Raw genomic sequence first — 110322 nt, 5'->3', positions numbered from 1 at the left:
CGAAGGATTTCGCCTCGGCGGCAGTTGAGATCATCGGTGCCATCACCCATACCTCCGCCTTCGTGTCGGCGGCGGCCCGGGCGATCGCCTGAAGCTGGCGGGTCAGCACGCCGGGGCTGACGGATCCGGTCCGGTATCCCCTCACTCCCAGCGCAGGGTTGGGCTCCGAGGCGTCGGTGAGGAACGGTAGCGGTTTGTCAGCGCCCGCGTCGAGTGTTCTGACCACCACCTTGCGGCCCGGGAACGCGTCGAACACCTCCCGGTACGCTGACGCCTGCTCTTCGCCGCTGGGCTCGGTCTCACGATCCAGGAAGCAGAACTCGGTACGGAGCAGGCCTACACCTTCGGCCCCAGCAGCTGCTGCAGCGCGAGCATCCTTGCCGGATCCAACGTTCGCCAGTAGCGGCACCAGGTGTCCGTCGGCGGTGGCACCCGTCCCATTGAACGTCCCGAGTGCGGCGGCCTGTTCGACCCAGCGGTCCGCCGCGGCGCGCTCGTCGTCGCCGGGGTCGGTGATGATGGTGCCAGCCGCCCCGTCGACGTACACACTTGTCCCTGCCTCGATGGTGTCGGCGCCGGTTGCGGCCACCACTGCCGGGAGGCCCAGCGCGCGGGCAAGGATCGCGGTGTGGGACTGAGGGCCGCCGCTGCTGGTGATCAGAGCCAGCACCTGGCTGGAGTCGAGGGTTGCCGTGTCCGCCGGAGCAAGGTCCTCTGCCGCGAGGATGAAGGGTTGCTCGGAGGTCGGAACGCCCGGTGCCGGAAGCCCGCGGAGTTCGGCCACCAGCCTCGCCCGCACGTCGTGAACGTCCTGGGTCCGTTCGGCCATGTAGCCGCCGAGACTGAGCAGCATCTCGGCAACAGCCGAACCGGCTTCCCAGACGGCACGTTCGGCTGAGGTGCCGGCAGCGATGAGTTTGGCCGCCGATTTCAGGAGCATCGGATCGGCGGCCATCATTGCTGTCGCCTCCAGCACTGCACTTGCGTCCTTCGTCGCGGCATCGGCGCGCCGCTTCAACTCGGCCTGGACGGCCTTGGAGGCCGTCTTCAGCCGTGTGGTCTCCGCCTCGGCGCTCGTGTCCGAACCCCACCGCTCGTCTGCGTGTGGTTCCCTTGCACTGGCAGGCATCTGTAGGACAGGCCCGATCACTCGGCCAGGGCTAACCCCGACTCCGGTTAGTTTCGTCATTGAAGTACCCTCCCGGGTTTCGGTTAGGCGGCGACCGTCTCGATGACGGGGGTGTCTTCGGTCTTCCGCGTGGCGAAGCGCTTCAGAGCCACCACAGTGAGAGCCGAAATGATGGTGCCCGCAATGATAGCCAACACAAACATAGCGACATTCCCGATGGCAAAGAAGACGAAGATGCCGCCGTGAGGTGCCTGAGAGGTGACACCGGAGCCCATTACGATGGCTCCGGTCACCGCCGAGCCGAGCATGCTGGCGGGAATGACACGCAATGGGTCGACCGCTGCGAACGGAATCGCACCTTCGGAGATGAAGGCCGCACCCAACAACCAGGCTGCCTTGCCGTTCTCCCGCTCGGCCACTGAGAAGCGGCGGCGGTCCAGGACGGTGGCGAGTGCCATGGCCAGGGGTGGGACCATGCCGGCTGCCATTACAGCGGCCATGATCTGCCACGGCGCCTGGTTGGCGACGGCTCCCGCTCCGAGACCGGCGACGGCGAATGAGTAGGCGACCTTGTTGATTGGTCCGCCCAGGTCGATGGCCATCATGAGTCCCAGGATTACCCCAAGGAGGACCGCTGCCGCGCCGGTCATGCCGGAAAGCCAGTCGTTCAAAGCGTTGGTCAGCGAGGCGATTGGTCCGCCGAGAACCAGGATCATCAAACCTGAAGCCGCGATAGAGGCGAGTAGCGGAATGATGACCACCGGCATCAGGCTTCGGAGCCAGCGTGGCACCTTGATCCGTCCGATCATCATGGCGACGTAGCCCGCCAGCAGACCGCCGACGATGCCGCCCAGGAACCCGGCGCCCATAAAGCCTGCCACTGCGCCAGCGACAAAGCCCGGTGCGATACCTGGCCGGTCCGCCAGTGCGTAGGCAATGTAACCAGCGAGGGCCGGGATCAGGAAGCCCATCGACAGGGCTCCGATCTTGAAGAAAACCGCGCCGAGGAAGACCGCAAGGCCCTCTGGTGGCAGGTTGAGCAGGGTGTACTGGGCGAGCATCGCGTCGCCGTTACCCACGCCCTCATCATTCGACAGCGCGATTTCGTAGCCGGCGAGGAGGAAGCCAAGTGCAATCAGGAGACCGCCACCTGCAACAAAGGGGATCATGTAGCTGACGCCGGTGAGGAGTGCCCGCTTGAGTTGACGCCCCACACCCTCGCCGCCGCCGCCGTCGTCGGTCTGCTGTGACTCGGAGTCGGTTGACCCCTGCACGCGTCGTGCGTTGGGGTTGTCAGCGGCAGCGAGCGCCTCGTCGACCATGACACCGGGTTCGTCGATGCCGCGCTTGACCGGTGAGGTGATAACTGGCTTCCCGGCGAAACGGTTCCTGTCCCGCACGTCGACGTCGACAGCGAAGATCACCGCATCGGCAGCCGCGATCACCTCCGGCGGGAGGGGTGTGGCGCCAGAGGAACCCTGGGTTTCGACCTGAAGATCGACCCCGCGCTCCTTGGCTGCGGCGACCAGGGAATCGGCGGCCATATAGGTGTGGGCAATGCCGGTGGGGCACGCGGTTACGGCGACGAGCCGGCGAGGTGCCGATGGTGGGGTGCCGGTGGGCGCCGCGGTTGATTCTCCGGGAGTGCTTCCTGATGCCGCTGTGGACAGTGCGTCGGCGGGCTGGGCGCTCTTGCGAGGACCGGCGTCGAGGGCACCCTGAACAAGGTCAACGATGTCCTGGGGCGTTGCCGCGGCGCGAAGGGCCGCAGTGAAATCTTTTTTGATCAGCGATCGCGCCAGTTTGGAGAGCAGCTGCAGGTGTTCCTGGTCAGCGCCGTCGGGGGCCGCGATGAAGAACACGAGATCGGCGGGGCCGTCCTTGGCGCCGAAGTCTACGGCGGGGTTAAGCCTGGCCATTGCGAGGGTGGGCTCGGTGACCGAGGTTGACCGGCAGTGGGGGATAGCGATGCCGCCCGGTATACCCGTGGCGGTCTTCTCTTCCCGGGCCAGTGCATCGGCGTAAAGTCCGTCAGCGCCGGTTGCCCTGCCGGTGGCAGCAACCTGATCCGCGAGTCGGCGGATCACCTGCTGACGGTCAGAACCCAAATCCTGATCCAGTGTGACCAGGTCGGTGGTTATCAGCTGTGCCATTGATCTTCCTCCTTTGGAAGTGGTGCATTGAGCGGTGTGTCGGTTGGTGCGTTGTGGAGGGGAAGCCGCCGGGTGGTGACGGCCTCCGGAGTCGTTTGATTGAGAGCTGGAACTGTTGAACCGGGCAGCGCAGCGGCGGCTGATCCGTGGGCCACCGCCTGGCGGAGGCTCTGCTCGGGCGTTCCGCCAGCAGTGTGTGCCAGGAGGTAGCCGGCAAGGGCCGAGTCACCCGCCCCGACGGTGGACCGCGCGGCGACCGGTGGGTGAGTCGCTTCCCATGCCTCAGCGGCGGTCACCAGAAGGGCGCCCCGTGCTCCGAGTGTCGCGAGGACAGTGCCGACTCCTGCGCCCACCAAAGCTGCCGCAGCTGAGGCGGCGAGGGTGGAGTCGGCCTCAAGGGCGTCGCCGTCGGCCACGCCGCTCAGTTCGGCAAGCTCTTCGGCGTTTGGTTTCAGCAGATCCGGCAAAACGTTTGCCGCAAGGGTGTCGATGAGGGGCGCACCGGAGGAATCGACAGCGATCAGTGGTGGGTTGTCGGGGTAGCGCGCCCTGACCGCCTGGATCACTGTCGCGTAGAACGTGGTCGGGACTCCCGGCGGGAGCGAACCGGCCAGAACCAGCCAGGCAGCGCCGGAGCATTCAGAGACCACCGTTTCCAGCAGGTGGGCAAGCTCGGTCGATCCGAGGGCCGGCCCGGGCTCATTGATTTTGGTGGTGGTGCCGTCAGGTTCCGTGAGGGTGATGTTGCTGCGCAGTGGGGTGCCGATCGGTACGTTCCGGAACGGTACGCCAGCGGCGCGGAGGCCTGCGAGCACCGGGTCGTCGGGATCTCCAGGGAGCACAGCTGTCGACGCCACGCCTGAGGCATTGAGGGCGCGGCAGACGTTGACGCCTTTGCCCCCGGATTCCTGATGCGCGTTGGTGGCACGCTGCACGCCACCGCGCATCAGTTCATCGGCAAGTTCAACAGTCCGATCGAGGCTGGGATTTACCGTCAGGGTGATGATCACGCGACCACCACCTCTACGTCAGCGTCGGCCAGAGCTGCGGCCAGGACGGAGGGGGGTGTCCGGTCGGTAACCAGGGTGTCAATGTCGGTCAGGGAAGCGAAGCCGACGAGAGTTTCCTGCTCCAGTTTCGACGCGTCCACCACCGCGATGACGCGGCGCGCCGACCTGACTATGGCGGTTTTGACTGCAGCTTCGTCGGGGTCGGGTGTGCTCAGTCCAAAGGTCGAGTGAACGCCGTTCGCCCCGATGAAGGCGATATCGGGGCGGTAGCCGTGAAAACGATCGATGGTGTGGCTCCCGACAGCGGCGCTCGTGAGGCCCCGCACCCTCCCGCCGACCAGTTCAAGGTGCAGATTGGAGGACGCAATCGACTGAGCGATGGGAACGGCGTGGGTGATGACCACGAGGCCGGCTCTGGCCTCGTGTGCCAACAGTTCGGCGAGGTGACCGGTAGTGGTGCCAGCATCGAGGACTATTGATCCGGCGTCGGGAATCATGGCGAGGGCGGCCTTGGCGATGCGTGCCTTTTCGTTCTGATGTTGGCCTGCGCGGCTGTTTAGGCTCAATTCACTGGTGCTGCTGTAGCCACCTGTGACCGCGCCCCCATGGACCCGGCGCAACACCCCAGCATCTTCGAGCAGTGCCAGGTCGCGCCGGACTGTCTCCCTGGTGATGTTAAAGCGTTCAGCTAGTTCGGCGACGCTGACGCGGCCTTCGGCTAGGGCGATTGTGGCGATCTTGCTATGGCGTTCTTCGGCGAACACTGCGGCCTCCTTGCGGCGGTGACTACCATCACAATAAATGTCTGATTGAGTGACTATATCTGTGTTTATCTTTGTTTGTCAATCATTTTTTGGCAGAAAAAAGCGCCATCGGCCGGGCCGGTGGCGCTTCTCTCGGCGGGTACTGTTAGATGCCGCCGTCGCGTGTTTCGTTTCGGGTGACTGTCTCGCCTGTGTTGGGGTCCTGGACTGAACGGGATTCAGTGACCCGACGCTGACTGCGGGGTGCGTTCATTACGAGTGAAATAATGAGCCCAAGCACTCCGACACCCATCAGGATGTAGCCCACCAGAGTGAGGTCGATGAAGTCCACGACGTCAGCGACTGCGAAAGCAAGAATTGCACCCAGTGCAATAAGTACGATTGAAGAACCGATTCTCATTTGGTCTACTACTCCTTCGATAAAGGGCATCCCGCGACGAATTGGCCAGCGGGGGTGAAACTGGTGAACAGTTGGCTTTTCGGCCTTAACGTAGTGATCAGCTTACTGTTGTTCCGGTTTATGCTCGTTAACTAGCGGATTAGCGGCCGTCGCGCCGTGCCAGCTGGCGAGTCAAGTGTTATCAAATCAACACCGGCGTGGCCTATTGAAAGATGGTGCACAGGGGGTTTAATGAACTCAGCACCGCTTTAATTGAAAGCTAAGCACGCTGATGAAGTAGGATGGTTGGAAGCTTGTGTAGGGACATCCTGCATTACAGCACTTTTGTTATACGTATCACTCGTAGACAAGACTCGATCACAAGGAGTACTTCATGGGTTTCTTCGCATTCCTTCTTCTAGGCCTTATCGCTGGCGCAATCGCCAAGCTCATCCTTCCCGGTCGCCAGGGTGGCGGATGGATCATCACACTCGTACTGGGTGTAGTTGGTGCCCTGCTCGGCGGCTTCATCGGCAGCGCGCTGTTCGGTGCTGACATGAACGAATTCTTCTCGCTTGAGTCATGGCTTCTCGCTATCGGCGGTGCGCTGATCGTGCTGGTTGTTTACGGCGCCATCACCGGCCGCAAGTCACGCGCGTAATTTAGACGCTGCACAACAAAGCGCCGTCGGGGAAACCCGGCGGCGTTTTTTGTCGCAATGTATTTCGGGCCTTATGTTCCGCGTTAACCGCTTTCAAGTGAAGGAAACCAGCCATGAAACTGCCTAATCTCAATCCGGCATCCAGGATGGCCAATGGGGCGCTCTTCGACAAGGAGGGAAAACCGAAACCGGGCATCCAGCGCACCATTGAGCGAGCCATCGAGGTGCAACGGCCTCTCGTGTTGGCAAATCTGCGCCGGATGTATGCAAAGAATCCGCAGGCCACTGCAGCTGAGATAAGCGCTGACCTTGAACGCCATTATCTGGCAGTCATCACCGTCACCGGCGCAGCGGTGGGAGCAACCGCAGTGGTGCCCGCCGTCGGCACAATTGCATCTTTGGGTCTTTCAGCTGCGGCAACCGTCGGCTTTCTTGAAGCCACGGCGTTGTACGCCCAATCCATTGCCGAACTTCACGGCGTCCAGACTGGAGATCCGGAGCGGGCGCGGACCCTCGTGATGGCCATCCTCATGGGCGAGGAGGGCCTCGCGCTGATTCAGTCGGTGCTCCGCGGCTCGGGCAGTGGAGCGTCAGAGCACTGGGGGACGGTCCTGGGAGGAAGCGTGTCCTCACCGATTGCGCGTACCATCGGCCACAGCATCCGGAGACGCTTCGTACGTAAAATGCTGGCCAAGCAGGGCGGCGCTCTGCTGGGTAGGGCTCTCCCCTTCGGTATTGGGGCTGTCGTCGGTGGAGCCGGTAACCACATGATGGGACGGGCGGTGATTACCGCAACCGCTCAGGCTTTCGGCCCCGCACCCAGTGTGGTCCCAGGCGAGCTCCTGAAGGACCTGGATAGCTGACCAGGGGTAGCCGCTCCGTGTGCTGACCCGTGCCGGGTTACCCGAAGACGGCGTGGGCGACGCTGAAGATCAGCAGGCCCGCCAGGGAACCGACCACGGTGCCGTTGATCCTGATGAACTGCAGGTCCTTTCCAATCTGCAGTTCGATCTTCTGTGAGGTCTCGACCGCGTCCCAGCGGCCAACGGTCTCGGTGATGATTGCCGCAATGTCGCTGCGGTAGGTGCGCACCAGATAGCCCGCCCCATCGGCAATCCACCGGTCAACCTTTCCAGCCAGCTCCGCGTCCGTGGACAACCGGCGACCGAAGTCCCGGACCGCTGTCTTGAAATTGCGGGTCAGCTCGCTATCGGAGTCGTCGACAGCTTCCATCAGGGCCTTTTTGATGGTGGTCCAGGTGCGAGCCGCCAGATCGCGCACCTGGGGGTCGCCCAACACCTGCGCCTTGATGCCTTCGGCCTTGGCGATTACCACCGGGTCGTGCTGCAGGTCCTGAGCCAGGTCCTTGAGATATTTATCCAGGGCCAGCCGCACATCATGGTTGGGGTTGGTCTGAACAGCACGCATAAACTTGGTCAGCTCCACGTACACCTTGTCCCCCACGAGGCCGTCCACGAACTGGGGCACCCAGGTGGGGGATCGCTGCGAAACCAGGCCTGAGACGAGGTCATAGTTGGTGTCCACCCAGTCGGCGGCACGGTCCACCAGGAGGTCCACCAGCTGATGGTGATGGCCGTCCTCGAAGATCCGCTCGGCAATTTTCCCTGCCGGCGGCCCCCAGGGTGGCGTGAGCAGGTGTTTCCGGACCATCGACTCGATCACGGATTGCACCGCATCGTCGTCGAGCACGGTGAACGCGCCCCGAATCAAGGCTGCTCCCTCAACGGCTACCCGATCCGCGCCTCCGGGAGTGGCCAGCCACGCACCTGCCTTCTGCGCGATTCCCACCGATGCCAATTTTTGTTGCACCACCGTCTCGGAGAGGAAGTTATCCTCGACAAATTGGCCCAGTGACGCCCCAATCTGGTCCTTCTTGCGAGGGATGATGGCTGTGTGGGGGATTTTGACGCCCATTGGATGTTTGAAGAGTGCGGTCACAGCGAACCAGTCCGCCAGGGCGCCGACCATGCCGCCTTCAGCAGCGGCGCGTACATACTGCAACCAGGGATACTGGTCCTGCAGTGCAAACGCGACAATGAAGATCAGCGCCATGACACCGAGCAGCCCGGTGGCAACCACTTTCATGCGCCGCAGCCCGGCGGCCCGTTCTGCGTCAGTGCCGGCTAGGTGAGAGCTCAAGGATCCTCCGGGGGTTACGGTGCCCCAGGCGGGTGCATCCGTCTGAGCCAGTAAAGCAGCGTATGGCCGGGTAAGTCACGCCGGGCTGGCCAATTTCGCGTACGGTATCAGGTAGATGCTGGTTGCCGACGGGATGGGGCGTGGTGTACACAATTTTCGCCCACCGCGGCGCCAGCCACCAGTTCGCCGAACATACCCGCGCCGCTTACCTCCAGGCGCTCGCTGAGGGAACCGACGGCGTCGAATGCGATATCCACATGACGCGTGATCAGCAGCTGGTATGTATTCATGATTCCACCCTCGACAGGACCTCAAGCGGAACCGGTGACGTTGCGGACCATACGCTGCGGGAACTGCGGGATCTCGATTTTGCGTCGTGGAAGGGTGCCACCATCCCCCCTCAATATGGGGGGATCGCCGACCAGTTCCTCTCGCTGGGGGACCTGTTGGACCTGCTGTTGGCGGCGGACCGGGACGTCTCCCTTGCCATCGAACTCAAGCACCCCAGCCCCTTTGGGCTCAAACTCGAAGAGAAGCTGATCACCTTTTTGATGCAACAGGGGTGGGATCCGGTTAGTTCAACTCTCGCCAACGTGAGTATCAGCTTCATGAGCTTCAACCCCGACTCCGTGAGGCACCTGCTCGAGAAGGTGCCATCGCATATCGTCTGCCAGCTGGTCTCCGACGTGCGGCCCATCGAATTGCGGGCTGAGCTGCATCTGGGTGCGCTGACCGCGGCCGCGGTTATCGGGCTGCTCCGCCGGGCGCTCAACGACGGAGAGCGGAACATTGATTCGCACTCGGCGGGCATGGCGGGCCCCGGGATTGACTACGTGAGGACGCATCCAGCCAGAGTGCGCCGCTGGCTGGCCGAGGGGATCCGGCTACGTGTGTGGACGGTCGACGACGCCGACGACGTCGAACTCATGCGTGAATTGGGCATCCAGGAAATCACCACCAACCGTCCCGCGGCGGTCCGTGCACAACTGGATGGCACGCGCCCGCAGCCATGACGCGAGCCGCGATAGTGGCCGCCAGGATCAGGGGAGTCCGGAGGCGAATGTGATTGAGTTGAATCATGCAATCTCCGATCGAAGACTACTCACTCGTTTCCGACATGCACACTGGCGCGCTGATTTCCAAGACCGGGAGCGTGGATTGGCTGTGCTTCCCCCGGTTTGATTCTGATTCTTTGTTCTCCGCGCTGCTGGGCGAGCAGGACCACGGTCGATGGGCGATCGCTCCCGCCCCCGGTGCGGGCTCCGCCGAGGTCGTGGAGTGGCGCTACATTGACTCCACCTTTGTGATGGCGACCCGCTGGCACACCGACGCCGGGGACGTCCAGGTCACCGACTTCATGCCGGTCGGCGACCGCCGCGCGTCCTTGGTGCGGAGGATTCAAGGGCTGAGCGGCACTGTGCCGATGCGCCAGGAACTGGTGGTCCGCTTCGGCTACGGCAAGATCCTCCCCTGGGTCAGCAGGCAAACCGATGAAAGCGGCGAGGCCATCTCGGCGATTGCGGGCCCCGACGCCCTGGCGCTGCGCGGTGAGCACCTGCCGCACGCCTCCCACCGCCGACACGAAGGCGAGTTCACTGTTGCCGCAGGAGAAACCGTCGACCTCGAACTTGTCTGGTATCCCTCCTACCGGCCCATGCCCGAGCCCATCAACGTCGATATCGCTCTCCGGGAAACGATTGATTACTGGGCCGGTTGGGCCGCCAGCTTTGAGCAGCAGGGGGAGTACGATCCCATCGTCAAACGCTCGCTGCTCGTCCTGCGAGCACTGACACACGAGGACACCGGCGGGATTGTGGCCGCCCCCACCACCTCGCTGCCCGAGCACTTCGGCGGCGCCCGGAACTGGGACTACCGCTTCTGCTGGCTGCGCGACGCGGCGCTCACTCTTGAGGCGATGATGACCCACGGGTACCAGGAGGAGGCGCTGGAATGGCGCAACTGGCTGCTGCGTGCCGTCGCCGGCGACCCGGAGGACCTGCAGATCATGTACGGCGTTGGTGGGGAGCGCGAGCTGCCGGAGAAGATCCTCCATCACCTGCCCGGCTACGAAGCGTCCACCCCGGTCCGGGTTGGCAATGGGGCCGTCGACCAGTACCAGGCAGACGTCGTCGGCGAGGTCATGGTGGTGCTGGAGAAGCTCCGTAACAGGGGAGTGCTGGAGGACAGCTTTTCCTGGCCCCTGCAGCGCGCCCTGCTGAGCTTCGCCGAGAACCATTTCGACGATCCCGATCACGGCATCTGGGAGATGCGCGGTGAGCTGAAGTACTTCACCCATTCCCGGGTGATGATGTGGGCCGCCTTCGATCGCGGAGTGCGAGCCGTCCGTGAGCATGGGCTTGAAGGCCACGCAGAACGCTGGGCGGAACTTCGTGACCGGCTTCGCGAAAACATCCTGGAAAAGGGTTTCGACACCACTATCAACTCCTTCACTCAGACCTACGGCAGCCCCGAGGTTGACGCTTCCCTGCTGCAACTCCCGCAGGTTGGCTTCCTGGACTACGACGATCCCCGGATGCTCGGTACCGTGGCCCGATTGGAGAAAGAGCTGGCCAACGAACAAGGGCTGCTGCTGAGGTACCGCACCGAAGCCGGTATGGACGGACTGGAACCGGGCGAACACCCCTTCCTCGCCTGCTCCTTCTGGCTGGTGGAACAGTACGCCAGGTCCGGCAGGATTGACGATGCCAAGCGGCTGATGAACCAGTTGGTGGGCTATGCCAACGGCCTGGGCCTGCTCGCCGAGGAATACGACACCGACAGTTTACGGATGGCTGGCAATTACCCGCAGGCCTTCTCGCACCTGGCCTTGGTGCGTGCCGCCGATGCCATTCATGGGGTGCACAGCGGCTCGCTCTAGGGCGTCCATCGCCGAAATCTCCACGAAAAAGTGCCGGCCCCGCAGGTTCGCTGTTGCGTAACAGCGGCTCTGCGGGGCCGGCACTTTTCTGCGCCAGACGGCCTCTAACTAGGGGCGGATGATCACCTTGATGCAGCCGTCCTGCTTCTTCTGGAACTTCTCGTAGGCGGCTGGCGCCTCGTCGATGCCGATGGTGTGGGTCATCAGATCCATCACACCCAGCGGATCGGAGGGGTCCTCGACGATGGGCAGCAGTTCGTCGGTCCAGTTGCGCACGTTGCATTGCCCCATGCGGGTCTGGATCTGCTTGTCGAACATGTTCAGCAGGGGCATGGGGCTTGCTGTTCCGCCGTAGACGCCGCTGAGGGAGATGGTTCCGCCGCGGCGCACCGAGTCAATCGCAGCGTGCAGGACCGTGAGACGGTCGACCCCGGCGGTTTCCATTGCCTTCTTGGCGAGGGCTTCCGGGAGCATGTTGACCGCGTTCTGGGCAAAGGCGCCCAGTGGGGAGTCGTGGGATTCCATGCCGACGGCGTCCACTACCGCGTCCGGGCCGCGCCCGTCGGTCATTTCCCGCAGCTCGTCGCCGATATCTTTCGTGAAGTCGAGGGTCTCAATGCCGTGGCGTTCAGCCATCGCACGTCGTTCCGCGACAGGCTCGACGGCGATGACCCGCTGTCCGAAATGGCGTCCGATCCGTGCGGCGAACTGCCCCACCGGCCCGAGACCGAAGACGGCGAGGGTGCCGCCGTCGGGCACGTCAGCGTACTTCACGCCCTGCCATGCAGTGGGGAGGATGTCAGAGAGGTACAGGTACCGCTCGTCAGGTAGTTCGTGGCCGACCTTGACCGACCCGTAGTCGGCGTGGGGGACGCGCAGGAATTCCGCCTGGCCACCGGGCACCGAACCGTAGAGTTCGGAGAAGCCGAGCAGGCTGGCCCCGGAACCCTGTTCGCGGACCTGAGTGGTTTCACACTGCGACTGCAGCCCGCGGACACACATCCAGCAGTGACCACAGGAAATGTTGAACGGGATCACGACGCGGTCTCCAGGGCGCAGGTTGGTAACGGCGCTACCAACCTCCTGGACTATCCCCATTGGCTCGTGACCCAACACATCGATCTTGTGCATGTAGGGGGTCAACACTTCGTACAAGTGCAGGTCGGACCCGCAGATTGCCGAGGAGGTGATGCGGACGATCGCGTCGGTGGGTTCCTGGATGACGGGATCCGGGACTTGTTCAACGCTGACGGTGCGACGGCCTTGCCATGTTACTGCCTTCATGATGCACACTCCAGTTGGTAGTAAGTAAGCTGACTATCTTTAGTATTGCTCTGATTGACCCGGATTGAAAGCCAAGTGGCCGATTGCCCGCCGGAGCCCTACGCTGACTTGGTGAAATATCTGCAGTCGCCCGCCGTTCGGGTTGGTCTCTCAATCTCGGTCGCCACGGGGCTGTACGGGCTTTCTTTTGGTGCGCTGTCAGTCACCTCGGGCTTCGACATCTGGCAGACCATGGCCTTGAGCCTGCTGCTGTTCAGCGGCGGCTCGCAATTTGCCTTCATCGGGGTGGTGGGAGGCGGCGGCACCGGGGCCGCGGCGATGACTGCCGCCTCGCTGCTGGGAATCCGTAATGCGGTGTATGGCATGCAAATGAACGCGCTGGTGCGGCCCACCGGCTGGCGACGGTTCGTGGCCGCGCAGGTCACCGTCGACGAGTCGGCAGCTACCGCGAGCGGGCAGACCGATCCGGACGAACGACGACGGGGGTTCTGGAGCGCGGGAATCGGTGTGTTCGTGTTGTGGAACATGTTCACCGTCGCCGGTGCGCTGCTCGGCGGCGCGCTGGGCGACCCGGCGCGCTGGGGCCTCGATGGTGCAGCAGTCGCCGCATTCCTGGGCCTGCTCTGGCCGCGGCTCCGAACCAGGGAGCCGGCCGCCATCGCTGTGGTCTGCGCGCTGGTCACGGTAGCGGTCGTCCCCGTGGTTGCCCCCGGGCTGCCCATCCTGATTGCCGCCGCGGTGGCCGGCGCAATCGGCTGGTTTGGTCATGGACGCCCGGATGAAGGTATGGAACCCGACATTGACCCCTACGCGGAGGAGAGAGAGCACCGATGAACCTGTGGTTCTGGATACTGCTGGCCTGCGCGCTTGCGTTTCTCACCAAACTCGCTGGCTATCTGGTTCCGGCCCGGTGGATGGATAACCCGCGGATGTCCCGGGTTGCCGGCACCCTGACCATTGGGCTCCTCGCATCGCTCACGGCCGTCAACACGTTCGCCTCGGGGCAGCAACTGGCCCTCGATGCCAGGATTGTGGCCTTGGCCGCTGCCGCGGTTGCGCTGCTGTTGCGCGCGCCATTCCTCGTGGTTGTTGTTGCCGGTGCAGTGGCGGCGGCGTTGGCGCGGCTTGCTGGGATGCCCTGAACCGGCGACGAGGTCAGCGTCCGACGACGACGGCGGCGGTCGCCTCCGCGATTGCTGCCTCTTCGTCGGTGGGCACAACGAGCACGGGGAACGCAGACTCCTCCGTGCTGATCTGGCGGAGGGCCGAGCTCTTCTTACGGTTCTCGGCGTCGTCGAGGTGGACGTTGAGCGCGCCCAATCTGTTGACCACGCGCTCGCGGAACTGCCAGGAGTTCTCGCCGATGCCGGCGGTGAACACCAGCGCCTGGGCGCCGCCGACGGCCACATGATATCCGCCGATGTACTTGGCGAGGCGGTAAGACGCGAGGTCAAGGGCTAGCTCGGCCCTGACCTCCCCGGCAGCCGCTGACTCCACGACTGAACGCATGTCGTTCTGCCCGGTCAACCCTTTCAGGCCGGATTCGCGGTTGAGGAGCTGGTCGAGATCATCGGCCGAGTAGCCTTCCCTGCTCAGGAACAGCAGGATCGATGGGTCGATGTCGCCGGAGCGGGTCCCCATCACCAGGCCCTCCAACGGTGTGAACCCCATGGAGGTGTCGATGCTGGCTCCCGACCTGACTGCGGTGATGGAAGCACCATTGCCCAGGTGGGCAATGATTCCGGTGAACTCGGAGGGCGCCAACCCCAGCAGGGCGGCTGCGTGGTGGGCGACATAGCCAATTGAGGTGCCGTGGAAACCATAGCGGCGGATCCCGAACCTGGTGTACAGCTCGTCGGGGACTGCATACCGCCAGGCTGGTTCGGGCAGGGTGCGGTGGAAGGCCGTATCAAAAACCGCGACCTGCGGCATGTTGGGCCATTTGGCGGTTATCGCCCGGATGCCCTGAACGTTTGCCGGATTGTGGAGGGGCGCCAAGGGGCTGAGGCGTTCAATGGATCTCGTGATCTCGTTGTCCACCAGGACCGGTTCGCTGAACCGTTCGCCGCCGTGCACCACCCGGTGGCCGACGGCGTCAATGCCCTGTCCCTGCAGCGCTACTTCAACATCGGCCGTCACCCGGTCAAGTGCCTCCTGGTGGTCGGCTGGACCGCCGTGGGTGGGATCGCCGATCCGCTCCACGGTGCCTTCGGCTAACCGTTCGCCGGATCCGGTGTCGCGTACCTGATACTTCAGCGATGATGAGCCCGAGTTGATGACAAGAATGATCATGGTGCCTCCTGCCTGAAACTCTACTGGAGGCTGCTGACGTCGTGCGGTGGCGTCCTTCAGCAGGCGACTGGCGCACCAGCAACAACCCATTTCCGATGTAGGTGGATGGCAAGTCGAGTAGCATCGGCGTATGGAAGCTACCGAGGTGGTCCGGCGGTATTGGTCGGCGGTGTGGAGCCGGGACTGGAACGCTGTTGGACGAACACTTGCCGACAACGTGGAGGTCTTCTGGCCCGTCACGCGCGAAATCATCCGTGGCAAGGACAACCTAGTTGCGGTGAATTCAGAGCATCCGAACGGCTGGAGCATTGACGTGTTAAATGTTTACGACGCTGGCGACGTCGTCGTGTCCGAGGTACAGGTGCCTCAGGAGGACGTTGGCATCTTCCGTGTTGTCTCGATTTGGACCGTCGCCGACGGCGTTATCACTTCAGGCCGCGAATACTGGACCCTCTACGGCGGGGAGGAAGGCCGCGACTGGCGGCGCAAATACAGCACCGTTGGCGACATTCCCTCCTGAGATCAGCGTCCGGTAAGCCGAACCAGTCGATCGCCTTTGCCAATCACTCTCCGGTGTCCTGCGCCTGGACGGCGGTGATTGCCACAGTGTTGACGATATCTTCAACGGTGCAGCCGCGGGAAAGGTCATTGACCGGCTTCCGGAGGCCCTGCAGCACCGGCCCCACAGCCACGGCGCCCGCCGACTGCTGGACTGCCTTGTACGTGTTGTTGCCCGTGTTGAGGTCGGGGAAGATGAAGACGGTAGCCTGACCGGCGACCGATGATCCGGGAAGCTTCGACTTCGCGACCGAGGCGTCGACGGCGGCGTCGTACTGGATCGGGCCCTCCACCGGAAGCTCTGGCCGCAATTCCCGCACCAGCTCAGTGGCTCGGCGTACTTCGTCCACTGCGCCGCCTGAACCTGATTCGCCGGTCGAGTAGGAAAGCATGGCCACCCGTGGATCCACGCCGAACTGCTCAGCGGTCTCCGCCGAGGCCACCGCAATATCGGCGAGCTGCTCGTCGTTGGGATTGGGGTTGACGGCGCAGTCGCCGTAGACCAGTACGCGGTCGCTCAGTAGCATCAAGAAGACCGAGGACACGATCTTTACACCCTCCTTGGTCTTCACGAACTCCAGCGCCGGCCGAATGGTGTTGGCGGTGGTGTGCGCCGCCCCAGAGACCATGCCATCCACTTTCCCGAGCTGCACCATCATGGTTCCGAAGTATGCGCCTTCGAGCATACGTTCCCGGGCATTTTCGATGGACACGCCCTTGTGGGACCGTAGCCGCACGTACTCGGCGGCGAACTCTTCGCGCAAATCGGACGTGGCCGGATCAACGAGGGTGAGCCCGGACAGGTCGATGCCCTGCCCCGCCGCGAGCTCGCGGATCTTCGTCTCTGGCCCGAGAATGGTCAGATCGCAGACGTCCCGGCGGTGCAGGATCTCGGCGGCCCGAAGGATCCTCAGGTCCTCCCCCTCGGGGAGAACGATGTGGCGACGCTGGGACCGTGCCCGCTCGATCAGGTCGTGTAGGAACCGCAGCGGCGTCATGGTGAGCGCCCGGGGGAGTTCAAGCCGCTCAAGAAGCTCCTTCTCATCGACCTGGCGGGCCCAGGCGCCGAGGGCCGCCGCCGCCTTGCGCTTCAACCCGGTCGCAATTTCCCCGCGCACCTCACTGACCCGCCGTGCTGCGGTGTAGGTGTCATCGTCGAGTGTAAAAACGGGGAAGGGCGCTTGCGCCAGCAGGGAAAGGATCGTGGAATCAGGGGCGAGACCACCGGTGAGGATCAGACCGGAGGGCACGGGGAATTCCGGTGAGAAGGAGGACGCAAGGGTTGCCACCATGACGTCGGCCCGATCTCCGGGGACGATCACCAGGGCCCCGTCGGTGAGCTTATGAAGAAAGTTTCCGACGTTCATAGCGGCGACCTTGATCGACGCGACGTCCCGTTCAAGGGTGGGGCTACCCGCAATCTGCCGGGCCCCGAGCGCGCGGGCTACCTCGCCGACGGTGGGCCGGGAAATCTCCGCAAGTTCCGGAATGACATACACGGGACGCCCGGACCGCCCGGGGCGGACCTGCGAGCTGATCTCAGCGACGGCGTCGTCCGCCGCCCGGTTGACCATCATGGCCAGCAGCGAAACCTGCGCGGCGTCCAGTTCGCGGCGGGCGACGTCGACGGCGTCGGCCGCTTCGGACACGGACATCTCCTTGGCGTTCACAACCGCCAGCACCATGGCGCCGAGATTGTTGGCGAGCCGAGCGTTCAGGTCGAACTCGAGCGGGGCGTCGTGCCCGCTGAGGTCGGTGCCTTCGACGATGATGACGTCGCAGTCCCGCGCGATCTCGCTGTAAATAGCGACGCACCGGGTGTCGATTTCTTCCCGCTGGCCTTTGACCAGGAGGGCCCGCGCCTCGGTGCGGGTGAGACCGCCGCGGGCGCGTGCCGGCGGAAGATCGAATGAGCGCTGCATCAGGTTGACCATCGGGTCCGCTTCCACGTCATCGCCTTCAACGATGGGCCTGAAGAACCCGACCCGGTCCGAATGCCGGTGGAGCATGTCCGCCAACCCCAGAGAGATGAGGGACTTACCTGAGCCTTCAGTCATGGCACTGACATATATTCCGCGAGTCATTGCCCCATCCTGCCAAACGGTGGACGACCTAGCCATGACGGCGGGCACATCCGGAGATTTTATCTCGCTGGCTCAGCACCAATCTTGCTGCAACCCCTTCCGCTGGGGTGCCGATATGCCAGACTTGGACCATGCTTGTAGCCTTCTCAGTTGCCCCAGCCGGAACCGGTGCCACCACGGCGGAGAACGCGGATGGTTCGGTCCACGACGCAGTGGCCGAAGCCGTCAGGATTGTCCGCGACTCGGGCCTGCCCAACCAGACGGATTCCATGTTCACCACGATCGAGGGTGAGTGGGATGAGGTGATGGACGTGATCAAGCGGGCCACCGCAGCAGTCGGCAAGTACGGCAGCCGCGTCTCACTGGTATTGAAGGCGGACATCCGCCCAGGCTATTCGTGTGAGCTGACCGGAAAAGTGGAACGCCTCGAGCAGGCCATTGACGAGATGGACGAGTACCAGGGCCATTCATGACTGGGTGGGCCGCTGTCGAACGTTATCTGGTGGACACGGTGGTCCAACCGGATGAGGCGCTGACCGGGGCAGTTGACGCGACTGCCGCTGCGGGGATGCCCGCCATCGAAGTCACCCCCACGCAGGGGAAATTCCTGATGCTGCTGGCACGGATTCAGGGCGCACGGCGGATCCTCGAAATTGGCACCCTCGGCGGATTCAGCACCATCTGGCTGGCCCGGGGCGTGCCCGACGACGGTCTGGTTGATACCTGCGAGTACGAGCAGGCCCACGCCGAGGTGGCCCGCCAGAACCTGGATCAGGCAGGTGAGGGCCATAAGGTCACCATCCACGTGGGTGCAGCGCTCGACACCCTTCCCACTCTGACCGGACCCTACGACCTGTTCTTCATTGATGCCGACAAAGCGAACAACCCGCGTTACCTGGACTGGGCGATCAGGTTGTCCCGGCCAGGCAGCGTGATCGTCCTCGACAACGTGGTGCGCGGTGGAACCGTCCTTGAGACGAACGGTGATGACGCGGTGCGGGGCACCCGGGAAGCGCTGGAACTGCTGGGCAGCCACCCCCAACTGGAGGCAACCGCTATCCAGACCGTCGGGTCCAAGGACTGGGACGGGTTTGCGGTGGCCGTGGTCGTTGCCGCCGCGGCATAAACTGGGCGGGTGATTTTTTCCATCCGCCGGGCGTCGCCCGACGACGCAGAAACCTACTCCCGCACCCACCTGCAGGGCCTGCACGAGACCTATGCGCAGATCATGCCACCCCAGTTTCACGCGTACTACGACGCCGAACTGCCTGCCCTGATCGCCAAGCGGCGGGCTGCGCTCGAGGCCGGTGCCTCCAGTTGGGTGGCGTTCGATGAGGCTGGGACGGCCGTGGGCATCGCAACGTCGGGGCCGGGCCGGGATGAGGATCGTCCCGACTTCGAATTGCACCACATTTACACCCTCGCCGCGTCCCACGGCACCGGGTTGGGCCAGCGGCTTTTGGATACCGCCATCGAAAACCGGGCCGCCTACCTGTGGATTCTCAACGGGAACCCGCGGGCCGAACGCTTCTATCGGCGGAACGGCTTCGAACCGGACGGCACGGACACTCTCTGCGGGCCCACCTGGCACCACCGGCCGATGTTCCGGATGCACCGCCAGTAATGGTGGCCATCCGGGCGGCTAGCATGGCACCTATGCCCATATTCCTGGTTCGGCGCGCCCTTCCCGACGACGACGAACTCCTCGGAGTGGTGCTCGCCCGCTCAACCCGGGATGCCGGCATGATCGCCGACGGGCTGACCACTCCTAAGGTGGGGCGGCAGTAATGGGACGGCAGAGACCGGCCCGGCCCGGCGACCCGAAAGCCCAGCCCGATCAGGGCGACTCAGGACCGGTTGCCGGAACCTACGACATTGACACCGGCACCTGCGAAGTGGAACCCGACCCGTTCAACCCCAACGGCTGGATCCTCAAGGTCAACGGAGTACCCAGTTCGCACATCGATCTCAGCGACCCGTTGCGCCTGGACTTCGAATACATGAGGTGGATCGCGGCACTGGTCGAATCCCAGCGACGCGACGGCGGGCCCCTGCGGGCGCTCCACCTCGGCGGCGGAGCCTGTTCGCTGGCGCGGTACTTCGCCGCATCGGTACCGGAGGCTCGTCAGGTGGTGGTGGAACTCGATAGCAGACTTGCCGGGTTGGTGCGGGACTGGTTTGACCTCCCGCGTGCCCCGCTGGTGCGCATCAGGGTGGGCGAAGCCCGCGAGGTAACGGAATCCCTCACCGCCGGAAGCCGCGATCTGATCATCCGCGATGTTTTTGCGGGCAGCAAAACCCCACGGCCGTTGACCACCCTTGAGTTCACCCAGCACGCCAAGAGGGTGCTCAGTGAAAACGGCCTCTATCTGGTCAACTGCGGTGACTCACCGGACCTCGCCGGCGCCCGCCGGGAGGCGGCCACCATCGGTGAGGCATTTACTTACACAGCAGTGATCGCTGACCCAGCCATGCTGAAGGGACGACGGTATGGCAACGTCATCATCGCCGGCAGCGAGACACCACTGGATCAGGATCCGGGGCTGGCTCGCGTGCTGCTGGGTGGGGGAGTACCAGCTCAGGTGTGGGACGACGCCCGGGTGCGGAAGTTCAGCAACGGCGCGCAGGTCCTCCACGATCAGTGACCCTGCAGCCGGGCGAAGGTAGTCAGAACCGGATCGCGGATCTGCCCAGCAGGTGATCTTCGTAGGCTGCAGTAGCATCGCGGAGGGCCGCAACAACCACAGCTACGGCTGGCTGCCGCAGTGAATCCGGTCTGGCGACCAGCCAGTAGCCGAGCCGCTCGGCGATCTCGGCAGGAAGAAGACGGACCAGATCATCATGCCGGTCTGCCATGAAACAGGGCAGGAGCCCAATCCCGGCGCCAGCCCGGGTAGCCTCCACATGGACAAAGACATTGGTGGAACTGAGCGAATCCTTCATCGTCGGCAGTAACCGCCGAGGGGTGTCGAGACTGTCCACCTGCAGCATCGAATCAATGAAGTAGACCAACTGGTGCTCAGCTGCCTCGACGACACTGCGCGGGGTGCCCCATTCGGACAGGTACTCCCGGGAGGCGTAGAGGCCCAGCATGTATTCACCCAACCGGAACGCCTCAGCGCGATGCACCTGAGGTTCACCGACCACCACCTCAAGATCAAGTCCGCTGCGGGTCTGCGAGGCGCGGCGAGTGGCGGCGACTATCTCGACGGACAGTCGGGGATGCTCCCGCCGCAGCCTGGCGAACGCTGGCGCGGCGATGTAGGCGCTGAATCCGTCGGTGGCGCTCATCCGGACGACGCCGGTTACCGGGGCGTCGTCGTCGCCGTCGGCCAACCCATTCACCGCTGATGCGACCCGCTCAGCTGCGGCGACCGCTCGAAAACCCAACTCGGTGAGCTCCCACCCACCGCTGGCCCGAACCAGGACATGACCGCCGAGGCTTTTCTCCAGGGCAGCGATCCGCCGGGACACAGTCGTGTGGTTCAGCTCCAGCGCCTCGGCGGCAGTAGTGAACCGGCTGCTGCGGGAGACGGTCAACAGAATCAACAGGTCGCTGGGGTTGGGAAAGCTCATATCTGCATTTTCGCAGTATCGAGGTGCGGAGTTGGTCATTGAAGCGGTCAACATCTGCAGCAATACTCAATGAGGTTGTTCCTGGGGTGACGCCTGTCACAGTACCCAGTAGGCATAGTGTCACCGTCGACACAGAAGGAGAAAGCCATGAGCGTCAATCAACGCTCCACCCAGTCCGGCCCGCAGGGAACCCCGGGGCGCGACCGTACCGACGAGTCAGGTCTGAAAAAAGTTGTCGCAGCCTCGATGGTCGGGACAGTTGTCGAATGGTACGAGTTTTTCCTCTACGCCACCGCCGCCACCCTGGTCTTCGCGGTGGTGTTCTTCCCCAACGCGGCGACCCCGCTCGATGGGATCATCGCAGCGTTCCTGACCTACGCCGTCGGCTTCATCGCCCGTCCGCTCGGCGGGATCTTCTTCGGCCAGATTGGAGACAAGCTCGGCCGCAAGCACACCCTCCAGGTGACCATCATCCTGGTCGGTGTAGCGACCTTCCTGATGGGCTGCCTTCCGGGCTACAACACGATCGGGTACTGGGCTCCGGCCCTGCTGGTAGTCCTGCGCTTCGTGCAGGGCTTCGCCGTCGGCGGTGAATGGGGTGGCGCCGTTCTGCTGGTTGCCGAGCACAGCCCCAACAAGTCCCGCGGGTTCTGGGCCAGTTGGCCGCAGGCGGCTGTCCCCGTCGGCAACCTCCTGGCAACCGTGGTTCTGCTGACCATGTCGTTCATCCTTCCCGAAGACGAATTTCTGGCCTGGGGCTGGCGGGTAGCGTTCTGGCTATCAGCGGTCATCGTGGTCATTGGTTACTACATCCGGACGCACGTCAGTGAAGCGCCGATCTTCCTTGAGGCACGTGAACAGGTTGAGCGCGAGAAGTCGATCAACTACGGGGTCCTCGAGGTAGTTAAGAAATACCCCAGGGGAATCCTGGGCGCCATGGGCTTGCGCTTTGCCGAGAATATTCTTTACTACATCATTGTCAGCTTCTCGATCGTCTACCTGAAGACCGTCCATGAATACGACACCAGCCAGCTCCTCCTCGCGCTGCTGATCGCCCACGTGGTCCACTTCCTGGTGATTCCCCAGGTGGGCCGGCTGTCTGATCGTTTCGGCCGCAAACCTGTCTACCTTGCCGGAGCGATTCTCGGCGCCACCTGGGCGTTCTTCGCCTTCCCGATGTTTGACACCCAGAACCCAGTGATCATCATCCTGGCGGTCACCATCGGCCTGTGCTTCCACGCCCTGATGTATGCGGGACAGCCAGCCATCATGGCTGAAATGTTCCCCACCCGCATGCGGTATTCGGGGGTTTCCCTCGGCTACCAGGTGACATCGATTATTGCCGGGTCGATGGCGCCGATCATCGCGACGGCCATCCTTCAGGAGACCGGTTCCTGGGTGGGGGTTGCGCTCTACGTCCTGGGTGCGTGTGTGGTGACCGGCATCGCCGTCGTCACCCTAAAGGAAACCAAAGGAATCTCACTGCGCGACGTCGACGCCGCGGACGCGGAGCGCCACGGCATCCCGGTTCCGAACGGTACTGCCTGATGGCATCCACACAGGTGAAGATGCCAGCCCAGCCACCAACCCAGCGGACGGTTGAGGCGGCACGTCCGGGCAGAACTACCAGCGCGCAGCCGCTCGCCGGGCGCCGGGCGCTCGTGACCGGCGGTGCCAGCGGGATCGGAGCGGCTACCGTCCGGGCGTTTGCCGCTCAGGGTGCGCATGTGACCGTCGCGGACCGCGATGGCGACGGTGCCGCCGCGCTGGCCGAGGAAGTGAATGGCGAATCGTGGACCGTGGACCTGCTGAGTACCGGGGAGCTTGAGGACCTCAGCCTCGACGTCGACATCCTCGTCAACAACGCCGGTATCCAGGCGGTACAGCCAATCCACAAGTTTGACCCAGCCGACTTCCGACGGATCCACACGCTGATGTTGGAGGCACCCTTCCTGCTGATCCGAGCCGCGCTGCCCGCGATGTACGACAGAGGCTTCGGCCGGATCATTAACCTGTCCTCAATCCACGGGCTGCGGGCGTCGCCGTTCAAGGCGGCCTACGTGTCGGCGAAGCACGGGTTGGAGGGCTTGTCCAAGGTGACGGCGCTGGAGGGTGGCGAGTACGGCGTCACCAGTAACTGCGTGAACCCCGGATATGTCCGCACCCCGCTGGTCGAAAACCAGATCACTGACCAGGCGCGTCTGCACGGGATCTCCGAGGAAGACGTGCTGTCCACCATCATGCTCACGGAAAGTGCCATCAAACGGATGGTCGAACCGGAAGAAGTGGCAGCTCTGGTGTGCTGGCTGGCGTCCGACGTGGCAGGCATGGTGACTGGTTCGTCGTATGTGATGGACGGGGGCTGGTCCGCGCGCTGACGGTCAGCCTGGGCTGGCCCCTACCGCGGGACCAGCCCAGGACTATCGCAGACCCAGCGCCAGTTCGATCGGTCCAATACCGAAAAACACCACAAATGCGCCCGCCACAACCCACATCAGGGGGTGAATTTCCCGGGCTCGACCCTGGAAGGTGCGGACCAGCACATAGGCAATGAACCCGGCGCCCAGGCCGTTGGCAATCGAGTACGTGAACGGCATCAGGATGAAGGTCAGGAACGCGGGGATCGCAACCCCCCAGTCCTGCCAGTCGATGCGGCCTACCTGTGCCACCATCATGAACCCAACGACGACGAGCGCCGGCGCCACGGCTTCGAACGGCACCAGGGAGATCAGGGGGGTGAAGAACATCGCCAGCAGGAACAATACGCCGGTGACGATGTTGGCGATACCGGTGCGGGCGCCTTCACCGATACCAGCTCCCGATTCGACGTAGATCTGGTTTGAGGACACCGACCCGGCACCGCCGGCGACGGCGCCGAGGGCATCGACCACCAGGACCCGGTTGACGCCGGGAATGTTGCCCTTCTTGTCCACGAGCTTTGCCTCGTTGGCGAGGCCCACCATGGTGCCCATGGCGTCGAAGAAGATGCTCAACAGGATGGTGAACGTGAGCAGCAGGGCCGCGGTCGCCCCGATGGTGCTGAAGGCGCCGAACAGGCTCACGTTGCCGATCAGTGACAGATCAGGAACTCCCACCCAGGCCCCGGTCGGAAGTTCGGGGACCACCAGGGACCAGCCCTGGGCGTTGGTGCCGTCCGGGCCAACGCTTGGCCCGACGTCGGCCACTGCTTCAATGCTGACGGCGAGAATGGTTGAGGCAATGACACCGATCAGGATCCCGCCTCGCACCTTGCGGACCACCAACGCGATGGTCAGAATCAGACCGAAGACAAACACCAGGGTGGGCCAGCCCAGCAGCGCGCCTTCGAAACCGAGGCCCACTGGCACTGTGGTTTGAGCGACATCCGGCACCCGCCTGACGAACCCAGCATTGACGAGTCCGATGAGCGCGATGAAGAGGCCGATACCGACCACAATCGCGGTTTTGAGGCTTTCAGGGACTGCGTTGAATACTGCGGTCCGGAATCCGGTGAGAACCAGGATGAGCATGGTGAGGCCGGCCAGCATCACTAGACCCATGACCTGCGGCCAGGTGAGTTCAGGGTTGGTGGCGACGGTGATGGCCACGAAGGCGTTGACGCCGAGGCCGGTCGCGAGGGCAAACGGGTACTTGGCCCAGGCGCCCATCACGATCGTCAGGATTCCTGCGACCAATGCCGTCACGGCTGCGACCCGTTCGAAGCCCAGCTCGGCGCCCGATGAATCGGCCCCGGCAAGGATCAGCGGGTTGAGGACAACGATGTAGCTCATGGCGAAGAAAGTTGCCACTCCGCCGCGGATCTCCCGGGACATAGTGCTACCGCGGTGGGTTACTTCGAAATAGCGGTCCAGTACGGAACCCTTTTTGAGCATGGTCATTCCTCGAACGGTGGGGGGTGTGGTCTGCGGATCGAGTCTATCCGCTCGACGCCGGGTGCGCCGCTTCTCCCAGCGTGCTGACAGGCCCGCCACGTAGAGTTGACACATGAGTACTACCTACCCCGCTGCACGCTCCGTCGTCGATCATTCGTTCCTGAGGGTCGCCGCCCTACTGGCCGCGATGTTGCTGGTGGCCTTGATGACTGTCCTCGGGTCCGCCCCGGCAGCCAATGCCCATGACGAGATGACCGGCAGCACCCCTGAGCCAGGGGCGAGCGTCGAGATGCTTCCCGAGGTGGTGGAGTTGACCTTCTCCAATGTGCCGTCGGGGATTGGGTCGGAGGTCGAGGTCCTCGACGCGAACGGCGAGAATTGGGCCGAAGGTGACGTGGCAATCATTGACCGGGTGGCCAGCCAGCCGCTCCGCGCTGATGCGCCAGCGGGTGAATACACAGTGAACTGGCGGGTAGTCTCCTCGGATTCCCATCCCATTGAAGGCAGCTTCGCGTTCACCGCGACGGCAGGCGGGGCCGCGCAGCCCCCGGGCGCCGCTGCCAACACCCAGGGGCCAATTGAAATCGAGGAGTCAGAGCAGGCTGCACAGGGTGATTTCCCGTGGAGCATCGTGGTGATGGTCGTGGTCCTGATCGCGCTGGCCGTGGTCCTGGCCGTAACCGCCCGGAAGAAGCTACGTCAAGGCGCCGACGCTTAGCTCTGCTGTGAAGTTGTAGGGCCAAAATTCATTCGCAAAAGCCATCATTCTTACCGGAGCTTATTAGGTCGCTATTTGCATTGCTGTCGGCAAACGGGCGCCCTCGTATATAACGAAAGAACATCGATTCGCTGGCATGAATCAGCTGGCTACTCCTTCTTTAAAAATCCCTGAGTTCATCGGGATCGGACGCCCTCCGACGGTTCGGGTCGGCCCTGAAGCAGCGTGCCTGGAAGTCGGTCTTGAGGTGCCAGGCGGGGTTTTTCCGCGTCCGGGACGAGCTGTCACCGGTATATTGGGTTACTCAATACCGCCGATAGTGATCGCCGAATTTGGATTAGGGCAATTGTTGCCCGTCCGTTGTCTGCAAATGTGCAGACCTATTTTCCGATTTTGTAGCGGTGCAGAGGGGTAGCAATCTTTTTGCCTTAGCCTCTTTGAGCCAGTGCACCTTGTGGTGCCATTCAGCGTTCCGTAGCAAGTGTAAATTGAGCTGCCGCAGGCTGCGCAAATCAAAAGCAACGTAGAGCGAGGAGCAAGATAACTGTGCCAGTCATTGAGGCCCGCGAGGTCTATAAGGTCTTCGGACACAGGCCCGAACGTGCCGTCGATCGGATGCGGGCTGGCGCTAGCCGCGAGGACCTCCGCAAGGACAACCTGACCCCGGCCGTTATCGACGCCAGCTTTGACGTCGCCGAGGGCGAAATCTTCGTGGTGATGGGCTTGTCCGGGTCCGGAAAGTCGACGCTGATCAGGATGGTGAACGGCCTTCTGATGCCGACTGCAGGCACGATGAAGGTCGCCGGTGAGGACATCACCCGGTTGAAGGGCAAGGACCTCCGGCGTGTGCGGAGGGAGAAGGTCAGCATGGTTTTCCAGCATTTCGCGCTCCTTCCCCACCGCACAGTTGGTGAGAACGCCGCCTACGGGCTGAAGGTGCAGGGGCTGAACCGGTCTGAACGTGAGAAAAAGGCTGAGGTGGCCTTGCAGATGGTCGGCCTTGAGGGCTGGGGCGGGTCACTTCCGGGAGAACTCTCCGGCGGGATGCGGCAGAGAGTGGGTCTGGCACGGGCTCTTGCAGCCGGGACCGACGTCATGCTGATGGATGAGGCGTTCAGCGCACTCGATCCGCTCATTCGACGCGAAATGCAGGACCAGTTGGTTGACCTGCAGCACCAGCTTGGCAAAACCATCCTGTTCATCACCCACGACCTCAACGAGGCGATGCGCCTGGGCGACAGGATAGCGATGATGCGCGACGGGCGGATTGTGCAGATCGGCACCACTGAACAAATCCTCAACGACCCTGCCAACGACTACGTTGCGAAGTTCGTGCAGGACGTGGATCGCACTCGGGTGCTCACCGCATCGGCCGTGATGGAGCAGCCCGTCGCACTGCTCGGCAGCGAACAGGGCCCACGCGCCGCACACAAGCTTCTCCGCGAGCACCAGCTGTCCAGCCTGATGGTTGTCGGATGGGACAAGACCCTGCACGGGATCGTGCATGAGCACGACGTTGCCGCCGCCGTCGCAAAGGGCACAGACAATCTTGACGGACTGCTTCGCTCCGCGGCGACGGTCCGCCTTGACACCCCACTCGCCGACCTAATGACAGCCGCTGCTGAAAGTGTCGTGGCACTCGCAGTCGTCGATGACCGGGGGCGGCTAAGCGGTGTGATTCCGCGGGTTACGCTCCTCAATGCCCTGGGCGACCCCAACGCGACAGTTGAGCATGTTGGACCCGATCAGGAGGTAATGGCGTGAGCCTGATGACCAGCCGCACCGACGGTGAAATTGTGCCCCGCATTCCTGTCGGCGAAGGGATCGAGACCGTCTTCGACTGGGTCGACGACAATCTCGGCGGGTTCTTCCAGGCAGTACGTGACCTCGTTCTCGGTGCCACCGACGGACTGGCTGACCTACTGAACTCCCCGGCGCCCCTCGTGCTTGTGGCCTTGTTATCACTACTGGCCTGGTTGGTGAAGGACTGGAAGTTCGCCGTCGTGTCATTCGTGGGTTTGGCCTTCATCATCAGCGTTGATCAGTGGGAAAACGCGATGACAACGTTGGCTTTGGTCCTCATCGCCACCTTCATCGCGCTCGTGATCGCTATTCCACTCGGCATCGCGGCAACGAAATCCGCTGCGGTGAGTAACGCGATCCGCCCGGTAATGGACCTGATGCAAACCATGCCAGCCTTCGTCTGGCTGGTGCCCGTGGTGACGCTGTTCAGCATCGGTCCCGCCGGTGGTGTGGTTGCGACAGTCATCTTCGCCCTGCCGCCGGGAGTGCGCCTGACCGAACTAGGTATCCGTCAGGTCGATTCCGAGGTGGTCGAGGCCGGACATGCGTTCGGCAGCAAACCAGGACACATCCTGCGCGGCATCCAGATCCCCTTGGCGCTACCGACGATCATGGCCGGCGTCAACCAGGTAATCATGCTTGCACTCTCGATGGCGGTCATCGCCGGGCTCGTGGGCGCCGGCGGCCTCGGCGGTGCCGTCACCTCCTCGATCGCGCAACTCGATATCGGTCTGGGCTTCGAAGCCGGATTGTCGGTGGTGGTCCTCGCGATCTTCCTCGACCGGGTCACTGCTGCCGTCGGAGATGGTAGATCAGACCGTGACCGCCGCGTTCTCGGCGCCCTGGGTCGGTTGTTCGGTCGTCCCGAAAACAAGCCAGTTCCGCTCGCCACAAAATCTTGACCCTCCAACCAATCCTCGGGCGCCGGTTTAGAAGGCGCCCTCCGATGAATAAGGAAAGAAGATCAATGACTAACAAATTACGTACCCGCCGGGTCGGAGTACTTGCTGCACTGATGACTGTTGCGCTCGGCGCAACAGCATGCGGTGGATCGGATGCCCCAAGCGACGAGGGATCCGAAGCAGCGGCCCAATCCATCACGCTGGGTATCATCCCCTCCTGGACCGACGGGCTGAGCACCGCCTACCTCTGGGAGAACATCCTTGAAGCCGAAGGCATCGACGTCGAGATTCAGGAATTGAGCGAGGCCGCGCCGCTCTACACGGGCCTCTCCAACGGAGATGTCGACGTTTACCCCTCGGGCTGGTCCGAAGCGACGCACGCCGAGTACATGGAAGAGTATGGCGACGACATTGAGGATCTTGGCGCCTACTACGACAACGCCAAACTGACTTTCGCCGTGCCGGAATACACCGATATCGATTCGATCGCGGACCTGACCGGGAACGCCGACATGTTCGACGGCCGGATCGTGGGTATCGAACCAGGAGCCGGCCTGACGGCGGTGACCAAGGACAGCGTTATGCCAACGTATGGCCTTGAGGAGGACTACGAGCTGGTTGAGTCATCCACGACGGCGATGCTGACGGAGCTGCAAAGCGCCGTCGATGCCGAGGAGGACATCGTGGTGACCCTGTGGAAGCCGTTCTGGGCCAACAGTTCCTTCCCTCTGAAGGACCTCGAAGACCCTGAGGCAGCGCTTGGCCCGGTAGAAGGACTGCACACGTTGGCGCGTACCGGATTCACCGAGGACTTCCCCGAGATCGCCGAAATGATGACCAACTTCAAGCTGGACGACGACCAGTACGGTCAGCTTGAGAACCTCGTTGTCAACGAGTTTGGGTCGGGCCAAGAGGCTGAAGCCGTCGAGCAGTGGCTTGAGGAAAACCCTGACTTCATTGATGGGCTCAAGGGCTAACCCTCTCGATATCCCCAAGGGCTACCGCCTGTTGACGGGAGGACCGGATACTTCCGGTCCTCCCGTCGTCGTCGGTGGCCAGATGGGCGCGTGGCCAGGGGAGGGCCTAGGCGCCGAGTGCCCGGGTCGGTGGCAGCCGTAGCGGAGGGTGCTGAACAATCGCAGCACTGACCAGTTTCGCTTGCCTGACAATTTCTCGGGTGCTGGGGCTGAGCAGCTCGCCGACTCCCACCAGATGCAGGCCAATCGCCCGCGCTGCAGCCTTGAGGTCGTTGCCAACCGCCAGACCAAGCGACAGCAGGAACCGCCGCAACTGGTTCTGCGGGTACTTGGTCAGCACCACATGGTCGGCCAGTAGCACGCCGCTTCCGGTTTGGACCGCCCATTTCTTGGACCCGAGCACAGGGGTGGGCAACAACTTCGAATGGCCCACCACGCACAAATTCTCGGCGATGGTGCTGTGCCGGATGTCCAATGAATGGCTGCTCGCATAACCGCGCAGCAGCCGAAGCAGCTCTGTTCGTTCCGATAGGGACACCGAGTCGGTCATCACCGTACGGGACAGCTGACCGGTATCGAGCGGGTCCATGCATTCCACAACGATTGACTCGATACCCCGACGACTGAGTTCGCTGGCCACAGCCAATCCCGAAAGACCCGATCCAATGACGACCGTGGTGGTGAGCTCCGCACCGCCGTGCACGTCTGAGCGCGAGGCACCGGTTCCGGGCGACGGTGAACTCACAGGGTAGACCTCCGAAAGGGAAGGGTTAGTTCCGCACAGCCCGGCGCCTCTTCCGGGCTGTGCGGACACTTGGCTGCGAACGGGTCAACCAAGCGCATTTCGTTACGCCTGAGCAAAATGTGGCTCATTCAAGTAACGATTTCTCGAAGCCTATATAACTTTGACCACGGTGAATAGTCCTATGCGGAAGAGTAAGGTTTGAAATAGTTTGGCGGCGATCGAGGATCGCTGATCCGGCGCCGGTAGTTGTGACCGCAGGGAGGCAGGGCCATGGAAAAGGCACAGTCTGAAAATGGTGTGAACAGTCTCTACGGCAGCGGCATTGTGGTGGGGGTGGACGGCTCTGATCAGAGCCAGTGCGCCCTGGTCTGGGCGGCCCATGAGGCGGCGCGTCGAGGTACCCGCCTCAGCGTCGTCACCGCCTATACGGTGCCGGTGTTCGCGGCCTCAAGCATGGATGCCGGGTACGCCACAATTGACGACGCCGTCATCCGTGAGGGTGCGGAGGCGGTGCTCAAACAGGCAGTCGAACGTCTCCAGGGACTCCCCGTGGATATTGATCCACGGGTGGAGGCCGGAGACGCTGCGGGCGTCCTCCTGGAGCTGTCCGAGGAAGCCGAACTGATCGTCGTTGGGTCCCGTGGCAGAGGAGGTTTCGTCGGGCGCCTCCTGGGCTCGGTCAGCAGCGCGGTCCCGGCCCACGCAAAATGCCCGACGGTCGTTATCCCCCTCTGCGCCGCACGTCGGCTCACTGAAGCGGGAGTCGAGCCGCCGAAGGGGAAGGGGGAGCCGGGACCCACGGCAGACCAGGTGGAGCAGGTTGTGGTGGTGGGAGTGGACGGCTCGGAGCAGGCGCGGATGGCGTCGCTTGCTGCCGCGGAGCAGGCCGTATCCAGAGGGATGCCACTGCGGGTGGTCTGCTCGTTGCCGCCCTTCACCGGATCCCTTGCCTGGGTTCCCGCACCGTTGGACCGTGAAGCCCTCCACGCGGACATCCGCATCTCGCTGAACGCAGGAAGGGAGTGGCTGCAGAGCCACTTTCCGAGCCTTGAGATCTCAGTAGAGCTGCTCGACGGTCCACCGGTTGAGGTGCTGATCGAGAGTTCGCGGACGTCCGAGCTGCTGGTAGTCGGCACCCGGGGACGTGGCGGGTTTGCTGGAATGCTGCTCGGCTCCACCAGCCAGGGTGTTCTCCATCACGCGAAGGGCCCCGTGCTGGTTGTTCCGGATGGCAATGATCCACGGTTGCTTGACCGGGAGAACTTCGGGCCGATGGTGGCCCCAACCAGCTAGTTCAAATGCCGTCAGTTCTTTGTGCCGGGCGGTGAGGCCCGGCACAAAGAACTAGAACCTTGCGACCAGCGGGTACAGGTTCGGCATGCCGCCCATGTGCGCCAGATCGGTCACGAGAATTCCCTGCGATTCGTTGAGCGCGTTCACTACCCTGTTGTTCCCGATGTAGATGCCAACATGGTAGAAATTCCCTGGCGATCCCCAGAACACCAGGTCACCCGCCTGAGCCTGTGCCAGCGGGACATGGTTGGAGCTGGCTGCATATTGTGCGGTGGCTACCCGTGGCAGGGAGATACCGGCAGAGGCGAATGCCTGCTGCACGAGTCCCGAGCAATCGAATCCCCGCGGTCCTGCACCGCCCCACTGGTAGAAGTGTGGGGAACCAGTCTTGGACATGGCGTAGCTGATCGCGGCCGACACCGATCCACCGTTTGAGGGTGGTGGGGCAGGTGCCGGCGCGGGAACGGGCGCTGGTGCGGGTGCCGGTGCCGGTGCGGGAACGGGCGCTGGTGCGGGAGCGGGTGCCGGTGCGGGAGCGGGTGCCGGTGCGGGTGCCGGTGCGGGCGCAGGCGCGGGCGCGGGTGTTGTTGGCGCGGGTGTCAACGGTGCCGGTGCCGGTGTTGACGGCGCCGGGGCTGAGGGACTCGGCCGATTTACCGCTGGCGTAGTGGGATTAGGTGCCGGCGCCTCGGAGGCGGGTGCCGGTGGGCGAATTGCGGCGGGTGCGGCCTGCTGGACGGCCAATGGCGATCCCTCGGACCGCTGCGTCTCCGCGGCGGCTGCGGCACGCTCGGACTCAGCGATGATGCGAGCAAGCTCTTCCTCGCGCTGTTGCTCCTCAATCCCTGAAATGCGCTGCTCTTCGAGTGCTGCTGTGGTGTTGCGCAGCGAGGCCAGCTGGTCAACCAGAACGGTGCGCTCCGCCTGCCGCGACTCGACCAGTTGGGCTGCGGCGTCTGTGGCCCGCTGGTTGTCTTCCCCGGCTAGTTGGGCAGTCTCGGCCGCGTCTGCTGCCGCCTGTCGGGCAGCGGCAGCGTCCAGACGGAGTGCTTCCCACGTCTTGGCAGCGGTCTGTGCGTTTGTAAAGGTTGCGGCCCGGTTGGCTGACAAGCCGTACATGGTGGAGGCCCGGGACATAATCTCGTCGGGGTTCTCTCCACTGAGCAGCATCGTCATCCCGGGGGTAACGCCGCCCGACCGATACAGGTCGCCAGCCAACTGCCCCACCTCAACTGCTGCGGCGTCGTGGGTCAGCGCTGCCTCTTCGGCAAGGGCGGTGGTTGCAACGGCGGTGGCGCGTCGCTCGTCCAGGGCAGCGAGTGCATCAATGTAGGCACCCTGAGACTGCATCGCCGTTGTCTGTGCATCCTGAAGGTTTGCCGTGGCTTCGGCGAGGATTCCTTCGATCTCGCCCACCAATGCGGCTTTCGCCGTCGTGCTGTCCAGCGCGTCGGCGATCTCGGCTTCCGTGGGGATTGCGTTCGTCTCGGGGGCGGCCACTCCCGGAGCCAAGCCAACACCACTGAGTAGGACTGTCGTGGCGAGGACACCGACTGCTCTAAAGGAGCGCATGCGCCGCTTTCCTGATGACTGCACTATTCCCCAAATCTTCGCGCGGCGTATTACACAACAGTCACGACAGTAATGGGATGCATGTCACTTTAGCAACATTAGTCACACAGGTACCCTAAACAACAGGAGTGTCATTTGATGACGTTTGATCACGGCGTGTCGCGAAAGCGTTGGAAATTCAAGCGTGCTGGCGGCTTTCGTGAATGGCGTGCTCCGCAGGCTCGATCTGGAAGGTGCAATGCTGGGTATCGAAATGGTTACGGAGACAGTGGGTCAGCCGATCGAGCACTCGGTCCACGCCGTCTGCGTTGAGGGTGGCTTCGTCTACCACCACGTGGGCTGAAAACACCGGCACACCGGAGGTGATAGTCCACGCGTGAATGTCATGGACGCCGACGACGCCGTGCACCCCAAGGATGTGACTGCGAATCATCTCCGAGTCCACACCCTTCGGCGCCGATTCGAGCAGTACGTTGATGACATCCCTGAGGAGGCTCCAGGCCCGCGGCAGGATCATCAGCGCGATGGCTATCGACGCGAAGGTGTCGGCGGGAAGATAGCCGGTCGTTGCAATCACGACGGCGGCAACGATCACCGCTACGGAGCCCAGCAGGTCACCGAGCACCTCCAGGTACGCGCCGCGGAGGTTGAGGCTTTCGGCTTGCCCTCGACGGAGAATGAGCAGGCAGACGAGGTTGGCGACGGCACCAACCACAGCCGTGATGATCATGATGTCGGAACGGATGTCGGGGCTCGTGTTGAAGCGGCGTAGCGCTTCGATCAGGATCACGACGGCGATCACCACCAGAATGATCGCATTTGCGAGTGCCGCCAGGACCTCTGCCCGCTGGTACCCGTAGGTACTTCGCCGGGTGGCGGGGCGGGTGGCTATCCAGGAAGCGAGGAGGGCAATTGAGACGCCGGTGGCGTCGGACAGCATGTGCCCGGCATCGGCGAGCAGGGCGAGTGACCCGGACCAGATGGCCCCGACCACCTGGACCAGCACAATCGTCAGGGTGATTGCGACGACGATGACCAGCTTCCGGCGATGCTTGCCGGTCGCCGTGCCCTGGGGTAATCCGTGATCGTGCCCGTTCATAAAAACAAGTATCCGCTGTCGGGTCGAGGATGTGCGAGCAGGACTATCCCCAACCGAGCTCGTGCAGCCGCGCGTCGTCAATCCCGAAATGGTGGGCCACCTCATGGATAACCGTGATCAGGATTTCGTCAATGAGTTCTTCACGGCTGTCACAGTGCCGCAACAACGGCTGCCGGAAGATGCTGATGCTGTCCGGGAGGGATCCCGCGTCCCACCAGGAATCCCGTTCGGTCAATGGGGTGCCTTCGTAGAGCCCGAGGAGTTCGGTGTCCGGATCCTCGCCGGGGCCCGGCTCGTACTCTTCACGCACAAAGATGGCGACGTTGTTCATGGTGCGCATCAAATCTTCGGGGATCTGGTCGATCGCGTCATCCACGGCTGACTCGAAGTCTGCAAGGGTCATTTCGATGGGCACACCAACGACTGTACCGTCGGGGCAGGCCCGCCGACGGGTTCGTTTTGTGGAATCGCCAAACAGGCCCTATAGTTTTATAGGTCCACAGCAGGGGAAAATTCTTGCCTCGTGTGGTCCTGGCCCCCATCGTCTAGCGGCCTAGGACACCGCCCTTTCACGGCGGCGGCACGGGTTCGAATCCCGTTGGGGGTACGCAAGAGCAGGCTGGTTTCGGAGCACTTCGAGGCGGTCAAGAAGCGGCAGAGATGCTGGTAGGCTGAAGCTCTTGCAAAAAAGCAAGGCCCTGTAGCGCAGTTGGTTAGCGCGCCGCCCTGTCACGGCGGAGGTCGCGGGTTCAAGTCCCGTCAGGGTCGCTCAGGTTCATCAGTTTCGACTGGTTGACCGCGGTGACTGTCGTAGGATAGTTGCACGGCTCTGTAGCTCAGTTGGTAGAGCGTTCGACTGAAAATCGAAAGGTCACCGGATCGACGCCGGTCGGAGCCACCAGCTAAAACCCCCGGATAATCCGGGGGTTTTTTCTCTTTCACCGCCCTTTGTCGAGAAGTCGACTGCACAACGATGATCCTTGACGGCAAAACATGAACTGTGATTCACTTGTTGAGTACACGGAGGGGAGTACCCCCTAATAGTCCCGTCGTCATTACGGCCCCACGGTGGCCCGGCAGACAAGCCCTTTGAGGGCTGGGAGAGACCTCCGATCGATTCGATCGGAGGAATTTCATGGATGTCCCATTCTGGATTTGGGCTGCGGTACTCGGCTTCATCGTTGTCATGCTGGCTATCGACCTTTTAGCTCACCGGCGGGCTCACGTCATCGGGGTTCGAGAGGCAGCTGTCTGGTCAGGTGTGTGGGTGGCCTTCGGGGTCTCTTTCGGTGTGCTGATCTGGATGAACTGGGGTGCTGAGTTTGGCCAGCAGTATTTCGCCGGGTATCTCATTGAAAAATCCCTCTCGGTAGACAACGTCTTCGTCTGGGCTATCATTTTCAGCTACTTTGCCGTACCCCGAGAATTTCAGCACCGGGTCTTGTTCCTGGGTGTGCTGGGCGCACTTGTATTCCGCGGGATCTTCATCGCCGCCGGTGCCGTGCTGATCCAAAACTTCGCCTGGATCCTCTACGTTTTTGCCGCATTCCTGCTTTACACCGGGTATCGGATGATCCGCCAGCGAAACGACCATTTGAACCCCGAACAGTCACTGGTGTTGCGCGGGTTCCGACGCTTCGTGCCAATGAGCGAGGCGTACCACGGACAAAAGCTGCTGGTACGCCGCAACGGTGTACTGCTGGCCACTCCGCTCCTGGCAGTGCTGGTATTGATTGAGTTCACCGATGTAGTTTTCGCCGTCGACTCGATCCCGGCGATCTTCGCGGTTACTGATGAAGTGTTCCTGGTCTTCACCGCCAACGCCTTCGCCATACTGGGTCTGCGCGCCATGTACTTCCTGCTGGCGGATATGATCCACCGTTTCATCTATCTGAAGGTCGGATTGGCCCTGGTGCTGATTTGGGTCGGCATCAAGATGCTCCTCAAAATCGATCTGTTCTACATCCCCACGACTTTCTCGCTGGCGGTGGTTGCAACGATTATCGCGGTTTCCGTCGTCGCCAGCCTGCGCGCGACCCGAGGGCAGGGACGTAAATCCATCCCCCAACCGACGGATCCGCCTTTCCGGGTCGCCACGGAGGAAGAGAACGCGGAGCTGGAGCCGGTCTGGCGGGGGCGCAGGAGGGAGCTCGGCGGGTCTTCGGTCGACGCCGGAGGCACCGGCAAGGACACTGATGAAGACGTTCGCGACCCCACCGACGAGGTTGACCCGGAGTCAGCGACTAAGGGTGGCGGCGTACGATGACCGGAGCCGCATTCATTTTGTGTCGTCCCGTCGCCGCTGTCATCACCCATGATTCAGATGTCACCGTCCTGGCGCATAGCGCAGTCGGGGTGGCTTCAGAGTTAGGCTCTCCGTTGCTCTTTTTCGTCCCCATCCAGCGACCGCCGTTCACCGCCGATCCGGCGATCGTAGCGAGGATGTATCAGCGAGCATTGCGTGAAGCCGAATCCCTGGCAGCTTTGGCGCGGCCGATACTGGACGCAGCAGGGTTCTCCAGTTCCACGCGCGTTGTCTGGCACGGCAGTTGGTCGCTCAGGCGTTCACGCCCTGCCCTGACGACGGCCCTGGCCCGTGCGGTACGCAAATCGGGCGCTACTGCCGTCGTCACCCCCCTTGAACTACCCACGCGAGCCATCCGAGGTGTAAGAATCGTTCACCTGGATGCCATCAGAAAGCATCCGGCAAACTTGTTCGAAGCAACTCCCAATACGTCGAAGGGAAGAACTACTCCAATGTCCGGAATAGACAACACGAGAACGGCAATGGAGAACCCGGTCACCAGGGCGAAGACCCCGAGCACGGTCCCCGCCCAGCGTCCACCGTGGACATTTCTCACTAATCACGGCCATGTACTTTTGGCGGTGACTGCGAACTCCCGCGCCCTCGTCGAGGACATCGCTGCCACCGTTGGCATCACGGCCAGAGCAACTTTGCACATCCTTGCTGACCTGGAGGACGCCGGCTACCTCCAACGGGTGCGGGAAGGCCGCCGGACCCGATACGTCGTCCAGCCCACCCAGCACTTCCGTCACCCAGCCACAGCGCATCAGGAGATCGGTGCGCTCCTGGCAATCTTCACTCCGACCAACGTCACCCCACCCAAAGAGTCTTCATGAGGTAACGACCACCGCCCTTCTCGAAAGGCCACCGGACCGACGCCGACGGTTGCCTGCTGTGGACCAAAGAGAATGCCCCGCGCCCTGGACTGCGGGCGCGGGGCATTCGGGTAACTACCCCAAACGGGAGCTACCTAGACGGTGTCCGGGCGGGTGTCATCGTCCTGGTTCTGGAACGGCGTGTCCTCAACCTTGGCGGGGTTGCCCCCGCTGGGGCCGGTGGACGCTGAACCGGTGGACGCTGAACCTGTGGAGGTTCCCTTGGCGTCATCGGCCTTGTCGCTGCGGTGCAGTGCACCGGAGACCGACTCCTTGGCCTTCTTGACGGCGCCGCCAGCCTGCTCCTGCACCTCGGGCATCTTGTGCTTCAAGGTGGAAGCGGTGTCAGCAACAGTCTCCTGCACCTTCGGGTTGTTCCACAGTTCGTCAGCTTTGGTCTTCAGCTTGTCGTAGCTGTCCCTACCGGCACGCGAGCCGAGCACATAGCCGGCGGCCATGCCTGCTGCGAATACAAGTTTGTTCTTCATGATGGTGCTCCTGTCTGATCGTTCTAAGTTCTTATTGGCTGGATGAACCGTCTGGTGTGTTCGACCCAACCAATCTTCTAAGCAACCTTAGTTTATTCGAGGTGGATCCGATAGGCCGTGTCAACGCCGCCCGGCATGGAGGGCTAGCTGGAGTTCGAATCGGATCTGGGGATTCTCCAGGTCGTCACCGAAAGCCTCGCGAAGCTGAATGAGCCGGTAGCCAACCGTCTGCGGATGAATTTCCAGTTCGGCGGCAATGGGTGCCCGCTGCCCCCAATGCTTCAACCAGGATTGGAGAGTCTCCACGAGTCGCTCCCGCTGGGCCGGCCGCAACCCGTCCAGCGGCGCCAGCCGACGCTGGGCCAGCTCGGTGATTGCTGTGGGTTCGGCGCCAAGAATGACCTGTGCCAGATGCTCGTCGGCCCAGATGGGAGGATCCTCGGGCCCTTCACGTGGTGGGAACACTGTGGCGGCCAGAACTGCCAACCGCAACGAGTCGGGGACCCGTTCCCAGCCGGAGGCCGGCCCCACTGCTGCCGACCGTCCCTGTAGTGCCTTCGATAGCTGGCGGCGGGCCGTTGGGGTGTCGCGGGTGGGGACCAGGACCACCGCGTCTGTTTCCCGTTCCACCAACAGGGAACCGGGGTCGAGCTGGCGGCGCAGCCCCGCGGCCCGGTCAAGGGGCAGCGTGACCACGGTCATCTGTGCTGGCAAAGCCCAATCAGCCATCGATGCCGCCTGCCGCAGCGCCGCCTCGTCTGCCTGCCCGAGCAGTAGCAGTTCCAACAGCTCGGTCCTGCGCCGATCGACTGCCCCGGCACGCTCGGACTGCTCATACGCATACGCCTCGGCGCTCACCGCCGAAAGCTCGTCAATGTAGGCCAGGATTGACTCACCAAGGTTCACCACCACCTCAAGGCCCAGATCCTGCTTCATTGAGATCCGCGACATCTCACGGAAGGTCACCCGGGCACCCATCCGGTAGGCGCTCAGCAGGGCATCCATGCTGCGACCCTGCCGGAATTCCCCGCTCCCCAGCCCTGCTACCAGCTGCCTACTCTCCTCGGACAGGGCGGGCAGCCTGGTCCCCGGCAGCTGCAGGAAGCGCTCAAGAGCTACCGCGACCCCGCGCCGTAAGCCCCGACCGAACCGACCCTCAATGGGCCTCGCATAAGTCGGAACCAGTTGCGGCACAGCCTCAATGATCGCTTCGACGACGCCCGGCATCAGGGGACGCAGCAGTGCGCTGATCTCTTCGGGTAGGGCAAGCCAGGGTGGCTCCAACGCAAGACTCGCAGCGCCGGGTGTGGTGGAACTCATGCAATGCCTCGAGGATTGTTTCGACGGGATAGTTTCCTTGGCTTAATCGTATGTCCTGCTAGGAGAACTACGGCGACCGTTATTCTAGACTTGAAGGATGATTCGGCTCCGTCAGCTTGCCCGCGCCGCATCCGTTCTGATCACTCCTCTCGCCCCTGAAGACGTACTAGCCCTCTTCAACCCGGTGTACTCGAGCCGTCAGCTGCGCGGTGTGGTTACTAAAGTCGTGTCCGAAACGCCCGATTCGGTCACCATCCACTTTCATCCCGGGTGGGGTTGGAAAGCGCACCAGGCTGGCCAGTGGGCTCGTATCGGTGTGGAACTGGATGGCGTTCGCCACTGGCGCTCCTATTCGCTAAGTGCCGCCGCAGGCGCGGATCCCGCAATTACGGTGACCGACGCCGGCGCAGTCTCGGGGGTCCTGGTACGCAATACCAAGCCGGGCGATGTCCTGTTCCTCGCTCCACCGCAGGGCGAATTTGTCCTCCCTGAACATCCCCGCCCGCTGCTCATGCTTACCGCCGGTAGCGGGATCACTCCAGTGATGTCGATGGTCCGGACCCTGGTGCCACGACGCCCGGACGCCGACGTCGTCCTGATCCACTCGGCGAGGACGCCGAAGGACAGTCTGTTCCTGGAAGAGCTGAACGAGCTGGCCGACCAGTTCTCCAATCTCCGGGTAACCCACCTGTTCACGGCTGAGCGAGGCAGGCTGGACTTTGGATCCGACGCCGAACTGGAAGAGTTGTGCTCAGACTGGCGTGAACGTGCAGCCTACGCCTGCGGTCCTGAGGAGTTCCTCGATGACGCGGAGGCGCTGTGGGCGTCCCAACCCACGCTGTCTGCGGGCCAGGAGGCCTCGGAGGGAAGTACGCTCACCATCGAGCGGTTCAGCACCAATCTTGCCGGCAGTGAGGGGCACGACGGCGGATTGGTTCAGTTTGAGGCGTCCGACCGCGAGGTTGAAGCCGACGGCGATACACCCCTGCTCGACGTCGGCGAGGACGCTGGCGTGCTGATGCCCAGCGGATGCCGGATGGGCATTTGCCATAGTTGTCTTACCCCGTTGCGAGCCGGTCAGGTCCGCGATCTCCGCACGGGGGAAGTTCATGGGGAACCCGGCCAATTAATTCAGACGTGTGTTTCGGCAGCAGCCGGACCCGTCAATCTGGACCTTTAAGGAGCACCACCGTATGACGACACTGACCGAACGCACTGAGACGAAGCCCGTAGTGACCCGGCCCGGGGCGCTCGCTGCAACCGGGCATCCGCTGGTGAGGCCGCCAGCAGCAGCGCATCTGTCCGATGAACAGATTGCGGAGCTGGGCCGCGAGCTTGATGCAGTCCGCGACGAGGTGCTCGCCAAGCGTGGAGCCACCGACGCCGCTTACATTCGGCGGGTCATCAAGGTTCAGCGCGGCCTGGAAATTGCGGGCCGTGCTTCCCTGTTGGTGGGCCGCAACAGGGCGGCGTGGGTGGCAGGCACAGCTATGCTCAGTGTCGCCAAGATCCTTGAAAACATGGAAATTGGGCACAACGTGCTCCATGGCCAGTGGGACTGGATGAGGGATCCTGACATTCATTCCACCACCTGGGAGTGGGACTTCGTGACTCCGGCCAGGTCCTGGCAGCACACCCACAATGACCTGCACCACCGTTGGACCAACGTGGTGGGCAAGGACCGGGACGTCGGCTACAACCTGCTGCGCATGGATGCCGATCAGCCGTGGACCCCCTTCAACCTGGGCAACCCGCTCTATAACGCGATCCTGGCGCCAGTCTTCGAGTGGGGAATTGCTCTCTACGACCTGGAAATCCCCGAGTACAAAGAGGGCCTGAAGTCCAAGGAGGACATGTCGAGGGACCTCAAGGCGGTTGGCGTCAAAGCGGTAAAGCAATTCACCAAGGATTACGCTGCCACGCCCGCTGTTGCGATGTTGACTGGTTCCGGAAAGCAGGCGCTCTACGGTACGCTCGCCGCCAACGCGATCCGCAACGTCTGGGCGCACGCGGTGATCTTCTGCGGACACTTCCCCGAGGGCACCGACACGTTCACCGAGGAAATGGTTGAAGGTGAAACCCGCGGCGACTGGTACGTCCGCCAAATGATCGGTTCGGCCAACATCTCTGGCTCCAAGTTCATGCACCTGATGACCGGCAACCTGTCGCACCAGGTGGAGCATCACTGCTTCCCCGACCTGCCATCGAACCGCTACGCCGAGGTTGCTGTGAAGGTGAAGGAAATCTGCAACCGCTACGGATTGCCCTACACCACCGGGCCCCTGCCAAAGCAGGTTGCGTCAACCTGGGCGAAGGTCTTCAAGCTGGCACTTCCCGAAAAGGGACGGTTCTCGCTGCGTCAGAAGGTTACTGCCTAACGTTTGGTGAGCTCCCGCTCAGAAGGCGCCCCGGTCGAGGAGAAGACCGGGGCGCTCGTGCGTTAAGTAACATGTCAGTGGGAAGTCAAATGAATCGGGAGATGCCTGGGTGTTGGGATCGCGTGTCACAGTTGCTGCCGTGTGCGCGCTTGCCTTCTCGCTCACCGGTTGTGGTGACTCCGGCCCTGAGCCGAAAGGCACCGCGATTGAACTTCCCGACCTCACCACTGACCCACCCACCGACGAACCCTCCGCTCCGGCTGAGGATTCCCTCGCCGAAACCGCCGACCCGGAGGGTTCCCCCGGCTCCTCATCACCTGACAACTCAGGGGACAGCGGATCCGTGGGCACCAGCATGAAGGACTGCGTCATTGTGGCCGCCGGGGTTTCCTCGATCCTGCTGGCGCCGCTGAGCTTCATGGGATCTTCGGATGATGAAACGGTCGAACGGCTCCACAACCAGATCGACGATGTGCGGTCAATGGTTCCCCCGGAGCTGGCTGACGATTTCGACCGGCTGCAGGAGGTGGTCACGGCCAGTACCGAAAATGGGGGGAGTTTCGACGAAGCCTCCTACCGGGAGGCCGTGGCACCCGTTGAGCAGTGGCTGCACGAGCACTGCAACAAGCCCGTTCAGTAGTCGCCGTCGACGGGCGCCCCCTGGCAGTGCCTTCCAGGGCGGGTACCCGTTAGGCTGGGCTCAACGAAAGGGTGCAACGCCGATGGATGAGAACAGGACACCACCACCCAGCCACCGACCGGCTGAGCCGCTTCCCGGCGTCGCTGACGGGCCGCTCCCGCGGGAGACCGGGACCACCGTCAGCACGGTTGATGCGACGGGTGGGAAAACTACCATTGCCGACCCTGCGGTCGCCAAGGTCGCCGCCATTGCTGCCAGGAAAGTTCCGGGTGTTTTCAGCCTCGGGACCGGGGCCGGTAGGGCGCTAGGCGCGATCCGCGACGCCGTCGGCGGCAACGACCTGAGCCAGGGTGTGCAGGTGGAGGTAGGGGAGACCCAGGTAGCGGTGGACGTTGTCCTGGTGGCTGAGTACGGTTACCCCCTCACCACCGTCGCCGATCAGGTGAGGTCGGCTGTCTATCAGGGGGTCCAGGAACTGGTGGGGCTGCAGGTTATCGAAGTGAACGTGGAGATCACCGATGTCCACGTACCCGGCCTCAATGACCCCAAAACCCCCGACAAACCCCGACCCGCAGCTAGTTAGGCCATCACTATGACTCCCACCGTAGTCGGTATGGCGCTTGGCGCCGTCCTCGCATTCACTGCCCTGATCTTCGGGTTTTGGGGATTCCTCCTCATGGCCCTCTTCGTCGCAGTGGGCGCGCTGCTGGGTCGGGTTGCCGAGGGCAAAGTGGACCTGGCCAGCGTCCGCGACGCCCTCACGGGCCGACGCTCCTCCTCGTGAGCGCGGCACCACCGGGTCTCGCGGGGCACAACCGGATCAGCACTCAGGCGCTCACCAGTACCGCGCGGGCGGTTGCTGCCGACGTCTTCGGTGTTCCAGCCCAGCAGATCCGCGCGAGCTGGTCCGACGACCAGGGGCTGCTGGCCCTGCGCCTCGCGCTTCCCATCGGCGTCCCGTCCCTCACCCGTACGCTCCAGGATCCATCCCTGGTCACCGGGGTGGGTGGATCGATCTGGGACCGCACGCACGCGGCGAAAGCTCTCGTGCTGCAACAGGTAGCCCAGCTGAGTGGTTCACGGCTGAGTCGGGTCGACATCAGAATCACCGGCATCATGGCGGCTGAGGGGGGACGTGCCAGGTGAATGAACGCACTGCCCAGCTGACCCGCAAGGTGGTCCGCCGTGAACTGCATTCATCGCGCGCGCTACCAGCGGTCGCCGTCGCCATCCTGATCTCAGTCATCTGCCTGTACGTGATGTTCGAGGCTGCGCTGAAGGCAACCGGCCAGAACGCCTGGCTGGTCAGCCCGGAGCAGGTGGCAGCGTGGCTGGGGGACCTGCCCGACAATGTCCAGCTGGCCCCGTTGGTGGGCGCCGGGTTGCTGATGTTCCTGATTGGCCTCCTGTGCTTTCTTAGCGCCGTTCTGCCGGGGCGCCGGGCGCGCCATGCCATTCCCGACCAGCGCACCGGGATCGTGGTCGATGCTGAAGTGCTCGCCTCGGCCCTGGCCCGCCGCGCGCGGGTGGCCGCCGGGGTGACCCCGGATCAGGTGATGGTCACCGTGGGGCGTCGGGCCGTCGATGTTCAGGTGCGTCCGACGTCGGGCGTGCCGGTCGACGTCGAACGCATCCGCGGCGTCGTCGAGGACGAACTGCGGCTGACATCCGTCGCGCCGGTCCCGGCGGTGCGGGTAGCCGTCGCCCCTTCAGGGGTGATTGGCCAGTGAACCAGACACCACGGATCCTCAATCGGTTGTTACTGGGTCTCATCGGCACCCTCCTGATGGCTGCGGGAGTGGCAACGACTCTGTTGATGTTCCCGGCGGCAGCCCGCTGGTGGCGATCGGTTGCTGCCGATCTCGGCGAGGGAATCGACGGGTTGCTGCGGCAGACCACGCTCGACGGACAACGGGATAGCTGGCTCTGGATAGTGCTGGCGCTCGTCATGCTGCTGATTGTGGCGTGCATGGTCGGTTGGATCGCCGCGCAGGGGCGTGGGCGCTCCGGAACATTGGCCCAGGATGACAGCCATGCGGATGCCAGCGGGCAGGCTGCCGGTCGGGTGATAATCAACGGGTCGGTCGCGGAGCAGGCGCTGAAGGCAGCCCTGCAGGAGCGCGGGGATCTCGTGAATGCAGCGGTCACCACCTACGTGTTCGATGGGGAACCGGCCTTGAGAATCAGGGTCTTCCCTCGATCGGGGGTGTCTCCGCACGAGGTGGCGACCGAGGTCACTGACCTGGTCAGAGCCCTCGACCTGCTGGTGGGACGCCAGACGCCGGTGCTGATCAGTATCAGCGCCGGCGCCCGGACCCGTTTCACCCGGACGGAGCGGGTGCGCTAACCATCAGGAACTGAGCGGCACCAACCACACGGACGCGTTGGTGGTGAGGCGCCCGCCGTCGACCGCTGACCCGTCACTGGCCAGGATCACCCGGTGGTCATTGGGCAACTCGATCGTCGCGGCCCCCATGTTGGCAAGCACCAGGACAACCCCGTTGCGGTAGGAGAGGACACCCTCCTGCGGGCTGTTCAGCGGAGTCCATTCCAGGTTCCCACGACCCAGCTCATGGCTGCGGCGCAGGCCCAGTGCATCGCGGTACAGCTCGTAGGTGGAGCCCGAGACATCTACCTGGGTGTCGGCCGCGTAGCCGGCGAAGCTTGTCGGTTGCGGGAGCCAGGGGGCGGCGCCCGGCGCGCTCACGGCGTCGTACATTCCGAATCCGAAGCCGGGAGCCTCCGCAAGCCAGGGCAGGGGAACCCGGCAGCCATCGCGGCCGATCTCCGTACCGTTGGTCCGGGCGAAGGTCGGGTCCTCGCGGACGCCGTCGGGAAGGGTCGTGTGCTCGGGAAGCCCGAGCTCGTCCCCCTGATAAATGTAGGCGGAACCGGGTAGGCCCAGCATTACCAGCGCGGCCGCCCGGCCGCGGGAGAGCCCCAACGCCTCGTCAGGCTGCTCGTGGTCAGTTCCGAGACCCTTGGGGAACTGGGTGGGGTCCTCCAGGCCGAACCGGCTGGTGTGGCGGACCGTGTCGTGGTTGGACATCACCCAGGTGCTTGGCGCTCCCACTTTCCCCGCCTCGGTCAGCGATTCGGTGATGCTCTCCGTCAACTGGGCAGCATCCCAGCCCGCCAGCAGGAAATCAAAGTTGAACGCCTGCTGCATTTCATCGTGACGGACATAGCGGAACAGCCGTTCCGCAGGTTCCACCCAAGCTTCGGCAACCAGCATCCGATCGCCGTCGTACTGCGCCAGGACCCTGTTCCATTCACGGTAAATCTCGTGCACGCCCGGCTGATCGAAATAGGGCGGGGTTTGATTGAGATCTGCATCGGATTTATCCGAGTTCCCGCCGTCGATCATCTGGGTCTGCTCCGCCCAGTCCGGCAGACCTTCGGCCTTGACCATGCCGTGAGCGACGTCGATGCGGAAGCCGTCCACCCCGCGGTCCAGCCAAAACCGCAGCACAGACACCATCTCCGCGCGCACCTCAGGGTTGTCCCAGTTGAGGTCCGGCTGCTTGGTGTCGAACAGGTGCAGGTACCACTGGCCGTCCTCCAGCCTCGTCCAGGCGTTGCCACCGAAGATGGACTGCCAGTTGTTGGGCGGCAGTTCCCCGTGGGCGCCCTTGCCGTCCCGGAAGATGTACCGGTCGCGTTCCGGCGAATCGAGGGCCGCATGCTTGGCGGATTTGAACCATTCGTGTTCGTCGGAGGTGTGGTTCGGGACCAGGTCCACAATCACCTTCATGCCGGACTCGTGGGCTTCAGCGAGCATTGAGTCGAAGTCGGCCAGGGTGCCAAACAGCGGGTCAACGTCGCGGTAATCGGCGACGTCGTATCCGGCGTCCGCCTGCGGGGAGACATAGAACGGTGAAAGCCAGATGGCATCCACTCCGAGCTTCCGTAGATAGGGGAGCCGACTCCTGACACCCGGCAGGTCCCCCATGCCATCAGCATTGCCGTCCGCGAAGGAGCGGGGATAGATCTGGTAGATCACCGCGTCAGCCCACCACGGGCTAAGGGTTGTTGGAGTATCGGTCGAGCGGCTGACTGCAGGTGCAGAGGCGGTCATTGACTCTCCTTGGAGAAATCGGGAGTGGGGGAAAGGGATGCTGAGGTGCACGTCACGATTTGGTATCAAACACTGTGACATCTGGCACAAGTATTGTCCTGTAATACGTAAGCGCTTACATTCATTTTACCAAATGCTGAGGCGGGGCGGGTTTTGTAGGCTGCCACCGCCAGACAAAGGAGTCTATTCATGGCGACAATTCCGACCAAGAAAACGCTGCTGCCAATCGCGGCACTGAGCGTACTGACACTGGGCCTCTCCGCATGCGGCAGCGGGTCCGGGGACGACGGCGGCGGCGGCGACGAGCCTGCAGCCGACTGTGCGGCCTACGAGAGCTACGGAAACTTCGAGGACGCCGAGGTCAGCGTCTACTCAACCATTGTGGACACCGAGGCAGAACTGCTCGAGAATGCCTGGGCAGACTTTTCCGAGTGCACTGGGGTTGAAGTGGTGTACGAGGGTTCGAAGGAGTTCGAGACACAGATTGGGGTCCGCTCGCAGGCTGGAAACCCCCCAGACATCGCGATCTTCCCACAGCCTGGCCTGCTGGCTGCCGAAGTCGCGGGCGGCAACGTCCTGCCCGCACCGGCCGAGGTCGAGGCGCTGGTTGATGAGAACTGGACCGAGGACTGGAAGGGATATGGCACTGTCGACGACGTCTTCTATGGTGCGCCGATGCTCGCCAATATCAAGGGTTACGTCTGGTATGACCCAACGGTGTTCACGGACATGGGCTGGGAAGTCCCTGAGACCCTCGACGACATGATGACACTCACCGAGGACATCGCGGCCGACGGCACCATGAAACCGTGGTGTGCTGGTTTCGAATCCGGCGAAGCCACGGGTTGGCCCGGGACCGATTGGGTGGAGGACTACGTGCTGCGCCAGGCAGGTCCGGAGGTTTACGACCAGTGGGTGAACCATGAGATCCCCTTCAACGATCCGCAAATCGCTGAAGCCTTCGACGCGGTGGGGGAGATCCTGAAGAACGAGGAATACGTCAACGGGGGAATTGGAGATGTGCGGTCGATCCTTTCCACCCCGTTCGCTGATGCAGGGCAGCCAGTTCTCGACGGAACTTGCGCTATGCACCACCAGGCATCGTTCCAGGCTGCCAACTGGCCCGAAGGCACCGAGGTATCCGAAGACGGCGACGTGTGGGCGTTCATGACACCGGGCGTTGAGGCTGGTGGCGGAGCAATCACCGGTGGTGGCGAAATCATCGCTGCCTATGCCGACCGTGAAGAGGTTGTCGCCTTTCAGTCGTTCATGGCCAGCGGCGAGTTTGCCAATGCCAGGGTGTCCCAGGGCAGCGGAATCAGTGCCAACCTGGCACTTGACCCATCGGTTGCAACGTCCGACCTGGATCGTCAATCCATCGAACTGCTGCAAAACGAGGACACCGTCTTCCGCTTTGACGCATCCGACCTGATGCCGGGCGCTGTTGGTGCCAACTCCTTCTGGAGCGGCATCGTGGAGTGGATCAACGGTTCGGAGACCGAGGAGGTCCTCGACACCATCGAAAGCTCCTGGCCGCAGTAGTTCAAGAGCGAGCCCGGCGTTCCTTCGTCAAGGAGGAACGCCGGGCTTGTCCTGACATTTTCCACACCGTGCTCGGTGCCGTGTCGTTCGCAAAAGCGCGTTTTGCATCACCCTTTATCGCACCAAGGAGGCTGCGCAATGGAGGACCTTGGCAATAAGTTCCTGCAGGTGGTGGTGGCTCTGGCCATTTTCGCCGCCATTATCGGATTAATCATGCTCATCGTTGACCGGGCACCCAAGTCGTTCCGGGATAAAGCGACAGTCATTGGTTTCCTCGCCCCGGCAGCGATCCTGCTTGTCGTCGGGATGATCTGGCCTGCCGTCCAGACGTCCCTGCTGGCTTTTACCGACCGTGATGGCAACCTCAACGGTATCGAGAACTTCGTGTGGATGTTCACTGAACCCACCGCGCTGATTACTTTGCGCAACACGGTGCTCTGGGTCATCCTGGTGCCACTTCTGGCATCCGGTATTGGGCTGGTGTACGCCGTCTTCATCGACAAAGCCAAGGGCGAGCGCACCCTGAAAGCACTGGTCTTCATGCCAATGGCCATTTCAATGGTGGGCGCCGGCGTCATCTGGCGATTTGTGTACGCCTACAAGGGTCCGGAGCAGGAGCAAATCGGTCTGCTGAACCAGATCCTGGTGTGGTTTGGTGGCGAACCTCAGCAGTTCCTCCTCGACGCGCCCGGCAACACCTTTTTCATGATCGCTGTGATGGTTTGGATCCAGGTTGGCTTCGCGATGGTGATCCTCTCGGCCGCCATCAAGGGCATTCCCATGGAGATTGTTGAGGCGGCCAGGCTGGATGGCGCGTCAGCGTGGCAACAGTTCCGTGACATCACCATTCCCTCCATTCGGGGAGCGCTGGTCGTGGTGGTCACCACTATTACCATCATCACCTTGAAGGTCTTCGACATTGTCCGCACCATGACCGCGGGTAACTACGACACCTCGGTAATCGCCAACGAAATGTACACCCAGGCATTCAGGGCCAATGAACCCGGTCGCGGCGCGGCGCTGGCACTCGTTCTGTTCCTCATGGTGCTCCCGGTGGTCGTATACAACGCACGCGTACTCAAGCAGCAGAGGCAGATCCGATGAGCTCGACGCCGACTATTCCCCCAGTTCCCGCATCAGCCCAGCCCGGGGAAACCCCGGCCGGTGCGCAGCCGCCCATCACCCGCCGGGTTAAGCAGAAGCTCACTTCCCGGGGTGCAACCATCGCGGCGATCATCATTGCTACCGTGTGGACTATCCCCACCCTGGGCCTCCTGATTTCCTCTTTCAGACCTGAGGAGAACATCCAGCGCAACGGCTGGTGGAACGTGTTCGGGGATCGCGAGCTCACGGCCGATAATTACGTGGATGTGCTGGTATCCGGGGGGAGCCAGTCGCCGAACCTTGGCCAGTACTTCGTGAACTCGCTGGCAATCGTCATTCCCGCCACAATCATCCCGCTCGTGATCGCCGCCATGGCGGCTTACATGTTCGCCTGGGGAAAGTTCAGGGGGAAAGACACGATGTTCGTGTTCATTTTCGCCCTCCAGATCATTCCCCTCCAAATGGCGCTGATACCGCTCCTGAGCCTGTTCGTGAACCTTCAGATCGGTGATTTCCAGTTACTGCCGTCAGGATCCTACGCCCAACTGTGGATCGCGCACTCAATTTTCGCCCTCCCCCTCGCCATCTTCCTGCTCCATAACTTCATAGCTGAGATACCCGGTGAAGTCATCGAGGCGGCCCGGGTGGACGGCGCGGGTCACGCCACCATCTTCTGGCGCATCATCATCCCGCTGTCAGTTCCGGCACTCGCCTCTTACGCCATCTTCCAGTTCCTGTGGGTCTGGAATGACCTGCTGGTCGCGCTGGTCTTCTCCGGTGGCACGCCCGACGTCGCCCCCATCACCCAGCGGTTGGCGGAACTCACCGGCACGCGCGGCGGCGAATGGCACAGGCTCACCGCTGGTGCCTTCGTGTCGATGATCGTTCCGCTGCTGGTCTTCTTCGGCCTACAGCGCTACTTTGTTCGCGGTCTGCTGGCGGGCGGCCTTAAGGGATGAACCGATGACCAGCATTGACGACGTCGCAAAATCCCTTGGCGTCTCAACGGCGACCGTTTCCCGGGCGCTCCGCGGGCTGCCCGGAGTGTCCGCCAGCACCCGGTTGCGGGTGCAATGTGCCGCAGAGGAGCTCGGCTACGTGCCGTCGTCGTCGGCGTCGGGTCTGGCGTCCGGCCGGACCATGGCGATGGGAGTGCTGCTGCCGCAGATTGAACGCTGGTATTTCTCGGCGGTGCTGGAGGGGGTGGATCGCCAGCTCCGTGCAGCCGGATATGACCTGGTGGTGTTCAGCCTGGGCGGGTCGGGGGTCAACCGGCAACGGGTGTTCCACCGGTCCATCCTGCGCAAACGCATCGATGCGCTCCTCGTGATGTGCATGGAGCTGACGGATGATGAACTCCGATCGCTGCAAGCCCTGGATTCGCCCACCATCGTGGTGGGCGGATCCGTCCGGGGAGTCCGTCATGTGGGAATTGACGACGACGCCGCGGCCCGGGACGCCGTCGAGCATCTAATTGCCCTGGGGCACACTGACATTGCACACCTGCGGGGCGGCGGGTCATTTGGTATCGAGTTCGAGGTGCCCCGCATCCGTGAGGAGGCGTATCTTTCCACGATGGCCCGGCATGGGCTGTCCGTCCGACCGGAGTGGTCAGTGTTCGGGGACTTCCGTTTCAAGCGTGGAAAGGCGGCGGCGCTAACCCTCCTGCAGGATCCGGCTGATCGGCCAACGGCAGTGTTTTGCTCCTCGGACGAGATGGCCTTCGGCGTGATCAGTGCAGCCGCCGATCTAGGGATCAGCATCCCCGGGCAGCTTTCGGTGGTGGGAATCGACGACCACGAATTCGCGGACCCGCTGAGCCTGACGACCATCCGGCAAAGCCCCGAGGAGCAGGGGGCGTATGCTGCTGATCTCCTGCTTGCCGAGCTCGAGGGGGGCGTGCCCGTTGCCGCCCCGGCACCCCGTCCGCACGAGCTGATCATCAGGACGTCAACCGGGCCGCCGCGCTACCTGTCCGCTAGGTGACCACCCCGCCCACTGAATCACGCTTTCGCTGGGCAGATACGTAACGCTCCACTGGATGGTGCGATTCGGTGGGCAACCGGGTAGATAGAATCGGCGGATGGCTACCGAACTGATGTACCTGAACGACTTCGATGTGTTGACCGGCGCCGCACGCGTGCAGTCGGTCAGCGTCGACGACGACGGCCGCACCGACGTCGTCCTGGACCGGACCTGCTTCTACCCCCGCGGTGGTGGCCAGGACTGGGATACCGGCGCGATCAGGGGAGCCGCCGGTGAGTTCGCGGTGGAGGAGGTCCGGTTGGACCCCGAAGGTATGGTCCACCACCTCGGAAACGGGCCAATCGCCGTCGGGGACGAAGTGTCGCTGGCGGTCGACACGACCCGGCGGGTGCTGAACACACGCCTGCACTCGGCCGGTCATGTGGTGGACCTGGCGGTTGAACGGCTCGGCCTGCCCTGGGTTCCAGGCAAAGGCGCACACTATCCCCACATGTCCTTCGTCGAATACAACGCTGCGCTGGCTCCGGAGGAAACCGAAGCCACGCTCGTGAGGATCCAACAGGCAGCGCGTGATGTGGTCGGCGCCGGAAGCACCAACGAAATCAGGTTCATGCCGGTATCGGAGATGGGCGACTACTGCCGCAACGTTCCGGACAACATCCCCACCAACAAACCAGCACGGATCGTGCTGTACAGCGATGACTTCGGAGTCCCCTGTGGTGGCACCCATGTCCGGGACGTCAGCGACATCGGCACCCTGACCATCACCAAGATCAAGTCCAAGAAGGGCGTCACCAAGGTGTCCTACGCCGTGGAGGGGATCAACTAGCGCCGTCGTCGTCCGGTCTGGTGAGCAACCTGGACCGGACGCGTCAGCCAAGACATCGGTGGAGGAAATGTTGGCCCCCGACGTCAAGGTTCCTCACCGGAACGGCGCAGGTGGCGGCCGACGACGACGGCGCGCGCCCGGGCAGGCGGCTGGCAGCGAGGTGCTGGTGTCGATGTGGCCGGTAGCAGGCGGCTAGTTGGCGCGGGCCAACTGGCGGATCGGGATCCAGCGGGAGGCCAACCGACGATACGACGCTGCGGCGCCCGTCATGTCGCCTTCCGCCAGGCACTCGATGCCCATCCTGACGTCCATGGGTGACTCGTCGGGGAACACCAGGTCGGCGACCGGGCCGTAGTCGAGTTCCACCACCGCGTCGAGACGGAACAACTGGAGCCATTCGATAATGTCTGTCAGGTCATCGAGCAGGTCCAGCTCCGGCGCAGCGATCGCCAGAGACGCCATCGCGTGCTTGGCCCGCTCGATGCATTCGTGCACCGCCGCGGCCATCCGCACGGTGCGGACCTTGCCGCCGTCCTCAATCACCTCGGTGAGATCGTCTTCGTGGATCAGGACAAACCAGGAGAATGGAATCCCCCAGGTGGCTGATCGGGTGTGGAGCTTGGCGGTCGTCTCGGCGACGGTCTCGGGATCGAGTCGCGCCTGGTGTGCGTCGGTTGCCGCTTCGGGCAGCAACACATCCACCAGCGGACCGCGAATCGTTTGTCCCAGCGACTCGGCTGCCAGCGAGGTGCGGACCGCCAGCTGATTGGGGCAATAGTACTGAGCGGTGACGCCGTTAGTGCCGGGGAAATGAAGGACCCGGACCAGGTCTGCCCCGTGGTGGGGGAACGGGTCCGACACCTGGCGAAGAATCCGCTGCAGCGAGTTGTTGCGTTCAATCCCCTCGGTGTCCTTGCGTTCCCGCGACCGCTGCTCCAAAATCACCAGTTGCTGGGCGTCGCTGAATGCCTCAAGCGGTTCGAAGACCCTGAGGAACGACACGTAGGGGAAGGTGTGGCCCGTGGCGGCCGGACCGATGGCCGCCATCAGTTACCCCAGCTCCACAATGACCGGTGCATGGTCCGAGGCGCCCTTGCCCTTGCGTTCCTCCCGGTCGATCGAGGCGCCGGTCACACGCTCGGCAAGCGCCGGAGATGCCAGCACGAAGTCGATCCGCATGCCCATTTTCTTGGGGAAGCTCAGCTGCTTGTAATCCCAGTATGTGTAGACGCCGGGGCCCGGGGTGTGGGGGCGGGCGACGTCGGTGAAGCCCGAGTTTTCGAACGCGTGGAAGGCGGCGCGCTCCGCCGGGCTGACATGGGTGTAGCCCTCCCGCTGGAACAGGTCGATATCCCAGACGTCCTCATCCTGGGGGGCGATGTTCCAGTCGCCGGTCAGGGCGATCTGCGCCGTCGGGTCGGTTTCGATCCAGCCAAGGGCTTTTGCCCGCAGAGTGTCGAGCCAATCAATCTTGTACTGCATATGGGGGTCGTCGAGGGACCGTCCGTTGGGGACATACAGGCTCCAGACCCGCACGCCGCCACAGGTGGCACCGATAGCGCGGGCTTCCTGGATCGGCTCCGCGTCCTTCCCGAAGAGGGGCTGATCCTCGAAGGTGCGTTCGACGTCGTCGAGCCCCACCCGGGAGGCGATCGCGACGCCATTCCACTGGCTCAGACCAAAGTGGGCCACCTCGTAGCCGTTGGCTTCGAACAGATCCCAGGGGAAGTTCTCGTCCTTGCATTTGGTCTCTTGAATTGCGAGGACATCGACGTCGGAGCGGTCTAGCCAGGCTTCGACGCGGTCCGCGCGGGCTCGGAGGGAATTTACGTTCCAGGTGGCAATCTTCACAGGGAACACGTTACCAATGTCCCGGGCGTCAGCCCCGCCACCAGGTGTCCAGAATGGTGACAGGGACGGTGCGCTTGTGGCGGGTCATGGTGTGGCGGCGCTCAATCGCGAGAGCAGCCCACTCTTCCACCTCCCTGCCTTCCAGATAGTCGTCAATCTGGTCGTAGGTGATTCCCAGTTCGTGTTCGTCGGTGCGGCCGGGCTGATGATCCAGCAGATCAGCCGTCGGCACCTTGGTGTAAACCTGGGGCGGCGCGCCGAGTTCCTTGAGCAGCTCCCGGTTCTGGCGCTTGTTGAGGCCAAACAGCGGCAGAATGTCAGCTCCGCCGTCGCCGTACTTGGTGAAGAACCCGGTGACCGATTCCGCTCCGTGGTCGGTGCCAATCACCAGGAGGTTGTGCTGGCCGGCGAGCGCGTACTGGGCAATCATCCGCGCCCGGGCCTTGATGTTTCCCTTGGTGAAGTCGGAGATGTCCTCACCCGTGGCAATGGCATACTCCGCTTCGAACCCGTCAACAGCTGCTGCGACGTTGAAGGTGCGCTGGCTTTTCGGCTGAATAAACTCCAGGGCCGCCTGCGCGTCATCCTCATCCTGCTGTTCCCGGTAGGGGAGGCGGACGGCGATGAAGTCCGCCTCAGTCCCTTCCTCGGCCAGTTCAGTCACGGCCAGCTGGGCGAGCCTGCCGGACAGCGAAGAGTCCACTCCGCCGCTGATCCCGAGAACAAAACCGTTGGTCCCGGTGGCCTTGATGTAGTCCTTCAGAAAGGTGACCCTGGCACGGATTTCCGTTGCGGGATCGATGGTGGGCCGCACGCCCATTTCCTCAATGATGCTGGCTTGGTTTTCGCGCATGTGGAAAGGCTACTACGGTGGCGTTTCCGGTGCGTTACGGCAAATCACACGGCCGCTACACCGGCCCGCCCTGGGACAGGAGCCCGCTACTGCTTGAAGGCAGCATCGAAGGAGGCGCCCGAGGGCCCGAAGTTAAACTGCCTCAGGAAGGCCAGGGCTTCGGGTGCACCCTGCAGCCGGTCCATCCCGGCGTCCTCCCACTCCACTGAAATGGGCCCGTCGTAGCCGATGCTGGTCAGTGCCCTGAAACTGTCCTCCCACGGCACATCGCCGCGGCCCGTGGACACGAAGTCCCAGCCGCGCCGGGAATCTCCCCACGGCAGGTGCGAGGACAGGATGCCGTTGCGGCCGCCGCCCATCCGCATCTTCGTGTCCTTGCAGTCGACGTGGTAGATCCGGTCCGCGAAGTCGGAGATGAACGCCACCGGGTCGATCTGCTGCCACATGAAGTGGCTGGGGTCCCAGTTCAAACCGAAAGCCGGCCGGTGCCCGATGGCCTCGAGCGCCCGCTGGGTGGACCAGTAGTCGTAGGCGATCTCCGACGGGTGCACCTCATGGGCAAACCGGACCCCGCACTCGTCGAACACGTCGAGGATGGGGTTCCAGCGGTCCGCAAAGTCCTGGAAGCCGGCGTCGATCACGTCCTGGGACACCGGCGGGAACATGGCCACGTACTGCCAGATCGAGGAACCGGTGAACCCCACCACCGTTTTCACCCCGAGCTTCTGGGCCAGCCGCGCGGTGTGCTGCATTTCCTCGGAGGCGCGTGCCCTGACGCCGTCGGGCTCCCCATCGCCCCAGACCCGGGCGCCGACGATGGCCTGGTGCCTGAAGTCGATCGGGTCGTCGCACACGGCCTGACCCTTGAGGTGGTTGGAGATGGCCCACACTTTCAGCCCGTTACGTTCCAGAATGTCCAGCCGGCCAGCGATGTACTCATCGTCGTCCCAGCGCCACGCATCCAGATGGTCCCCGGAGACGGCGACCTCCAACCCGTCGTAGCCCCATTCGCCCGCCAGCCTGGCTACCTCCTCGAAGGGTAGATCGGCCCACTGGCCGGTGAACAGGGTGTAATTGCGTGCCATGGTGTCTCCTAGGAAAGGGTGAGCTGGGACGGGTCCCAGTCCTCGGGAAGCGGATCGAGTGCTGCGGCGGAACTGGTCACCGGCACGAATGCTCCGGTGTCGACTGATTCGGCAATCGCCACCATCGCATCGAGAATGTGGAAACCGGTTGAGCCCTGCGCGCGGTGAGGTACGCCTGCCCGGATAGCCCGTGCCATGTCCAGCACGCCGGAACCACGGCCGAATACCGACCCGACGGCGGGTATGGTCTCCCAATCATCGGCACCGTGCCGGTGCAACCGGACCTCCCCGTGGAACTCGTTCGGGTCGGGGAAAGCGATGGTGGCATCGGTCCCGGTGATTTCGACGAAACCCGTTCGGGGCCTGGGGGAGTCGAAACTGAAGATACTCTGCGACGACCGGCCGCCGTCGAACTCTGCCAGGGCACTGACATGGGTGGGCACGGACACCCTAAACGATTCACCCGCCTTGGGCCCCGAGCCGATGACCCGGGTGTCCCGCGCGCGGGAGCCGAGGGCCGCGACCCGCCGGATGGACCCGAACGCCTGCACCAGGGCGGTCAGATAGTAGGGGCCGATGTCGAAAAGGGGCCCTGCCCCCGCCTGGAACAGGAAGGCAGGATTGGGATGCCATGATTCCGGGCCCGGGGACTGCATCAGGGTGAGGGCGGTCAACGGCGTGCCGATATCGCCGCGCCGGATGGTGCGCAGCCCAGTCTGGAGCCCCGCGCCGAGGAAGGTGTCGGGGGCGCATCCCAGCCGGACTCCCGCTGCTTCGGCCGCGGCCAGTAGCTCGGCTCCGGAGGCGCGGTCGAGGGAGAACGGCTTCTCGGACCAGACATGCTTTCCGGCCGCGACGGCGGCAAGGGCCACCGGCACGTGGGCGGCGGGGGTCGTCAGGTTGACGATAATTTCCACGTCCGGGTGAGACAGGGCAGCTTCAACCCCACCCGCCGCTGCCACGCCGAACTCGGCGGCGCGGGTGCGCGCGGCATCCTCAAAGAGATCGGCGACGATGTGAACGTGGAGGTCGGGGAAAGCGGTGAGGTTGGTCAGGTATTCCTTGCTGATCACCCCGGCGCCGATCACGCCGACGCCGACAGGGCCCCTCATGCGCCGGTCCGGGCAAGCAGGAACCGGCGGCTCTCCTCAATGGCGGTGAAAAGGTCCCCGGCGCTGTCGTCGAGTTCGACCACTGCCGTTTCGACTGTCGACGACGCGGCCAGGACCCCCTCGATGTCCATCCGTCCGGCGCCGACTGCCACCTGGGATTTGTTGTCCTGGTCGACTGCACCGTCCTTGATATGGATGAGCCGGACCCGGTCACCGAGGCGTCCCAGCAGGGCCGCCGGATCCTGCCCGCCGACCGCCACCCAATAGGTGTCCACTTCCAGGACTACCGACTGATGCAGGTTTTCGGCCAGTACCTCAAGACCAGTGCGGCCATCAAAATCGGTCTCTATTTCGAACCAGTGGTTGTGGTAGCCCACGCGCAACCCATACTCCGCGGCGAGCGTCGCAGCCTCATTGAGCTGCGCGGCCGTGGCGGCGATGTCGGCAACCGATGTCCAACGGTCGGGGTGCACATAAGGATCGATCACGGTGCGCATCCCGAGGGTGCGGGCCGCCTCGAAGATCCTTGCCTGGTCGGTTGAGAGCAGTGGTGCGTGCCCGGAGGGTGCCGAAAGATGGTTCCGTTTCAGGGCTGCAGCCAGCGGAGCCGGATCCGCGGCGAAGTTGTACGGCTCGACGTTGGTGAAACCCATCGCCGCGATCCGGTCAATGGTGCCATCGAGGTCCGCTTCGAGGGCGTCGCGGACGGTGTAGAGCTGGACGGACAGTTCCATAGGTTTCTCCTGCGTGCAATAGATCGTCTCAGGCGGGTGCGACGGCGGCGCCCGCCTGGGCGGCGCTGGCCTCCACTGCGGCCAGTACCCGCTGGGTTGCCAATCCGTCCTCGAACGACGGCGACGTCGGTGTGCCCGAGTCGATCGCTGTGAGGAAGTCGGCTGCCTGGCTGGTGAACGTGTGGTCCCAGCCGAGGGTGTGCCCGGCGGGCCACCAAGCTCCAAGGTACGGGTGGGATGGCTCGGTGACCAGTATTTTGCTGTACCCCTGCAACTCTGCCGGTGTGCCGCTGTCGAAGTACTGCAACTCGTTCAGGTGCTCCAAATCGAAGCGGAGCCCACCCCGGGAACCGTAGATTTCAATCTGCAGCGAGTTCTTGCGCCCCGTCGCGAACCGCGAGACTTCAAGGCTGGCGACCGCCCCGGAGGCGAGTCGAAGGGTGGCCCAGGCGGCGTCGTCGACGGTTACCTGTTCGGGGCCGGCCGGGCCGGGACGCTCCGCCACGAACGTATTGACAGTGCCGGACACGCTCGCCACAGGGTCATCGAGCAGGAAGGCCACCTGATCAACAGCATGCGATGCCAGATCGCCCAGAGCGCCGGAACCGGCCGATGCCTTGCGCAGACGCCAGCTCATGGCGGCCCGCTCGTCGGCTAGCCAGTCCTGCAGGTAACTCACGCGAATCTGACGGACGTCCCCCACCCGCCCGTCAGAAATCAGGGTCCGCGCCAGGGCAAGTGCGGGAAGTCGTCGGTAGTTGAAGCCGACCATCGACTGGACGCCGCGGGACCGGGCTGCCACAGCCGCTGCGACCATCAGCTCGGCTTCGGCAACCGAGTTGGCGAGCGGCTTCTCGACGATGACGTGTTTGCCTGCCTCCAACGCGGCGATCGCCAGTTCGGCGTGCAGGTGGCCAGGGGTGCAGATGTCGACAATGTGGATATCGTCGCGCTCCAGCACTTCCCGCCAGTCGGTGGAGCTTTCGGCCCAGCCGAATCGGGTGGCGGCGTCGGCGACGTGACCGGCGTCCCGGCCAACCAGGAGCTGCTGGGTCACGCGAGGAGTCGGATAAAAAGCGTTCACATTGCGCCAGGCGTTCGAGTGCGCCTTCCCCATGAAGGAGTAGCCGAGAACGGCCACCCCGAGCGTGCCGGGCACGGCAGCTGCTGCCGAGGCGGGGGTGGTCATCGGTGGTCTCCTTGAGGCAGGGGCGTAGCGGTCCTGGGCGGCGTGATCGAGCGCAGGAAGGCGAGGCCGTCGTGGGCTAGCCGGTCCTGGGACTCGGCGAGGGGCCGCCAGATGGAGGCGGCGATGGCAATGCTGGCGTTGTGCGAGGTGAAACTCTCAATATTCAGTGGACCCTCGTAGCCCACCGTATCGAGGGCTTCGAGGATGCCGGTCCAGTCGGTCTGGCCGCCGCCGGGGGCACCACGGTCATTGCCGCAGACCTGGACGTGCACCAGGTGTTCTCCGGCACTGATGATGGCGGCCGCAGACGAACGCTCCTCGATGTTCAGGTGGAGGGAGACATCTTTCAGCACCTCAATACCAAAGAAACTCTTGGACAGTCCGGAGACACTTAGCACCGTCGAGGTGCTGTCCCGAGACTCTGAGGGGAAGACATCGTTATCCACCAGCCCACTGTGACATGGAACTCATACTTTTGTCGAGCATCATTCAAAAGTAAGCCGTTGTACATGAGTTAGTGGAATGTGAGACACGCCGAAGTTCCGCGTGGTTTACTGAAACTGTGTTGAAGATTGAGTCCGAAAAGCAGGCCCGAACCTCGGCTTTACCTGCTCCTGGTGCCAGCGAGGTGTTCCAGCTCCTCCGCGATGGGCAGCCGCGGACCCGGGCGGAACTGGCTCAGCTCACCGGGCTGGCCCGGTCAACCGTCGCTTCACGGGTGGAGACGCTGATGACCCTCGGGTTGGTCGCCCCGTACGGGGGTGCCGTGTCGACCGGCGGCAGGCCGCCGTCGTTGTTCGCCCTCAACCCCGGGGCACGGGTGGTGATCGGCGCCGATCTGGGCGCCACCCACGCCCTGGTAACCCTGACGGACCTCTCCGGAACAGAACTGGCCAGCGCACGCCAGTCCATGACCATCTCCGACGGGCCAGAGACGGTGCTGGGCTGGTTGGTGGCAGCCATCGGCACCCTGCTGCGCGAGGCAAATCGGACCAGCTCCGAACTGGCAGCGATCGGCATTGGGTTGCCCGGACCGGTGGAGCACGAGACGGGCAGGCCTATCAACCCGCCGATCATGCCGGGCTGGGACCGGTTCGACGTGCCGGGGCTGGTGCAACGCAGCTTCAACGTGCCGGTGCTCGTCGACAACGACGTCAACATCATGGCCCTCGGCGAGCTGAGCGGTAACTGGCCGGACACCACCGATCTGATGTTCATCAAGGTGGCCACCGGTATCGGCGCCGGGATCATTTCAGGATCAATGCTGCAGCGCGGTGCGCAGGGCACGGCCGGAGACCTCGGCCACGTCCGGGTCCCACGCGGTGGTGAGATTCCGTGCCGCTGCGGAAACACGGGGTGCCTCGAAGCCCTGGCCGGCGGGCCCGCGCTCGCGGCAGCATTGAACGCACTTACCGGGCGTGAACTGACCTCCAGCCAAGGGGTGATCGACCTGGTGCGTTCGGGCGACCGCGACGCCATCCAGGTGATCCGCCAGGCGGGCCGCGACATCGGCGATGTGCTGGCCACCTGCGTGAACCTCATCAACCCATCGGTGGTCGTGATCGGCGGGAGCCTGGCGCAGGCGGGCGAGCACCTGCTGGCCGGGATCCGCGAAGTGGTCTACCGGCGTTCCCTGCCTTTGGCCACTGAGCACCTGCGGATTGTGCCATCGGTAGCCGGGCAGAATGCTGGTGTCCGGGGTGCCTCGGTGATGGCCATTTCCCACGTCCTGTCGCCGGAATCAATCGAAACCGCGAGCCTGAGCGCCCCCTGACAGGTTTAGGCATGCCCGGGGAAAGGCACTTGGCATCCGGTCACACTGGTTGGGGCCTCGCATGTCCGGTACCGAAAGACATTAGGATTGCAACCATGACCGCCGATAGCACCGCCCGCGTCCGCCTGCGTGAACTGATCCAGGAACTGGCCATCGTGCACGAGAAAGTGACGCTGTCCAGCGGCAAGGAAGCCGACTATTACATTGACCTTCGCCGGATCACCCTGCACCACGAAGCATCCCAACTGGTGGGGCAGGTCATGCTGGAGTTGCTCGACGACGCCGGAATCGCCTTCGAGAGCGCCGGCGGCCTGACCATGGGAGCTGACCCCGTGGCCACCGCCGTGATGCACGCCGCGGCCCGCGACAACCGTGGCATTGACGCGTTCGTGGTGCGCAAAACCCAGAAGACTCACGGCATGGCCCGCCAGGTGGAAGGCCCGGACATTACTGGCCGGTCCGTCGTCGTGCTCGAAGACACCTCCACCACCGGTGGGTCAGCGTTGACCGCTGTCGAGGGTGTCCGGCGGGCTGGTGGCAAGGTGCAGGCAGTGGCGGTGATCGTCGACCGCGACACCGGGTCGAAGGAACGCATCGAGTCTGAGGCAGGGGTGCCGTACCTCTACGCCTTCGGCAAAGACGAGCTCGGTCTGGGTTAACACCCCCGACTACCTATGACTGAGGACGCCGAACGGCTGCTTCGCTACGCGCACGGGATCAAGGGCATGTCCCGCCGCTCTTTCCTGGTCGGCTCCGGGTTCGGCCTCACCCTCGCCGCCGACCTGTTCCTGACAAGGAGGATCCAGGAGGAACGGGAGGAGCTGCAGCTCCTCCCGGTTGAGGATGAGGAGGCGGCGCGGCGGTTCCCCCGAACCCGATGGATCATCTTCCCCGGGTACAAAACGAGTTGGGAAGAGGGCGGCTGGATCGGCAACTCCCTTCGACCGGCCCTCGGGCAGCGAGGACAGATTTCAGTCATGGGGTACTCGAACCGTGGGCTGAATATCACCAACATTGTTGCCGCACTGAACCGCTATGTACGGATCTTCCAGGTCGAAACCCTCTACTTCTATGGGCACAGTTTTGGTGGGATGGTAGCCATCGAGGTGGCGTCGCAGCTGCGTGAGTTGGGGATCAACGTGAAGCTGATCATCCTTGACTCCAGTCCGCATTCCCGCACCGATGTGCTGGACCAGGCGGTGTTCGAGGGTGTGGTGCGGCTCTACGACGCCGGATACCGGGTGCCTACCGTGTTGAGGGGCGGATACGAGCTGGGAGAGCGGATCGTCAACAAGAACGAACGCAGCTGGCAGCAGGTCGTGAACCAGACCCTCGAGCAACTGTCTCCGCTGGCGCCGTCGAGTTTGCTGATCCAGTCACAGTCGTCGTACATCTACCACTACAACGTCACCCGGTTCCAGGGCACCCTGGGGGATACCCAGATTGCCTTCATCGGCAACCCCAATGACAACACCGTGAACTACACGACGACCCGGCCGGGATGGGCTGAAGCGTTCCCGGACAACCTGGTGTCTGCTGACTACGTCACCGAGGGTGCGCTCCCAGCCCACGCGAGCCCGCAGTGGAACCCCTTGATCTATCAGGGCATTGTGGTGGCGCTGCAGGAGGAGTTCCTGCCACTCCCACGTGGCGGGTCGCTGCGAACCGTCTACTGACCGTTGAGTGTCTTCCGCAGTCGCGTCAGATCGTGGCGGTCCATGCCGGCTCCCGTCAGGAAAGCGTCAACGGTCCCGTATTCGCGGCGCAGCCCGTCGATGAACGTGGCCATGGCCGCAGCCGGGGAGGTGAGGATTACCGGCGGGTTGTCGAACGACATCCGTTGCGAACCGGATGGGGCGTTCCCCAGCCAGAGCTTCGCCAGCGCTGGCAGGATTTCGGGCAGGGCGCCCGTGGTGTGGGCGTAGTCCTGGATGATCAACTCGTCGGACACCCCGGCGACCAGGAGAACGACGGCGGTGATCACGCCCGTCCGGTCCTTGCCTGCCGCACAGTGCACCAGCGTGGTGCGGCCCGCCACGATCGGTTCGAGGGCGCTGACCACCGCTCCCGGGCGGCTATTCAGCCAACCGACGTAGTAATTCCCCAGGTCCTCGGCGGTCAACAAGCCCATGGTCGATGCGGGGTTGGCCTCGGAGGGGTCGAGCGGTGCGGCGACGACGTCGATCCCGGCGTCGGCGGCGACCAGCCAGGGCACCATCCCCGCCTCACGTTCGCTGCGCAGGTCGACGATTGTCTCGATGCCCCGGCCGGCAAGGAACTCCATCGTCGCGACGAGGTCCCAGTCAAAGGGCTGGCTGGAACGGAACACCCTCCCCGGCGCGGGCGCCCTCGGATCGGAGGCGGTGAGTTGAGCGATGTCGCGCAGGTTCAGGATTCCCGCCACTGCCTACACCTGGTCGATCAGGTCGGCCACCGACTCCAGGATCTGGGCGGGACGGAACGGGTAGGCGTCGATGTCGGCGCGCTGGGTGATCCCGGTCAGCACCAGGACGGTGTGCAGTCCGGCCTCCATCCCCGCGATGATGTCGGTGTCCATCCGGTCGCCGATCATGGCGGTGGTTTCCGAGTGGGCGTCGATCTGGTTCATCGCCGACCGGAACATCATGGGATTAGGCTTGCCCACAATATAGGGGACACGACTGGTGGCGGCGGTAATCAGCGCCGCCACGGCGCCGGTGGCAGGAAGCGGCCCTTCCTTGGATGGCCCGGTCACATCCGGGTTGGTAGCGATGAACCGTGCACCGCCTTCCACCAACCGGATCGCCTTGGTGATGGCTTCGAACGAATAGGTGCGGGTTTCACCCAGCACCACATAGTCGGGGTGCTGATCGGTGAGCACGAAACCCGCGTTGTGCAACGCCGTCGTCAATCCGGCTTCGCCGATGACGTAGGCGCGTCCGCCCGGCAGCTGCTCCTTGAGGAACTGGGCCGTGGCGAGGGCCGACGTCCACAGGTTCTCCTCGGGAATTTCCAGGCCCGAGGCTTTAAGCCGCGCCGCCAGATCCCTGGGTGTGTAAATGGAGTTGTTGGTCAGCACCAAAAACCGTTTGGAGGTGGCCACCCAACGGTCAAGTAGATCGGCCGCGCCTGGGATGGCCTGGTTCTCGTGAACGAGAACACCGTCCATGTCCGTCAGCCAGCATTCGATGTGTTCGTTCTCGCGCATGTGATCTCTCCCTGCCGTCCGGGCGGTGCTATCGGTCCCAGTCTTTCACCTTAGGCTGGGAGCGTGAAAGAAAATCCCGAAATTCCGCTCATTCCGGTAGGTGTCGGGCCCTGGGAGGGTCAGTTGCCGGCGGGCAGCCAGTGGGACCCCGAACTGCTGGCGGCAGGTGACACCCGCAACGTCGTCGATCAGTACCGCTACTGGACGCACGACGCAATCGTCGCCGACCTCGATTCCCGCCGTCACAACTTCCACGTGGCGATTGAGAACTGGCAGCACGACCTGAACATCGGTTCCGTGGTGCGTACCGCCAACGCCTTCATGGCCAAGGAAGTCCATATCATCGGACGACGACGCTGGAACCGTCGGGGTGCCATGGTCACCGACCGCTACCAGCACGTGCGACACCACCCGACCGTCGAGGAATTTGTTACCTGGGCCAGCGGCGAGGGACTACGGATCATCGGGATCGACAACTTCCCGGACTCGGTGCCGCTGGAAACCTACGAGTTGCCGGAGAACTGTGTGCTGGTTTTCGGCCAGGAGGGACCGGGTCTGACCCCGGAAGTCCACGCCGCCGCCGATGCCACCCTGTCCATCGCCCAGTTCGGTTCAACGAGGTCCATCAACGCGTCGGCGGCTGCGGCGATCGCGATGCACGGGTGGGTTCGCCGGCACGTGTTCGGTCAGGGCGTCTAGCCTGGTCAAGTGAGGCCGTTTGGCGTGGTGCGGGAGCCAGAAACGGCCCCCGCCGTCAGGTTTGCCGGTTGCAAGCGGCAAACCTGACCCTCCGGGTCGTTTCTGCCGAACGAGCAGTCGAATAGGATGGAATGAGCGGTCCGTTACCCATCCCGCCTGTCTAATACGCATTCCACAGAGGAGTCCTTATGCCTATCGCAACACCTGAGATCTATTCGGAAATGATCGACCGTGCCAAGGCCGGGGGCTTCGCGTATCCGGCCGTCAACGTCACCTCTTCCCAGACCCTCAACGCCGCAATGCGGGGGTTCGCCGAGGCCGGATCCGACGGCATTGTGCAGGTCTCCACCGGCGGAGCAGCGTACTGGTCCGGTGCGTCGGTCAAGGACATGGTGGTGGGATCCCTGGGCTTCGCAGCCTTCGCCCACGAGGTGGCCAAGAAGTATGACGTGAATATTGCGCTGCACACCGACCATTGCCCCAAGGACAAACTGGACGCATTCGTCCTCCCCCTCCTTGCCGCATCGGAAGAGGCAGTCAAGCGCGGCGGCAACCCACTCTTCCAGTCCCACATGTGGGACGGCTCAGCGGAAACCCTTGAAGAGAACCTGCGGATCGCCAAAGACATCCTGCCCCGCGCGGCGGCTGCCAAGATCATCCTCGAGGTCGAGATCGGCACTGTCGGCGGTGAAGAGGACGGCGTCGAAAACGCCATCAACGACAAGCTGTACACCACTGTCGAAGACGCACTGGCCACCGTTGAGGCCCTGGGCTCCGGCGAACACGGCCGTTACCTCACAGCGCTGACCTTCGGCAACGTCCACGGCGTGTACAAGCCCGGCGGCGTGAAGCTCCGCCCCGAAATCCTCAAGGACATCCAGGATCAGATCGGCGCCAAGCTGGGCAAGGACAAGCCCTTCGACCTGGTGTTCCACGGCGGATCCGGTTCCTCAGCCCAGGAAATCTCCGACGCTGTCTCCTACGGCGTCATCAAGATGAATATCGACACCGACACGCAGTACGCATTCACCCGACCCGTGGTGGACCACATGCTGAAGAACTACGACGGCGTGCTGAAGGTCGACAACGAGGTTGGCAACAAGAAGGTCTACGACCCACGGGTGTGGGGCGCCGCAGCCGAGGCCGGTCTTGCAGCCCGCGTGGTCGAGGCCGCATCATCACTGGGATCCGCCGGGAAGAAGCTCTAGCATGTCGGACGAATTCCGCCGCAACCTCCTCGGCCCCGAGCCCACCCTCCTCCCCGAGGAAACGGACCTGGGTGCACGCCTCGACGCCGGCGACGAGGCGGTAGACCTCGCCGCCAAGTACCCGACGTCGTCGTTGGTGTGGGCCATCCTCGCGGATGAGGCCTACGCCGAGGGGCGCACCATCGAGTCCTACGCGTACGCACGAACCGGGTACCACCGCGGCCTCGATGCGCTGCGGCGGAACGGATGGCGGGGCACCGGCCCGGTCCCGTACTCGCACGAACCCAACCGCGGGTTCCTCCGCTCGCTGTACGCGCTGGGCAGGGCTGCGGCCTCCATCGGGGAGATGGACGAGGCGGAGCGCATTGCCAAGTTCCTCGGCGAATCCGATCCGGAAGCCAGCAGGCAGCTCGGCAACTGAAGGTGAAAAACTAGGTTGACGGTCGCTTGATGCTGGTCACCACGGTGACCAGCATCGGCGCGGCCGGGGCGGAGCTGAACCCGAACCGCACCGGTGGGGACAGCCGGGCGAGTGCGCCCTGGTCCCTGCCGTGCCAGCGCACCGACGCGGCCGCAATTTTCACCGCCGCCGTCACCCCGTAATACTCGGTGCGGCCGTTGCCCGCCGAACCCGCCGTCTGTACCCCCGGCATCACCAGACCGGCCACCGGGTTGATCAGGCTGAGCCAGCGCGGTGACGTTGCTACCCGGGCGGGAACGAGGCTGAGCAGCCGACCGAGCCCTGTCACGCCGCCAAGGTCGGCGGTCAGTTCGAGCGGCCCCGCTGCCACCGTCAGCCGATGCTCGTCGAGTGTGGAGACCACGTCCACCACCTGAATCTGATCGAACGTGTAGGTAGCGCTGACGTAGTCCGCGACGGCCTGGTTCGGCGCGAGCAGGGTGCGCCGGCCGCCGTCGTCCTCCACCATGACGTCGGTAAAGGCGCCCAACGGCGAATCCGCCCACAGGCCAACGACCAACCGGATTCCGGCGGCGGTACCAACTCCCGCAATGTTGCCAACAAATCGATCCATGATCATATTCTCCCCTCCCGGTGCGCCCCAGGTGGCATCATGAGCCTATGCAGACGAACCGGATGGAACTGGTGTGGGTGGCGCTCGCCGCCGTGCTCGCGTTCTTCTTCGTCCGGGCCGGGATCGAGAAGGTCATGGGGGACCCCGCCGCGCTGCTCCCGTTCCAGGAATCCGGGCTTCCCGGCTGGACTGTCTACCTGACCGCTGCCGGCGAATTCATCGGGAGTGCTGCCCTATTCGTTCCCAGGGTGCGCACCCCGGGAGCGTTGCTGCTCGTTCTTGTCATGACCGGCGCCGCGGTGACGAACATCGTCAACGGTGACGTGGGGTACCTGTGGACCAACGTGCTGCTGGGCGCCGGTGCCATGGTGCTGGCCTGGCAGGGGCGAAGCCACCTGCTGAACCCACTCCGGCGGGACAATCGTCCGGGCTGAGGAGCTCGAGGCTTCCGGGACCCAGAACAGGTCAAGAAGTCGGTTGTGGATGCCGCTGCCGGAGCCGGGTAATCATCAAGCCGAGCGTCAACGGGATCTGTTGCTAAACTTGGGTGGTAAGAGCCCCAGATCTCTTGCCGCAATGCACTGAGGTCTTGGGGCATTCTCATGCACTTCTGGCGGCATCGGCACGGTGTCCGGATGCCGCCGCAACGATGGGGGAGGATCCCATGCCAGCGATCGTTATTGTCGGAGCCCAGTGGGGCGACGAAGGTAAAGGCAAAGCAACAGACCTACTCGGCGGGCGGGTTGACTACGTCGTCAAGCCAAACGGCGGGAACAACGCGGGGCACACCGTCGTCGTCGGCGGTGAAAAGTACGAGCTGAAGCTCCTTCCCGCAGGCATCCTGAGCCCCAACGCGGTCCCCATCATCGGCAACGGCTGCGTCATCAACCTTGAGGCACTCTTCGAGGAGATCGAGGGGCTCGAGGCGCGCGGCGCCGACACGTCCAAGTTGCGTATTTCGGCGAACGCGCACCTGGTCGCTCCGTATCACCAGGTGTTGGACAAGGTCACTGAACGGTTCCTGGGCAAGCGGGCCATCGGCACCACCGGGCGCGGCATCGGTCCCGCCTACATGGACAAGGTGGCACGGCTGGGGATCCGGGTCCAGGACGTCTTCGATGAGTCGATCCTGCGGCAGAAGGTTGAAGGCTCACTCGCCCAGAAGAATGAACTCCTGGTCAAGGTGTACAACCGGCGTGACGTGGAGGTGGAGGAAGTGGTCGAGTATTTCCTCGGCTTCGCCGAGCGCCTCCGGCCGCTGGTCATCGATTCCACCTATGTGCTGAATGAGGCGCTCGACGCCGGCAAGGTGGTGCTCATGGAAGGCGGCCAGGCCACGTTCCTGGACGTAGACCACGGCACCTACCCGTTCGTGACCTCGTCGAACCCCACCGCGGGTGGCGCATCGGTCGGCTCGGGGATTGGCCCTACCCGGATCAGCCGCGCAGTGGGCATCATCAAGGCCTACACCACGCGCGTCGGCGCCGGTCCCTTCCCCACCGAACTCTTCGACGACATGGGCATGTACCTGCAGACGAAGGGCGGCGAGTTCGGTGTCAACACCGGGCGGCCACGCCGCTGCGGTTGGTACGACGCCGTCCTGGCCCGCCATGCGGCCCGCGTCAACGGCTTCACCGACTACTTCGTGACGAAGCTTGACGTGCTCACCGGGATCGAGCGGATCCCGGTTTGCGTGGCGTACGACGTCGACGGCGTCCGGCACGATGAGATGCCGATGACCCAGACCGATTTCCACCACGCCAAACCCATCTTCGAGTACTTCGAGGGCTGGACCGAGGACATTACCACCGCGCGGACTATCGATGACCTGCCCGATAATGCGCAGGTGTACGTTCGGGCGCTGGAGAAGATGTCAGGTGCCCGGTTCTCGGCCATCGGCGTGGGTCCCGACCGGGACCAGACCATCGTCATCAACGACCTGATCGGTTAGGGAACCGGTTGGGCCCCGCTGGCGACGACACCGGTCGGCTGCTTGAGGACGCCATCCGGCGGCTCCTCGACGAGCGGGCCCCCGAGGCGACGATCTGCCCGTCGGAGGCTGCCCGCGCAGTATCCGACGGACAGTGGCGGGACCTGATGGAGGCGTCCCGGGACGCTGCCAAGCGGTTAGTTGCCGCCGGTGAGGTGGAGATTACGCAGGGCGGAGCGGTCATCGATCCGTCCATCATCAAGGGACCGATCCGGATTCGGCGCCGTCGCGCCTAAACGCTTACATTTCGGTCCGCCTCGCCGACAGTTCAGTGAGGAGCCGACGACCACCCGTATCCAGGTCGTCGCCCACACAACTTTTGAGGGGCGGAAATGGCGCCGACGGCGTTTTCTGAGCGAGCCTTTCCCGCTCACCGGCGGCAGCCGTGAGCGCCGCCGGGCTGGACTATCAGGCGCTCTTCGATCATGCCCCCTGCGGGTACCTGCTGGCCCACGCCGTCGGGATCAAGGCGGTAGCCGAGGGCGTCGAAACCGAGGGGCAGCGTGAGGCCCTGATCGGGCTCGCCTGCGACCTGGCCCAGGGATATCACTACGCCCGGCCACTTCCAGCCGACGAACTGGCGTCATGGTTCGCGATGGAATCCCCTGACCGGACGCCGGTCAGTCCCGGTGCCGCAGCCCTCTAGCTGCGGCACCACCTGCCTTAGAGGTTGATCGTGATGTCAGCTTCCTCGCGGAGGCTGGATACCAGGGACTCCGCTGCGGCGGATTCCTTCTGGGTCTGGAGCTGCTCCTCGAGAGCTGGCCGTGCTTCCTCGAACGGGGGAACCTCGGTCTCTTCGCCGCTCTGGGCGTTCTGCTCTTCCTGCTGGGCCACTGCCTCGTCGTAGGCGGTGGTGAGCTCCTCCTCGGAGGGTGCGGAGTCCCCAGCCTCTTCCTGGATGAGCTGTTCCACCTGGACCTGGGTGGCGAGCTGGTCGTTGACTGTCGCCTCGTCCATGCCCTGCTCGGCGAGCGCTGCGTAGAACTCCTCGGCCGAACCAAGCTGGTTGGCTGCTACGAGCTCATCGAGTGCTGCGGTAGTTGCTTCGTCGCTTGCCTCAATCCCCCGTTCGTCAGCTTCCTGAACCAGCAGTTCGGTGCCGATCATTCCCTCGATGGTCTGGGTTTTGAGCTCATCCTGGTCGACTGCTTCCCCTGACATCTGAGACTGGATTGCGGCCTGCTCGTACTGGGCGGTGTAGACCGATTCGAAGTCCGCCTTCAGGATCTCGGTGCCGTTGACCAGCGCCACGACGTCAGGCACGCCTTCCAGATCGGCGTCGGCAACTTCGGGGGCCGCTTCGGGCGCTGCGCTCTCATTGGCGGGGGCCTGCGACGTCTCGGATCCCGACTCGCTGCCGTCTTCGGGGGTGCCGCACGCGGACACCACCGAGACAATTCCGGCCAAGGCAATACTCAGTAAAAACTTCTTCCGCACAATATTCTCCTGCCAGATAGATAACCAACCTGCGAAGGTATCAGTCCTCTATGAGCGTTAGCTGGGCGTCACCGTTCGACGGCGAGGTCGCACTGTCGGGACTGGGCCCGGACTACCAGCCCCAGGTGCCGGGGGCGCCTTTGAAAGGCCCGACGATGCGGCTGGTGATCCAGCCGCCGTAGAAGTCGCCCTCCTGCGCCTTGACCACTTCACCGTCAATAAGACAGCGGTCCATTGCTCCCGGATAAATCGCTACCCGGGTTTGCAGTGCCTCGAAGCCGGGGGTGGGGGTTGGGTAGGTCCACCCGGCGCGGGGTGCGCGGTGCTGCCCGCTGACGACGTCGTAATACGCTGCCATCCCCTTGTACTCACACAACGATGAGCCCTCCACGCGAGCCAGGGCGCCGGCGACGAAGTCGCCCATCGGAACGTAGTACACCGGGGGGTGGCTGGTTTCCAGGACCCGGACCGAATCGGTGCTGTCGGCGATCACCATACCGCCGAACTCAATCAGCGCCCGCTCGGTGGTGGGCTCCAGCCGTGGCGGTCGCGGGTAGTCCCACACTGATTCCTGGCCGGGGCCGGGGACGATAGGTTGCAGTGTCATAACCCAACAATAAGACGTTCAGGCATTCGGTAGGCTGTGAGGGCACCTATTTCATGACTGAAAGCGGCGACGATGAAGATCAGCGTTGGGCAGTTCCGACCGGGCGGTAGCGTCTCGGACAACCTCAAGACCATGCGTGGGCTTGCCGAACAAGCGCGTTCCGAAGGGTCCGAGCTGATCGTCTTCCCCGAGGAATCCATGTTCTCCATCGGGAAGGTGGAGGGTTCGCTGGCGGCTGCCGTCGACGAAAACTGGTCGACCTTCGTGCAGCAGCTGTCCTTCATCGCCGTCGAGCTCGGCATAGCCATTGTTGCTGGCGGGTATGAGGGGAGCGGCGAGGACCGCCCCTACAACACGCTGGTCCTGGTGGATGCCACGGGAAAGATTGTCGACACCTACCGCAAACTTCACCTCTACGACGCTTTCAGCTATCAGGAGTCCACCCGGATCAAACCCGGCGACGGCGGCATCAAGGTGGTCACGATCGGTGACCTGTCAGTGGGGCTCATGACCTGCTACGACATCCGCTTCCCGGAACAGGCACGTGCGCTCGCCGACCGCGGGGCGGATCTGATCCTGGTGCCGGCCGCCTGGTTCAAGGGCGATCACAAGGTGGATCATTGGGAAACCCTGCTGAAGGCCCGCGCCATCGAGAACACCGTCTGGATCGCGGCAGCCGGGACCTCGAGCGGGCATACCATCGGGCACTCGGCGATCCTCGACCCCATGGGAATCCCGCAGGTCTTCCTCACCGACGAGGAAGAGGGAGTGGTCACCACCAACGTGTCACGCCGACGGATCGCCGACGTCCGCGAGTTCCTGCCCGTGCTCAAGAACCGCCGATTCGCGCGCAACGAGGAAATCGTCGAGTCCCACTAGCCCAGCCACCCTGCCCCCCAACCAACGGGATCGAGTCAACAGGAATAGCCACTTTTTGGGGCGATTCCTGTTGACTCGATGGGGTGTGGGATGGGGCTAGATGATGGGTGGGGCTAGGCGGTAACCTGCCGCTTCGACGAAATCACTCCGGTGTTGAAGCCAGCCAGGTTGAGTCCACCGTGGAACCGCGCGTGCTCAATCTTGATGCAGCGGTCCATCACCACGTTCAGGCCCGCCTCCTCGGCGTCGTGCGCAACGTCCTCATGCCAGGACCCCAACTGCAGCCATAGTGTTTTCGCGCCAACAGCCTTCGTCTCCTCAAGGACACTGGGCAGATCATCGTGCTTCCGGAACACGTCGACGATGTCGGGGACCTCCGGTAGGTCGGCCAGGGACGCGTACACGGGCTGCCCCAGAATCTCCTTCGCCACCGGGTTCACGAAGTACAAGCGGTAGGGCGACGACGACTGCAGGTAGGTGGCCACGAAGTACGACGCGCGGGACGGCTTATCCGACGCCCCAATGATCGCCACCGACTTGGCGTGACGCAGGAGCGAGAGTCGTTCAGGGGCGGATGGGCCCTCCCAGGTCCGTGCCGTTTCCAGATCGGCGCTCATGCGGTGGCTCCCTCGTGCGGAGTAGGTGTTGAGCCCTGCGGGGTTGCAGTGGCAAGGTCCAGTGCCTGGCCGATGTCCCACAGGATATCGTCCAGGTCCTCGAGTCCGATCGAAATCCTGACCAGGTCCTCAGGGATGCCGGCCGTGACCAGCTGCTCGGCGGACAGCTGCTGGTGCGTGGTCGAGCCGGGGTGGATGACCAGGGTGCGGGCATCGCCCACGTTGGCCAGGTGTGAGGCCAGCTGCAGCGACTCAATAAACTTCTGCCCTGCTGCCCTGCCACCTTTCACCCCAAAGCTGAAGACCGACCCGGGCCCTTGGGGCAGGTACTTGGCGGCCCGCTCGAAATGCCGGTGCGAAGGGAGGCCCGCGAAGTTCACGTACTCCACCCGCGGGTCGTTCTCCAGCCACTCGGCGACCGCCTGGGCGTTGGACAGGTGTTCGTCCATCCGCTGGGCCAGGGTTTCCACGCCCTGCAGCAGCTGGAAGGCCGACATGGGGGAGAGAGACGGCCCGATGTCCCGCAGTTGCTCGGTGCGCAGCTTGGTCAGGAAGCCGTACTCGCCGAAGTTGGCCCACCACTGGATATTGCCGTAGGACGGGACCGGTTCGGTCATGGTGGGGAACCGGCCGTTACCCCAGTTGAAGGTTCCGGCCTCGACGACGACGCCGCCCAGGGTGGTCCCGTGCCCGCCGATGAACTTGGTGGCGGAGTGGATCACAATGTCGGCGCCGTGCTCGATGGGCCGGATCAGGTAGGGGGTGCTCAGGGTGGAGTCGATGATCAGTGGCACACCGGCGTCGTGGGCGATCTTCGCTAGCCCCTGGATGTCGGCGATTTCACCCGAGGGGTTCGCGATCACCTCCGCGTAGACGGCCTTCGTGTTGTCCTGGATGGCCGCAGCATAGTCAGCAGGATCCGTGCCGGGGACGAAGGTGGTGTCAATGCCGAACCGGCGCAGGGTTACATCGAGTTGGGTGACCGTGCCGCCGTAGAGCTGCGACGCGGCGACAATATGATCCCCGGCCTGGCAGAGGGCCGCGAACGTGATGAATTCGGCGCTCATGCCCGACGCCGTCGCGACCGCCCCGATGCCACCTTCCAGGGACGCGATCCGTTCCTCGAACGCGGCGACCGTAGGGTTGCCGATCCGCGAGTAAATGTTGCCGTACTTTTGGAGCGCGAAGAGGTTGGCGGCGTCGTTCGTGTCCTTGAACACGAACGAGGTCGTCTGGTAGATGGGTACCGCTCGGGCGCCGTGGGCCGAGTCGGGGGTGCCACCCGCGTGAAGAGCGCGTGTACGGAAACCGAAGCTGCGATCAGCCATCAGACACCTGCCTTAATCTGGTTGTCAACATTGAAATCTAGGCCCTCTTTACGGGCGAGGTCCGCTTCGAGTTCGCGGACGATGGGGAGGATGTCTTTGCCGAAGGCTTCGACCTCCTCCTGGAAGTGGAGGTAGCAGGTCAGCATCAGGTTCACGCCGATTTTCTTGTACTCGATGATCCGCTCGGCGATCTGCTCGGGAGTGCCGATCAGCTGGGTCTTGAAGCCGTCGTTGTACTGGATCAGGTCCTCGAAGGACGAGTCCGCCCACATGCCCTTGCCATCCTTGGTCGAGGCCCCGGCTTCCTGCACTGCGCCCCGGAACCCCTCCACCGCCGGTTTGTGGGCCTTGGCCACGATCTCGCGGAGCGTCTCGCGGGCTTCCTTCTCGGTATCGCGGGCAATCACAAAACCGTTGAGCCCGAACCGGGGGTCGCGGCCGACGTCGGCCGCTGAGGCCTGCACGCCGGCGATATTCTCCTTGAATCCCTCGAGGTCCTTGCCGTTGGAAAAGTACCAGTCGGCCACCCGGCCAGCAGTGGCCTGCGCCGCCGTCGAGTTCCCGCCGAAGAAGATTTCCGGGTGTGGACGCCCGGGCACGTCGACGGGCGGCGGGTTGAGGGTGAAATCGGTAATGTTGTAATACTTGCCGGCCTGGGAGAAGTTCTGCTCGGTCCAGAGGCCGCGGAGGATCCTGATGAACTCTTCGGTGCGGACGTAGCGCTCGTCGTGCTCCAGCCACGGCAGCCCGAACCCGGTGAACTCACTCTTCAGCCAGCCGGACACAATGTTCACCGCCGCCCGACCACCGGAGATGTGGTCAGCGGTGATGATGAACTTCGCCAGGACTCCGGGCTGCCACATGCCGGGGTGGACGGCGGCGATCACCTTCAGCTTTTCGGTCGCACCGAGCAGCGCCAGGGAGAACGACGTGGCCTCATGCTGCTTGTCGGCGCCGTACGACGCCGCATACCGGGTTTGCGAGAGGGCGTACTCGAAGCCGGCGTCCTCCGCGATGCGGGCCAGCTTCTTGTTGTACTCGAAGTCCCAGCTGGTGCGCTGCTCAATGGTGGAGACCACCAGGCCGCCGCTCACATTGGGCACCCAGTACGCGAACTTCAGGGGTTGGGAAAGGTCAATAGCCATAGTGGTCCTCCATCGTGCCTGGCATTAGCACCCTAATGTCACTGCCGTGGGCAGTGGCCAGGGTTGCTGCGGTGTCAATGAGCCAGATCTCTCAACCGCTCGGGATGGTCCCCACCAGTGTGACAGTCCTCTCACGGTCGACCAACATTGTTGCTCTCCGTTGCGGGTTGTCCCTCCGGTGGGGTTTGCAGGCGGGGTCACGGTGACGCCCTTGCGGCCAGTGCGGCAGCGATGCCGGGCACGCACGCCTCGTTCTGCAGGGAAGTGGTGTCACCCAGCGTTGTGTTCTCGAACAGTTGCGTCAGGAGTCGGCGCATGATCTTGCCGGACCGGGTCTTCGGGACGTCCGCGACGACGACGACGGCGGCCGGCTTGGCGATCGGCCCGATCACCGCCGCGACGTGGTCCCGCAAGACCCGGCTCACCTCCTCCGCCGCGTGCGCGCCGGCCCCGTGGGACGCAGCCAGCACCACGAAGGCGGCAATCGCATGGCCGGTCCGCGGATCGGAGACCGGACAGACGCCGGCCTCGACCACCCACGGGTGAGCAACCAGGGCCGATTCAATCTCGATGGTCGAGAGCCGGTGGCCTGACACGTTGAGCACATCGTCGACCCGGCCGAGGATCCAGGTGTCGCCGTCGTCGTCGTTCCTGGCCCCATCACCGGCCAGGAACCAGCCCTGGGCGGCGAACTTTCGCCAGTAGGAATCCAGGTAGCGCTGCGGGTCGCCCCAGACGGTGCGCGCCATCGCCGGTCCGGTGCGGTCCACGACGATCAGGCCCTGCTCACCGGTGGGTACCGGGTTTCCGGCGTCGTCGACAATCCGGGTGCTCACGCCGGGGAGGGCGCGGGAGGCAGAACCGGGCTTGAACGAGGGGTCAGTGGGGCGGGGAGAGAGGATGGTGGCGCCGGTTTCTGACTGCCACCAGGTGTCGACGACCGGTGCGGTGCCAGCCCCGAGGTGCTCCCTGAACCAGCGCCAGGCCTCGGGGTTGGTGGCCTCACCGACGGTGCCGAGGAGACGGATCGAGGACAGATCGTAGCTGGCAGGCACGCCGTCCGGGAACCAGCCCATTAGCGACCGGATCAGGGTGGGGGCCGTGTAATAGCTGGTCACCTTGTAACGCTGGATGATCTCGAAGTGCCGCCCCGGATGTGGGGTGTTGGGAGTGCCCTCGAAGATCACCTGGGTGGCGCCGTTGGAGAGCGGACCGTAGATCTCGTAGGTATGGGCGGTCACCCAGGCAAGGTCGGCGGTGCACCAGTGGACGTCCTGGTCCCGCTGCGACGGATCGGGGTTGCTGAACAGGTAGTCGAAACTCCACGACGCCTGGGTCAGGTACCCACCGGAGGTGTGCACCAGGCCTTTGGGCTTACCCGTGGTGCCGGAGGTGTACATGATGAACAGGGGAGTCTCGGCGTCGAACGCCTCGGCAGCGTGATGCGGGGCCGCGGCGCCGACTGCGTCATGCCACCAGACGTCCCGGCCCTCGGTCCACTCGATGTCGCTGCCGGTCCGGCGGATCACCAGAACATGTTCGATGCTGTTGGAACCGGACACGGCCTGATCGGCGTTGGTCTTGACCGGCACCGCTGCGCCGCGCCGGTACTGCCCGTCAGTTGTGACCAACAGTTTGGCGCCGGTGTCCTCAACCCGGAAGCGTAAGGCTTCAGCAGAGAATCCGCCGAACACCAGTGAGTGCACCGCCCCGATTCGCGCGCACGCCAGGGTGACCACAATCGTTTCCACGAGCACGGGTAGGTAGATCACCACGCGGTCGCCCTTGCCGATCCCGAGGTTCAGCAAGGCGTTGGCTGCGCGTGACACCTCCTCCTGCAGGTCCGAGTAGGTGACCGTTCGCTGGTCCCCGGGCTCACCCTCGAAATGCAGTGCGACCTTGCTGCCCAGCCCGGCATCCACGTGCCGATCCACGCAGTTGTGGGCCACGTTGAGGCGGCCCCCCGCGAACCACTCGATCACCGGGACGGTGAGCTGCCCGTCGGCGCCACCCGATACCGGCCGGGCTGGCTGAAAGCTGTGCGCCGTGGTCCATTCGGCAGCCCAGTCCAGCCGGCGCGCCTGCTGTTCCCAGAACGCCAGGCGGTCCGTCTCGGTCAGGGGGTCGGCCTCCTGAAGGCTCACGCCCATCGCCGGACCGCCCACTTCTCGGCGATCCCCAGGAGGGCATCGGTGGTTTTGCCGATGATCGCCAACAGGATGATCGCCAGGAAGATCCTGTCCACCCGTCCGTTGTTTTGTGAATCACTCAACAGATATCCGAGCCCCAGCGAGGAGGCAATCAGTTCAGCCGCGACCAGGAACAGCCACGCCTGGGCGAGGCCCAACCGGAGACCGGAGAACACTGATGGAATCACGGCCGGGAGTTGCACCGTGGTCAGCAGTTTGAAGCCCTTCAACCCGAACGCCCGGCCGGCCTCCACCAGGTTCCGGTCCACGTGCCGTAGCGCGAGGTACACGGTGGTGAAGACGGGGAAGAAGGCGCCAATGAGGATCAGCGTGATCTTTGAATCCTCGCCGATCTTCATCCACAGGATGAGCAGCGGCACCCAGGCCAGGGACGGGACAGCACGCAAGGCGCCGATGGTGGGAGCGAGCAGCGCGTCCGCGATCCGGGACAGCCCGACGAGTGAGCCGATCGCGAGGCCCAGGGCGGCGCCGAAGGTGAAGCCCAGCAGTACCCGTTGGGTGGAGATGCCGATGTGCGTCCACAGCTCGCCGCGCTGGATCAGTTCGACTGCCGCATTGAGCACCGCCGCGGGCGGCGGCACCTGGACGGCGCTGAACAGGCCGGTGACGGAGTTCAGCTGCCAGACGGTGATGATCAGCCCGGGCAGGATCAGCCCGAGGAGCAGACGCACCCAGCCACGCCGCAGCGGGCCGGTCTGGGACCATCCATGTGCCGGTCCGCCCCGTTCGGGCGGCGGCTGGGTGGCGTCTGCCGTTGCCACGGTGGAGCCGGAGGCTTCCAGGGAAGTCTGGCTCACGCCCGTGACGCTGTTCCCGGTCACGTACGGATTCCCGATGTGGGTCATGAGGAGGCCTCAATCGCCGTGGGATCCGCGTTGCGTACCAGGGAGTCTTCAAAGAGGGTGTCGAGCGCTTCGTCAACCTGTTCCTGGCTGGAGACGTCACCGGATTCGACGAACACCGGACCGATCTTCTCCAGCACAGCCCGCTGCGCGTCACCCGGGATGGGGTCAACGTCCAGGTTGGTGCGGTCGATGATGACCGCGTTGGCGATTTCGACGTCGATCCCTGCCACCTCGGCGAGGATCTTGGCCGTCTCTTCGGGGTTCTCGATGGCCCATTCGCGGGCCTTCTCGTAGGCGTTTACGACGGTCTGGGCCAGCTCGGGACTCTCCGCCAGGAAGTCTTCGGTGGCGTTGAGGAAGCCGTAGGTGTTGAAGTCGATGTCCCTGAAGAACAGGGTGGCCCCATCCTGTTCGGCCGAGGCCATGATCGGGTCGAGGCCCGACCAGGCGTCCACCGATCCGTTGGCGAGGGCGGCCCGGCCGTCGGCGTGCTGCAGGTTCTGCACCGTGACCTCGGAGGGATCGACGCCGCCGGCCTCGAGCGCCTGCAGGAGGAAGAAGTAGGGGTCGGTGCCCTTCGTGGCGGCGATCGATTTGCCCCGCAGGTCCTCGATCTCCTGGATGTCCGAGTCAGCGTTCGTGACCAGCGCCGACCATTCCGGCTGAGAGTAGATGTCGATCGTCTTGATCGGGGAGCCGTTGGATCGGGCGAGCAAGGCAGCGGAACCGGCGGTGGAACCCACGTCGATGGCTCCGGCGCGCAACGCCTCGTTCGCCTTGTTGGACCCGGCGGACTGGATCCAGTTGACGGTGACGTTTTCATCCGCCAACTCGTCCTCCAGCCACCCCTGTTCCTTGATCACCAGGGACAGCGGGTTGTAGGTGGCGAAGTCAATGTTCAGTTCGCCGCCCGCGGGGGCGGCAGCGCCGTCGGCGTCCTCACCGGCCATGCATCCCGTCAAGGCGAGGGAGGCGACGGCGGCCAGTGACGCGGCGCCCAGAAAGGTGCGGCGGGGGTGGGGTGCTGGTTGGCGGTTCATGAGTGTCCTTCGGTGAGACGGGTCGTCTGAGACGAGTTGGGTGAGACGAACAAAAGGGTGGGTACGGTGTGACACAGCGGGCAGGCCGTGCAGGGGTGGGTGAAAAGGAAAACCCCGGAGGGCAGGGGAAGGCGCGGCCTAGTGGCCGGTGACTCCCAGGGAGGCGAGCAAGGAGCTGCGCATTCGGCCGAGGTCGGCCGCGTTGCGGTCGCGGGGGCGGTCGCCGGGGACGGTGAGAACCTCGGTGATGGTGGCGCCCGGCAGGTTGCCGTCGGCGCCCAGGACGATGATGCGGTCTGCCAGTTGCAGCGCCTCGTCGACGTCGTGAGTGACCAGTAGCACGGTAGTGGGTTGGGCTCGGTGGATGTCGAGCAGGAGATCCTGCATCTTGATCCGGGTGAGAGCATCAAGGGCGCCGAACGGCTCGTCGAGGAGGAGGACGCCGGGGTTGCGGGCCAGGGCACGTGCCAATGAGGCTCGCTGTGCCATTCCGCCGGAGACTTCCCGCGGACGGTGCTTGGCGAACGAAGCAAGCTCGACCAGTTGCAGCAGCTCGGCTACTTTGGCTTTACCCACGCTGGCACTCGACGCCTTGGGCAGACCAATGGCGACGTTGGCCTGCAGGGTGTGCCAGGGCAGCAGTCGGGGTTCCTGAAAGGCGACGGCGCATCGTTCGTCGATGCCGTGTACCTCGGTGCCGTCAATCAGGACGGACCCGGCGTTGAGGGAGTCCAACCCGGCGGCAGCCCGCAACAGGGTGGATTTGCCGCAGCCGCTCGGGCCGAGGATGGCGAGGACCTCGCCGGCGTGCACTTCGAAGTTGATGTCCCGCAGGACGGTCCGCCGATCGGAGGCGGCACCGAAGCTTCGGCCGAGGCCGGCGAAGGTGACGTTGAGTGCCTGTTTGGAGGGCGCAGTGGTTGACTGTGGTGATGCCAGAACGGTCATAGGATTAACTCCATCGGTCCTGGCGGTAGCACCCTACTGTCACCGGTTGGCCGCTGCACTTACGTGCTGCAGATGGTCAGCCGGATGGCCAGGGTTGCTGCGGCTTCATCGATCCAGGTCTCTCGGCCGCTCGGGATGGTCAAGCACTACTAAACTCCTGTGCACGGGTTCTCCGCAAGTGTTGGCGTAACAATCCGACCGATTACAGCGAAAGGGCACACCACCATGGCACACAGCAACGATCCTGAAGTGATCCGCACGCTCCTCACAACTCCCGCCCGCTGGGCGGTGGTCGGACTCTCCAACAACCCCCGGCGCGCGGCGCTCGGAGTCTCACGGTTCCTGATCGACCACCTGGGGATGGAGGTGATCCCCGTCAGTCTCAAGGGCGACGACGTCCATGGGCGCACCGGCTATCGGCGACTGGCGGATATCCCCGGGACCATCGACGTCGTCGACTGCTTTGTGAACTCCTCAAAGGTGGGAGCGGTGGTGGATCAGGCCATCGAGGTGGGCGCGAAAGCGGTCTGGCTCCAGCTAGGGGTCATCGACGAGGCGGCCGCTGACCGCGCGCGGGCGGCGGGGCTCGACGTCGTCATGAACACCTGCCCGGCCATCGAAGCGCCACGCCTCGCCCGCTGACGACGGCGGCAGACTACATCTTCTGGTAGCGGGACCGGATCACCATGAACACACCGTAGGCGATCAGACCAACGGCGACGACCCCCAGAATCCAGGCGCCGTACGGCTGATCCTGCAGGGACTTCAAGGCCCCGTCCAGGCCGGTGGATTCTTCCGGGTTGTTCTTGACCGTTGCCACGATGAACAGCAGGCCCAACACCAGCAGCGCCACTCCCTTGGCGATGTAACCGACCATGCCGAGCCGGATGACCGCGGTCCTGGCGCCGTGGCCGGGCAACCCGGACAGGTTCTTGGTGAAGTGTCTGGTGGCCCCGCTGTAGACGAAGTACCCGCCAACCACCATCACACCCGCCCCGACCGCCATCAGCAGGACCGAACCCGCCGGGTTGGACATGAGGGAGGCGCTCAGATTCTGGGTGCTTTCGCTGCTGTCGCTGCTGCCGCCCGACGCATAGGTGGCGAACGTTCCGCCGATGACACCGTAGGTGATCGCCTTGGCGCCGTTCTTCGCGCGGAATTTGAGCTTGTCGGAGTCCTTCATGCCGCGGGCCCCGAAGAAGACTTCGCTGAGCATAAAGAGGGCAAGCGCAATCGATCCGATGGCGCAAGCCCAGAGGAGCATGGCGCCGCCGGGGCCGTCGCCGAGCGCGCTGATCGCACCGCTTTGGTCGGCACTGCCGGATCCTCCCAGGGCCACCCGGAGGGCAATGACGCCGATCAGAAGGTGCAACAGGCCGGCAGCGATGTAGCCGGCGCGTGCCGCGATCTCGAAGGCCTTGGAATCCGATACGTCCTCGGCCGTGTCCACTGCCTTATCAGCCTGGCGTTTTGCCTCGCCCATGGTGCGCTCCTGCGGTTGGTTTTCTCCTATCCTGCCATCCTTTGGCAGTAAGCTCGGCCCATGGATCCAGTTGTTCTGCGGGAGTTTTGCCTGGCACTGCCGGGTGCCTTCGAGGACTTTCCCTTCGGGCCCGCAGCGTCGGTGTTCAAAGTGAGGGCGGCGGGCGGTGCTGCAAAGATGTTTGCCTTGTCCGACCTCTCCGCTCCCAACTTGTCGGTCAGCCTGAAATGCGAGCCGCAGCTTGCCGAACAGCTGAGGGCCGCGCACCCGGAGATTGTTGGGGCCTACCACCTCAATAAGACCCACTGGAACGGGGTTTCATGCACCGGGAACCTTCCGGATGCGATGATCCGCGACATGATTGAGGATTCCTACGATCTGGTGGTGGCCTCCTTGCCGGCACGGGATCGCGAAACGCTCGGCTGGAGCAGATTGGCAGCAGATGGTAAAACCTGATTTCACGTATGAGCCGCTCGGGCTGAGCCAGCGGAACGAATCCCCGCCCGGGTACCGGGTGGTGGACCGGCGGGTCCGGGTCGGAACCGGGTATGCGGCCTACGCCCGGCTCGCTGATGGGATTCTGTCCTGGCAGCTGCATCGGGGCGCCGGGTTGAGGGTTCCGCCGGGCCAGGGACGGGCTGCGGTTGGCCGGGACGTGGTTCCCGCCTTCGGCGTCGGCCCGCTGCGGCTGCCAGCACCGTGCCGGGTGGTGTGGACCGAGGAACCGGTCGAGGACGACGGCGGGGCCCAGCGTGCCGGTTTTGGGTACGGTACGCTGCCGGGCCACCCGGAACGGGGTGAGGAAGCGTTTATGGCTATCCTCGATCCGGACGGTGCCGTCTACTTCGAGGTGTTCGCCTTCAGCCAGCACGCCAACTGGTTTTTCAAACTGGGCGCACCGGTCGCCCGGTTATCTCAGGAGTTCGTTACCCGCCGGTACCTTTCCACCGCGCAGCGGCTGGCCAGCTAGCTTCCGGGCCCCCGAATCGCTGGCGTCCAAATCCGCTAGCGCCCCGAATCCGCTAGCGCCCCCGATCCCTGCAAACGCCCCAGATATCGGCGGACGCCCCTGAAATATCGGGGGCGTTCGCCGTTTTGTGGGGCGACTGCCGGGATCGGGCGCGGTGGACGGTCAGGCGAAGTGGTTCGGCAGGGTGGCCTCGTGGGCGGTCCGCAGTTCGTCGAGTGGCAGGGTGAAGTGGCCCTGCACGTCGAGGGCTCCGTTCTCCGCGTCGACCACACCAATCCGCAGGTGCGGGTAGTTGCGTGCCGTGCACATGTCGTTGAACCGCACCTCTTCGGAGCGGGCCACGCTGACGACGGCGCGGCCCTGGGACTCGGAGAACAGCGCAGTGAACGGGTCAATGCCGTCGCGCTCGCAGAGCTCGTCGATTCCGATCCGTGCGCCCACCCCGAAGCGCAATGCCGCCTCTGACAGCGCTGCGGCGAGACCGCCCTCGGAGAGATCATGGGCGGCGTCGATCATGCCGTCACGGGAAGCGTTGATCAGGATGGCGGCGAGGGTCTTCTCGGCCGTCAGGTCGGCGACCGGAGGTTGCCCGCCCAGATGGCCGCGAAGATTCGCCCACTCCGAGCCGTCCAGCTCGTCCCGGGTGGTGCCGAGCAGGTAGATGGCCTGCCCGTCGTCGCGCCAGCCCGAGGGGGTGCGGCGGGCGACGTCGTCAAACACGCCGAGAACGCCGACCACCGGGGTCGGGTGAATCGGGACGCCGCCGGTCTGGTTGTAGAGGGACACGTTGCCGCCGGTGACCGGGACGCCGAGCTCCTGGCAGGCATCGGCGAGGCCGCGCACGGTTTCGGCGAACTGCCACATCACCTCGGGGTCCTCAGGGGAGCCGAAGTTCAGGCAATCGGTGACCGCCAGCGGCTTGGCGCCGGTGGTGGCGACGTTCCGGTAAGCCTCGGCGAGGGCCAGGCGGGCACCCTCGTAGGGGTTGAGGTAGGAGTAGCGGCCGTTTGCGTCGGTGGAGATGGCGACGCCGAGGCCGCTCTCTTCGTCCACCCGGACCACGCCCGCGTCGTCGGGCATGGCGAGGGCTGTGTTGCCCTGCACAAACCTGTCGTACTGGTTGGTGATCCAGTCCTTGGAACACATGTTCGGCGAAGCCATCAACTCCAGCACTGCGGCGCGCAGGGTGCCGCCGTCAGCTGGCCGGTCGCCGTCGAACGTGTTCTGCTGTAGCGCGTCGAGCCAGGTGGGGCGGTGGAAGGGCCGGTGGTAGACGGGGCCGTCGTGGGCGACGGTCCGCGGGTCGACGTCGACAATCTTTTCGCCGTCCCATTCAATGATGAGCCGGCCGGTGTCGGTGACCTCACCGAGCCACGAGTACTCAACGTTCCACTTGTCCATGATGGCCTCGAACGCCGCGGCGTTGGCCGGGGTGACCACGGCCATCATGCGTTCCTGCGACTCGGACATCAGGATCTCGCCCGGTGTCAGGGAAGGATCGCGCAACAGCACATCGGTCAGCTCGACGTGCATGCCGCCGTCGCCGTTGGAGGCCAGTTCGGAGGTGGCGCAGGAGATCCCGGCGGCGCCAAGGTCCTGGATGCCTTCCACCACCGAAGCCTTGAACAGCTCAAGGCAGCACTCGATGAGGACCTTCTCGGCGAACGGGTCTCCCACCTGCACGGCGGGGCGCTTGGAGGGCTTGTCAGCGTCGAAGGACTCGGAGGCCAGCACCGAGGCGCCGCCGATGCCGTCGCCGCCGGTGCGGGCACCAAACAGGACCACCTTGTTGCCCACGCCCGAAGCGTTGGCCAGACGGATGTCCTCGTGCCGCAGGACGCCGACGGCGAGTGCGTTGACCAGCGGATTGCCCTGGTAGACCGAGTCGAATACCACTTCGCCGCCGATGTTGGGCAGGCCGAGGGAGTTGCCGTACCCGCCGATGCCGGACACAATGCCGTGCACCAGGCGGGGGGTGTCCGGGTGGTCGATCGCACCGAACCGCAGCGGGTCCATGATCGCGACCGGGCGTGCGCCCATCGAAATGATGTCGCGCACAATACCGCCGACGCCGGTCGCTGCGCCCTGGTAGGGCTCGACGAAGGAGGGGTGGTTGTGGGACTCGACCTTGAAGGTGACAGCCCAGCCATCGCCGATGTCGACGACGCCGGCGTTCTCGCCGATGCCCACCAGGAGGTGTTCCTTCATGGCGTCGGTGACCTTGTCCCCAAACTGCGCCAGGTGCACCTTCGAGGACTTGTAGGAGCAGTGTTCACTCCACATCACCGAGTACATGGCCAGCTCGGCGGCGGTGGGGCGGCGGCCGAGGATTTCGACTACCCGGTCGAATTCGTTTTCTTTCAGGCCGAGCGCGGCCCAGGGGAGTTCGACGTCGGGAGTCTCTAGGGCGTGGGCCACGGTGTCGATGTTGAACTTGCGGGCCTCGGCGGGCGCGGCGGAGCTATTGAGGGTCACTTACTTAACCAGTTTCTTCAGTACAGAGGTGAATATTCCCAGTCCGTCGGTGCCACCGCGGACACCGACCTGTCCGACGGCCGACGAATCGGGGCCAAACCCGGCTTCGACTGCGTGTTCAGGGTGTGGCATCAGGCCCACAACATTCCCGGCAGCGTTGGAGATGCCGGCAATGTCCCGGCGGGACCCGTTGGGGTTGCCGCCGACGTAGCGGAAGACGACCCGACCCTCACCCTCCAGCTCGTCGAGGGTGCGTTCGTCAGCAACGAACTGTCCGTCCTGATTCTTCAACGGAACCACGATCTCGTCGCCCGCAGCGTAGGAAGCGGTCCACGCGGTGTCAGCATTCTCCACCCGCAACCGTTGGTCCTGGCACAGGAAATGGAGGTGGTTGTTCTTGATCATCGACCCGGGCAACAGGTGGGCCTCGGTCAGGACCTGGAAGCCGTTGCAGATTCCCAGCACCGGCAGCGCGTTCTCGCCACCCGATGCTGCGGCGGTGATCTGTTCCATCAGCGGAGCGAACCGGGAGATGGCACCGGCGCGCAGGTAGTCGCCGTAAGAGAAACCGCCCGGAACGACGACCGCGTCAACGCTTTGCAGGTCGTGGTCACCGTGCCACAGCGGGACTGCGGTGCCGCCGGCGAGGCGAACCGCCCGCGCAGCGTCGCGGTCGTCAAGGGAGCCGGGGAAGGTGACTATGCCGACCCGGACTGAGTCGAGCGTCGAGTTGAGGGTGTCGGCTTCCAGGGTCACTGCTCGCCCTCGGCGGATCCCTCGGGGAGCACCTCAACGCGGGTGACATCCTCGATGACCGGGTTGGACAGCAAGGTGGCGGCCGCGGTCCGCGCCTGTTCCAGCAACTCTTCGGTCACCTCGCCGTCGACAGTGAGTTCAAAGCGCTTTCCCTGGCGGACCCCTGAGAACCCGGTAAAGCCCAGCCGGGGCAGTGCGCCGGCAATGGCTTTGCCCTGTGGGTCAAGGATCTCGGGTTTGGGCATGACGTCGACAACTATCCGGGGCATCCGGTAACTCCTGGGCTCAAGGTGCGTTAAATGCAGTGGCTTCGGAGGTGCCGTCTCACGCTGAGGAATGTGGTGAATCCAGCGCTCCGCGAGCTTGCCCTACCAGTCTAACGGGGATCGCCTACCAGCTGTGATTTTATCTGCGCAGCTTACGAAACGCCGGCGGTGGTCACAGGGCGCCGGTGCCGCCAGGGGTCCCGAGCAGCGGTTCGAACAGGCTCCACCTGTCGATCTCACAACCGTTCTCACGGGAGAAGGACGCGTCGATCTGTTCGCCGTCGAGGGTGCCGGTCACGACGGCGATTTCCGGTCCTCCGTACTGCATCGTGCACATGGCGTCGGGGTCCGGCTCCGTCTTGATCAGGTCGCCGTGCGCCGCCAGCACCGCGCAGGCCGCCGCTGGATCCGGTAACGCCGACTCGCCGACCGGGGCTCCGGCGGCACAGGCCAACTCGTAGGTGACCGGTTCGACGTCGTCGCCGGCTGACACGATCACTGTGAGCTGGGAATCGGCGGTGGCCTCGTCTCCGGGGGATGCTGACGCTTCGGGCGTGCCCGTCGTAGCGTCTGGGGTCGGTGCGGTGCTGGTGGACCCAGTCGCCGGGCCGCTGCTTTCGGCACCGCATCCCGCAAGAGCCAGGAGCAGTACGCCTGCACCGAGGAGAAGATTCACCCGCGACAGCTGGTGTCGGGGTTGGTGTTCGCGGATCATGGGGGCTCCTTCACTTGCCGTGATAGGACGTTTCTGCTGGGCGCCGGGGGTTCACTGATCCAACGCCTGCTCGGTGCCCGCGGGTTCCAGTTTCCCCAAAGCGGTACCCAATCGTTGCCGAAGCTGCTGCGACTCCTCGGAGAACCCACGCTGCAGGCGGGCATATTCGGCGCGGCCCTCAGGCGTTTCAATGCGGATCGGCGGGTAGCCCCACGCGCTGAGGTCATAGGGCGAAGCCTGCATATCCATTGCGCGGATCCGCCAGGCAAGCTCAAAACAGTCCATCACCAGATCGCTCGGCAGTAAGGGGCTGAGCTTGTAGGCCCACTTGTAGAGGTCCATGTTGGCGTGCAGGCAACCCGGCTGTTCAAGGTCGCGTTGTGTTTCCCTGGTGGGCTGCAGCGTGTTCAGCGGCGCAGCCTGCGGCGTATAGAAGCGGAACGCGTCAAAGTGGGTGCAGCTGATCCGGCTGTCCTCCACCAACTGATCGGTTCCTTCAGCCCCGAGCCGGAGTTCAAGATACTCATGCCGCACGCCGTTGACCTGGGACCGGTACGCCATGGCCCACTCATGCAACCCGAAACAGCCGAGTTGCGCCCGCCGGGCTTGCGTGCGGCGAACAATGATGGCTGCGAAATCCAGTGCTTCCGCCCGGTCCTGTCGAAAGCCGTCGACGTCCGCGGTGACGGCGACGTCCTCGCCGGCCAGCGCCAGCACCGAGCGCTCTGCTCCGGTGAGCAGCCGATAGTGTTTCCAGCCGGCCCGCTCGGCGGCCTCGGGACCTACGAGCACGACGCCGGCGCCCGGGTGCCACCGCGCCAGTGGGCCTGGTTTCTGGGTGTAGTAGGTGAACAGGAAATCCTCGACCGGATGCTTCTTCCCAGCCGCGCGACGGTTCAGGTAGGGCTGCGCGAACGGCTCCACCCTCGCCCGATGAGTTTGGGCAGCGGCAATCCACTCGTCCCGCTGGAGCACTGTGAGGGTGCCCGGGCGGGTCGGCGTCGGCGCATTGATTGTTGAGCTGCTCACCCAACAAGTGTCTCACCGGGCCCGTACTCCGGTCGAAGCGTGGGGCCTCTCAGCGCAGGAGGATAATGAGAGAAGACACTCGGTCAAGCAGGACCCGCGGAAGGAACAGCATGGCTAGCAAGCCCAGTTTTGTGCACCGGTTCATGAAGGCGACCGGACGTGCGCGAGCGGTGTTCGGGCCGGCGCAAAGCAGTTCCCTGGACCACCCGATGACCAGTGAGAGTCAGGCGTCCCTGAAGGAGCGCGAAGCAGACGCGTCACAGTGGGAGACCGTGAAGCGGCCCGACGGCAGCACCTACATCGTGCCGAAAAGTTAGGGCTACGCGGCGCCGGTCAGGCGGTGCGCGCCGCGGCCGGCCAGGGTCTCCGGGCCGACCGGCCTTCCGGAGACCGCCACCAACAGATCGAGGGGATCCCCTTCGACGTCGTCGCCCAACCCCCACGATGTTCCGGTCCCGCGATCAATCAGCCGCAGCCCAGCGGCCCGCTCACGACCGCCCCCGTAGGAGACACGGGTTTGTAGCTGGTAGGCGAGGGCCTGAATCACCGCTCGGTGTGGGTAGCTCCCAGTAAGACCCAGGGGGCGGCGAATATCTTCGCCGTGCACGATTGCCTCGACCAATCGGGTTGCGGGGTTGGCCGGAGGCGTCCGAGTCAGATGCGCCGTGTCCATGAACGCGGCGAGCGTATCCCGCGGGTCATCCCGCCGGGTGCGAGCCACACCAACCTCGTTCGCGCGGTCAAAATTCATTCGCGCCGCTAACAGGTCGCGGATAAAGGAGACCCTGCTGGTCCGGGCGGTGTCCACCAGGTGGGCGAGGACATCGTGGATTGTCCAGCCCGGGCAGAGCGATGGAACTGTCCACTGTGATTCGCTCAGATCGGACAAATCTGCGGCCAGATGCCGTCGTTCGGCGTGCACCGTTTGCCAGATTGCTGCTGCCGAGTTCCGCATCGCGGGTTCCTTAGGGTCGGTCCGGTGGGCTGTGTCTCGATTGTGCTGGACACGGCTCAGGAACGGAAGGAAGGCCCCGGGAATGTGGCGCCTTTTCGGTGCTTTGGCGGTAAAATTGGCCAACGGCGTATCGCGAGGAAAGAAGGCGGTTCGAATGAGCGAGTCCAGCAGGAATTCCCCTCGAAAATGGCTGAAGAACCCGGCCAAAGTGTTCCTGGGTCCGGCCGAGCGGGGCGATCCCACCCTCCCGGTGGTTCACCGGCATGACGAGTTCGAGCAGGCCTCCGAGGCGGACCTCGCCGGGTTCGAGGTGGAGGAAGATTCGGAGGGCCACCACTACGCCGTGCGTAAGGAGCACCCGCCGGCCCCGCCACCCGAACCTCCGATGAAGTATGCCGACTGGTCAGGCAAGAAACCCCTTCACACCGAGGGTTAGCGGCCGGTACCTGCGTGAACCGTAGCGACCGTTTCGCCGTCCAGATCAAACGCCGCGTGCACAGCGCGGACGGCGCGGTCCAGCAGGTCCGCGTCCGTCACCACCGAAATGCGGATCTCGGAGGTGGAAATCATGTCGATGTTCACTCCGGCGTCGGAAAGCGCCTTGAAGAACCGGTAGGACACGCCCGGGTTTGACCTCATGCCTGCGCCGATCAGCGATAGCTTGCCGATCTTTTCGTTGTAGTCGACGCTTTCATAGCCCACATGCTCCTGGGCGCTTTTCAGCGCGGCGAGCGCCTCAGAGCCCTCGACAATCGGCAGGGTGAAGGAAATGTCTGTGCGGCCCGAACCGTGGGTGGAGACGTTCTGCACAATCATGTCGATGTTGGAGTGCGCCCCCGCGACGATGCCAAAGATTTCGGCGGCCTTGCCGGGAATGTCCGGTACGCCCACCACCGTGACCTTCGCCTCCGAACGGTCGTGGGCGACGCCCGAGATAATGGGTTGTTCCATGGGATCTCCCTCTTGAATTTTGATTTGGTCATCGGGGCTGGGTAGCACCCAGGTCCCTTCCTGCTCGCTGAACGAGGAGCGGACGTGCAGCCGGACCCCGAACCGTCGCGCGTACTCGACGCTCCGCAGATGCAGGATTTTCGCGCCCGAGGCCGCCATCTCCAACATTTCCTCACTCGAAATCTCGTCGATCTTCCGGGCGCTGGGCACCACCCGGGGATCAGCCGTATAGATGCCGTCCACGTCGGTGTAAATTTCGCACACGTCAGCATTCAGCGCAGCGGCGAGCGCCACCGCCGTCGTATCCGACCCGCCACGACCGAGGGTGGTGATGTCATTGCTTTCCCGGCTCATACCCTGAAACCCGGCGACAATCGCGACGTCGCCGCGGTCAATCACGGTCTTGATTCGATGCGGGGACACCGAGATGATGCGGGCACGGCCGTGGATGGCGTCAGTGATCATGCCGGCCTGGCTGCCGGTGAATGACTGAGCCGAGGAGCCGAGACCCTGGATGCCCATCGCCAGGAGCGCCATGGAGATGCGTTCACCGGCGCTCAGGAGCATATCCATCTCGCGGGGGGCGGCGACGACGTCGTTCGAGACCTGAGCGGCCAGGTCGAGAAGCTCATCGGTGCTGTCGCCCATCGCCGATACCACCACCACCACCTGGTGGCCGGCGCGCTGCGTCTGAACGATCCGCTGCGCGACACGTTTGATCCCGGCGGCGTCCCCCACTGAGGAACCACCGAATTTTTGGACGATCAGGCTCATGCGCACGCTCGCTGACGAATGTTGGTAGGTGTTGCCGTGCGACGACTACGGCGCCTCGGTTGACGGTCCAAGTTTAGCCCTGTGCCTTTTGTGGCAGCCAATTGCGCGTCCGATTGTTCCGTCCATATCCCCTGGAGGTGACGCAAGTCGCATAGGGTTCACCTTATGAACAACGAGTATGGGGGAATCGTTGCCAGAGGGATTGCGCGGAGTTTTGGCTCCGTTGCGGCTATCAGGCACATCGACTTTGCGGCGCCGCCCGGCGAGGTGACAGCGCTGATTGGGCCTAACGGCTCAGGCAAGACCACTTTGCTGCTGATCCTTGCCTCGCTCCTCGCGCCCGACAGTGGGACGCTCACGGTTGGCGGGGTAGACCCGATGCAGGACGCCGCGGCGGTGCGACGCCGGGTGGGGTGGATGCCTGACACCCTGGGGGTGTGGGAATCGTTGACCGCTACCGAGATCCTCACCGTCATGGGCTCGCTCTATGGAATGCCGGTTGGGCAACGCCGGTCACGGGCTGCGGAGATGCTCGCCGCCGTACGCCTCGAGGAATTCGCGGACCAGCCAGCACGGGTGCTGTCCCGGGGGCAGCAGCAGCGACTGAGCCTGGCGCGGGCGCTGATCCACGACCCGGCGGTTCTCCTCCTCGACGAGCCGGCATCGGGGTTGGACCCGGGCTCCCGGGTGGAACTTCGCGCCACCCTGCGGTCTCTGGCAGACCAGGGGAAGACCGTTGTGGTGTCGAGCCACGTGCTGTCTGAACTCGACGAAATCGCGGACCGTGCGGTGTTCATCAATCGTGGTGAGTCGGTCAAGAATCAGACGCTTGATGAGGCAGGCACCCAGATCCGCCGCTACTACATTCAGGCGGAACCCATGCAGCCGCTGGCGGATGCCCTCACCAGCCATGGCGTCGAGTTCGAGGTGCGTGGCGATTCCCGCCGCGCCGAATACCAGGTGCTGGTTAGCAGTGCAGACGAGGCGGCGTGGCTGCTACGCACCCTGGTCATGGCCGACGTCGCGATTACCGCTTTCGCCCCGGCGGGTGGAGCCCTCGAAGAAACCTACATGAGCCTCGATACGGACAGACAATGAGCGTTTCAATCGCAGAGCAGCCGGGCTCGACCGGCGCGTCCCCTGACCTGGCCCTGACGTACTGGGGCGGCGTCAAAGCCGTGTTCGGCCTCGAAATGCGGCAGCGGCTCCGTGCCCGGGCCTGGTACATCATGCTCCTCGTATGGTTCGTTGTCATCGGCCTGGTGTTTTTGCTGGCATCGGTGACCACTGCTGCAACGTTCGGATCGGGGGCCATCCTTTTCGACCTGGTGGTGGGCTTCGTCCTCTTTTTTGGGCTTCTGGTGGCGCCGGGACTTTCAGCCAATGCCGTGAACGGAGATCGAGCGGCCGGGACGCTCGCCATCCTGCAGATCACCCTGCTCACCCCTGGGCAAATCCTGTGGGGCAAGTGGCTCGCCTCCTGGGTTGCCTCGCTCGCCTTCCTTCTGGTCAGTACCCCGTTCATTTTCTGGGCGCTCGCTCTCGGCGGAGTGAACCCCGCGGAGGCTTTCGTCTCGCTGCTGATGCTCAGTGTGGAACTGGGTATCGTGTCAGCGATCGGGATCGGCATTTCGTCGTTGGCCAACCGGCCGCTCTTCTCCATCGTCACCACCTATATGGTGGTGGCCCTGCTGGGTATCGGCACCCTGATCACTTTCGGCCTGAGCTATGCGCTGATCGAGGAGGAGAACGCGGAGGTGACCTACTCGTACCTGGAATATCCGGCGGACACTGATTTTTCGGTAACGCCGCCGCCGGAAGACCAGCTGGAATGCGTCACCCAGACCCAGATCCAGACCGTGCACCACACCGAACGGACGGCCTGGTTACTAGCAGCCAACCCCTTTGTCATTGTGGCGGATGCGGTGCCCTACGGTCGCGGGTTCGACGTCGGCCAGATGTCGGAGCCGACTAACGCCGATGTCTACCGGCAGCCCGGTATCATGGAGAGCATCAGCAAAGGTGTCCGCTACCTGCAGGCCGGACCCGACTACGACATAAGCTGCGATGAGGTCCAGGGCTACGGCCGGGACCTCCCTGAAGACCGGTTCCCGATCTGGCCCCTCGGGCTGGTGCTGCAGTCGGTGCTCGCCGGCGGACTGTTATGGCTCGGGCAGCGGAAGCTGGTGACCCCGGCCCGGCGGCTCGCGCAGGGGACCCGGATCGCCTGATCCGAGCCGGGGGACAGGGCTAGGAAACGGTGCGGCGTCCTTCGAAGGCGCGGCCGAGGGTCACTTCGTCGGCATATTCGAGGTCGCCTCCCACCGGCAGTCCTGAGGCCAGGCGTGTCACCTTGATCCCGATGGTCTTGAGCATCCGGGCCAGGTAAGTGGCGGTCGCTTCCCCTTCGAGGTTCGGGTCGGTGGCGATGATGATCTCCTCGATCTTGTCGTCGGAGAGTCTGCTGAGGAGCTCACGGATCCGGAGCTGGTCCGGGCCGATACCAGCAATCGGGTTGATGGCGCCGCCGAGCACATGGTAGCGCCCCCTGAACGATCGGGTCCGTTCGACGGCGATGACGTCCTTTGACTCTTCCACCACACAAATCGCTGTCGGGTCGCGGCGCGGATCGCGGCAGATCCCGCAGGTTTCCTGCTCAGCCACATTGCCGCACACCGTGCAGAATTTGACCCGTTCTTTCACCGTGACGATGGCATTGACCAGGCGCTTGATGTCCTCGCCGTCGCCCTCCAGGATGTAGAAGGCCAGCCTCTGGGCCGACTTGGGTCCAACTCCCGGAAGCCTGCCCAGTTCGTCGATGAGCTCCTGGACTGCGCCTTCGTACACTGGACCTTCTTCTGGTTGCTATTTCACTGGAACGGAACGCTAGGGGCTGTCGACGCCGCGTTCCTCAATCAGTTTGCCGTTCAGGATGCGTTCGATGGCTGAGCGTCCAACCAGCCCGGACTCTTCGATGGTTTCATCGTCGGCGCTCGGCTCGTCCTCAACGTAGGTCAAGTCTACGGCGCCTTCGGGGGGATTGGCCGCTTCCTCTTCCAGCCGCTTCCGCTCCGCTTCGTCAAGGAGCCGCTGATACCTGCTGAGCGGTTTGGCTGGCTGGCCGGCGACCGCCGGTGGGGGCTGGTCAACCGCAGGAGCCCGCGGGGGCTGTTGCTGCGATGTGCCCACCGGGTCTGCCGTCGGCCGTTCCTGGGCTTTTTCCCGAACCGGCGCGTCGGGCTGCGCCGGTGTTGAGTTCTGACCTGGGGCGGTCTGCGGCGGACGGCGGGTGGACAGGGTCTGACCAGAGTCGTCGGGGGCTGCGGGTTGGGCTGTTTGCCAGGCATTGCTTTCCGGGCCCAGATCATATTCGTCGGAGGGCGGCTCCACGGAGGCCCACGAGTCGTCCGGTTCCGAAGTTGCCACCCTGCTTCGCTGGGGGCGGCTGGGTGTGGCGGCGGGTGTAACGGGGGGCTGCGGGGCGGGACCGCTCTGGCCTGCGCTGGTGCTGGGGCCGGTATTCCAGCGGGCCGGCGTGGCCTCGACTGACGGTTCCGCGGCCCGGGTGGGGGCCGCAGGTGGCGGCGAGCTGGGCGGCGCAGAGGATGCTGACGGCGCCGAAGCTGCCGAAGCTGCCGCCGTGGCGGGAGCGGACGGGGCGGACGCCGAGGGAGTAGCGGGCGCCGCACCGGGCGTTACGGACGCCGCCGGTTCCGCGGGTGTAGCTGCGGATGGTGGTGCTGCCGGGGTTGCAGGCTGGTGAGGTCCGGCTGGCGCCTCAGGTGAGGGCGCCGTTGTCGGGAGCGACTGGCTCGGCTGAAGTGATTTGGGCGTCGAGCTGCTGGGAGGCTCTGTCGGCGCCTGCCGACTAGTGGGTACTTTTGGGTTTGGCTCACCCGCTGCCGCTGCTCCGTCGTGGAGTACTTCGATGGTGACGTTCAGGGCCAGGATTTTGTGGATCGCCTGTTTCACGTTGTCCATGTGAGTGCCGCGCTGGAAGGCGATGGCGTTTCCCTGGGTCGCGAAGGCGAGGACCAGTTGGTTCCCGTTCATGCTCCGCGGCTTGGCATCCGGATTGACGTTGAGCCACGTGGTGCGTTTGATGCGGGCGAGTTCATCCATGATCTCGGGCCACGCACGCCGGATCATTTCCACCTGCGGTGCCCCGGAGGAGGAAGAAGCCGATGCTGGGTCCTGCCGCGCAGGCTCGGGCGCGGCCGGGGATGCGGCCGGCGCCGACGACGGGCCCGCAGCCGGACCTGAAGCATTCTGGCCCGCAGCATTCTGCCCTGCAGCTGAACCTGCAGTGTTCGGAGCTGATGTGGCCGGGCCTGGTGTGGCCGGCCCTGATGCGGTCGGCGCTGGGCTGCTCGGGGCTACGCCAGCCGGGGTGACTGACGGTGTCGTTGGCTTCTCTGCGGGAGCAGTCTCCTCGGGCCACGTCGCAGTACTGGCCGTCTTCCCATCCGGGTCGGAGCCCGCCGAGGGGGCAACGCCCTGGGAGCGGCCTGCCGGGATCGCGGGAGCGTGGTCCTGGGCGGTGGCAGCAGGGGCTGTCGGTTGGCTGGGCGCGGCATCGGACCCGGCGTCGGACCCGGCGTACTGCAGGCGGCGTTCGATCCGGTCAACGCGGGCCAGGGTTCCCCGCTCGGTCTCATCGGCGGCGGGCAGCAGGATCCGCGCGCAGATCAGCTCAAGGTGAAGACGCGGTGACGTGGCACCGGTCATCTCGGTCAGAGCCGTGTTGGTGATGTCCGCGGCGCGGGAGAGTTCGCCGCGGCCCAGCTGGTTGGCTTGGGTGCGCATCCGGTTCAGCTGGTCGTCGGGGGTGCCCCGGAGGATCGCCGCCGCACTGTCGGGAACCGCGTTCACGATAATCAAGTCGCGGAACCGCTCCAATAGGTCCTCAACGAACCTGCGTGGGTCATGCCCAGTCTGGATCACCCGGTCGACGGCGCTGAACACCGTGCCAGCGTCGCCCGCGGCGAAGGCGTCGACGACGTCGTCAAGCAGGGACGCATGCGTGTAACCGAGGAGGGACACGGCAAGCTCATAGTCGAGACCGTCCGGACCGGCGCCGGCCATGAGCTGGTCGAGTACGGACAGTGAGTCACGCACGGACCCGCCGCCGGCCCGGATCACGAGGGACAGCACCCCTGGGGCCACGGGGATGCCCTCCTGTTGGCAGAGCAGATCAAGGTAGGCCATCAGCGGCTCGGGCGGCACCAACCGGAACGGGTAGTGGTGGGTGCGGGACCGGATGGTACCGATCACTTTGTCAGGTTCGGTGGTGGCAAAGATGAACTTGATGTGTTCCGGGGGTTCTTCGACGATCTTCAGGAGGGCGTTGAAGCCCGCCGACGTGACCATATGGGCCTCATCGATGATGAAGATTTTGTACCGGTCGCGGACCGGTGCGAAGGTGGCGCGCTCCCGGAGATCACGGGCGTCGTCGACGCCGCCGTGGCTCGCAGCGTCGATTTCAATCACGTCAAGGCTGCCGGAGCCGCCGCGGGCGAGCTCAACACAGCTATCGCAGACCCCGCAGGGGACCGGGGTGGGGCCCTGGGCACAGTTCAGGCAGCGCGCCAGGATGCGTGCCGATGTTGTTTTTCCACAACCGCGCGGACCGGAGAACAGGTAGGCGTGGTTGACCCGGCCCTTCTCAATGGCAGCCATGAGGGGCTCGGTGACGTGCTCCTGGCCAATGACGTCCGCGAAGGCTTCGGGACGGTATCGGCGGTAAAGGGCTGTGCTCACAAAAGAACCCTATCGGTTGGTGGTGACGTATTGCGGTGGCGGAATCAGGACAGCTCGCCGGGCTCAACTATCCAGGCTTCACGCGGCACTCCTGCCGGGTGAAACGCCTCGAGCGCTCCTGCCAGCGTACCCGCCGGGAGCCCCGCCGACCGAAGGATCAGGTCCCTCACCGAGCTGGCGGTCCAGCCCTTATCGGCGAGCGATTCGAGGGTGACGGCGCCGTCACGCTTGGCGAGGCGCTGCCCTTCCCGGTTCAACGCGAGTGGGACATGCGCGTACTGGGGCGGGGCGATCCCCAGCAGGCTGGCCAAATAAGCCTGCCGGGGGGCGGAGCTGAGCAGGTCATCGCCGCGGACCACCTGGTCGATTCCCTGCGCGGCGTCGTCGACCACCACCGCAAGATTGTACGCGGGAACACCGTCACTGCGGACAATGACCAGGTCATCCACCGGTCCGGTGTAGCTGCCGTGCAACTCATCCTGGACCGTCCAGTCGGTCACCTCGGATCGCAGCCGCAGAGCAGGGGGTCGGCCATGCTGGCGGTTACGAGCCGACGCCGGCAGGGTCCGGCAGGTGCCCGGGTAGGACCCGGGTAGCGAATGGGGGGCGGTGGCGGCCTCGGCAATGTCACGGCGGGTGCAGTAGCACTCGTAAAGCAGGTCAGCTTTCCGCAAGGACCCGACAGCGGCCTGGTAGAGGGGGAGCCGGTCACTCTGACGGACCGGTGCCGCATCCCAATCGAGCCCGACGGCGGTGAGCTCGGCGAGCTGCGCGGCCTCGGCTCCGGCGCGGGCCCGGTCCAGGTCTTCGATCCGTAGCAGGAAGGTCCGGGAGGTGCTGCGTGCAAACAGCCAGGCGAAGATCGCGGTGCGGAGGTTCCCCAGATGTAGCTCGCCGGAGGGGCTGGGGGCGAAGCGGCCAGCGCCGGGGCTGTTCATCGGTGCTCCTGCAGCATCAGGGGATGAGAAGACCCCCCATGCACCTGCCAGAGCCCGCTTACCCTTGCTACCTTCCGGTCCTGGGGGAGTTCACAGGGTGACACCACATGAGGGGCCGGAAACGAGTCTACAGGAATCTCGGGGCCGGATTCGAACCGGCAGAATCGTCGGTCGCCGTGCCGCGGGGCGGGCCGAACGCTGGCTGATTGTCCGCTGAACCGGGTGTGATCCCAGAGCTGCCCGACAAGGTCACACGGCGGCGATTCGTTAGATCGTTCGCTAGTGGGTATTCTGGTATCTGCTCCAAACTAGGAGGATTCGCCTAGCGGCCTATGGCGCACGCCTGGAACGCGTGTTGGGTTAACGCCCTCGGGGGTTCAAATCCCCCATCCTCCGCACATTGGAAAGCGGCTCAGACAAGGTATTACGCCTGTCAGGGCCGCTTTTCCTTTTTTCCGTGTATCGGATCCCGGTCCCGCGACACTTCCCGCAGGACCGGCTCAAACGACCACCCACCAGCCCGTTTCGCTGAGGATGAGAGGTCAGGCGCAGCGAAATCCCGTCCCGGCGGGCAGCTGTGACGTTGGCGGGACCTCACATCCCGGGCTGGGGTGGATTCGCTTCAGCGTCAGTGCCCCGCAGCCGGGCGAGCCGGCGGAGCGCGGCCGCCTCGCTCGGGCCCTCGGGGCCGAGGCCGAGACGGACGATGAACATGACCAGGCGCGTCGCGGTGCGCACCGGCAGCGGAATGGGCCCCAGCGACGGAACACGGAGCCCTAACAGGTCCCGGTGGCGGGGTTCGAGTGTGGCCACGGCCCCTGCGAACAACACCCGGTAGCCGAATCGCTGTGACATCGGCAGCGGCGGACGTTTGATGTACCGGAGCGCTTCGGTGACCTGCGGGCCGCACACCAGCTCGTCGTCGAACGCTGCCAGTTGCGCTGCCAATTCAGCCGCCGACTCCGGCGGATCGGTGACCCCCATGAGTCGCCCGGCCTGTGCCCACTCAGCCACATAGTTGTCGGCACCGCCGGGAATCGGCGGCCCATACGCCAGATGTGACGCCAGAAAAGCGTCAGTGAAGGCCAGATGCACCCAGCGCAGCAGATCGGGGGAACCCGCCGAGTAGGGCTGGGTGACACCCCTACTGTCGATGTAGGTACCAGTGACCCGCTGATGGAGCCGCTGCACCCAGGCCGAACCGGCCTTCGCCGTTTCGGCTGAGCCGTAGGTGACGGTGAAAATCCACTGGATGGTGCCGGCGAGACGGCCGAGTGGGTCCTCGCGGTACCGGGAGAAGTCGTGGACGCCCGCCATCGCACCCGGGTGCAGGGCCTGCAGCAGCAGCGCCCGGATCCCGCCGACCAGGGGGGTCATTGACCCGTGCACCGCCCAGGCCGCTGACGACGGCGGGAAGTAGCCGACGTCGTCGCCCTCGTCCAGCTTCTCTGCCCAGGCTGGTGGGACCTCCGCGTTGCCGGTGAAGGTCTTGCGGAGCTGGGTTCGCCAGGCGGTTAGCCCGGTGTTTCTAAGTGAGGCCACTCCTTCATTATTGCCTAGGCCCATCCGCTGGCTGTTACCGTACGAATGCTAAGCAGTCGCCTACCGGGAGTAACCATGTCACCAACGAATCTGCATTCCATCCCTCTGACCATGAACGATGGCACCGAGAGGTCGTTCGGCGATTTCAAGGGCAAGACGGTGATGGTGGTGAATGTTGCGTCGAAGTGCGGCTATACCCCGCAGTACGGGGGGCTGGAAAACCTGTACCAGAAGTATCGGGACCAGGGATTTGTGGTGGTCGGAGTGCCCTGCAACCAGTTCATGAGCCAGGAGCCCGGCACCGACGAGGACATCCAGTCCTTCTGCTCCACCACCTACGACGTCACGTTCCCGCTGACCAAGAAGGCCGACGTGCGCGGCAAGAATCAGCACCCGCTGTACTCGGAGCTGACCAAGTTCAAGAACGGAATCCTGCCCGGCATGGTGAAGTGGAACTTCGAGAAGTTCCTGGTGAATGATCAGGGCTCGGTGGTGGCGCGATTCGCTCCGACGGTTGAGCCAGAGTCGGCAGAGGTTGTCGCGGCGATCGAGGGTGCCCTCGATAAGGCAGCCTAACTGCGTGCCGGTTCCTCGCTGGCGGTCTGCAACGATCGCACGCAGCGGGCCAGGAAGGCGGCTCCGGCGTCGTCGTTGGTCAGGTGATCCTCGGTGAGCACGGGGTACGGAGTCTCAGGGACCCCATCGGCGGGCCGGACGTCAACATGGGCGACGTCGTACCCGTGTTCGTGGAGGTAATCGGCCATCGCGTAGTCGGTGCGTGAATCCCCGACCGTCCGCCAGCGGGACGGAATCTGGCCGAGCAGGGCCAGGGCCCGTTCGGCGCCGAGGTCCTTGCCGAGACGGACCGATTCAATGTCGGTGGAGATGATGGTCGGGTCGATCCGGTAGTCAATGTTGTCATCGCTGTCCGGTGCATGGTGGGCCAACCGGCAAACCCCCATCCCGAAGGACCGCATCAGGGCCAGCGCGTCGGCGTCGAACCCGGCCTGCTCAGCCAGGTAGTCGGTGTTGTCCACCTCAATGTGCTGTTCCACCGACACCATCGCGTATTTGGTCTCATCGAAAAACATGTGCCCGAAGTACTTTTCCGCCACCAGATCGCGGATCCCTGCCCCGAACTCCTTCGGCAGCGCCAGAGCCTGGTCGACATGCAGTTTGCCCGCCCCCGACCGGTCGAAGCTGAACCACACGCCCCCCTTCTCGCAGATGGCGTGGAACACCACACCCTCGGGGATCCCCGCCGCCAGCATTGGCTCCATCACCTCGCTGCGGATGAACGAATCAGACCGGCCCGTGTTGAAGATGACCGGCCACCCGGCGGCGGCGAGGGTCATCAGGTCCTTGATGATCGCCGGCCGCACGGTCCGGGACACGGGGCTCGCGATTGGTCCGTCGACATCCAGCAGAAGTCCGGTCAGCGGGTGAGTGATCGTAGCAGGCATACACCTATTCTCCATGTTTTCTACAAGGTGCCGAAGTGAAAATTGAGCGGTGACAGTTAATACCCGAAGAAGTCACTGTTAAGAGCGGATAGACCGATGACCACACTGTTAGGGGAAGTATCGCAATCCATTGGCGACGCAGGGATAGTCAGTGAGGTAGGTTGCACGGCCGATGAGAGCCCGGGCCTGACTCGCCGTGTCTTTGGTGTGCTGGTCGGGGTCACGGTGGCTGGCACAGCGGCAGCGGGCGGCCTGCTGGCAGCGGGTACCTCTGCCAATCCGCCGGGAGTCAAGACCTCCTTCGGCAGCGTTCGACTGACCGAGGCCGAGCGGCAGATGCGGCTTCCCCCGGCACAAGATTCCAGCGGCGGCGGTACGTCTGCTCAGGCCGTGACTGGCCACCGCGGTCACGGGCCTGCGGTCATCGGTCATTCAGTTCAACCGGCAAACAGCACCTGGGGGGACCATATTGCCCTTCGGTTGGAAGTCCATAATGCGACTGACCAACCGGTGCTCTTTGCCCCGGGCCAACTGCGGCTGCAGGTCGGGGTGGATGGACCCACCGTGACGAACCGAGACGCGGAAGCTGTCACTGGCCCGCTACCAGCCGGATCGACAACATCCCTGTGGATCAATTTCCTGGTGCCCTCAGATGAGACGAGTCTCTCCGCTGAGTTCACTGACCCTTGGGGCGGCGGGGCCCCGCTGACCCTCGAACTGCCGTCCGTGCTCCACCGGCCTGGTTCGCTGGCGGTGGATCATGACTGACATCCAGGAAACCGCGAAAACCAGCGTCGGGAACGTGGCGAAACCCACTGATCTTATGGCGACTGCCGGTCAGCTGGGCCGCTGGGACTTCCTCAGGTATGGAGCCGCCGCAAGCGTTGGGGCAGCGGCGTTGCTCTACGGGCAGTCTTCCAAGCCCGCCCAGGCCCGTGTAGTTGCATCGAGCCAGCCTCTGGCGGTCACCCCTCTTCCAGGGGTTCTAGATCTGTACATCAACGATGGCTACCTGAAAATGGTCGATGCCTCACTGGTGTATCACCGGGGATTTGGTGATCGTCCTACTGACGTCAACGACGCCAACCCTAGCCTGGCTATTGTTCCGAAGGTGTTCACAGCCGATGGTCGGCTAGTGGAGAGCCGAAGTTACCCTTTGGACGCCGTTCTTCCACCGGAAGGGACTCCGCTGCCTTACGGCCCGGATCCGGCTAACCCGGGGCAGTACTTCATCCGCCGCAACTACTGGGCGAGCTATTTTCCACAACGAACTATCATCGCCGAAGTGGGAAGCAGAATTCGCCTTCGGGTGCACAACCGGCTGTCCAAGCCTCATGAGTTTACTCTGCATGGGGCCGGACCCAACCGCGGCAACGTCAGTACCGGGATCATTGATCCGGCAGGAAGCAAATTATTGGAACTTGATGCGCCCGCCCCCGGAACCTATATCTACTCCGATCCGACCAATCAGCCAGTGGAAAGGGTTCTGGGTCTCTTCGGGGTCCTGCTGGTCATCCATCCGGACCATCAGTGGGCTATCGGGGAGGATCTTGCTTCGTTCGAACGGCAGTGGCTCTGGATCTGCCACAATGTCGACTCGGTGTGGGCCGGGATCGAGGCCTCCGGGGGAACCGTCGACCCACGCAAAACCAAAGCAGTACCGCGTTATTTCACGCTCAACGGACGCAGCGGCTATGAATCGCTCGGCATCACCACCAACGACGCGTTGAATCTGGCGACTGAGGAAGAGACGCTGATTTCGGGCTACCCGCGGCAGGTGGACGTGCGCCAGTTCGGCGAGGGCACTGAACTGGGGACGCTGCGCGGAGGGCAGCTTGTCAGGCTAGTCAACCCCGGCATTGTGTTCCATCAGATGCACTTCCACGGCAACCACCTGTGGACGGTGGGGCGAAACAATTATCCCTGGCCGCGCAGGGAAGGCTTCGTGGACCCCGAGGGGCATGTGGTGGTCCAACAATGGGAGGACGTAGTCGAACTGGAACCCATGGACCGTAAGGACTGCATTCTTCCGATCAAGCGGCCACCAGATGCCGTCAACGCTGTCTGGGCAGCCAGGACCACCGACTGGGGATACCCAATGCACTGCCATGCGGAGCCATCGCAGACAGCCGCTGGTGGTATGTACCCGGGCGGGATGGTTGCCCACTGGACGCTGAAAGCACCAATCATAGGAACAGGACCATGACCAACGTTCAAGTACCCAATAGACGCGATGGTCGCCGCACCTCGATGTTTAAACGCCAGGCAGAGCGGGATGAGGAGCTTGCCAAACGCCAGCGGGAGGCGGAGAAGAAGGCCCGGGAGGCCGCTGAGAAAAAGCGTAAGGAGGCGAAGAAGAAGGCCCGGGAGGCTAATCGTAGGAAGTCGACCCCTAGTCCGAGTGCAACAGCAACAGCGACTCCTTCGGCTACAGCCAGCGCATCTGCTACGCCTGTTCCCACTCCCACAGTTACTGCATCGCCCACTCCCACAGTTACTGCATCGCCCACTCCCACAGTTACTGCATCGCCCACTCCCACAGTTACTGCATCGCCCACTCCCACACCTACACCTGTACCTCCTGTCAACGATGACGGGACGCCGAGTCACCGCTTCCGCAGTCAGGCGGACTTCAGCTCAGACCAGATGGATGTGGATAACCCCGTCACAGAATTTTTACAAACCCCGCAAACAGCAGTGGTTTTGAAATTCTTTTCCCGGGACCTTGAATTTGATGACGGAAATAAATTCGAGATTTGGAGTTTCGAATCGGAAAATTCCGGGCGAAGCCTGCCGGGACCGACGCTGCGGCCCAAAGAGGGCGAGATATTCCACGCAACATTTACTCCGAGTAAAGGAGCTCACACTATCCATTGGCACGGCATGGAGCCGGACCCACGCAACGACGGCGTAGGTCACACCTCCTTCGAGATTGGAGAAACCTACACCTACCAGTGGCAGGCCGAACTGGGTAGACCCGGGGACCCCAACTATGGGGCGGCGGGAACCTACTTTTATCACTGCCACGTAAACACGGTTTTACACGCCCAGATGGGAATGTTCGGTGCCCTGGTGGTTGACCCAACGGTGCATCCCGACTATCCGGTAAGCCCAGGAGCCCGCAGAGCCTTCGTGGACGGACCCGAGTACGACATCGCGACGGAATGCATCCTCGTTCCATATTCGGTGGATGCCCGCTGGCATGAGATGGACCATGCTGCCGGGCTGTCCGGCGAGGACGTCGGTTTGAATCGGTTTGAGCCCAAGCACTTCTATCTGCTGGGAGGTAATCTGGCGGACCCGGGTGACACTGATGACCGCGTCTGGAGCCTCTCGACCATCCAGGCCAACGTGGTTCCGGGGGAACGAAAGCCCACCCTCCTGCGGATTCTGAACGCCAACTATCTGCCCAACCGGATGTACTTCACTGACGCGGAGGGGAACCCAGCGCAGATTGCCGAGATCATTGCCCACGACGGGCGGCCCTTCAGAGACACCTCTGTGCCAGGGGTACCTTCTCCCCCCTGCTCGGCAGCGGGCTATCCGCTGCTCACCAGCCTGCTGAGTTTCGGGGCAGCCGAACGTTACGATGTCATGCTGACGCCGCCTTCGGCGGGCCGATACGAGCTAAGGGTCGAGTGGGAAGATTGGATTACCGGCGAAATCCTTGCGAAACGCACTGTGCCAATCATCGCTACCTGACGGCTGAACGTAACCTTTCGGCCACTAAGGACCGTTAGGTGCGGCTCATGTTCCATTGCCCGATGATGTTCTCTAGTCTGTATTGGTGATCTTCAAAGCCGTAAGCGCAGGACGCCCCTACCCTGACCATGGATATGTGACCCCCAAGGATTGGGCGGGTGTGGCACCCCGACAGGTACGGCTGGACGAACTGGTGACCACCAAAACCACCCTCGACCTCGAGGCGCTCCTCGCCGAGGATTCAACATTCTTCGGTGACCTGTTCCCGCACGTGGTTCAGTGGAACGAGACGCTTTATCTGGAAGACGGGCTGCACCGTGCCGTCCGCACGGCCCTGCATCAACGAACCATTCTGCACGCGCGCGTGCTGGTGATCAATGACTGACCAGCCCCCGCACCGGCACGAGACCAAAAAGTCCAAGAAAAACCCCATTGAATGGCATGGCCACCGGATCGTTACTGAAAACGATCTGGACAGCGTCTTCGCAGACACGGGGGAGGTGGAGCGCCCGCACATTTACATGCGCCGGCTCCGCCACGGGGTGGTTCTGGTCGTACTGGTTGCTCTCCTCGCCGCGGCGGTTTTCGTCGCGATAGGAATCAACCGTGGAGACATCCGCATCGCTGCGCTGGAACCGGACCTGGAGCCGACGTACACCTGCCCGGCGGGCCCGTTCGAGGTGCAGTCCCCTTCGGCCGTCACCGTGAACCTGTACAACAGCACAACCATTTCCGGTCTGGCCGGATCGGTCGGTGAGGGCCTGGCGGAGCGAGCATTCGTGTTGGGCGAGATCGGCAACCGCAAGGTGAACCGGGTCGGCATGACCGCCATCGTGGTTGCCGGACCAGAGGGCTACGCGAATGCCTTCACCGTACAGCGCCAGATTCCGGGAACCATCTTCGTGGAGGATGAGCGCACTGACGCGACCGTCGACGTCGTCGTCGGCTCAGGGTACGAGGGTCTCATCGCTGAAGCCGAGCTGGATGAAACTCCGGCCGGACTGGTGTGCACCGACCCGACGACGGCGTCTGCCGAGGCCGAGTCCACGACGGGTGCACCGGAATCGACCCCGGCGGCCCCCTAGCTGCAGGCTAGTTGCAGCCCTCCGGCCCGCACGCTTCGCCGTCGGCGGAGGCCGCGGCGGATCCGGCGGGATTCACGAGGGTCAGCGGGTTCGCTTCCTGCCACGCGGTGGTGAGCGCCTCGGCGAACAGATCGGCGGGCTGGGCTCCGGAAATGCCGTACTTCCGGTCGATGACGAAGAACGGTACTCCGCTGATCCCGAGCGTGCGTGCCTCGGCAATATCGTGGCGGACGTCGTCGGCGAACCGGTCTGTGCCGAGGGTGGCCCGCACGTCGTGCTCCGTGAGGCCGATCTCCTTGCCGAGCTCCACCAGGAAGTCCGTGTCCGAGGTGTCTTTGCCCTGTTCAAAGTGGGCGGACAGGATGGCCTCCTTGGCGGCGTCGCCGAGCCCCTGGGATTTGGCCAGGTGCAGGAACCGGTGGGCGGTGAAACTGTTGCCCACCACGACGTCCTCGAACCTGAAGTTCAGTCCCTCGCCGGCGGCCGAGGCGGACAGGCTGTCCCACATCTCGCGGATCCGGTCTTCGGAGATACCCTTGCGTTCAGCGAGGTACTGCTGTTCGGTGCCGTCATAGTGATCCGGGAGATCCGGGTCCAACTGGAAGCTCTTCCAGGTCACGGTGACCTGATCGCGGTGTTCGAAGCCGGCGAGGGCGGTCTCAAACCGGCGCTTGCCGACGAAACACCAGGGGCACTTGACGTCTGACCAAATTTCAATCTGCATACATCGCACAACGCGGGGTTGGCTCCGGGGTATTCCCGCTACACCCCACCGCAGCCGCGCCGCAGCCGCGCCGCACCCTCACCGCACCCTCACCGCACCCCGCGGTGGAGGAGCGGCGGGGTGCGGTGAGGATCGGTCTAGACCGTCGCCAGCTCGCGGTTCTCGTGCAGGTAGCGGGCGTAGGCAGGGACGGTGAGGAACGTGGGGAATTCCTCACCGAGGGCAACCTCCTCGAAGATTGCCAGGGCGTCGTCGAAACGGTCGCCGTCAAAACGCTCCATCGCCGCGAACTCCTCCTCCAGCAGCTCGGCGACCCACCCGTGGGTGATGGCCTCGCCGTCGTCGGTGACGGCGCCCGAGTAGATCCACTGCCAGATCTGAGACCGCGAAATCTCGGCCGTCGCAGCGTCCTCCATCAGGGAGTTGATCGCCGCAGCCCCGTTGCCACGCAACCACGACTCGATGTACCTCACGCCCACCTCAAGGTTCTCGCGGATCCCGGCCTCGGTGATGACCCCGGGGGTGCCTGCGATGTTGAGCAGTGCCTTGTCGTCGGGGAGGACGTCGTCGCGCAGCCTGGTCAGCTGGTTGGGCCGCTCGCCGAGGATGGCGTCGAACACCTCCATCGCCACCGGAACCAGGTCCGGGTGGGCTACCCAGGAACCGTCGAAACCGTCGTTCGCTTCCCGGGTCTTGTCCGCCCTCACCTTTTCCAGTGCGACGGCGTTCGCTGCTTCGTCTCGCCGGTTCGGGATGTTGGCCGACATGCCGCCAATCGCGTGGGCGCCCCGGCGGTGGCAGATTCGCACCAGCTGCTCCGTGTAGGAGCGCATGAAAGGCGCGGTCATGGTCACCATGGACCGGTCGGGGAGGACGAAGCGGGGTCCGCGGGTCCTGAAGTTCTTGATCACCGAGAAGATGTAGTCCCACCTGCCAGCGTTCAAACCGGCGGCGTGTTCGCGCAGTTCGTACAGAATTTCCTCCATTTCGAACGCGGCGGTGATCGTTTCTATCAGCACCGTGGCGCGGATAGTGCCCTGGGGCAGCCCCAACAGTTGCTGGGCCTGGACGAAAATGTCATTCCAGAGCCGTGCCTCGAGATGGTTCTCGATCTTCGGCAGGTAGAAGTAAGGGCCCCGGCCCTGGGCGATGAGCGTCCGGGCGTTGTGGAAGAAATGCAATCCAAAGTCGACCAGGCCGCCGGCGATCGGGGTGTTGTTGATCAGCAGGTGCTTCTCGGGCAGGTGCCAGCCGCGGGGGCGCACCACGATGGTCGGCCGATCCTCTCCCAACCGGTATTCCTTCCCTTCCGGAGAGGTGAAGCTAATGCGGTCCGCCAGCGCGTCGCGCAGGTTGAGCTGCCCGTTGATGACATTGGACCAGCTGGGAGTGGAGGAGTCCTCCATGTCGGCAAGCCACACCTTGGCGCCTGAGTTGAGGGCGTTGATGGTCATTTTCCGGTCGACGGGTCCGGTGATCTCCACCCGGCGGTCCTCCAGGCCCGGGGCGACCGGCGCAACCCGCCAGCCGTCGTCGTCGCGAATGTGTTTGGTCTCGGGGAGGAAACGCGGATCGGTGCCGTTGGAGATCCTGGCGCGGGACTGTTGCCGCAGGTGCAGGAGTTCCTGCCGGCGGCTGGCCGTCGACTGGTGCAGTTTCCGGAGAAAGTCGAGGGCTTCCGGGGTGAGGATTTCGTCCTGGCGGCGCACGGCCGGCGCCGTCAGGGTAACGCCGTTGAGGGTGATCAGGTTGTTCATGGTGTGCCTCCTGGGAAAATGTGGGTGCCCCGCCCCCAGCCCCGGCCATCTTAGGTGGGGGCCGGGGTGGGGCGTGGGACGGAGTAGGGATGGGGTGTGGAGCGGGGCGTGCAGCGGGGGTTAGTGGAACTGCTGCGCCTCGGTGGATCCGGCCAGGGCGAGGGTGCTGCCCGTGGGGTTGAGGGCGGTGGCAACCTGGTCGAAGTAGCCGGTTCCCACCTCACGCTGGTGCTTGGTGGCGGTGTAGCCCCGGGACTCGGCAGCGAATTCGCGCTCCTGGAGTTCGACGTACGCGCTCATGCCGTCGCGGGCGTAGCCCTCGGCCAGGTCGAACATCGAGTAGTTGAGCGCGTGGAACCCTGCCAGGGTGATGAACTGGAAGGTGAACCCCATCGCGCCGAGCTCCCGCTGGAACTTGGCGATCGTTGCGTCGTCGAGGTGCTTTTTCCAGTTGAACGACGGCGAGCAGTTGTACGCCAGCATCTGGTCCGGGTGCTCCGACTTGATGCCCTCAGCAAACTTGCGCGCCAGGTCAAGGTCGGGGGTTCCGGTTTCCATCCACAGCAGATCCGCATACGGCGCGTAGGCCCGTCCCCGGGCAATGCACGCCTCGAGGCCGTTGCGCACCTTGTAGAAGCCCTCGGAGGTGCGCTCGCCGGTGATGAACGGCTGATCCCGTTCGTCGACGTCGGAAGTGATGAGTGTCGCGGCCTCGGCGTCGGTGCGAGCAATTACTACTGACGGCGTCCCAGCGACGTCGGCGGCGAGCCGGGCGGCGTTGAGGGTGCGGACGTGCTGCTGGGTCGGGATAAGTACCTTACCGCCGAGGTGCCCGCACTTCTTCTCCGAAGCGAGCTGGTCCTCCCAGTGAACGCCAGCAGCGCCGGCCTGGATCATCGATTTCATCAGCTCGTAAGCGTTGAGTGGACCGCCGAAGCCTGCCTCGGCGTCGGCGATGATGGGAACCAAATAGTCCTCCACCGTCTGGACCCCTTCGGCGAAGTCGATCTGGTCCGCACGCAGCAGTGCGTTGTTGATGCGGCGCACCACGGTGGGCACCGAGTTGGCGGGGTACAGTGACTGGTCCGGATAGGTGTGCCCGGAGTTATTGGCGTCGGCGGCGACCTGCCAGCCGGACAGGTAAATTGCTTTCAGGCCCGCCTTGACCTGCTGCACCGCCTGATTACCGGTCAGTGCGCCAAGCGAGTGGGTGTACTCACCGGTGCGGGCCTGTTCGGTCAGCTGCGTCCACAGCTTCTCGGCGCCGCGCCGGGCGAGGGTGTGCTCCTCCTGGACCCGGCCGCGAAGGCGGACGACGTCGGACGCCGAGTAGTCGCGCGTGACGTTATCCCAGCGGGAATTGGCCGACCACTCGAGTTCCAGCTCCCGCTCGGCCGATCCTTCGGCGCTCTGGCCTGTCGATGCGGTGTTTGCCTGTGGGGTGGTCTGGTCCTGTGTCATTGCATTCTCCTTTGAATTCCCTGAGCCGTTGATTCGAGTGCGTGAAGTGTTCGTTGGCTTCGTAAAACCAACCTTTCTCTCATTTCAACCCCTTGCCTAGCCGAAACTGCTGGCAAAAAACGCACTTCTTCGCGTAACCTCAATAAATGACCAACATGCCGATCAAACCAGCCACCTGGAACCGACCAGAATCCGGTGGAGCCGCTGAGGCGGGCGCCGGCGCGCCGGACGACCTCGACGCGATCAGCCTGGGCCGACGGATCCGACATCTCCGGAAAGCGAAGGGGATGACGCTCGATGACCTGGGCGCCGTCGTCGGCACCGTCGCGTCGCAGCTGTCGCTGATCGAAAACGGCAAACGTGAACCAAAGCTGGGGATGCTGCAGGGCCTCGCGTCGGCCCTCGGGGTAGGCATCGATCAGCTGTTGGGTGCGGAACCTCCCACCCGGAGGGCAGCACTGGAGATCGAGCTGGAGCGGGCGCAGCGCGGCCCGCTATACGGGGCGCTCGGGCTGCCGAAGGTGCGGATCTCCTCACGGCTGCCGATGGAGGTACTCGAATCGCTGGTGGGCCTTCAGGGCGAGTTGGAGCGCCGGCTCAACGAGCAGGTGGCCACCCCGGAGGAGGCCCGTCGGGCCAACGCCGAGCTGCGGCGCGAGATGCGCAAACAGAACAATTACTTCCCCGAACTCGAGGCCGAGGCGCAACGGGTGCTGGATTCGGTGGGGCACACCGCTGGGCCGATGTCCCAGCACCTGATTGCCGACATCGCCGCCCATCTGGGGTTCACCCTCCATCACGTGGGCGACCTGCCGCATTCAACTCGTTCTGTCACCGATTTGAAGAACCGCAGAATTTACCTGACCCAGTCCCAGCGCACTGACCACGATCCGCGCTCGGTGCTGCTGCAGGCGCTCGGGCATTACGTGCTGGACCACCAGACGCCTGAAAATTATCGGGAGTTCCTCAGGCAGCGCGTGGCCACCAACTACTTTGCCGCGGCACTTTTGCTGCCGGAGAAGCCTGCGGTGGAGTTCCTGCAGCGCTCGAAAGCGGCGAAGGAGATTGCCGTGGAGGATATCCGGGACGCGTTTGCCGTGTCCTATGAGACTGCGGCGCACAGGTTCACCAACCTCGCCACCGAGCACCTGGGCATCCCCACCCATTTTCAGAAGACCCATGAGAGCGGGATCATCTACAAAGCCTATGAGAACGACGGCGTCACCTTTCCCCAGGACCACACGGGTGCCATTGAAGGCCAGCCCTCCTGTAAACGCTGGACTTCACGGGTGGTGTTTGAGGTGGCTGACAAATTCCGCGCCTACAACCAGTACACGGATACGCCCAGCGGCACCTACTGGTGCACGGCCCGGACCGAACGGTCAGCGAGCGGGGAGTTCTCGTTGAGCATCGGGGTGCCGTATGCGCATGTGAAGTGGTTCAGGGGCAGGGACACCACCATGAGGGAGAAGTCCTTTTGCCCGGATGAGGCGTGCTGCCGGCGTCCGCCGTCGTCGCTGGCTGAAAATTGGGCAGGTCACGCCTGGCCGAGCGCCCGGGCGCACTCACATCTGCTGGCCGCAATGCCGCCCGGCGCGTTCCCCGGGGTAGATGAGACCGAGGTGTACAGCTTTCTGGAGGCCCACTCGGGTTGATCTTTCACAATCTCAAACCACCGATCAGGAGAAGAACATGGACCTATCCACAGCGGACCTCTACGACCAGTTCGGAGACACCGTTCAATCAGTTTCAATCCAGTTCCAGGATCTGGGAGGGGAGCAGGCTTTCAGCGGGCCGATACGAACCGTGAAGTGCTATCACGACAACGTGGTGCTGAAGTCGGTCCTTTCCACGCCTGGTGCGGGCGCGGTCCTCGTCGTCGACGGCGGTGGCTCACTTGAGCGGGCGCTGATGGGAGACATGATTGCGGAGATCGCGGTGAAGAACGGGTGGAACGGCGTCATTATCAACGGTGCAATCCGTGACCGCGCGGTGCTCGCTGGGTTGCCCCTCGGCGTGAAGGCACTCGGCAGCAATCCCCGCAAGAGCGTCAAGAACGGCGTCGGTGAGATTGACGTGCCGGTGGCGATTGGAGGGGTCATCTTCACCCCCGGAGGGACCGTGTATGCCGATACCGATGGGATTCTCGTGGCGGGCCCAGCAATGTAGCCACTCGACACAGTAGCTTCTGGGCAAAAAAGTGGTGGGGGGAGGGTTTTTGGGGGGGATTACCTTTTTTTTTTTTTCTTTTTTTTCTTCCTTTTTTCTCTTTTCTCGTCCCTCCTTC

Annotated in this window: 115 protein-coding genes, 4 tRNA genes, 1 other RNA gene and 1 riboswitch (1 of these 121 only partly in view); of the genes, 65 read left to right on the top strand and 55 right to left on the bottom strand. The window is 63.9% G+C overall.

Annotated elements, in window-relative coordinates; genetic code table 11:
- The 5 genes from ptsP to ACX80T_RS00580 form a co-directional block, all read right to left on the bottom strand.
- Positions 1 to 1189 carry the 5' portion of a phosphoenolpyruvate--protein phosphotransferase gene (gene ptsP, locus ACX80T_RS00600; protein WP_026041220.1) on the bottom strand. 509 nt of this gene lie to the left of the window's left edge, so only the first 1189 of its 1698 coding nucleotides appear in the window; it begins with the start codon at positions 1187 to 1189; the stop codon falls past the left edge of the window.
- Positions 1190 to 1212: 23 nt separating this feature from the next.
- Positions 1213 to 3282 carry a PTS fructose transporter subunit IIABC gene (locus ACX80T_RS00595; protein ID WP_019483948.1) on the bottom strand — a complete coding sequence of 690 codons (2070 nt, stop codon included), beginning with the start codon at positions 3280 to 3282 and terminating at the stop codon, positions 1213 to 1215.
- A complete protein-coding gene (locus ACX80T_RS00590; RefSeq protein ID WP_019483947.1) occupies positions 3270 to 4292 on the bottom strand; it encodes a 1-phosphofructokinase family hexose kinase in 1023 nt (340 codons plus the stop codon). The genes ACX80T_RS00595 and ACX80T_RS00590 overlap by 13 nt, the downstream gene beginning before the upstream one ends.
- Positions 4289 to 5056 (bottom strand): DeoR/GlpR family DNA-binding transcription regulator, encoded by a 768-nt coding sequence (locus ACX80T_RS00585; protein WP_019483946.1) that lies wholly within the window; start codon positions 5054 to 5056, stop codon positions 4289 to 4291. Before ACX80T_RS00585 ends, ACX80T_RS00590 begins: the two co-directional genes overlap by 4 nt.
- A gap of 145 nt (positions 5057 to 5201) precedes the next feature.
- Entirely contained in the window at positions 5202 to 5456 is a 255-nt protein-coding gene (locus ACX80T_RS00580) for a DUF6458 family protein (RefSeq protein ID WP_019483945.1), read from the bottom strand.
- A 373-nt stretch (positions 5457 to 5829) separates the two neighbouring features.
- Here ACX80T_RS00580 and ACX80T_RS00575 point away from each other — a divergent pair, with 373 nt between their 5' ends.
- Positions 5830 to 6096, top strand: coding sequence for a GlsB/YeaQ/YmgE family stress response membrane protein (locus ACX80T_RS00575; RefSeq protein WP_019483943.1), 267 nt, complete (start codon positions 5830 to 5832; stop codon positions 6094 to 6096).
- Between the two features lie 113 nt (positions 6097 to 6209).
- Entirely contained in the window at positions 6210 to 6959 is a 750-nt protein-coding gene (locus ACX80T_RS00570) for a hypothetical protein (protein WP_019483942.1), read from the top strand.
- A gap of 37 nt (positions 6960 to 6996) precedes the next feature.
- Here ACX80T_RS00570 and ACX80T_RS00565 read toward each other — a convergent pair whose 3' ends face one another.
- Positions 6997 to 8202, bottom strand: coding sequence for a DUF445 domain-containing protein (locus ACX80T_RS00565; RefSeq protein ID WP_083850972.1), 1206 nt, complete (start codon positions 8200 to 8202; stop codon positions 6997 to 6999).
- Between the two features lie 194 nt (positions 8203 to 8396).
- Here ACX80T_RS00565 and ACX80T_RS00560 point away from each other — a divergent pair, with 194 nt between their 5' ends.
- Together ACX80T_RS00560 and ACX80T_RS00555 are read left to right on the top strand one after the other, a co-directional pair.
- Positions 8397 to 9269: a glycerophosphodiester phosphodiesterase family protein gene (locus ACX80T_RS00560; RefSeq protein ID WP_019483940.1), complete on the top strand. Its 873-nt coding sequence runs from the start codon at positions 8397 to 8399 to the stop codon at positions 9267 to 9269.
- 65 nt (positions 9270 to 9334) lie between these two features.
- Positions 9335 to 11134 carry a glycoside hydrolase family 15 protein gene (locus ACX80T_RS00555; protein WP_019483939.1) on the top strand — a complete coding sequence of 600 codons (1800 nt, stop codon included), beginning with the start codon at positions 9335 to 9337 and terminating at the stop codon, positions 11132 to 11134.
- A 108-nt stretch (positions 11135 to 11242) separates the two neighbouring features.
- Here the strand turns inward: ACX80T_RS00555 and ACX80T_RS00550 are convergent, their stop codons facing one another.
- On the bottom strand, positions 11243 to 12418 hold the full coding sequence (locus ACX80T_RS00550) for a zinc-dependent alcohol dehydrogenase (RefSeq protein WP_019483938.1): 1176 nt from the start codon (positions 12416 to 12418) through the stop codon (positions 11243 to 11245).
- Positions 12419 to 12529: 111 nt separating this feature from the next.
- Between ACX80T_RS00550 and ACX80T_RS00545 the strand changes: the two genes are divergently transcribed.
- Together ACX80T_RS00545 and ACX80T_RS00540 are read left to right on the top strand one after the other, a co-directional pair.
- Positions 12530 to 13252 carry an AzlC family ABC transporter permease gene (locus ACX80T_RS00545; protein WP_024477018.1) on the top strand — a complete coding sequence of 241 codons (723 nt, stop codon included), beginning with the start codon at positions 12530 to 12532 and terminating at the stop codon, positions 13250 to 13252.
- Positions 13249 to 13560: an AzlD domain-containing protein gene (locus tag ACX80T_RS00540; protein WP_019483936.1), complete on the top strand. Its 312-nt coding sequence runs from the start codon at positions 13249 to 13251 to the stop codon at positions 13558 to 13560. Before ACX80T_RS00545 ends, ACX80T_RS00540 begins: the two co-directional genes overlap by 4 nt.
- A gap of 13 nt (positions 13561 to 13573) precedes the next feature.
- On the opposite strand, the gene ACX80T_RS00535 is transcribed toward ACX80T_RS00540, so the two are convergent.
- Positions 13574 to 14710, bottom strand: a complete 1137-nt coding sequence (locus tag ACX80T_RS00535) for an acetate/propionate family kinase (RefSeq protein ID WP_019483935.1) — start codon at positions 14708 to 14710, stop codon at positions 13574 to 13576.
- Positions 14711 to 14840: 130 nt separating this feature from the next.
- Between ACX80T_RS00535 and ACX80T_RS00530 the strand changes: the two genes are divergently transcribed.
- Entirely contained in the window at positions 14841 to 15230 is a 390-nt protein-coding gene (locus tag ACX80T_RS00530) for a nuclear transport factor 2 family protein (protein ID WP_019483934.1), read from the top strand.
- Between the two features lie 43 nt (positions 15231 to 15273).
- Here ACX80T_RS00530 and pta read toward each other — a convergent pair whose 3' ends face one another.
- A complete protein-coding gene (pta, locus tag ACX80T_RS00525) occupies positions 15274 to 17352 on the bottom strand; it encodes a phosphate acetyltransferase (RefSeq protein ID WP_024477019.1) in 2079 nt (692 codons plus the stop codon).
- A 131-nt stretch (positions 17353 to 17483) separates the two neighbouring features.
- Between pta and ACX80T_RS00520 the strand changes: the two genes are divergently transcribed.
- From ACX80T_RS00520 to ACX80T_RS00500, 5 genes are read left to right on the top strand one after another with little or no spacing between them, the layout of a single operon-like run.
- Positions 17484 to 17825, top strand: coding sequence for a thiamine-binding protein (locus ACX80T_RS00520; protein ID WP_019483932.1), 342 nt, complete (start codon positions 17484 to 17486; stop codon positions 17823 to 17825).
- On the top strand, positions 17822 to 18478 hold the full coding sequence (locus tag ACX80T_RS00515) for an O-methyltransferase (protein WP_019483931.1): 657 nt from the start codon (positions 17822 to 17824) through the stop codon (positions 18476 to 18478). Before ACX80T_RS00520 ends, ACX80T_RS00515 begins: the two co-directional genes overlap by 4 nt.
- Positions 18479 to 18487: 9 nt before the next feature.
- A complete protein-coding gene (locus ACX80T_RS00510; RefSeq protein ID WP_019483930.1) occupies positions 18488 to 18976 on the top strand; it encodes a GNAT family N-acetyltransferase in 489 nt (162 codons plus the stop codon).
- Between the two features lie 32 nt (positions 18977 to 19008).
- Positions 19009 to 19140, top strand: coding sequence for a hypothetical protein (locus ACX80T_RS00505; protein ID WP_272942580.1), 132 nt, complete (start codon positions 19009 to 19011; stop codon positions 19138 to 19140).
- Complete coding sequence (locus tag ACX80T_RS00500; RefSeq protein ID WP_024477020.1) at positions 19140 to 19997, top strand: spermidine synthase; 858 nt, start codon at positions 19140 to 19142, stop codon at positions 19995 to 19997. Before ACX80T_RS00505 ends, ACX80T_RS00500 begins: the two co-directional genes overlap by 1 nt.
- A gap of 22 nt (positions 19998 to 20019) precedes the next feature.
- Here ACX80T_RS00500 and ACX80T_RS00495 read toward each other — a convergent pair whose 3' ends face one another.
- A complete protein-coding gene (locus ACX80T_RS00495) occupies positions 20020 to 20928 on the bottom strand; it encodes a LysR family transcriptional regulator (RefSeq protein ID WP_459303501.1) in 909 nt (302 codons plus the stop codon).
- 147 nt (positions 20929 to 21075) lie between these two features.
- On the opposite strand from ACX80T_RS00495, the gene ACX80T_RS00490 reads away from it, so the two are divergent.
- A complete protein-coding gene (locus ACX80T_RS00490) occupies positions 21076 to 22476 on the top strand; it encodes an MFS transporter (RefSeq protein ID WP_019483926.1) in 1401 nt (466 codons plus the stop codon).
- Entirely contained in the window at positions 22476 to 23306 is an 831-nt protein-coding gene (locus ACX80T_RS00485) for a 3-hydroxybutyrate dehydrogenase (RefSeq protein ID WP_019483925.1), read from the top strand. Before ACX80T_RS00490 ends, ACX80T_RS00485 begins: the two co-directional genes overlap by 1 nt.
- Before the next feature lie 42 nt (positions 23307 to 23348).
- Here ACX80T_RS00485 and ACX80T_RS00480 read toward each other — a convergent pair whose 3' ends face one another.
- Complete coding sequence (locus ACX80T_RS00480) at positions 23349 to 24800, bottom strand: NCS2 family permease (RefSeq protein WP_019483924.1); 1452 nt, start codon at positions 24798 to 24800, stop codon at positions 23349 to 23351.
- Positions 24801 to 24912: 112 nt separating this feature from the next.
- Here ACX80T_RS00480 and ACX80T_RS00475 point away from each other — a divergent pair, with 112 nt between their 5' ends.
- From ACX80T_RS00475 to ACX80T_RS00460, 4 genes are all read left to right on the top strand, one after another.
- Positions 24913 to 25518 (top strand): copper resistance CopC family protein, encoded by a 606-nt coding sequence (locus ACX80T_RS00475; protein ID WP_019483923.1) that lies wholly within the window; start codon positions 24913 to 24915, stop codon positions 25516 to 25518.
- A gap of 546 nt (positions 25519 to 26064) precedes the next feature.
- Positions 26065 to 27282, top strand: coding sequence for a quaternary amine ABC transporter ATP-binding protein (locus ACX80T_RS00470; RefSeq protein WP_019483922.1), 1218 nt, complete (start codon positions 26065 to 26067; stop codon positions 27280 to 27282).
- A 5-nt stretch (positions 27283 to 27287) separates the two neighbouring features.
- Positions 27288 to 28223 (top strand): ABC transporter permease, encoded by a 936-nt coding sequence (locus tag ACX80T_RS00465; RefSeq protein WP_459303627.1) that lies wholly within the window; start codon positions 27288 to 27290, stop codon positions 28221 to 28223.
- A 65-nt stretch (positions 28224 to 28288) separates the two neighbouring features.
- Positions 28289 to 29200 (top strand): glycine betaine ABC transporter substrate-binding protein, encoded by a 912-nt coding sequence (locus tag ACX80T_RS00460; protein WP_019483920.1) that lies wholly within the window; start codon positions 28289 to 28291, stop codon positions 29198 to 29200.
- Positions 29201 to 29306: 106 nt separating this feature from the next.
- Here ACX80T_RS00460 and ACX80T_RS00455 read toward each other — a convergent pair whose 3' ends face one another.
- A complete protein-coding gene (locus tag ACX80T_RS00455; protein ID WP_019483919.1) occupies positions 29307 to 29945 on the bottom strand; it encodes an FAD-dependent monooxygenase in 639 nt (212 codons plus the stop codon).
- Between the two features lie 270 nt (positions 29946 to 30215).
- Here ACX80T_RS00455 and ACX80T_RS00450 point away from each other — a divergent pair, with 270 nt between their 5' ends.
- Positions 30216 to 31238: a universal stress protein gene (locus ACX80T_RS00450; protein WP_024477025.1), complete on the top strand. Its 1023-nt coding sequence runs from the start codon at positions 30216 to 30218 to the stop codon at positions 31236 to 31238.
- A gap of 51 nt (positions 31239 to 31289) precedes the next feature.
- On the opposite strand, the gene ACX80T_RS00445 is transcribed toward ACX80T_RS00450, so the two are convergent.
- From ACX80T_RS00445 to ACX80T_RS00435, 3 genes are all read right to left on the bottom strand, one after another.
- Positions 31290 to 32810 (bottom strand): C40 family peptidase, encoded by a 1521-nt coding sequence (locus tag ACX80T_RS00445; RefSeq protein WP_459303500.1) that lies wholly within the window; start codon positions 32808 to 32810, stop codon positions 31290 to 31292.
- Positions 32811 to 32988: 178 nt separating this feature from the next.
- Complete coding sequence (locus ACX80T_RS00440) at positions 32989 to 33909, bottom strand: cation diffusion facilitator family transporter (protein ID WP_019483328.1); 921 nt, start codon at positions 33907 to 33909, stop codon at positions 32989 to 32991.
- 43 nt (positions 33910 to 33952) lie between these two features.
- A complete protein-coding gene (locus ACX80T_RS00435) occupies positions 33953 to 34312 on the bottom strand; it encodes a metallopeptidase family protein (protein WP_019483327.1) in 360 nt (119 codons plus the stop codon).
- A 131-nt stretch (positions 34313 to 34443) separates the two neighbouring features.
- On the opposite strand from ACX80T_RS00435, the gene ACX80T_RS00430 reads away from it, so the two are divergent.
- From ACX80T_RS00430 to ACX80T_RS00410, 5 genes are all read left to right on the top strand, one after another.
- Positions 34444 to 34516 (top strand) — tRNA-Glu (locus ACX80T_RS00430).
- Positions 34517 to 34603: 87 nt separating this feature from the next.
- Positions 34604 to 34677 (top strand) — tRNA-Asp (locus ACX80T_RS00425).
- Positions 34678 to 34734: 57 nt separating this feature from the next.
- Positions 34735 to 34810: transfer RNA gene (locus tag ACX80T_RS00420), tRNA-Phe, on the top strand.
- A gap of 234 nt (positions 34811 to 35044) precedes the next feature.
- Positions 35045 to 36175 carry a TerC family protein gene (locus ACX80T_RS00415; protein WP_019483326.1) on the top strand — a complete coding sequence of 377 codons (1131 nt, stop codon included), beginning with the start codon at positions 35045 to 35047 and terminating at the stop codon, positions 36173 to 36175.
- Positions 36172 to 37050, top strand: a complete 879-nt coding sequence (locus tag ACX80T_RS00410) for a helix-turn-helix transcriptional regulator (protein ID WP_337459703.1) — start codon at positions 36172 to 36174, stop codon at positions 37048 to 37050. The genes ACX80T_RS00415 and ACX80T_RS00410 overlap by 4 nt, the downstream gene beginning before the upstream one ends.
- Positions 37051 to 37184: 134 nt before the next feature.
- Here ACX80T_RS00410 and ACX80T_RS00405 read toward each other — a convergent pair whose 3' ends face one another.
- Positions 37185 to 37577 (bottom strand): YtxH domain-containing protein, encoded by a 393-nt coding sequence (locus ACX80T_RS00405; protein WP_024476248.1) that lies wholly within the window; start codon positions 37575 to 37577, stop codon positions 37185 to 37187.
- 120 nt (positions 37578 to 37697) lie between these two features.
- Positions 37698 to 38897, bottom strand: a complete 1200-nt coding sequence (locus ACX80T_RS00400; RefSeq protein ID WP_019483320.1) for a PucR family transcriptional regulator — start codon at positions 38895 to 38897, stop codon at positions 37698 to 37700.
- Positions 38898 to 38994: 97 nt separating this feature from the next.
- On the opposite strand from ACX80T_RS00400, the gene ACX80T_RS00395 reads away from it, so the two are divergent.
- From ACX80T_RS00395 to ACX80T_RS00360, 8 genes are all read left to right on the top strand, one after another.
- A complete protein-coding gene (locus tag ACX80T_RS00395; protein WP_459303499.1) occupies positions 38995 to 40077 on the top strand; it encodes a ferredoxin reductase in 1083 nt (360 codons plus the stop codon).
- Between the two features lie 13 nt (positions 40078 to 40090).
- Positions 40091 to 41275, top strand: coding sequence for a fatty acid desaturase family protein (locus ACX80T_RS00390; protein ID WP_459303498.1), 1185 nt, complete (start codon positions 40091 to 40093; stop codon positions 41273 to 41275).
- A gap of 139 nt (positions 41276 to 41414) precedes the next feature.
- Positions 41415 to 41915, top strand: a complete 501-nt coding sequence (locus ACX80T_RS00385; RefSeq protein WP_459303497.1) for a hypothetical protein — start codon at positions 41415 to 41417, stop codon at positions 41913 to 41915.
- Between the two features lie 82 nt (positions 41916 to 41997).
- Positions 41998 to 42498, top strand: a complete 501-nt coding sequence (locus ACX80T_RS00380) for an Asp23/Gls24 family envelope stress response protein (RefSeq protein WP_459303496.1) — start codon at positions 41998 to 42000, stop codon at positions 42496 to 42498.
- A gap of 9 nt (positions 42499 to 42507) precedes the next feature.
- Positions 42508 to 42699 (top strand): DUF2273 domain-containing protein, encoded by a 192-nt coding sequence (locus ACX80T_RS00375; RefSeq protein ID WP_459303495.1) that lies wholly within the window; start codon positions 42508 to 42510, stop codon positions 42697 to 42699.
- Positions 42696 to 43061 (top strand): hypothetical protein, encoded by a 366-nt coding sequence (locus ACX80T_RS00370; protein WP_019483314.1) that lies wholly within the window; start codon positions 42696 to 42698, stop codon positions 43059 to 43061. Before ACX80T_RS00375 ends, ACX80T_RS00370 begins: the two co-directional genes overlap by 4 nt.
- On the top strand, positions 43058 to 43645 hold the full coding sequence (locus tag ACX80T_RS00365; protein WP_116778355.1) for a DUF6286 domain-containing protein: 588 nt from the start codon (positions 43058 to 43060) through the stop codon (positions 43643 to 43645). The genes ACX80T_RS00370 and ACX80T_RS00365 overlap by 4 nt, the downstream gene beginning before the upstream one ends.
- Positions 43642 to 44262 carry a hypothetical protein gene (locus ACX80T_RS00360; protein ID WP_116778356.1) on the top strand — a complete coding sequence of 207 codons (621 nt, stop codon included), beginning with the start codon at positions 43642 to 43644 and terminating at the stop codon, positions 44260 to 44262. Before ACX80T_RS00365 ends, ACX80T_RS00360 begins: the two co-directional genes overlap by 4 nt.
- A 3-nt stretch (positions 44263 to 44265) precedes the next feature.
- Here ACX80T_RS00360 and ACX80T_RS00355 read toward each other — a convergent pair whose 3' ends face one another.
- Positions 44266 to 45993, bottom strand: coding sequence for a glycoside hydrolase family 13 protein (locus tag ACX80T_RS00355; RefSeq protein ID WP_019483311.1), 1728 nt, complete (start codon positions 45991 to 45993; stop codon positions 44266 to 44268).
- Positions 45994 to 46182: 189 nt separating this feature from the next.
- Between ACX80T_RS00355 and ACX80T_RS00350 the strand changes: the two genes are divergently transcribed.
- The 6 genes from ACX80T_RS00350 to ACX80T_RS00325 all read left to right on the top strand — a co-directional run bounded on the left by ACX80T_RS00350 (position 46183) and on the right by ACX80T_RS00325 (position 51650).
- The gene (locus ACX80T_RS00350; protein ID WP_116778357.1) at positions 46183 to 47535 is read left to right on the top strand and encodes an ABC transporter substrate-binding protein; all 1353 of its coding nucleotides are present in this window, start codon (positions 46183 to 46185) and stop codon (positions 47533 to 47535) included.
- Between the two features lie 138 nt (positions 47536 to 47673).
- Positions 47674 to 48639, top strand: a complete 966-nt coding sequence (locus tag ACX80T_RS00345) for a carbohydrate ABC transporter permease (protein ID WP_019483309.1) — start codon at positions 47674 to 47676, stop codon at positions 48637 to 48639.
- Positions 48636 to 49598, top strand: a complete 963-nt coding sequence (locus ACX80T_RS00340) for a carbohydrate ABC transporter permease (RefSeq protein ID WP_019483308.1) — start codon at positions 48636 to 48638, stop codon at positions 49596 to 49598. Before ACX80T_RS00345 ends, ACX80T_RS00340 begins: the two co-directional genes overlap by 4 nt.
- 4 nt (positions 49599 to 49602) lie before the next feature.
- Positions 49603 to 50625 carry a LacI family DNA-binding transcriptional regulator gene (locus ACX80T_RS00335; RefSeq protein WP_459303494.1) on the top strand — a complete coding sequence of 341 codons (1023 nt, stop codon included), beginning with the start codon at positions 49603 to 49605 and terminating at the stop codon, positions 50623 to 50625.
- A gap of 97 nt (positions 50626 to 50722) precedes the next feature.
- A complete protein-coding gene (locus ACX80T_RS00330) occupies positions 50723 to 51454 on the top strand; it encodes an alanine--tRNA ligase-related protein (protein ID WP_459303493.1) in 732 nt (243 codons plus the stop codon).
- Between the two features lie 67 nt (positions 51455 to 51521).
- Positions 51522 to 51650 (top strand): hypothetical protein, encoded by a 129-nt coding sequence (locus ACX80T_RS00325; protein ID WP_459303492.1) that lies wholly within the window; start codon positions 51522 to 51524, stop codon positions 51648 to 51650.
- Here ACX80T_RS00325 and ACX80T_RS00320 read toward each other — a convergent pair.
- The 8 genes from ACX80T_RS00320 to ACX80T_RS00285 form a co-directional block, all read right to left on the bottom strand.
- Positions 51647 to 52501, bottom strand: a complete 855-nt coding sequence (locus ACX80T_RS00320) for a hypothetical protein (protein WP_019483305.1) — start codon at positions 52499 to 52501, stop codon at positions 51647 to 51649. The genes ACX80T_RS00325 and ACX80T_RS00320 overlap by 4 nt on opposite strands.
- A gap of 3 nt (positions 52502 to 52504) precedes the next feature.
- Positions 52505 to 53305, bottom strand: coding sequence for an exodeoxyribonuclease III (locus tag ACX80T_RS00315; RefSeq protein WP_019483304.1), 801 nt, complete (start codon positions 53303 to 53305; stop codon positions 52505 to 52507).
- A gap of 28 nt (positions 53306 to 53333) precedes the next feature.
- Positions 53334 to 54158: an ammonia-dependent NAD(+) synthetase gene (gene nadE, locus ACX80T_RS00310; protein WP_459303491.1), complete on the bottom strand. Its 825-nt coding sequence runs from the start codon at positions 54156 to 54158 to the stop codon at positions 53334 to 53336.
- An 86-nt stretch (positions 54159 to 54244) separates the two neighbouring features.
- Positions 54245 to 55243 carry a sugar phosphate isomerase/epimerase family protein gene (locus ACX80T_RS00305; protein WP_019483302.1) on the bottom strand — a complete coding sequence of 333 codons (999 nt, stop codon included), beginning with the start codon at positions 55241 to 55243 and terminating at the stop codon, positions 54245 to 54247.
- An 8-nt stretch (positions 55244 to 55251) separates the two neighbouring features.
- Complete coding sequence (locus tag ACX80T_RS00300) at positions 55252 to 56355, bottom strand: Gfo/Idh/MocA family protein (protein ID WP_019483301.1); 1104 nt, start codon at positions 56353 to 56355, stop codon at positions 55252 to 55254.
- On the bottom strand, positions 56352 to 57089 hold the full coding sequence (locus ACX80T_RS00295; RefSeq protein WP_019483300.1) for a sugar phosphate isomerase/epimerase family protein: 738 nt from the start codon (positions 57087 to 57089) through the stop codon (positions 56352 to 56354). Before ACX80T_RS00295 ends, ACX80T_RS00300 begins: the two co-directional genes overlap by 4 nt.
- Before the next feature lie 28 nt (positions 57090 to 57117).
- A complete protein-coding gene (locus tag ACX80T_RS00290) occupies positions 57118 to 58278 on the bottom strand; it encodes a Gfo/Idh/MocA family protein (RefSeq protein ID WP_459303490.1) in 1161 nt (386 codons plus the stop codon).
- Positions 58275 to 58724 carry a sugar phosphate isomerase/epimerase family protein gene (locus ACX80T_RS00285; RefSeq protein ID WP_459303489.1) on the bottom strand — a complete coding sequence of 150 codons (450 nt, stop codon included), beginning with the start codon at positions 58722 to 58724 and terminating at the stop codon, positions 58275 to 58277. Before ACX80T_RS00285 ends, ACX80T_RS00290 begins: the two co-directional genes overlap by 4 nt.
- A 116-nt stretch (positions 58725 to 58840) precedes the next feature.
- Between ACX80T_RS00285 and ACX80T_RS00280 the strand changes: the two genes are divergently transcribed.
- The 3 genes from ACX80T_RS00280 (at position 58841) to ACX80T_RS00270 (ending at position 61728) form a co-directional block, all read left to right on the top strand.
- Positions 58841 to 60052, top strand: a complete 1212-nt coding sequence (locus ACX80T_RS00280; RefSeq protein ID WP_459303488.1) for an ROK family transcriptional regulator — start codon at positions 58841 to 58843, stop codon at positions 60050 to 60052.
- A gap of 95 nt (positions 60053 to 60147) precedes the next feature.
- Positions 60148 to 60711, top strand: a complete 564-nt coding sequence (gene pyrE / locus ACX80T_RS00275) for an orotate phosphoribosyltransferase (RefSeq protein WP_019483296.1) — start codon at positions 60148 to 60150, stop codon at positions 60709 to 60711.
- A 15-nt stretch (positions 60712 to 60726) separates the two neighbouring features.
- Positions 60727 to 61728, top strand: a complete 1002-nt coding sequence (locus ACX80T_RS00270; protein ID WP_459303487.1) for a thioesterase domain-containing protein — start codon at positions 60727 to 60729, stop codon at positions 61726 to 61728.
- On the opposite strand, the gene ACX80T_RS00265 is transcribed toward ACX80T_RS00270, so the two are convergent.
- Positions 61722 to 62456, bottom strand: a complete 735-nt coding sequence (locus ACX80T_RS00265; RefSeq protein WP_459303486.1) for a tyrosine-protein phosphatase — start codon at positions 62454 to 62456, stop codon at positions 61722 to 61724. The genes ACX80T_RS00270 and ACX80T_RS00265 overlap by 7 nt on opposite strands.
- 3 nt (positions 62457 to 62459) lie before the next feature.
- Positions 62460 to 63239: an HAD-IIA family hydrolase gene (locus ACX80T_RS00260; protein ID WP_019483293.1), complete on the bottom strand. Its 780-nt coding sequence runs from the start codon at positions 63237 to 63239 to the stop codon at positions 62460 to 62462.
- 63 nt (positions 63240 to 63302) lie between these two features.
- On the opposite strand from ACX80T_RS00260, the gene ACX80T_RS00255 reads away from it, so the two are divergent.
- The 3 genes from ACX80T_RS00255 (at position 63303) to ACX80T_RS00245 (ending at position 65567) form a co-directional block, all read left to right on the top strand.
- Complete coding sequence (locus ACX80T_RS00255; RefSeq protein ID WP_459303485.1) at positions 63303 to 63938, top strand: TrmH family RNA methyltransferase; 636 nt, start codon at positions 63303 to 63305, stop codon at positions 63936 to 63938.
- Positions 63939 to 64126: 188 nt separating this feature from the next.
- Positions 64127 to 65146 carry a class II fructose-bisphosphate aldolase gene (gene fbaA / locus ACX80T_RS00250; protein WP_459303484.1) on the top strand — a complete coding sequence of 340 codons (1020 nt, stop codon included), beginning with the start codon at positions 64127 to 64129 and terminating at the stop codon, positions 65144 to 65146.
- Between the two features lies 1 nt (position 65147).
- Entirely contained in the window at positions 65148 to 65567 is a 420-nt protein-coding gene (locus ACX80T_RS00245; RefSeq protein WP_019483290.1) for a DUF3151 domain-containing protein, read from the top strand.
- Between the two features lie 10 nt (positions 65568 to 65577).
- Here the strand turns inward: ACX80T_RS00245 and ACX80T_RS00240 are convergent, their stop codons facing one another.
- A complete protein-coding gene (locus ACX80T_RS00240) occupies positions 65578 to 66180 on the bottom strand; it encodes a hypothetical protein (RefSeq protein WP_459303482.1) in 603 nt (200 codons plus the stop codon).
- Between the two features lie 47 nt (positions 66181 to 66227).
- On the opposite strand from ACX80T_RS00240, the gene ACX80T_RS00235 reads away from it, so the two are divergent.
- The 4 genes from ACX80T_RS00235 (at position 66228) to ACX80T_RS00220 (ending at position 68816) form a co-directional block, all read left to right on the top strand.
- The gene (locus ACX80T_RS00235; RefSeq protein WP_019483288.1) at positions 66228 to 66614 is read left to right on the top strand and encodes a DoxX family protein; all 387 of its coding nucleotides are present in this window, start codon (positions 66228 to 66230) and stop codon (positions 66612 to 66614) included.
- A gap of 230 nt (positions 66615 to 66844) precedes the next feature.
- Positions 66845 to 68131, top strand: a complete 1287-nt coding sequence (locus tag ACX80T_RS00230; RefSeq protein ID WP_024476241.1) for an adenylosuccinate synthase — start codon at positions 66845 to 66847, stop codon at positions 68129 to 68131.
- Between the two features lie 8 nt (positions 68132 to 68139).
- Positions 68140 to 68406, top strand: a complete 267-nt coding sequence (locus ACX80T_RS00225) for a DUF3253 domain-containing protein (RefSeq protein WP_459303481.1) — start codon at positions 68140 to 68142, stop codon at positions 68404 to 68406.
- Positions 68407 to 68555: 149 nt separating this feature from the next.
- Entirely contained in the window at positions 68556 to 68816 is a 261-nt protein-coding gene (locus ACX80T_RS00220) for an EAL domain-containing protein (RefSeq protein ID WP_019483285.1), read from the top strand.
- 17 nt (positions 68817 to 68833) lie between these two features.
- Here the strand turns inward: ACX80T_RS00220 and ACX80T_RS00215 are convergent, their stop codons facing one another.
- Positions 68834 to 69610: a SurA N-terminal domain-containing protein gene (locus ACX80T_RS00215; protein WP_024476240.1), complete on the bottom strand. Its 777-nt coding sequence runs from the start codon at positions 69608 to 69610 to the stop codon at positions 68834 to 68836.
- 112 nt (positions 69611 to 69722) lie between these two features.
- Complete coding sequence (locus ACX80T_RS00210; RefSeq protein WP_459303480.1) at positions 69723 to 70217, bottom strand: DUF427 domain-containing protein; 495 nt, start codon at positions 70215 to 70217, stop codon at positions 69723 to 69725.
- 72 nt (positions 70218 to 70289) lie between these two features.
- Here ACX80T_RS00210 and ACX80T_RS00205 point away from each other — a divergent pair, with 72 nt between their 5' ends.
- Complete coding sequence (locus ACX80T_RS00205) at positions 70290 to 71096, top strand: carbon-nitrogen hydrolase family protein (RefSeq protein ID WP_019483282.1); 807 nt, start codon at positions 70290 to 70292, stop codon at positions 71094 to 71096.
- A 113-nt stretch (positions 71097 to 71209) separates the two neighbouring features.
- Here ACX80T_RS00205 and ACX80T_RS00200 read toward each other — a convergent pair whose 3' ends face one another.
- The 7 genes from ACX80T_RS00200 to ACX80T_RS00170 all read right to left on the bottom strand — a co-directional run bounded on the left by ACX80T_RS00200 (position 71210) and on the right by ACX80T_RS00170 (position 79229).
- The gene (locus ACX80T_RS00200; RefSeq protein WP_019483281.1) at positions 71210 to 71713 is read right to left on the bottom strand and encodes a CoA-binding protein; all 504 of its coding nucleotides are present in this window, start codon (positions 71711 to 71713) and stop codon (positions 71210 to 71212) included.
- Entirely contained in the window at positions 71710 to 73041 is a 1332-nt protein-coding gene (locus tag ACX80T_RS00195) for an O-acetylhomoserine aminocarboxypropyltransferase/cysteine synthase family protein (RefSeq protein ID WP_459303479.1), read from the bottom strand. Before ACX80T_RS00195 ends, ACX80T_RS00200 begins: the two co-directional genes overlap by 4 nt.
- The gene (gene sfnG, locus ACX80T_RS00190) at positions 73041 to 74186 is read right to left on the bottom strand and encodes a dimethylsulfone monooxygenase SfnG (protein ID WP_459303478.1); all 1146 of its coding nucleotides are present in this window, start codon (positions 74184 to 74186) and stop codon (positions 73041 to 73043) included. Before sfnG ends, ACX80T_RS00195 begins: the two co-directional genes overlap by 1 nt.
- Positions 74187 to 74192: 6 nt before the next feature.
- A riboswitch (SAM riboswitch) is annotated at positions 74193 to 74297 on the bottom strand.
- 86 nt (positions 74298 to 74383) lie between these two features.
- Positions 74384 to 76336 (bottom strand): acetate--CoA ligase, encoded by a 1953-nt coding sequence (gene acs / locus ACX80T_RS00185; protein ID WP_051317636.1) that lies wholly within the window; start codon positions 76334 to 76336, stop codon positions 74384 to 74386.
- Complete coding sequence (locus ACX80T_RS00180) at positions 76327 to 77241, bottom strand: ABC transporter permease (RefSeq protein WP_019483277.1); 915 nt, start codon at positions 77239 to 77241, stop codon at positions 76327 to 76329. The genes acs and ACX80T_RS00180 overlap by 10 nt, the downstream gene beginning before the upstream one ends.
- Positions 77238 to 78281: an aliphatic sulfonate ABC transporter substrate-binding protein gene (locus tag ACX80T_RS00175; protein ID WP_019483276.1), complete on the bottom strand. Its 1044-nt coding sequence runs from the start codon at positions 78279 to 78281 to the stop codon at positions 77238 to 77240. Before ACX80T_RS00175 ends, ACX80T_RS00180 begins: the two co-directional genes overlap by 4 nt.
- Before the next feature lie 138 nt (positions 78282 to 78419).
- Positions 78420 to 79229, bottom strand: coding sequence for an ABC transporter ATP-binding protein (locus ACX80T_RS00170; protein WP_024476236.1), 810 nt, complete (start codon positions 79227 to 79229; stop codon positions 78420 to 78422).
- A gap of 225 nt (positions 79230 to 79454) precedes the next feature.
- Between ACX80T_RS00170 and ACX80T_RS00165 the strand changes: the two genes are divergently transcribed.
- Entirely contained in the window at positions 79455 to 79871 is a 417-nt protein-coding gene (locus ACX80T_RS00165; RefSeq protein WP_019483274.1) for a CoA-binding protein, read from the top strand.
- 13 nt (positions 79872 to 79884) lie between these two features.
- Here ACX80T_RS00165 and ACX80T_RS00160 read toward each other — a convergent pair whose 3' ends face one another.
- Positions 79885 to 80712, bottom strand: coding sequence for a DUF1206 domain-containing protein (locus ACX80T_RS00160; RefSeq protein WP_024476235.1), 828 nt, complete (start codon positions 80710 to 80712; stop codon positions 79885 to 79887).
- Positions 80713 to 80772: 60 nt separating this feature from the next.
- Between ACX80T_RS00160 and ACX80T_RS00155 the strand changes: the two genes are divergently transcribed.
- Positions 80773 to 81168: an MmcQ/YjbR family DNA-binding protein gene (locus tag ACX80T_RS00155; protein WP_024476234.1), complete on the top strand. Its 396-nt coding sequence runs from the start codon at positions 80773 to 80775 to the stop codon at positions 81166 to 81168.
- The gene (locus ACX80T_RS00150) at positions 81155 to 81682 is read left to right on the top strand and encodes a DUF1990 family protein (RefSeq protein WP_024476233.1); all 528 of its coding nucleotides are present in this window, start codon (positions 81155 to 81157) and stop codon (positions 81680 to 81682) included. The genes ACX80T_RS00155 and ACX80T_RS00150 overlap by 14 nt, the downstream gene beginning before the upstream one ends.
- A gap of 162 nt (positions 81683 to 81844) precedes the next feature.
- Here the strand turns inward: ACX80T_RS00150 and purL are convergent, their stop codons facing one another.
- The 5 genes from purL to ACX80T_RS00125 form a co-directional block, all read right to left on the bottom strand.
- Positions 81845 to 84157, bottom strand: coding sequence for a phosphoribosylformylglycinamidine synthase subunit PurL (purL, locus tag ACX80T_RS00145; RefSeq protein ID WP_019483270.1), 2313 nt, complete (start codon positions 84155 to 84157; stop codon positions 81845 to 81847).
- The gene (gene purQ, locus ACX80T_RS00140) at positions 84158 to 84913 is read right to left on the bottom strand and encodes a phosphoribosylformylglycinamidine synthase subunit PurQ (RefSeq protein ID WP_019483269.1); all 756 of its coding nucleotides are present in this window, start codon (positions 84911 to 84913) and stop codon (positions 84158 to 84160) included.
- Entirely contained in the window at positions 84910 to 85182 is a 273-nt protein-coding gene (gene purS / locus ACX80T_RS00135) for a phosphoribosylformylglycinamidine synthase subunit PurS (RefSeq protein ID WP_019483268.1), read from the bottom strand. Before purS ends, purQ begins: the two co-directional genes overlap by 4 nt.
- A 169-nt stretch (positions 85183 to 85351) precedes the next feature.
- Positions 85352 to 85894, bottom strand: a complete 543-nt coding sequence (locus ACX80T_RS00130) for an SSI family serine proteinase inhibitor (RefSeq protein ID WP_024476232.1) — start codon at positions 85892 to 85894, stop codon at positions 85352 to 85354.
- A gap of 51 nt (positions 85895 to 85945) precedes the next feature.
- On the bottom strand, positions 85946 to 86923 hold the full coding sequence (locus tag ACX80T_RS00125) for a hypothetical protein (RefSeq protein WP_019483266.1): 978 nt from the start codon (positions 86921 to 86923) through the stop codon (positions 85946 to 85948).
- A 110-nt stretch (positions 86924 to 87033) separates the two neighbouring features.
- Here ACX80T_RS00125 and ACX80T_RS00120 point away from each other — a divergent pair, with 110 nt between their 5' ends.
- On the top strand, positions 87034 to 87240 hold the full coding sequence (locus ACX80T_RS00120) for a hypothetical protein (protein ID WP_019483265.1): 207 nt from the start codon (positions 87034 to 87036) through the stop codon (positions 87238 to 87240).
- A gap of 2 nt (positions 87241 to 87242) precedes the next feature.
- Here the strand turns inward: ACX80T_RS00120 and ACX80T_RS00115 are convergent, their stop codons facing one another.
- Positions 87243 to 87878 carry a maleylpyruvate isomerase family mycothiol-dependent enzyme gene (locus ACX80T_RS00115; protein WP_019483264.1) on the bottom strand — a complete coding sequence of 212 codons (636 nt, stop codon included), beginning with the start codon at positions 87876 to 87878 and terminating at the stop codon, positions 87243 to 87245.
- 154 nt (positions 87879 to 88032) lie between these two features.
- On the opposite strand from ACX80T_RS00115, the gene ACX80T_RS00110 reads away from it, so the two are divergent.
- The gene (locus tag ACX80T_RS00110; RefSeq protein WP_024476230.1) at positions 88033 to 88314 is read left to right on the top strand and encodes a hypothetical protein; all 282 of its coding nucleotides are present in this window, start codon (positions 88033 to 88035) and stop codon (positions 88312 to 88314) included.
- On the opposite strand, the gene ACX80T_RS00105 is transcribed toward ACX80T_RS00110, so the two are convergent.
- Positions 88311 to 89603, bottom strand: a complete 1293-nt coding sequence (locus ACX80T_RS00105; RefSeq protein ID WP_019483262.1) for an aspartate kinase — start codon at positions 89601 to 89603, stop codon at positions 88311 to 88313. The genes ACX80T_RS00110 and ACX80T_RS00105 overlap by 4 nt on opposite strands.
- A gap of 165 nt (positions 89604 to 89768) precedes the next feature.
- Between ACX80T_RS00105 and ACX80T_RS00100 the strand changes: the two genes are divergently transcribed.
- Both ACX80T_RS00100 and ACX80T_RS00095 read left to right on the top strand, forming a co-directional pair.
- Positions 89769 to 90701 (top strand): ABC transporter ATP-binding protein, encoded by a 933-nt coding sequence (locus ACX80T_RS00100; RefSeq protein WP_459303477.1) that lies wholly within the window; start codon positions 89769 to 89771, stop codon positions 90699 to 90701.
- A complete protein-coding gene (locus ACX80T_RS00095) occupies positions 90698 to 91834 on the top strand; it encodes an ABC transporter permease (RefSeq protein WP_459303476.1) in 1137 nt (378 codons plus the stop codon). The genes ACX80T_RS00100 and ACX80T_RS00095 overlap by 4 nt, the downstream gene beginning before the upstream one ends.
- A gap of 19 nt (positions 91835 to 91853) precedes the next feature.
- On the opposite strand, the gene recR is transcribed toward ACX80T_RS00095, so the two are convergent.
- The 4 genes from recR to ffs all read right to left on the bottom strand — a co-directional run bounded on the left by recR (position 91854) and on the right by ffs (position 96421).
- Positions 91854 to 92450 (bottom strand): recombination mediator RecR, encoded by a 597-nt coding sequence (gene recR, locus ACX80T_RS00090; protein WP_019483259.1) that lies wholly within the window; start codon positions 92448 to 92450, stop codon positions 91854 to 91856.
- A gap of 39 nt (positions 92451 to 92489) precedes the next feature.
- Positions 92490 to 95363: a DNA polymerase III subunit gamma and tau gene (locus tag ACX80T_RS00085; RefSeq protein WP_459303475.1), complete on the bottom strand. Its 2874-nt coding sequence runs from the start codon at positions 95361 to 95363 to the stop codon at positions 92490 to 92492.
- Between the two features lie 44 nt (positions 95364 to 95407).
- Complete coding sequence (gene gluQRS, locus ACX80T_RS00080) at positions 95408 to 96301, bottom strand: tRNA glutamyl-Q(34) synthetase GluQRS (RefSeq protein WP_116778367.1); 894 nt, start codon at positions 96299 to 96301, stop codon at positions 95408 to 95410.
- Positions 96302 to 96325: 24 nt separating this feature from the next.
- Positions 96326 to 96421, bottom strand: an RNA gene (gene ffs / locus ACX80T_RS00075) — signal recognition particle sRNA small type.
- A 191-nt stretch (positions 96422 to 96612) separates the two neighbouring features.
- On the opposite strand from ffs, the gene ACX80T_RS00070 reads away from it, so the two are divergent.
- Positions 96613 to 96697, top strand: a tRNA-Ser gene (locus tag ACX80T_RS00070).
- Positions 96698 to 96895: 198 nt separating this feature from the next.
- Here ACX80T_RS00070 and ACX80T_RS00065 read toward each other — a convergent pair.
- The gene (locus ACX80T_RS00065; protein ID WP_050994863.1) at positions 96896 to 97867 is read right to left on the bottom strand and encodes an oxygenase MpaB family protein; all 972 of its coding nucleotides are present in this window, start codon (positions 97865 to 97867) and stop codon (positions 96896 to 96898) included.
- Between the two features lie 51 nt (positions 97868 to 97918).
- On the opposite strand from ACX80T_RS00065, the gene ACX80T_RS00060 reads away from it, so the two are divergent.
- A complete protein-coding gene (locus ACX80T_RS00060; protein WP_019482289.1) occupies positions 97919 to 98419 on the top strand; it encodes a glutathione peroxidase in 501 nt (166 codons plus the stop codon).
- On the opposite strand, the gene ACX80T_RS00055 is transcribed toward ACX80T_RS00060, so the two are convergent.
- Entirely contained in the window at positions 98416 to 99306 is an 891-nt protein-coding gene (locus tag ACX80T_RS00055; protein WP_024476223.1) for a Cof-type HAD-IIB family hydrolase, read from the bottom strand. The two genes, ACX80T_RS00060 and ACX80T_RS00055, sit on opposite strands and share 4 nt — an antisense overlap.
- A 96-nt stretch (positions 99307 to 99402) precedes the next feature.
- Between ACX80T_RS00055 and ACX80T_RS00050 the strand changes: the two genes are divergently transcribed.
- From ACX80T_RS00050 to ACX80T_RS00030, 5 genes are all read left to right on the top strand, one after another.
- Positions 99403 to 100074 (top strand): hypothetical protein, encoded by a 672-nt coding sequence (locus ACX80T_RS00050; protein WP_237742100.1) that lies wholly within the window; start codon positions 99403 to 99405, stop codon positions 100072 to 100074.
- Positions 100067 to 101512, top strand: coding sequence for a multicopper oxidase domain-containing protein (locus tag ACX80T_RS00045; protein ID WP_024476221.1), 1446 nt, complete (start codon positions 100067 to 100069; stop codon positions 101510 to 101512). The genes ACX80T_RS00050 and ACX80T_RS00045 overlap by 8 nt, the downstream gene beginning before the upstream one ends.
- Positions 101509 to 103008 (top strand): multicopper oxidase domain-containing protein, encoded by a 1500-nt coding sequence (locus tag ACX80T_RS00040; protein WP_459303474.1) that lies wholly within the window; start codon positions 101509 to 101511, stop codon positions 103006 to 103008. Before ACX80T_RS00045 ends, ACX80T_RS00040 begins: the two co-directional genes overlap by 4 nt.
- A gap of 85 nt (positions 103009 to 103093) precedes the next feature.
- Positions 103094 to 103393, top strand: a complete 300-nt coding sequence (locus ACX80T_RS00035) for a type II toxin-antitoxin system VapB family antitoxin (RefSeq protein ID WP_024476219.1) — start codon at positions 103094 to 103096, stop codon at positions 103391 to 103393.
- Positions 103386 to 104093, top strand: coding sequence for a LytR C-terminal domain-containing protein (locus tag ACX80T_RS00030; protein ID WP_459303473.1), 708 nt, complete (start codon positions 103386 to 103388; stop codon positions 104091 to 104093). Before ACX80T_RS00035 ends, ACX80T_RS00030 begins: the two co-directional genes overlap by 8 nt.
- A 7-nt stretch (positions 104094 to 104100) precedes the next feature.
- Here the strand turns inward: ACX80T_RS00030 and ACX80T_RS00025 are convergent, their stop codons facing one another.
- The 3 genes from ACX80T_RS00025 to aceA form a co-directional block, all read right to left on the bottom strand.
- Positions 104101 to 104817: a DsbA family oxidoreductase gene (locus tag ACX80T_RS00025; protein WP_019482296.1), complete on the bottom strand. Its 717-nt coding sequence runs from the start codon at positions 104815 to 104817 to the stop codon at positions 104101 to 104103.
- Between the two features lie 137 nt (positions 104818 to 104954).
- Positions 104955 to 106574 (bottom strand): malate synthase A, encoded by a 1620-nt coding sequence (gene aceB / locus ACX80T_RS00020; protein ID WP_024476218.1) that lies wholly within the window; start codon positions 106572 to 106574, stop codon positions 104955 to 104957.
- Positions 106575 to 106694: 120 nt separating this feature from the next.
- Positions 106695 to 108035: an isocitrate lyase gene (gene aceA, locus ACX80T_RS00015; protein ID WP_024476217.1), complete on the bottom strand. Its 1341-nt coding sequence runs from the start codon at positions 108033 to 108035 to the stop codon at positions 106695 to 106697.
- 146 nt (positions 108036 to 108181) lie between these two features.
- Between aceA and ACX80T_RS00010 the strand changes: the two genes are divergently transcribed.
- Both ACX80T_RS00010 and rraA read left to right on the top strand, forming a co-directional pair.
- A complete protein-coding gene (locus ACX80T_RS00010; protein ID WP_116778368.1) occupies positions 108182 to 109690 on the top strand; it encodes a helix-turn-helix domain-containing protein in 1509 nt (502 codons plus the stop codon).
- A gap of 37 nt (positions 109691 to 109727) precedes the next feature.
- Positions 109728 to 110204: a ribonuclease E activity regulator RraA gene (rraA, locus tag ACX80T_RS00005; RefSeq protein ID WP_116778369.1), complete on the top strand. Its 477-nt coding sequence runs from the start codon at positions 109728 to 109730 to the stop codon at positions 110202 to 110204.
- The last annotated feature ends 118 nt before the right edge of the window (positions 110205 to 110322 follow it).

The organism is Arthrobacter sp. Sr33 (assembly GCF_054511195.1).
This window is presented reverse-complemented; position numbering and strand designations above follow the sequence as displayed.

Coding starts and splice junctions, on each gene's coding strand:
- ACX80T_RS00595 (WP_019483948.1), bottom strand. CDS start 3,282: ATGGCACAGCTGATAACCACCGACCTGGTCACACTGGATCAGGATTTG.
- ACX80T_RS00580 (WP_019483945.1), bottom strand. CDS start 5,456: ATGAGAATCGGTTCTTCAATCGTACTTATTGCACTGGGTGCAATTCTT.
- ACX80T_RS00575 (WP_019483943.1), top strand. CDS start 5,830: ATGGGTTTCTTCGCATTCCTTCTTCTAGGCCTTATCGCTGGCGCAATC.
- ACX80T_RS00570 (WP_019483942.1), top strand. CDS start 6,210: ATGAAACTGCCTAATCTCAATCCGGCATCCAGGATGGCCAATGGGGCG.
- ACX80T_RS00565 (WP_083850972.1), bottom strand. CDS start 8,202: ATGAAAGTGGTTGCCACCGGGCTGCTCGGTGTCATGGCGCTGATCTTC.
- ACX80T_RS00555 (WP_019483939.1), top strand. CDS start 9,335: ATGCAATCTCCGATCGAAGACTACTCACTCGTTTCCGACATGCACACT.
- ACX80T_RS00550 (WP_019483938.1), bottom strand. CDS start 12,418: ATGAAGGCAGTAACATGGCAAGGCCGTCGCACCGTCAGCGTTGAACAA.
- ACX80T_RS00540 (WP_019483936.1), top strand. CDS start 13,249: ATGAACCTGTGGTTCTGGATACTGCTGGCCTGCGCGCTTGCGTTTCTC.
- ACX80T_RS00535 (WP_019483935.1), bottom strand. CDS start 14,710: ATGATCATTCTTGTCATCAACTCGGGCTCATCATCGCTGAAGTATCAG.
- ACX80T_RS00530 (WP_019483934.1), top strand. CDS start 14,841: ATGGAAGCTACCGAGGTGGTCCGGCGGTATTGGTCGGCGGTGTGGAGC.
- pta (WP_024477019.1), bottom strand. CDS start 17,352: ATGACTCGCGGAATATATGTCAGTGCCATGACTGAAGGCTCAGGTAAG.
- ACX80T_RS00520 (WP_019483932.1), top strand. CDS start 17,484: ATGCTTGTAGCCTTCTCAGTTGCCCCAGCCGGAACCGGTGCCACCACG.
- ACX80T_RS00515 (WP_019483931.1), top strand. CDS start 17,822: ATGACTGGGTGGGCCGCTGTCGAACGTTATCTGGTGGACACGGTGGTC.
- ACX80T_RS00505 (WP_272942580.1), top strand. CDS start 19,009: ATGCCCATATTCCTGGTTCGGCGCGCCCTTCCCGACGACGACGAACTC.
- ACX80T_RS00500 (WP_024477020.1), top strand. CDS start 19,140: ATGGGACGGCAGAGACCGGCCCGGCCCGGCGACCCGAAAGCCCAGCCC.
- ACX80T_RS00495 (WP_459303501.1), bottom strand. CDS start 20,928: ATGAGCTTTCCCAACCCCAGCGACCTGTTGATTCTGTTGACCGTCTCC.
- ACX80T_RS00490 (WP_019483926.1), top strand. CDS start 21,076: ATGAGCGTCAATCAACGCTCCACCCAGTCCGGCCCGCAGGGAACCCCG.
- ACX80T_RS00485 (WP_019483925.1), top strand. CDS start 22,476: ATGGCATCCACACAGGTGAAGATGCCAGCCCAGCCACCAACCCAGCGG.
- ACX80T_RS00480 (WP_019483924.1), bottom strand. CDS start 24,800: ATGCTCAAAAAGGGTTCCGTACTGGACCGCTATTTCGAAGTAACCCAC.
- ACX80T_RS00475 (WP_019483923.1), top strand. CDS start 24,913: ATGAGTACTACCTACCCCGCTGCACGCTCCGTCGTCGATCATTCGTTC.
- ACX80T_RS00465 (WP_459303627.1), top strand. CDS start 27,288: ATGACCAGCCGCACCGACGGTGAAATTGTGCCCCGCATTCCTGTCGGC.
- ACX80T_RS00460 (WP_019483920.1), top strand. CDS start 28,289: ATGACTAACAAATTACGTACCCGCCGGGTCGGAGTACTTGCTGCACTG.
- ACX80T_RS00450 (WP_024477025.1), top strand. CDS start 30,216: ATGGAAAAGGCACAGTCTGAAAATGGTGTGAACAGTCTCTACGGCAGC.
- ACX80T_RS00445 (WP_459303500.1), bottom strand. CDS start 32,810: ATGCGCTCCTTTAGAGCAGTCGGTGTCCTCGCCACGACAGTCCTACTC.
- ACX80T_RS00440 (WP_019483328.1), bottom strand. CDS start 33,909: ATGAACGGGCACGATCACGGATTACCCCAGGGCACGGCGACCGGCAAG.
- ACX80T_RS00435 (WP_019483327.1), bottom strand. CDS start 34,312: ATGACCCTTGCAGACTTCGAGTCAGCCGTGGATGACGCGATCGACCAG.
- ACX80T_RS00415 (WP_019483326.1), top strand. CDS start 35,045: ATGGATGTCCCATTCTGGATTTGGGCTGCGGTACTCGGCTTCATCGTT.
- ACX80T_RS00410 (WP_337459703.1), top strand. CDS start 36,172: ATGACCGGAGCCGCATTCATTTTGTGTCGTCCCGTCGCCGCTGTCATC.
- ACX80T_RS00405 (WP_024476248.1), bottom strand. CDS start 37,577: ATGAAGAACAAACTTGTATTCGCAGCAGGCATGGCCGCCGGCTATGTG.
- ACX80T_RS00400 (WP_019483320.1), bottom strand. CDS start 38,897: ATGAGTTCCACCACACCCGGCGCTGCGAGTCTTGCGTTGGAGCCACCC.
- ACX80T_RS00395 (WP_459303499.1), top strand. CDS start 38,995: ATGATTCGGCTCCGTCAGCTTGCCCGCGCCGCATCCGTTCTGATCACT.
- ACX80T_RS00390 (WP_459303498.1), top strand. CDS start 40,091: ATGACGACACTGACCGAACGCACTGAGACGAAGCCCGTAGTGACCCGG.
- ACX80T_RS00380 (WP_459303496.1), top strand. CDS start 41,998: ATGGATGAGAACAGGACACCACCACCCAGCCACCGACCGGCTGAGCCG.
- ACX80T_RS00375 (WP_459303495.1), top strand. CDS start 42,508: ATGACTCCCACCGTAGTCGGTATGGCGCTTGGCGCCGTCCTCGCATTC.
- ACX80T_RS00355 (WP_019483311.1), bottom strand. CDS start 45,993: ATGACCGCCTCTGCACCTGCAGTCAGCCGCTCGACCGATACTCCAACA.
- ACX80T_RS00350 (WP_116778357.1), top strand. CDS start 46,183: ATGGCGACAATTCCGACCAAGAAAACGCTGCTGCCAATCGCGGCACTG.
- ACX80T_RS00345 (WP_019483309.1), top strand. CDS start 47,674: ATGGAGGACCTTGGCAATAAGTTCCTGCAGGTGGTGGTGGCTCTGGCC.
- ACX80T_RS00340 (WP_019483308.1), top strand. CDS start 48,636: ATGAGCTCGACGCCGACTATTCCCCCAGTTCCCGCATCAGCCCAGCCC.
- ACX80T_RS00335 (WP_459303494.1), top strand. CDS start 49,603: ATGACCAGCATTGACGACGTCGCAAAATCCCTTGGCGTCTCAACGGCG.
- ACX80T_RS00330 (WP_459303493.1), top strand. CDS start 50,723: ATGGCTACCGAACTGATGTACCTGAACGACTTCGATGTGTTGACCGGC.
- ACX80T_RS00325 (WP_459303492.1), top strand. CDS start 51,522: ATGTTGGCCCCCGACGTCAAGGTTCCTCACCGGAACGGCGCAGGTGGC.
- ACX80T_RS00320 (WP_019483305.1), bottom strand. CDS start 52,501: ATGGCGGCCATCGGTCCGGCCGCCACGGGCCACACCTTCCCCTACGTG.
- nadE (WP_459303491.1), bottom strand. CDS start 54,158: ATGCGCGAAAACCAAGCCAGCATCATTGAGGAAATGGGCGTGCGGCCC.
- ACX80T_RS00305 (WP_019483302.1), bottom strand. CDS start 55,243: ATGGCACGCAATTACACCCTGTTCACCGGCCAGTGGGCCGATCTACCC.
- ACX80T_RS00300 (WP_019483301.1), bottom strand. CDS start 56,355: ATGAGGGGCCCTGTCGGCGTCGGCGTGATCGGCGCCGGGGTGATCAGC.
- ACX80T_RS00295 (WP_019483300.1), bottom strand. CDS start 57,089: ATGGAACTGTCCGTCCAGCTCTACACCGTCCGCGACGCCCTCGAAGCG.
- ACX80T_RS00290 (WP_459303490.1), bottom strand. CDS start 58,278: ATGACCACCCCCGCCTCGGCAGCAGCTGCCGTGCCCGGCACGCTCGGG.
- pyrE (WP_019483296.1), top strand. CDS start 60,148: ATGACCGCCGATAGCACCGCCCGCGTCCGCCTGCGTGAACTGATCCAG.
- ACX80T_RS00270 (WP_459303487.1), top strand. CDS start 60,727: ATGACTGAGGACGCCGAACGGCTGCTTCGCTACGCGCACGGGATCAAG.
- ACX80T_RS00260 (WP_019483293.1), bottom strand. CDS start 63,239: ATGCGCGAGAACGAACACATCGAATGCTGGCTGACGGACATGGACGGT.
- fbaA (WP_459303484.1), top strand. CDS start 64,127: ATGCCTATCGCAACACCTGAGATCTATTCGGAAATGATCGACCGTGCC.
- ACX80T_RS00245 (WP_019483290.1), top strand. CDS start 65,148: ATGTCGGACGAATTCCGCCGCAACCTCCTCGGCCCCGAGCCCACCCTC.
- ACX80T_RS00240 (WP_459303482.1), bottom strand. CDS start 66,180: ATGGATCGATTTGTTGGCAACATTGCGGGAGTTGGTACCGCCGCCGGA.
- ACX80T_RS00235 (WP_019483288.1), top strand. CDS start 66,228: ATGCAGACGAACCGGATGGAACTGGTGTGGGTGGCGCTCGCCGCCGTG.
- ACX80T_RS00230 (WP_024476241.1), top strand. CDS start 66,845: ATGCCAGCGATCGTTATTGTCGGAGCCCAGTGGGGCGACGAAGGTAAA.
- ACX80T_RS00210 (WP_459303480.1), bottom strand. CDS start 70,217: ATGACACTGCAACCTATCGTCCCCGGCCCCGGCCAGGAATCAGTGTGG.
- ACX80T_RS00205 (WP_019483282.1), top strand. CDS start 70,290: ATGAAGATCAGCGTTGGGCAGTTCCGACCGGGCGGTAGCGTCTCGGAC.
- ACX80T_RS00200 (WP_019483281.1), bottom strand. CDS start 71,713: ATGAGCGCCGATCTGGAAACGGCACGGACCTGGGAGGGCCCATCCGCC.
- ACX80T_RS00195 (WP_459303479.1), bottom strand. CDS start 73,041: ATGGCTGATCGCAGCTTCGGTTTCCGTACACGCGCTCTTCACGCGGGT.
- sfnG (WP_459303478.1), bottom strand. CDS start 74,186: ATGGCTATTGACCTTTCCCAACCCCTGAAGTTCGCGTACTGGGTGCCC.
- acs (WP_051317636.1), bottom strand. CDS start 76,336: ATGGGCGTGAGCCTTCAGGAGGCCGACCCCCTGACCGAGACGGACCGC.
- ACX80T_RS00180 (WP_019483277.1), bottom strand. CDS start 77,241: ATGACCCACATCGGGAATCCGTACGTGACCGGGAACAGCGTCACGGGC.
- ACX80T_RS00175 (WP_019483276.1), bottom strand. CDS start 78,281: ATGAACCGCCAACCAGCACCCCACCCCCGCCGCACCTTTCTGGGCGCC.
- ACX80T_RS00170 (WP_024476236.1), bottom strand. CDS start 79,229: ATGACCGTTCTGGCATCACCACAGTCAACCACTGCGCCCTCCAAACAG.
- ACX80T_RS00165 (WP_019483274.1), top strand. CDS start 79,455: ATGGCACACAGCAACGATCCTGAAGTGATCCGCACGCTCCTCACAACT.
- ACX80T_RS00160 (WP_024476235.1), bottom strand. CDS start 80,712: ATGGGCGAGGCAAAACGCCAGGCTGATAAGGCAGTGGACACGGCCGAG.
- ACX80T_RS00155 (WP_024476234.1), top strand. CDS start 80,773: ATGGATCCAGTTGTTCTGCGGGAGTTTTGCCTGGCACTGCCGGGTGCC.
- ACX80T_RS00150 (WP_024476233.1), top strand. CDS start 81,155: ATGGTAAAACCTGATTTCACGTATGAGCCGCTCGGGCTGAGCCAGCGG.
- purS (WP_019483268.1), bottom strand. CDS start 85,182: ATGCCCCGGATAGTTGTCGACGTCATGCCCAAACCCGAGATCCTTGAC.
- ACX80T_RS00130 (WP_024476232.1), bottom strand. CDS start 85,894: ATGATCCGCGAACACCAACCCCGACACCAGCTGTCGCGGGTGAATCTT.
- ACX80T_RS00120 (WP_019483265.1), top strand. CDS start 87,034: ATGGCTAGCAAGCCCAGTTTTGTGCACCGGTTCATGAAGGCGACCGGA.
- ACX80T_RS00115 (WP_019483264.1), bottom strand. CDS start 87,878: ATGCGGAACTCGGCAGCAGCAATCTGGCAAACGGTGCACGCCGAACGA.
- ACX80T_RS00110 (WP_024476230.1), top strand. CDS start 88,033: ATGAGCGAGTCCAGCAGGAATTCCCCTCGAAAATGGCTGAAGAACCCG.
- ACX80T_RS00105 (WP_019483262.1), bottom strand. CDS start 89,603: ATGAGCCTGATCGTCCAAAAATTCGGTGGTTCCTCAGTGGGGGACGCC.
- ACX80T_RS00100 (WP_459303477.1), top strand. CDS start 89,769: ATGAACAACGAGTATGGGGGAATCGTTGCCAGAGGGATTGCGCGGAGT.
- ACX80T_RS00095 (WP_459303476.1), top strand. CDS start 90,698: ATGAGCGTTTCAATCGCAGAGCAGCCGGGCTCGACCGGCGCGTCCCCT.
- gluQRS (WP_116778367.1), bottom strand. CDS start 96,301: ATGAACAGCCCCGGCGCTGGCCGCTTCGCCCCCAGCCCCTCCGGCGAG.
- ACX80T_RS00065 (WP_050994863.1), bottom strand. CDS start 97,867: ATGGGCCTAGGCAATAATGAAGGAGTGGCCTCACTTAGAAACACCGGG.
- ACX80T_RS00060 (WP_019482289.1), top strand. CDS start 97,919: ATGTCACCAACGAATCTGCATTCCATCCCTCTGACCATGAACGATGGC.
- ACX80T_RS00055 (WP_024476223.1), bottom strand. CDS start 99,306: ATGCCTGCTACGATCACTCACCCGCTGACCGGACTTCTGCTGGATGTC.
- ACX80T_RS00050 (WP_237742100.1), top strand. CDS start 99,403: ATGACCACACTGTTAGGGGAAGTATCGCAATCCATTGGCGACGCAGGG.
- ACX80T_RS00045 (WP_024476221.1), top strand. CDS start 100,067: ATGACTGACATCCAGGAAACCGCGAAAACCAGCGTCGGGAACGTGGCG.
- ACX80T_RS00040 (WP_459303474.1), top strand. CDS start 101,509: ATGACCAACGTTCAAGTACCCAATAGACGCGATGGTCGCCGCACCTCG.
- ACX80T_RS00030 (WP_459303473.1), top strand. CDS start 103,386: ATGACTGACCAGCCCCCGCACCGGCACGAGACCAAAAAGTCCAAGAAA.
- ACX80T_RS00025 (WP_019482296.1), bottom strand. CDS start 104,817: ATGCAGATTGAAATTTGGTCAGACGTCAAGTGCCCCTGGTGTTTCGTC.
- aceB (WP_024476218.1), bottom strand. CDS start 106,574: ATGAACAACCTGATCACCCTCAACGGCGTTACCCTGACGGCGCCGGCC.
- aceA (WP_024476217.1), bottom strand. CDS start 108,035: ATGACACAGGACCAGACCACCCCACAGGCAAACACCGCATCGACAGGC.
- ACX80T_RS00010 (WP_116778368.1), top strand. CDS start 108,182: ATGACCAACATGCCGATCAAACCAGCCACCTGGAACCGACCAGAATCC.
- rraA (WP_116778369.1), top strand. CDS start 109,728: ATGGACCTATCCACAGCGGACCTCTACGACCAGTTCGGAGACACCGTT.